The sequence below is a fragment of the Ramlibacter rhizophilus genome (genome assembly GCF_004681965.1).
GTDB lineage: Bacteria > Pseudomonadota > Gammaproteobacteria > Burkholderiales > Burkholderiaceae_C > Ramlibacter > Ramlibacter rhizophilus.
Genome location: NZ_SMLL01000008.1, coordinates 219,993 through 310,028, shown reverse-complemented (window position 1 = coordinate 310,028; position 90,036 = coordinate 219,993). Strand labels below are relative to the sequence as shown.

Sequence of the window (90,036 nt, the reverse complement as noted above, 5' to 3'; positions counted from 1 at the left end):
TGAAACGCCTCTGCGCCGATGATAGTGCGGATTCCCGTGTGAAAGTAGGTCATCGTCAGGCTATTAATCCAGCCCAAAAAGCCCAGCACGAAAGTGCTGGGCTTTTTGCTTTGCGGCGATTGAGACTTCTCAAACATAGGGGAGTGGCCGCAGCAAATTACGACGCACTCCCTTGCGCTCGACAGGTTCTTATTTCTTGGCTTCCTTGGACGCGGGCTCGGTAGCCTTTGCCTTCGTCATCGCCGTCGATTTGTACAGCTCGCCGTTGACCGTGACGCCCTGGCCAGACAGCTTCTCAGCCAGGTGTGGTCCGATGCCGCGCACGCGGTCGATCAGATCGCCCCAGTTCTTATACGGTCCCGCGTTTCGCTCGTCCAGGATCCGCTTCGATGTCGCCGGACCGACGCCGTTCAGGCCATCCAGCTCCGCGGGCGTCGCTTTGTTGACTTCGAGTGCGGACGCCACGGTGGCTGCGCAAAGCAGGGTCGCAAGCGCAATTGCATTCTTCAACATTCACATCCTCCTTGTGAGTTAGAGATTCGGCCTACAAAGGCCGGCTCGAACTCTATCCGAGGATGTGAGTACGAAGGTAGTGTTTCAGCTCATGCGTGGTTCTGTAACCACTTCATGTAACGCGACACTCCGGCTTGGACGTCCATGAACTCGTGATCACAGCCCGCTGCACGCAGGCGTGACAAGTCGGCCTCGGTGCGGCACTGATATTTGCCGCGCAGCGCGTCTGGAAACGGGATGTACTCGAGGCGCACACCACCCGCTTGCGCGGGCGTCTCGCCAGCTTGATCGGATCGGCCTTCAAGTGCGGCGATCACGCTGTGGGCGACGTCTTTGAAAGGCTGCGCTCGTCCGGTTCCGAGATTGAAAAGTCCGGAACGGTTCGGGTGATCGAAGAACCAGAGGTTGACCGCGACGACATCGTCTACATGAATGAAATCGCGGACTTGCTCTCCGGGTCCATAGCCACCGTATTCACCGAACAGGCGGACCTTGCCCTCCTGCTGGAACTGGTTGAACTGGTGAAAGGCAACACTGGCCATCCGCCCCTTGTGCTGTTCCCGCGGGCCGTAGACGTTGAAATAGCGAAAGCCGACCACCTGGTGCTGCGTGCGTTCGAACGTCGGGCCGAGCTCACGCCGAAGCCGCTGGTCGAACAAGAGCTTGCTCCAGCCGTAGACGTTCAGGGGCCGCTCGCATTCGGGCGACTCGCGGAACTCGCTGGAGCCGCCGTACGTGGCGGCCGACGAGGCGTACAACAGGCGTGCGCCGCGCTCCTGGCAGGCACGGAACAAGCCACACGAGGTCGTGTAGTTGTTGTCCATCATGTACTTGCCATCGGTCTCCATCGTGTCGCTGCAGGCGCCTTCGTGGAACACCGCTTCGACATGGCCGAAGAAGCCGTCGGCGAAGGCCTCGTAGAAGAGATCCGCATCGACGTAGTCGGCAATGCGCAGGTCGGCCAGGTTGCGGAACTTGTCCCCCTGGGTCAGATCGTCCACGGCGATGATGTCATCGATGCCGCGGTCGTTCAGACCTTTGATGATGTTGCTGCCGATGAACCCGGCGGCGCCGGTGACGACGACTCTCATGCGTTTCCTCCTGCTCAGAAGCGAATGCGAAGCTGGCGCGGGACTTAGTCCGGCGCGAACAGCTCCCTGTACGACACCGTGGCGGTTCCGAACTTGCCCACCACGATGCCTCCGGCACGGTTGGCCAGTGGCATGGCGTCGCGCAGCGGCATCCCGGCCGCGACCAGCGCGGCCAGTGTGGCAATCACGGTGTCGCCTGCACCCGTGACGTCGAACACTTCGAGCGCGCGCGCGTCCACATGGACCGATCCCCCTTCGTCGAAGAGCGTCATGCCGGCCTCCCCTTGCGTGACGAGCACGGCACCCAGGTGCAGTTGCTGGCGCAGCGACTGCGCCTTGCGTGCGAGCTCCTCGCCGTCACGCCAGCTGCCGACCACCTGCTGCATCTCGTTGCGGTTGGGTGTGATCACGCTCGCGCCGGCATAGCGGGAATAGTCCGAGCCCTTGGGATCGATGAGCACCGGCAGTGCGTGGGACCGCGCCTGGTCGATCATGGCGGGGATGTGGGCAAGTCCGCCTTTGCCGTAATCGGAGAACAGCACGGCGCCATGCTCGGGCGCCAGGGTGCCGAAGGCTTCGTTCTGCAAGGCAAGCGCTTCGTGGTCGGGTTCGTTCTCGAAGTCCAGGCGAAGCAGCTGCTGCTGCCGCCCGATGACGCGCAGCTTGACGGTGGTGAGCAGGCCGGGATCGCGCTTCAGGTGGCTCTGGATGCCGGTCTCGCGCAGCAGCGTCTCGAGCTGCCGGCCGGGCTCGTCGTCGCCGATGACGCCCAGGAAACTGGCCTGGGCGCCCAGGGTGACCACGTTGAAAGCGACGTTGGCGGCCGCACCGATGCGTACTTCCTCGCGCGTGACCTTGACGACCGGCACGGGGGCTTCCGGCGAGATTCGCTCGACCGCGCCGTGCCAGTAGCGGTCCAGCATGGCGTCACCGACGACGAGGACGCGCGCCTGGGCAAGTTGTTCTTGGGAAGGGTGGTTCATGACAAGGGCGCCGCGCAGCGCAGCTCATAACTCTTCGACGCGCCGGGCCGGGTAGCTGTCCCATGCCTGGCAGCCTGGACATTGCCAGAAGTGCTTGTTGGCCTCAAACCCGCAGGCTGCACACCGATAGCGCGACAGCGGCTTGACGGCCTGGTCCAAGGCCTTCTGGAGCAAGGGGTGGAGTTCCTCGTGCTCCAGGCGCTCCCCGGACATCCAGCGGCTGGCGACGACCAGCGACGGCTCGCGTTCCAGGTGCTGGACGTACAGGGTGCGCGCTTGTTCCAGATCCGGCTCCAGCATGACCAGTGCATCCAGGACGTCGAGGGCGGGGGAGGCCTGCTCGCATGCCAGCAGCAGTTCGCGTGCGCGTTGGGCCTGGCCACATGCCCGTGCCGATTCGGCCAAAGGGCGGGCGATGAGGCCCATGGCCTGCGGCGCGGTGTGAGCCAACTGGGCCAAGGTCTCGAATGCGGCGCGCTCGTCACCTGCGCGGCGCTGCAGGGCCGCCAGCTCCAGCCCGGGTCGTGGTGCTGTGGGGGCGACCTGCTGGGCCTGCCGGACCAGGCGTTCGGCCTCGTCGCGCGGCGCCTGCAGGGCCTGCTCGCAGAGGTAGTGGGCCAGCCGGGGGCCGTAGGCCGCTTCGCCGCGGGCATCGAGCTTGCGGGCGATGTCGCCGGCGCGGGCCCAATCGCGGGTGCGTTCATAGATGGCCAGCAGCGCAAGCAGGGCCTGCGGTTCATGGGGCGTGCCTTCGAGCTTGAGCAGGGCGTCCTCGGCGCGGTCCAGCAGCCCGGCCTTCAGGAAGTCCAGTGCCAGCGCATGCTGGGCGCGGTGGCGATCATTGCGGTCCAGGTCCCCACGCGACAGCAGGTGTTCGTGAACCCGCACCGCGCGGTCGTACTCGCCGCGCCTGCGAAACAGGTTGCCCAGGGCAAAGTGCAGTTCGGAGGTGTCCGGGTCGTTGCGAACGGCTTCGATGAAGGCGTCGATGGCTTGGTCCTGCTGCTCGTTGAGCAGGAAATTCAGGCCCCGGAAATAGGCCTTGGGCGCCTGGCGGTTCTCGATGCGCAGCTGCCGCAGGTCCAGGCGCGATGCAACCCAGCCGAGGACGAAAGCGATCGGCAGTCCCCAGAGCAACCAGCTGAAATCAAAGTCCATTCGGTTCGGTGGCGGGCGCCGCGACGGGCGTGCTGGCGGGTTCCCGAGCGGCGCGCCGGGCTTGCGCACGGTGCTTCCACCAGCGCGGGACCATGCCCAGCGCACCGACGGCCAGGCCCAGCGCGAATGCGGCCAGGACGATCAGCACCAGCGGGGCGCTCCAGTGCGCTCCGAAGAAGAAGTGCACCGTCACCACGTGCTGGTTGTTCAGCGCAAAGGCGAACAGAGTAAAAAAAATGGCTGCCTTCAGCAGCCATGCAAGGTATTTCATCCGGCTCCTCGGGTGGCCGGATTCTAGGCGCTGGCGCCGCCCTGGCCTTCCAGTTCGCGGGTGCGCATGTCGACGGCTTCGCGAAGTGCCTTGCCCGGCTTGAAGTGCGGCACGCGCTTTTCGGGAATCAGGACGCCCTCGCCACTGCGCGGGTTGCGTCCCGGCCGGGGCGCCCGGTGCCGCACCGAAAAACTTCCGAAGCCCCGGATCTCGATCCGGTGGCCGCGCACCAGGGCTTCCGAGAGCGCGTCCAGAATGGTCTTGACGGCGTACTCGGCGTCCCGATGATTGAGCTGGCCGAAGCGGCCAGCGAGTTCTTCGACGAGATCGCTGCGGGTCATGGGCGGTCCTGAAGTCGGCCCCGAAGGGCCGACACCATCACTTCTCCAGCTTGGCGCGCAGCAGGGCGCCCAGGCTGGTCGTGCCGGCGTTCTCGCGCGCGGACTGCTGGCTCAGGCTGGTCATGGCTTCCTGCTGGTCGGCCATGTCCTTGGCCTTGATGGACAGCTGGATGTTGCGGGTCTTGCGGTCGATGTTGACGACCACGGCAGACACCTCGTCGCCTTCCTTGAGCACATTGCGGGCGTCTTCCACGCGATCGCGCGAGATCTCGCTGGCACGCAGGTAGCCCAGGATGTCATTGCCCAGGTCGATCTCGGCGCCCTTCGGGTCGACGGTCTTGACCGTGCCGGAGACGATGGAGCCCTTGTCGTTCACCGTCACGAAGGTGGTGAACGGGTCCTGGTCGAGCTGCTTGATGCCCAGGGAGATGCGCTCGCGGTCCACGTCCACGGCCAGCACGATGGCTTCGACTTCCTGGCCCTTCTTGTAGTTGCGCACCGCTGCCTCGCCCGGCTCGTTCCAGGACAGGTCCGACAGGTGCACCAGGCCGTCGATGCCCGCGGCCAGGCCGACGAAGACGCCGAAGTCGGTGATCGACTTGATCGGGCCCTTGACGCGGTCGCCGCGCTTGGTGTTCTGCGCGAACTCCTGCCACGGGTTGGCCTTGCACTGCTTCATGCCCAGCGAGATGCGACGCTTGTCTTCGTCGATCTCCAGGACCATGACCTCGACCTCGTCGCCCAGCGACACGATCTTGGCCGGTGCGACGTTCTTGTTCGTCCAGTCCATCTCGGACACGTGCACCAGGCCTTCGATGCCGGGCTCCAGCTCGACGAAGGCGCCGTAGTCGGCGATGTTGGTGACCTTGCCGAACATGCGGGTGCCCTGCGGATAGCGGCGCGACACGCCCATCCAGGGGTCGTCGCCCATCTGCTTGAGGCCCAGCGAGACGCGGTTCTTTTCCGTGTCGAACTTGAGGATCTTCGCGGTGAGTTCCTGGCCGGCCTGCACCACCTCGCTGGGGTGGCGCACGCGGCGCCAGGCCATGTCGGTGATGTGCAGCAGGCCGTCGATGCCGCCGAGGTCCACGAAGGCGCCGTACTCGGTGATGTTCTTGACCACGCCGCGGACGATGGAGCCTTCCTTGAGGGTTTCCATCAGCTTGGCGCGCTCTTCGCCCATGGAGGCTTCCACCACGGCGCGGCGGCTCAGCACCACGTTGTTGCGCTTGCGGTCCAGCTTGATGACCTTGAACTCCATCGTCTTGTTCTCGAACGGAGTCAGGTCCTTGATGGGACGCGTGTCGATCAGCGAACCCGGCAGGAAGGCGCGGATGCCGTTGACCAGGACGGTGAGGCCGCCCTTGACCTTGCCGGTGGTGGTGCCGGTCACGAATTCGCCGGACTCCAGGGCCTTTTCCAGGGCCATCCAGGAGGCCAGGCGCTTGGCCTTGTCGCGCGACAGGATGGTGTCGCCGTAGCCGTTCTCGATGGCATCGATGGCCACCGACACGAAGTCACCCACCTGGACTTCGGTTTCGCCCTGGTCGTTCTTGAACTCGTCGATCGGCACGTACGCCTCGGATTTGAGGCCAGCGTTGACGACGACGAAGTTGTGCTCGATGCGCACCACCTCGGCGGTGATGACTTCACCAGCGCGCATCTCGGCGCGTTGCAGCGATTCTTCGAACAGGGCGGCAAAAGATTCGGACATAAGGTTCCTTGCACGTCGCGCAGGTTTCCACCAGCACCATTGCCGGCGTTTCTAGGACTGGGACGGCGGTCGTTGCGGCAATGGCCGCGGTTACGGTTGAAAAACCCACGACACCGGTGCGCTGCCGCGCGGATAGGAGCGTCGTGGGGCCAGCTGAAAAGCAGCCTTCAGGAGGACCCGAAGGGCTGCCGGTCTTCCCACCACTGGAGCACGAGCTGGACCGATTGGTCGATCGACTGTTCGGAGTTGTCCAGCAAGAGCGCGTCAGGCGCCGGGACCAAGGGGGCCACGGCCCGCTGCGAATCCCGCGCGTCGCGCGCCTCCAGGTCGGCGCGAAGACCGTCGATTGTAGTCGCGATGCCCTTGGCACTCAATTGGCGGTGCCGGCGCTCGGCCCGCTGCGCGGCGCTGGCGGTCAGATACACCTTCAGCGGCGCGTCCGGGAAGATCACCGTGCCCATGTCCCGGCCGTCGGCCACCAGGCCGGGTAGCGCCCTGAACGAATGCTGCAGCGACACCAGGGCCGCACGTACCGCGGGCAGCGCCGACACGCGCGACGCGTTCATCCCGGCCGCTTCGGTGCGGATCGCGTCGCTCACGTCCACGCCGTCCAGCCACACGCGCTCGCTGTCGAAGCGCACCGGCAGCCGCTCGGCCATCCGGGCGATGGCCGCTTCGTGGCCGGCATCCAGGCTCAGGCCGGACTGCACGGCGGCCAGTGCGGTGAGGCGGTAGAGGGCGCCGGAATCGAGGTAGTGCCAGCCGAGGCGCTGGGCGATGCGTGAGGCGAGGGTGCCCTTGCCGGAGGCGGTGGGCCCATCGACGCAGATCACCGGAACGTGCGCCGGCGCGGTGCGCGCCACGCTGAAGAAGGCTTCGAAATAGTGGGGGAAGGTCTTGGCGACGCACTGCGGATCCTCGATCCGCACCGGCAGCGCGGCCGGGTTGAAGGCCGCCAGCGAGAAACACATGGCCACGCGGTGATCGTCATAGGTGCGGATGCGCGCGGCCCGCCAATGCGTCGGCGGCGCGACCCGCAGGAAGTCGCCGCCTTCCTCGACATCGGCACCCAGCTTGCGTAGCTCGGCCGCCATGGCGGCGATCCGGTCCGTCTCCTTGACTCGCCAGCTCGCGATGTTGCGCAAGGTGCTGGGCCCCTGGGCGAAGAGCGCCATCACGGCCAGTGTCATGGCGGCGTCGGGAATGTGGTTGCAGTCGAGGTCGATGGGCCGAAGCGGCCACGCGCCGCGCCGCACCTCGATCCAGTTGGGGCCGCTGCGGATCTCGGCGCCCATCTGCTCGGCGGCTTCCAGGAAGCGGATGTCGCCCTGGATCGAGTCGCGCCCCAGCCCCCGGATGCGGACGGAGTCACCGTCCTGGGCCGCGATGGCCCCCAGGGCGACGAAGTAGCTGGCAGAGGACGCGTCGGCCTCCACGTGCACCGCGCCGGGGGAACTGAGGCGGCTGCCCGCCGGAATGATGAAGCGGCGCCACGCCTCGCGCCGCACCACGACGCCGAAACGCGCCAGCAGATTGAGCGTGATCTCGATGTAGGGCTTGGAAATCAATTCGCCCTGGACCTCGATCACCACGTCCTGCGCGGCCACCAGCGGCAAGGCCATCAGCAGTGCCGTGAGGAACTGGCTGGAGACGTCGCCGCGGACCTGGATGGGCCGCTCCAGCACGAGCCGCGGCGTGCCGATGCGAAGCGGCGGATAGCCCGGCTGGCCCAGATAGCCGACGTCGCAGCCGAGCGCCTGCAGCGCCTCCACCAAGTCGCCGATGGGGCGCTCGTGCATGCGGGCCACGCCGCGCAGTTCGAAGTCGCCGCCGAGAACGGCCAGCGCGGCCGTCAGCGGACGCATGGCCGTTCCGGCATTGCCGAGGAACAGGTGGGCCGGCGAGCGGGGAGGGCGGCCGCCCAGGCCCGTGAGGCGCAGCACGACGCCGTCGCGCTCGATGCCGCAGCCCAGCTGCTCCAGGGCGGCCAGCATCACCCGCGTATCGTCGGAGTCGAGCAGGTCGTGGATGTCGGTGGTGCCCTCGCACAGCGCTGCCAGGAGCAGCACGCGGTTGGAGATGCTCTTGGACCCAGGCAAGACCACCTCGCCGCCGGCGGACTGCAGCGGCGGAAGGTCCAGGAACTCGCTCGTGAACACGGTTCAGTCCTCCTGCACGTTGCCCATGCGCCAGCGCGCCCGCGCCTCGCTGGCTTGGCGGATCAGCGCCTCCACGGCCGGCGCGTCGGCGCTTTCGATGAGCGCCTCGAAGCGGGCCAGCGCCTCCCGGAACTGCCGGGACTGGTTCAGCACCTCGCTGCGATTGGCCACGACGATGTCGCGCCACACGGCCGGGTCGCTCGCGGCGATGCGCGTGAAGTCCCGGAATCCGGGCCCGGCCAGGGACAGGAACTGGTCCGCCTGCGCTTGCCCCAGCACGCTGTTCATCATGGCGAAGGCGAGCACGTGCGGCAGGTGGCTCACGGTGGCGTAGGCCGCGTCGTGCGCGTCGGGCGACATCTTGAGGACGCGGCTGCCCACGGCGGCCCACACCTGCTCGGCGCGCTGAAGCTGCGACACCAGCGTGCGCTCGATGGGCGTGATGATCACCTGCCGGTCACGGTACAGGTCAGGGTCGGCGTGCTCCACGCCGGCCTTTTCCTTGCCGGTGATCGGGTGGCAGGGCACGAAGGTGCCGACGTGCTCGCGCAGCGCGCGGCGCGCCGCCTCGACCACGTCGCGCTTGGTCGAGCCCACGTCCATCACCAGCATGTCCCGGCGCACCAGGTGGCGGATGGCCTTGAGGGTGCTTTCCGTGGCCGCCACCGGCACCGCCAGCAGCACGATGTCGGCGCCGGAGACGGCCAGCAGGGCGGAAGGCGCCTCGACGTCGATCACACCGAGCTGGCGGGCCCTCTCGGTCGTGGAAGGCGACTTGCTGTAGCCCACGATGCGCTTGACCAGCCCTGCGCGCCGCAGCGCCAGGGCGAAGGATCCGCCCATGAGGCCGCAGCCGATGAGCGCCAGTTGCTCGAACATGCGCCTACTCGCCCACCGGGTAGGTGCCCAGCAGCTTGTAGAAGGCGCAAAGCGAGCGCAGGTCGGCGAGCGCGGCGGCCACGTGCGGCTGCGAGGGATGTCCCTCGATGTCGATGTAGAAGTAGTACTCCCACTGGCCGGAGCGGGCGGGGCGCGATTCGAAGCGGGTCATGGACACGCCGTGGTGCTTGAGCGGAACCAGGAGGTCGTGCACCGCGCCGGGCCGGTTCGGCACCGAGATCACCAGGCTCACGCAGTCCTTGCCGGAGGCCTGGGGCGCCTCCAGGGTCTGCGGCAGGCAGACCACGGCGAAGCGCGTGCGGTTGAAGGCGTCGTCCTGGATCGCCTGCGCCGCCAGGTGCAGGCCGAACTCGCTGCCCGCGCGCTCGCTGGCGATGGCCGCCCAGGCCGGGTTGCCGGCAGCCAGGCGCGCACCTTCGGCATTGCTGGAGACGGCGCGGCGTTCCGCGTTCGGCAGGTGCTTGCCCAGCCAGCCCTGGCACTGGGCCAGCGCCTGCGGGTGCGCCAGCACGGCCTCGATGCCGTCCAGCGAGGGCGACTGGCGCAGCAGGTGGTGGCGCACCAGCAGGCTCAGCTCACCCACGATGTGCAGGGGGGACGTCAGCAGCAGGTCCAGGGAGCGGGTGACCACGCCCTCGGTGCTGTTCTCCACCGGCACCACGCCGTAGTCGGCGTTGCCGCTGCTGGCCGAGTGGAAGACCTCGTCGAAGCTCACGCAGGGAATGTGCTCGATGCTGGAGCCGAAGAACTGCACGGCCGCCTGCTCGCTGAACGTGCCCGCCGGGCCGAGATAAGCCACGCGCTGCGGCGCCTCCAGCGCGCGGCAGGCGGACATGATCTCGCGCCAGATCGTGGCCACGTTGCCTGCCTTGAGGGGCCCCCGGTTGGCTTCCTGCAGGTTATGGATCACCTCGGCTTCGCGCTCGGGGCGGAATACCGTCGAGCCTTCGGCGCGCTTGAGCTCGCCCACCTCGTTGGCCAGCGCCGCCCGCCGGTTCAGGAGCGCGAGCAACTCGCGGTCCGCCGCGTCGATCTCGGTCCTCAGTTGCGCCAGGTCTTTTGCCATGTAGAACGTCGGGAGGGGGCGCGGCCGGTACGGGCGGCCGCGCCCGATGGATGAATGAATGGTGGCGCCTCAGCCTTGGCTGTCGTCGGGTGTCTCGTCGGCGAGGTCGCCTTCGATCAGCGGCTGGGCGTCGTTCTCGACGATGCGCTGCAGCCCGCTGAGCTCGGAGCCGGCATCGAGTCCGATGAGGGTCACGCCCTGGGTCGCGCGGCCCAGCTCGCGGATCTCGCTCACCCGCGTGCGCACGAGAACGCCCTTGTCGGTGATGAGCATGATCTCGTCATCGGCATGCACCAGGGTCGCGGCCACCACCTTGCCGTTGCGCTCGCTGGTCTGGATGGCGATCATCCCCTTGGTGCCCCGGCCGTGCCGTGTGTACTCGGTGATGGGCGTGCGCTTGCCGTAGCCGTTCACGGTCGCCGTGAGCACGCTCTGCAACTCGTCTTCGGCCACCAGCATCGCGATCACGCTCTGGCCTTCCTCCAGCGTCATGCCGCGCACACCCCGGGCGTTGCGGCCCATGGGGCGCACGTCGTTCTCGTCGAAGCGAACGGCCTTGCCGCCGTCGGAGAACAGCATCACGTCGTGCTTGCCGTCGGTGAGCGAGGCGCCGATCAGGTAGTCGCCCTCGTCCAGGTCCACGGCGATGATGCCGGCCTTGCGCGGGTTGCTGAACTCGTCCAGCGCCGTCTTCTTCACCGTGCCCATGGAGGTCGCCATGAACACGTAGTGGTCGGCCGGGAAGCTGCGGAACTCGCCGGTGAGCGGCAGCACCACGTTGATCTTCTCGCCTTCGGCCAGCGGGAACATGTTGACGATGGGGCGGCCGCGCGAGCCGCGCGAGCCGGCCGGCACTTCCCACACCTTCAGCCAGTAGAGGCGCCCGCGGTTGGAGAAGCACAGGATCCAGTCGTGCGTGTTGGCGATGAAGAGCTGGTCCACCCAGTCGTCTTCCTTGGTGGAGGTGGCCTGCTTGCCGCGCCCGCCACGCTTCTGGGCGCGGTACTCGGACAGGGGCTGGCTCTTGATGTAGCCCGAATGCGAGAGCGTCACCACCATGTCGGTGGGTGTGATGAGGTCCTCGGTCGCGAGGTCCTGGGCGTTGTGCTCGATCTCGCTGCGGCGCGCGCCGATCTTGGTCTGGCCGAACTCCTGCTTCACCGCGCCGAGTTCCTCGCCGATGATGGTCGACACGCGCGCCGGCCTGGCCAGGATGTCCAGCAGGTCCTCGATCTCGGCCATCACGTCGCGGTACTCCGCAACGATCTTGTCCTGCTCCAGGCCCGTCAGGCGCTGCAGCCGCATCTGCAGGATTTCCTGCGCCTGCGTGTCCGACAGGCGGTACAGGCCGTCCTGCTGCATGCCGTAGTTGCGGTCCAGGCCCTCGGGCCGGTAGTCGTCGGCCTTCACCAGGCTGCCGTCCTCGCGGGCGCGGGTGAGCATCTCGCGTACCAGCTGGCTCTCCCAGCCGCGCGCCATCAGCTCCGACTTGGCCACCGGCGGCGTGGGTGACTCGCGGATGATGCGGATGAACTCGTCGATGTTCGCCAGCGCCACCGCCAGGCCTTCGAGCACATGGCCGCGCTCGCGGGCCTTGCGCAGGTTGAACACCGTGCGCCGCGTGACCACTTCCCGGCGGTGCTGCAGGAAGATGTCGATCAGGTCCTTCAGGTTGCACAGCTTGGGCTGGCCGTCCACCAGCGCCACCATGTTGATGCCGAAGGTGTCCTGCAGCTGCGTCTGCTTGTACAGGTTGTTCAGCACCACCTCGGGGACTTCGCCCCGCTTGAGCTCGATCACCAGGCGCATGCCGGACTTGTCCGATTCGTCCTGGATGTGGCTGATGCCCTCGAGCTTCTTCTCGTGCACCAGCTCGGCCATGCGCTCCTGCAGCGTCTTCTTGTTGACCTGATAGGGCAGCTCGTCCACCACGATGGCCTGGCGCTGGCCGCGGTCGATGTCCTCGAAGTGGCACTTGGCCCGCATCACCACCTTGCCGCGGCCGGTGCGATAGCCGTCCTTTACGCCGGTGATGCCGTAGATGATGCCGGCGGTGGGGAAGTCGGGCGCCGGCACGATCTCCATCAGCTCGTCGATGGAGGCCTCGGGGTTCTTCAGGAGGTGCAGGCAGGCGTCCACCACCTCGTTGAGGTTGTGGGGCGGAATGTTGGTGGCCATGCCGACCGCGATGCCGCCCGAGCCGTTGACCAGCAGGTTGGGCAGGCGAGAGGGCAGGACCAGCGGCTCTTTCTCGCTGCCGTCGTAGTTGGGGCCGAAATCGACGGTCTCCTTGTCGATGTCGGCCAGCATCTCGTGCGCGATCTTGGCCAGCCGGATCTCGGTGTAGCGCATGGCCGCGGCGTTGTCGCCGTCCACCGAGCCGAAGTTGCCCTGGCCGTCGACCAGCATGTGGCGCATGGAAAAGTCCTGCGCAAGCCGCACGATCGTGTCGTACACCGACTGATCGCCGTGGGGATGGTATTTACCGATCACGTCGCCCACGATGCGAGCCGATTTCTTGTATGGTCGGTTCCAATCGTTGTTGAGTTCGTGCATGGCGTACAAAACACGCCGATGCACGGGTTTCAGTCCGTCACGCGCATCCGGAAGCGCCCGGCCCACGATCACGCTCATGGCGTAATCGAGGTAGCTGCGCCGCATCTCCTCCTCGAGGCTGATGGGCAGGGTTTCTTTCGCGAAGGACGTCATGACGGGCGGATTCCGGCGGGCAATCGGGCGATTTTACGGGTACGCCGCCGCTTGTCGCAGAGCCGCAACAAGGCGCCGGGAAAGCGGTTTTGTCCTACGGTGGGCATCCCGGCCGCTGAATTGTTTGTGTAAGGGTGTGTGGCACAATTACTCGGACGTTTTTGGTGGTGGTCACCTGAATCGTAGTCATGGCGCAGCGCTGCTGCGTCTTTCCCCCTAAGAGGAGAACCATGAAGAAACTGAACAAAGTGGCGCTCTTGTTTGCTACCGCTGCGCTGGCCACGGCCGCGGGCGCGCAAACCCGTGTGACCGCTGCCAACGGTGGCAACCGCGTCGACAACTGGCTGAACGGCACCAACGAGCTGGTGTGGAAGAACGGCACCAACGAGCTGTGCTGGCGTGATGCCACCTGGACCCCCGCCACGGCCGCTCGCGGCTGCGACGGCGCCCTGGTGCCCCCGCCGCCCCCGCCGCCCGCTCCGGTGGCCGCCGCGCCGGCTCCGGCGCCGGCTCCCATCGTCGTCGTGCCCCCGCCGCCGCCCCCGCCCCCGCCGCCTCCCCCGCCGCCTCCCCCGGCTGCGTCCAAGGTGACCTACGCGGCCGACGCCTTCTTCGACTTCGACCGCGCCGTGCTCAAGCCGGAAGGCCGGGCCAAGCTGGACGACCTGGTCGACAAGGTCCGCGGCATGAACCTGGAAGTGATCATCGCTGTCGGCCACACCGACTCGATCGGCACCGACGCCTACAACCAGCGCCTGTCCGTGCGCCGCGCCGAAGCCGTGAAGGCCTACCTGGTCTCCAAGGGCATCGAGCGCAACCGCGTGTACACCGAAGGCAAGGGCGAGAAGCAGCCCGTGGCGGACAACCGCACGGCCGAAGGCCGCGCCAAGAACCGCCGCGTGGAAATCGAAGTGGTCGGCACCCGCCCGAACCGCTAAGACGCACCGCCTCCACGGCAAAGCCCCGCTCCGCGGGGCTTTTTTCTGGGCGCCCGCTCCGCGGGGCTTTTTTCTGGGCGCCCGCTCCGCGGGGCTTTTTTCTTGGCCTGCGCGCCAGCCGGGCCTGTGATTTGCGTACCCTTGCCGCCATGAATGCACCGCTGAACGCCGACCCGGCAGAGCTCGCGAAGTTTTCCGAGTTGGCCCACCGCTGGTGGGACCCTGAAAGCGAGTTCGCGCCGCTGCACGACATCAACCCGCTTCGCCTGGAGTGGATCAACGGCCAGTGCCCGCTGGCCGGCCGCCGCGTGCTGGACGTTGGCTGCGGGGGCGGGATCCTGGCCGACTCCATGGCCCGGCGCGGCGCCTCGGTGCTCGGGATCGACCTGGCCACCAAGGCCTTGCGCGTCGCGCAGCTGCACGCCCTGGAAGCGCAGACGCCCAACATCCAGTACCGCGAAGTCAGCGTGGAAGCCCTGGCCGAGGAATCGCCAGCCAGCTTCGACGCCGTCACCTGCATGGAGATGCTGGAGCACGTTCCCGACCCGGCTTCGGTCGTGCGGGCCTGCGCCACCCTGGTCAAGCCGGGCGGCTGGGTGTTCTTCTCCAGCATCAACCGCAACCCCAAGTCCTTCCTGTTCGCCATCGTGGGCGCCGAGTACATCCTCAACCTGCTGCCCCGCGGCACGCACGAGTGGAGCAAGTTCATCCGCCCGAGCGAGCTGGCGCGCGACTGCCGCCAAGCAGGTCTCGAGCTCGTCCAGACCCGCGGCATGGAATACAACCCGCTGACCCGGCGCTACTGGCTCTCCGGCGACACCAGCGTCAACTACATGCTTTCCACGCGCCTGCCCTGAATGTTCACCATCAAAGCCGTGCTGTTCGACCTGGACGGCACCCTCATCGACAGCGCGCCGGACCTCGGTGCGGCCGCCGACCAGATGCGCACCGACCGCGGGCTGGCATCGCTGCCGCTGTCCGACTACCGGCCCATGGCGGGCGCCGGGGCGCGCGGCATGCTGGGCATCGCCTTCGGCATGAGCCCGGACCACCCGGACTTCCCGGTCCTGCGCGAAGAGTTCTTCCGCAACTACGAATCTCGGATGACGCGGCTCACCCACGCCTTCGACGGCATCGCGTCTTTGCTGGATGAGTTGGACGCAAGAGGCTTGCGCTGGGGGGTGGTCACCAACAAGCAGATGCGTTTCACCGGCCCGCTCACCCGGGACATGCCGCTCTTCCGCAAGGCCGCAACCATCGTGGGCGGCGACAGCACGCCGCATTCCAAGCCGCACCCGGCCCCCCTGCTGGAAGCCGCACGGCAGCTCGGCCTGGCTCCCGGCGACTGCCTCTACGTGGGCGACGACGAGCGCGACATCGTGGCAGGCCGCGCGGCGGGCATGCCCACGGTGGCGGCCACCTACGGCTACCTCGGCGGCAAGGTCGATGTCACGGTCTGGGGCGCCGACGCCCGCATCGACGCACCGCTCGAACTTCTTTCCCTGCTTCGCACTTGATTTCGGCCCGGCCGGCTTAAACTACCCGGTCCTGGGGCTGCACCGGTTTCGACGTGGGTTCGGACACGCAGCAGGGCATGTCGAGGTTCAGTCACCTCGTTAATCCGCTGAAAACAAGTAACTGCCAACGACAGCAATTACGCTCTCGCCGCCTAATGTGCGGTGAACCTCGCAACAGCTCGCCGGTGGGCTGGGCAAAGGGCGCAAGCCCGGCGCTGCGAGGCTAATTACATCGGCTGGTCCTGATCCGGGTGCCTTGGGTCGGGACGAGACAATAGGGCACTGGCGGCCGGTATAGCGTGCGTCTGCGCGATACCGGTGGCGAGAAACCAAACCAGAACGCTACGCATGTAGAACTGCTCGTAGAAGGCTTGCGGACGCGGGTTCAATTCCCGCCAGCTCCACCACCCATCCAAAGGGCCCGGACGATCTCCGGGCCTTTTTCCCGTCTAACGGTCGCGATTGACCCAGGGAGATGCGCTCACCCGCCCAAGGTCACCACGGCGAATTTCTCGAGCGCCTCCAGGATTTCCAGTTCGTACGGCACGCCCTTCTTCACGTCGATCACGACGCCGGGCAGCAGCGCAACGGTCTGCCCCTCTGCGCGCAGGACGCCGCGCCCCGCATAGACCACGAAGGTCTCGGACCAGCCCATGCCTTCCGGTCGCGCGTAGGTGCCGGGTTCGGCCCTCCACTTGGCCAGCCGGAAGGCCTGCTGGCCGCGCTCAGTGGGAATCGGTGCGCTCGCCGTTCCGAGGCCCTGCGGTATCGGTCTCCATTCGACGGCCTGGCTGCTGGCTTGGAATTGATGGGTCATGGTCTTGCAACTCCTCGGGTGGGAAGACTGGTCAGGGCAAGAGCGGCCAGGCGTGCGTCCAGCCGCGAGGGAGCCTGGCCCATGCGCAAGGCCTCGTCCCGGCGGACGGTGGCATTCCGGATCACATGGGCGGCCAGATAGCGGATCGGCTCCGGCGGGAACCAGCCGCTGCGCGCGCGCATGAACAGCATCGCGAGTTCGGTCCATTCGTCCGTGCGCTGCAGGATCTGTGAGGCGAGCACCCGGCCGCCGAGCGCCGTGGCGCCCATGCCGTGGCCGCTGTAGCCGATCGCGTAGTGCACGCGCGCATCCTCCGCGAGCGCACCAAACCACGGCAGCAGGGTGGTCGAGCGGTCGATCGGGCCCGACCAGGCGCTGGCGACCGGCACCTCACGCAGCTCGGGGTAGAGATAACGCAGGTCCTGCTCGACCTGGGCGCACATGCGCGGGTCGGCGTCGAACTGCGCTCCGATGCGGTTGTCCCAGGCGATCGATCCGCCGCCCCGCCCCATGTACACCCGCCCGTCCGGCGTGGTGCCGCTGTAGTTCAGCAAGGTGCGCGAATTCACGCCGCCCGGCCGGCGCCGCAGCTCGGGCCGGTCCAGCAGACGCGGCACCGGCGCGGTGACCACCATGTCGCTGGACGTTACGGCGATGTAGGGCTTGAAGGGCTTCAGGTGCGCCATCCACGCATTGGCGGCCAGCAGCACCTGGTCGGCGCGCACGCAACCGTGCCTCGTCTCGACGCGCACGACGTGCGGCTCGCTGGCGATCAGGGTAACCGGCGAGGTCTCGTGGATGCGGATTCCCCATGCCGCGGCCACGCGTCGCAGTCCGCGCACTAGCAGCGCCGGCTGTACTCGCATCGCGCCGTCCTCGGCCACGCCGCTGTAGTAGGGAGCGGCGCCGAACAGCTCGCGCATCTCTTCCGGGGTGAGCAGGCGGTGGGGCGGCGTCACGCCAGCCGCTTCGGCTGCTTTGAACATCGGCATCCAGGCGCCCAGCTGGTTCGGATACGTGGTGCTCCAAACCGACGTCTCCTCGCGCAGTTGGCACTCGATACCGTGCATCCCAATGAACGAGCGGATGTCCTCCAGCACCTTCACGCTCGCATCGAGCACGCGAAGCGCGTCCTCGCGCCCCAGCAGGCGCAGCAGCGTGGGGAGCCGCCCCCACCAGTGGCCCACCGCACCGCTGTTGCGCCCACTGGCTCCCCAGCCGCACAGGCCGGCCTCGACGACGGTGATTTCGAGCGCGGGCGAGAGCTCGCGCAGGCGCAGCGCTGTCCACAGCCCGGTGAAGCCGCCACCGACGATGCACACGTCAGCCCGCGTGCTGCCCTGCAAGGGCGTGGGCGCGCCGGACGGCTCGGCGTCCAGGGCCTGGCGCAGCCAAAGGGACGCTTGCCCGAGCGAGCCCGGGTCCTTGCGCCACGGCTGCATGCGCAGTTGCACGCCCATGGGCCGGCCCCCACCTCAGGCAGCGTGCACGAAGCGCGGCCGATAGCCTTCGCCCTCGCGCTCGATGGCTGCCACGTGCGGCGCGGCGAAGTGCGTTGGAAACAGCAGGCTGCCATGGCTTGCACAGTGCTCCAGCACCTGGCGGCGGCTGGCGCGGGCTTGCACCGGGTCGGCGCAGAAGCGCGTGCTCCAGTCCGGCTCGCAGACCTGCACGGGGTGGTGGATGGTGTCGCCGCAGAACACCGCACCGCCGCTTTCGTCCAGCAGCTTGAGGATCACGTGTCCCGGCGTGTGCCCGGGCGTGGGTTCCACCCGCAGGATCCCGTCGATCGCGTGCTCGCCTTCGAGCAGCTGCGCCTGCCCGGACCGGATCACCGGCAGCACGCTGTCGTCGTACATGCCCGCGCGGCCCGGGTTGGCCCGGCGGCGGTCGCCCACGTCCGGATCCCAGGCCTCGTTCTCGATGCGCGAGAACAGGTAGCGCGCGTTGGGGAAGGTCGGCACCCAGCGACCGTTCTCCAGGCGCGTGTTCCAGCCCACGTGGTCGGCATGCAGGTGCGTGCACAGCACGATGTCGATGTCCTCGGGGCGCGCGCCCGCGGCCTCGAGCCGTTCAAGGAAGGGCAGGTCCAGCTGGTGGAAGCGGGGCAGCCAGGGCCGTTCCTTGTGGTTGCCCGCGCAGGTGTCCAGCAGGAGGGTGAGCGAGCCCGAGCGGATCAGCCACGAGTGGTTGCTCGTGATCAGCCGGTCGCTCTCAAGGTCGTAATGCGTCGGCACCAGCCAGGGCAGGTGCCGCGCGAAACGGCTGCGGTCCAGCTCGGGCAGGAACTGGCCGGCCGGCAGGTCGTTGGGGCCCACCTGTTCTTCCACGCGCGTGATGGTGGCGGCGCCTACGCGCCAGGTCTGGGAGGTGGAATGCATGTCAGGCGCTGTGTTCCTTGCGTACGGGACGCCGCCACGGGATCACGGCGCGTTCGATGCGGGCCAGGAGCAGTTGGGAAAGATAGCCCAGCAAGGCGATGAGGATCAATGCGACGTACATGTCGCGTACCTCGAAGATCTGCCAGGAGTGCCAGATCACGTAACCCAGGCCGTATTCCGTGCCGAAGTTCTCCGCGATCACCACGACGATGAGCGCCATGCCCAGGCCCAGCTGGAAACCGGTGAAGATGAAGGGCAGCGCCGCCGGCAGGGCGATGGTGCGGTAAGCCTGCCAACGCCGCGCCTTCAGGTCGGCCGCCACGTCGAGGTACACGCGGTCGATGTTCACCACGCCCGCCAGCGTGCTCATGAGAACCTGGAAGAAGACCGCCACGCCCACGATCACCCACTTCGAGCTTTCGCCCAGGCCGAACATCAGCATGACCAGGGGAAAGAGGGCGACCTTCGGGATGGGATAGATGGCCGCGATGGCCGGCTGCAGCAAAGAGCGCAGTACGGGTGACAGGCCCATCATGATCCCGAGCAGCACGCCCGGCACGGCGCCGAAGGCGAAGCCCACCAGCATCCGGCTCACGGTGTAGCCGGCATGGATCCACAGCTGTGGCGCGGCCGCCTGAACCGCCAGGTCGCGCAGCACGGTGGAGGGCATGGGAAAGAAGCGCGAATCCAGCAGCTGCACACGTACCAGGAGTTCCCAGAACAGCAGCAGCAGCACGGGCGAGGCCACGGCCAGGAACCAGCCCTGGCGGGTGAGCCGCCGCCAAGCCGGCTCGGACGCCTCGTCGTCGGGGACGATGCGCAGTTCGTCGGCGGTCGCGATCTTCATGCGCCCCTGACCTCCTCGCGCAGCATCAGCCAGATCTCCCGTGACAGCCGCGCGTAATCGGGGTCCCCCTTGAGATCGAACACTGCCCGCGGTCGGGGGAAGCTCACGCGCAGGTCGGCCTTGATGCGTCCCGGCCGCGCGCTCATCACGATCACGCGGTCGCTGAGCACCAGTGCTTCGTCGATGGAGTGCGTGATGAACAGCACCGTCTTGCGGGTCTCGCCCCAGATGCGGAGCAGCTCCTCCTGCAGCAGGATCTTGTTCTGCTCGTCCAGCGCCGCGAAGGGCTCGTCCATCAGGAGAACTTCGGGGTCGTTCGCGAAGGCCCGCGCGACGCTCGCGCGCTGCTTCATGCCGCCGGACAGCTGGTACGGATAGGCATGGGCGAAGCGATCCAGCCCGGTGAGCGCGAGGAATTTATCCACCACCGGATCGATCTGCGCGCGCGGCAGCTCGCGCAGCGCGAGGCCGTAGGCCACGTTGGCGCGCACGGTCATCCACGGGAAGATGGAGGCCTCCTGGAACACCAGCGTGGACAAGGGCTGCGCGGGGTTGCCGTGCCGCAACGCCACGCTGCCGCGCGTGGGCGTCTCCAGTCCGGCCACGATCCGCAGCAGCGTGGTCTTGCCGCAGCCGGAGGGGCCCACGATCGAGACGAATTCGCCCTCGGCGATGTCGAAGCTGCAGGCCTGCAGCGCCGTGACGCTGGCGCCCGCGGCCTGGAACTCCTTGTGCAGTTCGCGGATGGCGACCTTCGCTGGTGCTGGCGCAGGTGGCGCTTCGCTGCCCATGCGCGTGGGGGCATCCAGGGCGTCAGCGTGAAGCATCGAGCGTCTTCTTGGCCCGCTCCGCGTACGAGGCATCGACGATGTCGGACAGCTTGACTTCCTCTTTCATGCGGCCATTGGCCGTCCACCACTTCACGTCCTCGGCCATGCCGGCCGTGTTGAGCTTGCCGTCCGGGTGAATGCCCGGGAACGCCATCTTCTTGTACAGCTCCGGGTCCTTCACCGAGGTGTGGCGCGTGAGGATCTGCACCAGATCATCGCGGGGCACCTTGCCGGACAGCGCGTCGTTGTAGAAGCGGGCGCCCTTGAGGTAGGCCACCATGAACTTGTCCGCCGCCTCGGGCCGCTTGATGATCCCCGGGCCGTACATCAGGGCGCCGTACTGCTGGTTCGGGTACACCGTGTCGGCCCGCTTCCAGAGCTTGGCGATGCCCTTGGCTTCGGCCTGCGTGACCAAGGGTTCGATCAGCACGCCCACCTCGATTTTCTTGGTCCCGAGCGCCGCGACGATGTCGCCGAAGCTCATGTTGACCAGTTGCACGTCCGACTCCTTCAGGCCCTGGCTCGCGAGCAGCTTGCCGATGGTCACCTCGCTGCTGGCACCGCGCTTGTAGCCGGTCACGCCGATGGTGCGACCGCGCAGGTCGGCGGCAGTCTTGATCTTGTCGGCCAGGTCCGATCGCACCACGAACGCGAAGTAGCCATGCCCCGGGAGGGTGCTGCCCTTGTCCGCCACGATCTTGAAGTCCACGCCCTGGCGAACGGCGTTGTAGACGCCGGCGCCAGGTGAGCCGCCCGAGGCGTCGAGGTCGCCGGTGGACAGCAGGGTCGTGAGCACTGCACCCGAGTCGATCTTCACGATCTCCACGTCCAGGCCCTGTTCCTTGAAGTAGCCCTTGTCCATGGCGATGTAGAGCGGGGCGTCGGACACGGACGCATAGGCGCCCACCTTCACCTTCTCCTGGGCCCAGGCCGCGGTCCCGCCCACGAGGCCCGCAAGGGCCACTGCCGCGCCGCGAAGCAGCGCACGCTTGGAAATGGAAGTCATGGATTGATCTCCTGGTGTGCCACGGAATACTATCGACGCGGCAACCGATTTACAACGGAAAATCGATTTAGCTCCGGAGAAACCCCGATGGCCATCGCTCCCGTGCCCTTTCCGAACGCGTGGCTGTCCAGCCAGATGCACCGCGAGCGCAGCCGCTGGACTTTTCCGCTGGACACCGACGAGCTCGCGCAGGTCGAGCGGGCGCTGGGCCATGTGCGCAGTCGCGGGGCCAGCATCCCGTTCGGCCCGGAGGACTTTCCGCTCGGCTCGCTGGCCGACAGGCTCAAGGCGATCCGGGCGGAGGTGGAGGAGGGCACCGGTGTGGCGCTGATCCGCGGCCTGGAGGTGGACCGCTACGGCGTGCAGGGCGCGCGGCTCGTGTATTGGGGCCTGGGAGCGCATCTCGGCACCGCCCTGGCGCAGAATCCGCGCGGTGCCCTGCTCGTGGACGTCCGCGACGAAGGGGGCGATCCCTACCGTGACCCGACCCAGCGCGGCTACCACACCGCGCAGTACCTGCCCTTCCACAACGACCAGGGGGACGTGGTCGGCCTCCTGTGCCTGCGCACCGCGCGCGAAGGGGGCCTGAGCTGCGTGTGCAGCTCAGGCGCCATCCACAACGAGATTCTTGCGAGCCGCCCCGAACTGGTCGAGGTGCTCTACGGCGACTGGTACGCCGACGTGCGCGGCGAGGAGCCGCCCGGGCGCAAGCCCTACTACGTCGAGCCGCGCTACGCCCTGCACGAGGGGCGCTTCTATGCGCAACACGGGCCCACCTACATCAAGTCCGCGCAGCGCTTCCCCGAGGTGCCGCGCCTCTCGCGCGAGCAGCTGGAGGCCCTGGAGCTCGTCACGCGCCTGGCCGCGGAAGACCGCTTCCGGCTCGACATGGACTTCCAGCCCGGCGACGTGCAGTTCCTCAACAATCACCTGGTGCTGCATTCGCGCACGGCGTTCGTCGACCACGAAGAGCCCGAGCGCAAGCGCCACCTGCTGCGGCTGTGGCTGTCCACGCCGGCCTACGCCGACGTGCCGCCGTTCTTTCGGGCGCGGCAGGAGGACATGGCGTACTGGTTGCGCGAGCCGAGGCCCTGAAGAGCCGCACCCTTACCCGGGCAGGATGCAGCTACTTGCGCCCGACGCCCCACAGCAGCCCACGCGCGATCCACCCCGTGCGGGCGTCCTCGCCGCGCACGCGAATCCAGGACGCCGTGCGTTCGACCACCCGAAACACCTCTCCGTACTGCGCCTGCCGCAGCACGCGGTACTTCGTCCCCGGGCCCGAGCGGACATTCGCGCGCGGGGCCTTCACGATGGAGTGCGGGCGTGAACTGGTCAGGCGCCGGGACACCCAGCCGCGGTCGTTCTCGAAATCGACGACCTGCACCCAGCTGCCGCGACGCGCGAGCACCTTGAGCGGGTAGCCCGAGCCCAGCTCCCACAGGACTTCGGACCGAAGGTTCGGGGCGGCGCGCAGGTTCACGCCTTCCCCCTTGATACTGACGAACTGCTGGGCCGATGCCGGTGCAAGCAGCGCGAACATCATCGCGCCGGCCAGGAACAGTTCTCTCGTGACGTGGCGAGCCAGGAAGGACAAGGCTGGAGGTCTCCTCAGAAAAAAGCTGCGGCTCCCGATGAGCCGCAGCCGACAGTTTACGAAGACCTGTGCGAGACGGGGTGCGAAGCCCCGCGCCGCGATCAACTGAAATGCACTTCGCGGTGCTCGCCCATCTCGGGCGGCGTGCCCGTGAGCGCGGCCGAGGCCATCTTGACCAGCTGCGTTGTCTTGCTCTCCTTGACGTCCCAGAACTCGGCGTGGGTGATCTTGATCTCCACGAATTCCAGGTTGGGGTCGTCCAGGCCCTTGGGGAACCAGGCCTTGGTCATGGCATTGAAGAGGCGCTCCTGCTTGGCGCGATCGTGGCTGACCGTGGCGCGGCCGGCGATGGAGACGTAGTGGTCCTTGTGGGGGTCCGAGTAGGCGACGTTGACCTCGCCTTCAGCCTGCAGGCGCTGGCCCAGGCCCGTGGCCTTGGAGACGAAGAAGTACAGCATGCCCTCGTCCAGGGACTTGTTCTGCGTGGTCAGCGGGTGCGAGCGCAGGCTGCCGTCGGGGTAGCGGTGCGTGAGCATGCCGAAGCGCATGTCCTTGATCAGGGTCCACAGGTGCTTGAAGTCCAGGCGTTCGGAGACGGTGGAGGTGCTCATGGTCGGGTTTTCCTTCAACGTGGGGCGGTCGGTATCCGCGAATCTTTGAGCCTGGACCGCGCGGCGCGCGTCGGAGCGGCCCGTGCGCCGCTGTGGGCACCTGCCGACAGCCGGCCCGCTACCATGCCGCACCTGCTCACCGGTCGACCCGGCCCTCCTCCTACGAACTGCCGCACCCATGTTCAAGTCCTTTTTCCTGTCGCGCCGCTGGTGGTCCTGGTCGCTGCTGGGCTCCGCCATCATCCTGTACGCCACCTGGTACCGCGTGGGGCTGGACGTCCGCATCAACGAGTGGTTCGGCAGCTTCTACGACCTGGTGCAGCGCGCCCTCACGACGCCGCGCAGCGTCACCCTGGACGAGTTCGGCGGCGAGCTGATGGTGTTCCTGCGCATCGCCATGCTCTACGTCTCCATCGCCGTGGTGCTGGAGTTCTTCATCAAGCACTACATCTTCCGCTGGCGCCAGGCCATGAACGACTACTACATGTCGCACTGGGAGCGGCTGCGCACCATCGAGGGCGCGGCCCAGCGCGTGCAGGAGGACACCATGCGCTTCGCCCGCATCATGGAAGGGCTGGGCGTGGAGTTCATGCGCAGCATCATGACGCTGGGGGCTTTCCTGCCCATCCTCTGGGTGCTGTCCGAGAAGGTGACCGAGCTGCCGTGGGTGGGCGAGGTGCCGCATTCACTCGTGTGGGTGGCGATCATGTCCGCCATGTTCGGTACCGTGCTGCTGGCCGTGGTGGGTTTCAAGCTGCCGGGGCTGGAGTTCCAGAACCAGCGCGTCGAGGCGGCCTACCGCAAGGAGCTGGTCTATGGCGAGGACCATCATGAGCGCGCCAGCCCGCCGGTGGTTTCCCGGCTGTTCAGCGACGTGCGGCGCAACTACTTCCGTCTCTTCTTCCATTACCTCTACTTCGACGTGGCCAAGTGGTCCTACCTGCAGTTCTCGGTGCTGATCCCCCTCATCGCGCTCGCGCCCACGGTGGTCGCGGGCGTGATCACGCTGGGTGTCATGCAGCAGATCACGCGGGCGTTCGACCGGGTGGAAGGCTCCTTCCAGTTCCTGGTCCTCAGCTGGGGCACCATCGTCGAGCTGTTGTCGGTGTACAAGCGCCTGCGCGCCTTCGAGCAGCAGATCCGCGCGGAGCCGGAGCCGGTCCAGGCGCCCGCCTGAACGGGCTGGCTAGGGCCGGCCGCGCAGGAATTCCGCCGTCGCCTCGTCGGCCGGCAGGAAGGTCTCCAGCGCCAGTTCCTGCAGGGTGATGTCCACCGGGCTGCCGAAGACCGTGGTCGTGCTGATGAAGCTCAGCGTGCGGTCCTCCACGGCGAACTGAAGGGGCACGACCACCCCCGCGAGTGCACCCTCCAGCTCGCCGGTGGGGGAGGGCGGCTGCGGGTACGCGAGCAGTTCCTCTCGCAGCGACTGCAACACCGGGTCCGCCGTCGCCTGGATCTGCTGCTGCAGTCGCGCGAGGAGGTGCTCGCGCCACTGCCCCAGGTTCACGATGCGCGGCGCCACGCCCTCGGGGTGCAGGCTCAGGCGCGCTACGTTCACCGGCGGCGTGAGAAGCGCGGCCGAGGCGCCCTGCAGCAGCGGCGCCACGCCGCGGTTGGCGGCCACGATGTTCCAGTGCCGGTCCAGTGCCAGGGCCGGCCAGGGCTCATGGCTTTTCAGGATCAGCTCCACGGCCTGCCGCGCGGCGGCGAGCGCCGGATCGTCCAGCCTGCGTTCGCGGTACATGGGCGCATAGCCGGCCGCCACCAGCAAGGCGTTGCGCTCGCGCAGGGGGACCTGCAGGCGTTCGGCCAGGCGCAGCACCATGTCGCGGCTGGGCATGGCCCGACCTGTCTCCAGGCAGCTCAGGTGCCGGGTGGAGATTTCCGCCTCTTCGGACAGTTGAAGCTGGCTGAGGCGCCGCTGCTGGCGCCAGCGGCGCAGGTGCTCGCCCAGGGGGCGGGGTGTCTGGCGGGAGGCGTGGGCGGCGTCCATGGCCGGATTCTGGCGCGCGCAGGTGTGGCGCCGCCATGACCTGCGAGGTCATGGACCGGCCCTCTGCGCGCGCCGAGCATCCGAGCCTCGTGTTCAACCCGATTCCTGGAGGTTCTCATGTCCGTCTTCGCTTCTCCCCGCTTCCTGCGCCAGGTGCTGCTCGTCGATGCCGCCGCGTGCCTGGCCACGGGCGCCTTGCAGCTGGGCTTGACCAGCCGGCTCGCCGAGGCGCTCGCTCTGCCTGGCCCCCTGCTGGCCTCCACGGGCGCCTTCCTGCTCGGCTACGCGGCGCTCGCGGCCTGGGTAGCGAGCCGCCAGCCCGTGCCCACCGGCTGGGTGACGCTCTTCGTCGCGGGCAACGCGGCCTGGGGGGTGGCCTGCATCGGCCTCCTGGCCGCTGGCGTGCTGGCGCCGAACGCCTGGGGACAGGCCTGGGTGCTCGCGCAGGCACTGACCGTCATCGTGCTGGCCGAGCTGCAGTGGCTCGGTCTTCGCGCCCGCCGTGCGCGCCCGCTCGCCGCCTGAGCCCCGGCGAAAGAAGGCCGGGGCTTGCAGGTATGCTTTCGCCCTTTCTTCACAGCCCTTCGCGCTGCGCGCCCGAGAAAGCCCGCCCATGACCCGCGTCTTCAACTTCAGCCCCGGCCCGGCGACCCTGCCCGAAGCCGTGCTCCGCCAGGCCGCCGAGGAAATGCTCGACTGGCACGGCAGCGGCATGTCGGTCATGGAGATGAGCCACCGGGGCAAGGAGTTCATGTCCATCCATGCCGAGGCCGAAAGCCTGCTGTGCGAGCTGATGGGCATCCCGGCCGGCTACAAGGTACTGTTCCTGCAGGGCGGCGCCATCGGGCAGAACGCCATCGTGCCCATGAACCTCATCGGCCGCACCGGCCGGGCCGACTACGTGGTGACCGGCGACTGGTCGAAGAAGTCCGCCAAGGAGGCGGCGCATTTCGGCGAGGTGCGCATCGCCGCCTCCAGCGAGGAGGGCGGGCGCTACACCCGCGTGCCGGCGCAGGCCGAGTGGCAGCTCGACCCGAAGGCCGCCTATGTCCACTACTGCGCCAACGAAACCATCGGCGGCGTGGAATTCTTCTGGACGCCGCAGACGGGCGACGTGCCCCTGGTGGCGGACATGTCCTCCAACATCCTCTCGCGCCCGGTGGACGTGGCGCGCCATGGCCTCATCTACGCCGGCGCGCAGAAGAACATGGGTCCCTCGGGCCTGACGGTCGTCATCGTGCGCGAAGACCTGATCGGCCACGCGATGCCCATCACGCCTTCGGTCTTCGACTACAAGATCCAGGCCGCGGCCGACTCCATGTACAACACCCCGCCCACCTACGCGATCTACATCGCCGGGCTGGTCTTCAAGCACGTGAAGTCGCTGGGCGGGCTGGCGGCCATGGAAGCGCACAACCGCGCCAAGGCGGCGGTCCTGTACGACTTCCTGGACAAAAGCGGCTTCTACAGCAACCCCATCCAGCGCGAGGCGCGCTCGCTGATGAACGTGCCCTTCTGGCTCAAGGACGCGGCGCTCGACGCTGCCTTCCTGCAGGGCGCGCAGGCCCGCGGGCTGGTGGGGCTCAAGGGGCACCGCTCGGTCGGCGGCATGCGCGCTTCGCTCTACAACGCGATGTCGATCGAGGGCGTGCAGGCGCTGGTGGCCTACATGAGGGACTTCGAGGCCCAGCACGGGTAAGCGAGCCGTCACCTGCGCGACCGTCCCGCCGGACGCTGAACGGCGGCAAAATGGGCCGTTTCGAGAGAGGAAGCCCAGGAATGACCCACGCGTTCGCCCACACGGTTCGGCCCTTCAAGATCGGCGCCAGGCGCAGCGGCAAGCTGTTTTCTCTGCCGGCCCTCGCCGAAGAGATCCCCCAGCTGCAGCGCCTTCCGGTGTCGCTGCGCATCGTGCTCGAATCGGTGCTGCGCAACTGCGATGGGCTCAAGATCAGCCCCGAGCACGTGCGACAGCTCGCCCGCTGGCAGCCGAACGCCACGCGTACCGAGGAAATCCCCTTCGTCGTCGCCCGCGTGGTGCTCCAGGACTTCACCGGCGTCCCCCTGCTGGCCGACCTGGCCGCCATGCGCAGCGCCGCCGACCGCCTGGGCAAGCCGCCAGGGGCCATCGAGCCGCTGGTGCCGGTGGACCTGGTGGTGGACCACTCCATCATGGTGGACCACTACGGCACCCGCGACGCGCTCGACCTGAACATGAAGCTCGAGTTCCAGCGCAACCGCGAGCGCTACGAGTTCATGAAATGGGGCATGCAGGCCTTCAAGACCTTCGGCGTGGTGCCGCCGGGCTTCGGCATCATCCACCAGGTCAACCTCGAATACCTGGCCCGTGGCGTGCACCGCGGCGCCGACGACACCTACTACCCCGACACCCTGGTGGGCACCGACAGCCACACCACCATGATCAACGGCGTGGGCGTGGTCGGCTGGGGCGTGGGCGGCATCGAGGGCGAGGCGGCCATGCTGGGCCAGCCGGTCTACATGCTCACGCCCGACGTGGTGGGCTTCGAGCTCTCGGGCCGGCTGCGCGAGGGCTGCACCGCCACCGACCTGGTGCTCACCGTCACCGAGATCCTGCGCAAGCACAAGGTGGTAGGCAAGTTCGTCGAGTTCTTCGGCGAGGGCACGCGCACCCTGGGCGTTCCCGACCGCGCCACCATCGCCAACATGGCGCCCGAGTACGGCGCCACCATGGGCTTCTTCCCGGTGGACGAGAAGACCATCGAGTACTTCAAGGGCACCGGCCGCAGCAAGGAGGAGGTCGATGCGCTGGAGGCCTACTTCCGGGCGCAGAAGCTGTTCGGCATCCCCCTGGCTGGCGAGGTCGATTACTCGCAGGTCGTCAAGCTGGACCTGGGCGACGTGACGCCCAGCCTCTCCGGCCCCAAGCGGCCGCAGGACCGCATCGAGATCGGCAAGGTGTCCTCCACCTTCCGCGAGCTGTTCAGCAAGCCCTCCGGTCAGAACGGCTTCAACCAGCCGGCCGAAACGCTGCTCACGCGCCAGCTGGTGCAGGCCGGCGGTGAGGCGCCCGACCTCAAGGTGCCGGTCACGCCGGACACGCCACCGGCCGCCGAGCGCTTCGAGCTGGAGATGCAGGCCAACAAGCCCACGCGCCAGGCCGCGGTGGCCGAGGCCGACCCGGGCGCACAGCACGTGCGAGGCCTGACCATCGGCAACGGCGACGTACTGATCGCGGCCATCACGAGCTGCACCAACACCTCCAACCCCGGCGTGCTGCTGGCGGCGGGCCTGGTCGCCAAGAAGGCCGTGCAGGCGGGGCTGAAGGTCAAGCCGCATGTGAAGACCTCGCTCTCGCCGGGCTCGCGCATCGTCACCGAGTACCTGGTGAAGTCCGGCCTGCTGCCCTATCTGGAGCAGCTGGGCTTCACGGTGGCCGGCTACGGCTGCATGACCTGCATCGGCAACTCGGGTGACCTCGCGCCGGAGATCAACGAGGCCATCGCCAAGGGCGACCTGGTGTGCGCTTCCGTGCTGTCGGGCAACCGCAACTTCGAGGCGCGCATCCACCCGAACATCAAGGCCAACTTCCTGGCCAGCCCGCCTCTGGTGGTGGCCTATGCCCTGGCCGGCACGGTGCTGCGCGACCTGATGACCGAGCCGGTGGGGCAGGGCCACGGCGGCAAGGACGTCTGGCTGGGCGACATCTGGCCCAGCAGCGACGAGATCCATGCGCTCATGAAGTACGCCATGAACGGCAAGGCCTACCAGGACAACTACGGCAAGGTGAAGTCCCAGCCCGGCGCACTGTGGGAGCAGATCCAGGGCGTGGCCGGCGAGACCTACGCCTGGCCCACCAGCACCTACATCGCCCACCCGCCGTTCTTCGAAGGCTTCGGCCTGGACCGCGAAAGCACCGCCGCGCCGGAACGCGTGCAGGGCGCGCGCGTGATGGCGCTCTTCGGCGACTCCATCACCACCGACCACATCTCGCCGGCCGGCTCCATCAAGGAAAGCTCGCCCGCGGGCCAGTACCTGAAGTCGCACGGCGTCGCCAAGGCCGACTTCAACAGCTACGGCTCGCGCCGCGGCAACCACGAGGTCATGATGCGCGGCACCTTCGCCAACGTGCGCATCAAGAACCTCATGCTGCCGGCCGAGCCGGACGGCTCGCGCGTGGAAGGCGGCTGGACCCTGTACCGCGGCGCGGGCGCCGGCGCCGCGCCGGAGAAGATGTTCATCTACGACGCGGCCATGCGCTACGTCGCCGAGGGCCGGCCCACGGTGATCTTCGCCGGCGAGGAGTACGGCACCGGTTCCTCGCGCGACTGGGCCGCCAAGGGCACGCAGCTCCTGGGCATCCGGGCGGTCATCGCGCGCAGCTTCGAGCGCATCCACCGCAGCAACCTGGTCGGCATGGGCGTGCTGCCCTTGCAGTTCAAGGGCAGCGACAGCTGGCAGTCCCTGGGCCTGGACGGCTCCGAGCTGGTGGACGTGCTGCCCGACCCCAGCCTCGCCCCGCGCAGCGACGCGCGCGTGGTGATCACCCGCGCCGACGGCAGCCGGCAGGAGATCATGGCCACGCTGCGCATCGACACGCCCATCGAGGTCGAGTACTACCGCCACGGCGGCATCCTGCCCTTCGTGATGCGGCAGCTGCTCGCAGCGTGAGCCAGCTGCTGGTGGCCGGCGCCGGCATCGGCGGCCTGGCCGCTGCGCTGGCGGCCACACGCGCCGGCTGGTTGGCGCACGTGTTCGAACAATCGGCCCAGCTCGGCGAGGTGGGCGCGGGCATCCAGCTCGGCCCCAACGCCACGCGCCTGCTGCGCGCCTGGGACCTGCTGCCGGCCGCCCTCTTGCAGGGCTGCGCGCCCGAGCGCGTGGTCGCGCGCGACGCGCAGGGCGGCCACGAGCTGGGCGTGCTGCCGCTCGGACGCGAAGCCGAGGCGCGCTACGGCGCGCCCTATCTCACCATCCACCGCGCCGAGCTGCATGGCCTCCTGCAGCAGGCCGCGCAGGCCGCGGGGGTGCGCACGCACACCGGCCAGCGCGTGCGCGCCTTCATCGAGTCGGACACCGCGGTGGGCCTGGACCTCGATGCCGCAGCCTCGCCGGAAGGCGATGCGCTGGTCGCCGCCGACGGCCTCTGGAGCGGGCTGCGCCGCCAGCTGCTCGGCGACGCGCCGCCCACGCCTTCGGACCACGTCGCCTACCGCGGGCTGGTGCCCATGTCCGAGCTGCCACCGCGCTGGCGCGTGGCGGAGGTGACGGCCTGGCTGGGCCCCCGGCTGCACGCCGTGAGCTACCCCGTGCGGGGCGGCGACATGCTCAACATCGTCTTCTTCCTGGAGGAATCGCCCCGCGCGGGCGAGCGCTGGGGCTGGGACCATCCCGCCGCCGCCGCGCGCCTGAAGGCCGGCTTGCCGGCGGTGTGCGCGCCCCTGCGCGAGCTGGTCGAGCGCGTGCCGTCCTGGGGCCTGTGGGTGCTGCACGATCGCCCCCCGGTCGCGGGGCCGCAGGAGATGGCGCGCGGGCGCGTTGCGCTGCTGGGCGATGCGGCGCATCCCATGCGGCCCTACCTCGCGCAGGGCGCGGCCATGGCGCTGGAAGACGCATTCGCGCTGGGGCGCGCACTGGCCTGCGTGGAGGCGGATGTGGCGGACCTGCCCGCCGCGCTGCGCCGCTATGCGCTGGAGCGTTGGCAGCGCTGCGCACGCGTGCAACGGCGCTCGCTGCGCAACGCGACCCTCTTCCACGCCGGCGGTCCGCTGCGCCTGGGGCGCGACCTCGCGCTGCGCAGCCTCGGCCGGCGCGTGATGGACCTGCCCTGGCTGTACGGCGGCTCGGCGTGAGGGCGGGAGGGAATCGGCCGAAACGATTCCGCTTCAGCACCCTCCGAGGTCTTACAGGTCGGTGCGCAGCTTCCAGATCTCCGGGAACAGCACCACGTCCAGCATCTTGCGCAGGTAGCTCACGCCGCCCGTGCCGCCCGTGCCGCGCTTGAAGCCGATCACGCGCTCCACCGTGGTCACGTGCCGGAAGCGCCAGAGGCGGAAGGCGTCCTCCAGGTCGGTGAGCTCCTCGCCGAGCTGGTACAGGTCCCACCAGGCCTGCGGGTCGCGGTACACCACCAGCCAGGCCTGTTCGACCTGCGTGCTTTCCACGTAGGGCGCGGTCCAGTCCCGCTCGGTGTGGCTTGCCGGCACCGGCAGCCCGCGCCGCGCCAGCAGGCGCAGCGACTCGTCGTACAGCGAAGGCGCCTCGTAGGCCGCCTGCACCTGCGCCAGCAGCTGCGGCCGGTGCGCGTGCGGCTTGAGCATGGCCGCGTTCTTGTTCCCCAGCGCGAACTCGATGCAGCGGTACTGCGCGCTCTGGAAGCCGCTGGAGTTCGCGAGGTAGGGGCGGATCGCGCTGTACTCGGGCGGCGTCATGGTGGCCAGCACGTCCCAGGCGTGGACCAGCTGCTCCATGATGCGCGAGACGCGCGCCAGCATCTTGAAGGCGCTGCCCAGCTGGTCCTTGGCCACGCATTCGATCGCCGCGTGCAGCTCGTGCAGCATCAGCTTCATCCACAGCTCGCTGGTCTGGTGCTGGATGATGAACAGCATCTCGTTGTGGTCGGGCGAGAGCGGCTTCTGCGCCCCGAGGATGGCGTCCAGCTGCAGGTAGTCGCCATAGCTCATGGACTGGCTGTAGTCCAGCTGTGCGCCTTCGTCGCGCACGATGTCTTCGGGCTTGCGGGGGGGCTGGGTCATCAGGTCACCGCCTGTTTCCGGTTGAAATCGGGCCGGCGCCACTCGCCGGTCTCCAGCACCTGCACCAGCTGCTCCACCGCCTGCCATACGTCCTCGAAGCCGAGGTACAGGGGCGTGAAGCCGAAGCGCAGGATGTCCTCGCGCCCGCGCGCCGCATCGCCCGCGCGGAAGTCGCCCACCACGCCGCGCGCGATCAGCGCCTGCACGATGGCGTAGGCTCCTTCGGCCCGGGCGAGGCACACCTGCGAGCCGCGCCGCGCGTGCTCGCGGGGCGTCACCAGCGACAGGCCGTGGCCGGCGCAGCGCGACTCGACCAGCGCGATGAAGAGGTCGGTGAGCGCGAGCGACTTCTCGCGCAGCGCCGCCATGCCGCCCAGCGGCTCGGCGGCCAGCACCGTGTCCACGCCGCACTCCAGCGCCGTGAGGCTCAGCACCGGCGGCGTGCCGCACAGGTAGCGCGCGATACCGGCCGCGGGCTGGTAGCCCGGCGTGAACTCGAAGGGCGCGGCGTGGCTCCACCAGCCCGCCAGCGGCTGCCAGAAGCGGTCCACGTGGCGCGGGTGCACCCACACGAAGGCGGGCGCGCCGGGGCCGCCGTTGAGGTACTTGTAGCCGCAGCCCACCGCGAAGTCGGCACCGCCCGCGTGCAGGTCCACCGGCACCGCGCCGGCGCTGTGGGCCAGGTCCCAGACGGCGAGGGCACCGCAGGCATGGGCCTGGGCCGAGAGCTGCGCCATGTCGTGCAGCGCGCCGGTGCGGTAGTTCACCTGCGTGAGCATCAGGAGGGCCACGTCGGGCTGCAGCGCGTCTGCGAGCGCATCGGGCTCGTCCACCAGGCGCAGCGTGAAGCCGCGCTCGCGGCACAGGGCCTCGGCAATGTAGAGGTCGGTGGGGAAGTTGTCGCGCTCGCTCACGATCACGCGGCGCCCGGGCGCGTCCTGCGCCACCATGGACAGCGCCGCGCTCAGCACCTTGAACAGGTTCACCGAGGTGCTGTCGGTGGTCACCACCTCGCCCGGTGCGGCGCCGACCAGCCGCCCGATCTTGTCGCCCACGCGCGTGGGCAGCGCGTACCAGCCGGCCTCGTTCCAGCTGCCGATGAGGCCGCGGCCCCATTCTTCGCCGACGGCCTGGGCCATGCGCGCGGGTGCGGCGCGCGGGAGCACGCCCAGGGAATTGCCGTCGAGGTACACCAAGCCCTCGGGCAGCATGAAGTGCTCACGCAGCGCACGCAGGGGGTCCTGGGCGTCGCGCTCGCGGCAGTCGTTCAGGGTCGCCATCATGGCGCGCAGTGTTATGCGCCTCGAGGGGGCGTGGTGTCGGTTCGATCCAACAGCGCGCTAAAAATCCGTGTCGATCTCCGGCGGCAGTCCGTGTCGCCGGCGCGCCTGTGCGCAGGCCTCGCTGCCGGCCTCGAACTCCCGGCAGGGCGAGGGCCGCCACTCGTAGATGCCGCAGGCAGCGCGCTGCCCCACCGTCCCGGTGAGCGCGGCGCAGCGCGCGGGCAGGTGGTCGGTGCCGCGCATGCGGCACAGGTCCTCGGTCAGCGGCACCGCCAGGCCCGCGGGAACGCTTCCGCCGCGCTCGTCCAGCTCCCAGGTGGAGAAGTCCACGCGGAAGCTCGCGCAGCAGGCGCCGCAGCGCAGGCAGGGGTGAAGGGTCTCGGCGCTCACGGATCAGAAGCGGTAGGCGGCACTCACGCCGACAACCCACTGGCGCCCCGGCGCCGGCTCGAAGAAGCGCTGGTTGCCTTCGTTGACGATGACGGAGCCGGCGTAGCGCCGCTCGGTGAGGTTGTCGATGCGCACGAACTCGCGCCAGAGCCAGGGCCCGCGCCGCTGCTCCAGCGTGGCCCGCAGGGCCAGCGTGGAGTAGGCCGGCGCGCTGTCGGTGTTCAGGTCATTCACCGCGACCTCGCCCACGTGGCGCAGCTCCAGCGCCGTCTCCAGGCCCCAGGGACGATGCTGCCAGGCCAGCTCCCCGTAGAGGCTGGTGCGCGGAATGCCCGGCATGCGCTGCCCCGCGCCCACCAGCGCCGTGGGCACGAAGCAGGGGGCGCCCGTGCAGGTGAGGAAGGGCTGGCGGTAGGTGGCGTCCAGCCAGGTGGCGGCCAGCAGGCCGGACCAGGCCGTGTTCCATCGCGCCTTTCCGACCAGCTCCAGGCCGCGGCGCAGCGTCCCGGGGGCGTTCTGGAAACTGGCGCGGCCGCCGGCGTTGCTCAGCACCACGAGCTCCTCGCTGGTGCGCGCCTGGAACACCGCGGCCGCAAGGCTCCAGTCCTCGCCCGAAGCCGCCTTCAGGCCCAGCTCCCATTGACGGCTGATCGCCGGCTGCAAGTCCGCGTTCAGGCCCGCGCTGCCGCCCGCCCGGTAGGCCAGTTCGTTCAGCGTCGGCGTCTCGAAGCCGCGGCCATAGGCGATGTAGGCGTTGATGAGGTCGCTGGCGTGGAACACCAGCCCCAGCGCCGGCGTGGTGGCGCGGTAGCGGACCGCGCCACTGTCGTCCGGGTTGCCGGGCCGGATGAAGCGGTCCTCGGAGTCGAAGCGCACGCGTGTGTGGCGCAGGCCGGCCGAGGCGCTCCAGCGCTCGCCCAGCACCCACTGGCCCTGCAGGTAGGGGGCGACGCTCCAGGCGCGGTTGACTTCGTCGCGGCGCAGGTCACCGCGCACGCCCAGCTGCGCCCCATCGAAGTTCTCCCAGCCGCGCCGCAGGTCGCGGGTGGCTTCCAGCGCCAGGCCCGTGCTCAGCGTGTAGGGCCCGGCCGGGCCGCGGCCCCGGTGGACCCAACGCGCGTCCAGGCCCGCGTACCGCCGCAGCAGGTCGATGACGCCGCCCGGCTGCGAAGGCGCAGCCTGAACCGCCACCGGGATGGCGAGGAACTGCAGCGTGTCGCGCTCGCCGGCATAGGCCATCAGGCGCAGCTCGTCGTCTCGCGCCAGCGTGTGTTCCAGCACGGCGCCGGCCTGGGTCTGGCGCACCGACTTGCGCGTGTCGAAGAGGATTGCTGCGGGCTGCGCCTGGCGGGGCTCGGCCTCCCACTGGGCGCGCGTGAGGCCCAGCGGGTCCTGCGTGCCGGGCATCTGCAGGTGGTTGAACACCAGCGTCAGTCGGGTGCCGCCGCCCGCATCGTGCGTGAGCTTGCCGTTGAGGCTGCTGCGTTGTGCAGCGCTGTGCTCGCGCAATCCGTCAGTCTCGAAGCGCGTGGCGCTCAGGCGATAGCGCCAGTCCTGCGCCGCGCCGCCGATCTGGGTCGTGAGGCGGCGCGCCCCGTTGTCTCCGAAGGCGGTGGACACCTCGGCCACCGTGTCGGGGCCGCCGTCTTCCGTGAAGATGCTGATGACGCCGCCGGACGCATTCCCGTACAGCGCGGAAAACGGCCCGCGCAGCACCTCGATGCGTTCGGCCGAGGCGAGGTCGAAGTGCGAGACCTGCCCCTGGCCGTCCGGCCCCGCGGCCGGGATGCCATCGGCATAGAGGCGCAGGCCCCTCACGCCGAAGGTCGAGCGCGCACCGAAGCCGCGGATGGAGATCTGCAGGTCCTGCGCGAAGTTCTGCCGGTTCTGCACCACCAGACCCGGCACGCGGCCCAGCGATTCGGAGAGGTTGACCTGCCACTGCGCGTTGCGCAGCACCTCGCCCGGCACCACGTCCACCGAGGCGGGCGTGTCGAAGACCGATTGCTCGACGCCGGGTGTGGCCGTCACGGTGACGGTAGGCAGCGCGGGTGTGCTGTCCTGGGCCGCCGCTTCGAGTGCCCACAGCAGGCATACGAGCGGCAGCGAGGTCGATGCGCGCAGCAATTCGGGATCCTTCCTGCATGCCCGGAACTGGGCGGGTGAGGCAGTTTAGGGGGGGTGGCGCTACGTGTGGGTGTGAGCTCCGAGCCAATCCCTCCCCCTCTGGGGGAGGGTAGGGTGGGCCCCACGCACGCCGGCCACGCTACTTCCCGCGAGCCCCCATCCCAGCCTTCCCCCAGTGGGGGAAGGGGCCAGAGCCCGACTCCTTCAGCCCTGCACCCGCCCCAGCAGCAGGAATTCCATCAGGGCCTTCTGCACGTGCATGCGGTTCTCGGCCTCGTCCCAGACCACCGACTGCGGGCCGTCGATCACCTCGGCCTCGACCTCCTCGCCGCGATGCGCCGGCAGGCAGTGCATGAAGAGCGCGTCGGGGCGGGCCACGGCCATGAGGTCGGCGTCCACGCACCAGTCGGCGAAGGCCTTGCGGCGGGCCTCGTTCTCGGCCTCATAGCCCATGCTGGTCCACACGTCGGTGGTGACCAGGTCGGCGCCCCGGCAGGCGTCCTGGGGGTCCTTGAAGACCTTGTAGCTCGCCGGTCCGCGCACGCCGGCCACGGACTGGTCCACCTCGTAGCCGCTGGGCGTGCTCAGGTGCACGGTGAAGCCGAGCAGCTCGGCGGCCTGCAGCCAGGTGTTGGCCATGTTGTTGCCGTCGCCCACCCAGGCCACCACCTTGCCGGCGATGGAGCCGCGGTGCTCGATGAAGGTGAAGATGTCGGCCAGGATCTGGCAGGGATGGAATTCGTTGGTCAGGCCGTTGATGACCGGCACGCGCGAATGCGCCGCGAAGCGCTCGATCTTGTCCTGCCCGAAGGTGCGGATCATCACCAGGTCCACCATGCGGCTGATCACGCGCGCGGTGTCCTCGATCGGCTCGGCGCGGCCCAGCTGGGTGTCGCCGGTGGTCAGGTGCACCACGCTGCCGCCCATCTGGTACATGCCCGCCTCGAAGCTCACGCGGGTGCGCGTGGAGGCCTTTTCGAAGATCATGGCCAAGGTGCGGTCGGCCAGCGGGTGGTACTTCTCGTAGGCCTTGAACTTGGCCTTGATGAGGGCCGCGCGCTGGAAGATCCAGGCGTACTCGTCGGCCGTGAGGTCGCTGAACTGCAGGTAGTGCCGGATCGCCATGGCCGTCATTCCGCGAGGAAGGTCCGGATCAGCGGCACCAGGATGCCCACGATCTCGTCGGCTTCGGCCTTGTTCAGGATCAGTGGCGGCACCAGGCGCACGACGGAGTCGGCGGTCACGCTGATGAGAAGGCCGGCTTCCGCGGCGCGGCCCGTGAGCACGCCGCAGGGGCGGTCCAGCTCGATGCCCAGCATGAGGCCCTGGCCGCGGATCTCCTGCACGCCCGCAACGCCCGAGAGGCTGCGCTCCAGCGAGGTCCTGAGGTGCGCCCCCACCGTGGCGGCGTTCTCCAGCAGGCCGTCTTCTTCCATGATGCGGATGGTCTCCACGCCCGCGCGCATGGCCAGCGGGTTGCCGCCGAAAGTGGTGCCGTGGTTGCCCGGCTGGAAGATCTGCGCCGCCTTCGGGCCCGCCACCACCGCACCGATGGGAACGCCCGAGCCCAGGCCCTTGGCCAGCGGCATGACGTCCGGAACGATGCCGGCCCACTGGTGCGCGAACCACTTGCCGGTGCGGCCCATGCCGCACTGCACCTCGTCGATCATCAGCAGCCAGTCGCGCTCGGTGCACAGCTCGCGCACCTGCCGCAGGTACTCGGCGCGCATGGGGTTCACGCCGCCTTCGCCCTGGATGGTTTCCATGAAGACGGCGACCACGTCGTCCCGGCCTTCCGTGGCCTGGCGCAGCGCCGCCACGTCGTTCAGCGGCACGCGGATGAAGCCCTCCACCAGTGGCTCGAAGCCTTTTTGCACCTTGGCATTGCCGGTGGCCGAAAGCGTGGCGATGCTGCGGCCGTGGAAGGCCTTCTCGTACACCACGATCTGCGGCCGCGCGATGCCCTTGTCGTGACCGAACTTGCGCGCGAGCTTGATGGCGGCCTCGTTGGCCTCCAGGCCGCTGGAGCAGAAGAAGGCATTCGTGAGGCCGGACAGCTCCACCAACTTGGCAGCCAGGCGCTCCTGGTCGGGCACGTGGTAGTAGTTGCTGCTGTGGATGATCTTGGCGATTTGGTCCTGCAGGGCCGGCACCAGCTTCGGGTGCGCATGGCCCAGCGTGTTCACGGCGATGCCGGCCAGCGCGTCGAGGTACTGCTTGCCATTGACGTCCCACACGCGCACGCCCTCGCCGCGCGCCAGCGCGATGGGCACGCGGGCATAGGTGTTCATGACGTGCGGCGATGCAGCCTCGATCAGAGCCATTCGGTCCTCCAGAAATGAAAAGCGGCTCAACGCGGTGAGCCGTTGAGGCCCGATTTTAGGCACACGCATCGGGCCGGCTGGTTGATGATTGCGCATCGCAGCGATGCGCCGGCTGGGCGCCCCAAGTCTTATATAAGATAGAATACTTGTGCGCCGCAGCGCGGGCGATCCCTGCGCTGCGGCCGCCGCTTTCCACACCGCCACCCATGGTCTCCAGCACCCCCAGAGAAGTCTTCATCCAGGGCATCACCAGCCAGGGCCGCACCTTCCGGCCCAGCGACTGGGCCGAGCGCCTGGCGGGGGTCATGAGCTCCTTCCGCCCCGGCGGCGCCACCCCGGGCAGCCACCTGAGCTACTCGCCCTGGTGCGTGCCCACGGTGATCGGCGGGGTCAAGTGCGTGGTGGTCAACAGCCAGCTGCGCGAACACGAGCCCATGGCCTGGGACTTCGTCATGAACTTCGCGAAGGACAACGACCTGCAGGTAGGCGAGGCGTGTCTGATTCCGGAGGAGCGCAAGGGCTGAGGCGGTGCGGCTGATCGGCACGGGCGCTGCGCGGCGCCATGGACACGCCCACGAAAAAGCCGCCCGAAGGCGGCTTTTCGTTTTCTTTGCTTTGCTGGCAGCGCACCCGATTCAAACGGCAGGCCCTGGATGCCAGGGCCCGGGCGGGTGCCTGAGGTGCGTCAGGCGGCGGCTTGGGCGGGCTGGGCCTGGTTCAGGGCCTTGACCTTGGCGGACAGGCGGCTCTTGTCGCGGGCGGCCTTGTTCTTGTGGAAGATCTGCTTGTCGGCCACGGTGTCCAGCACGGACTGGGCCTTGGCGAAGAGTTCGGTGGCCTTGGCCTTGTCGCCGGCGGCGACGGCCTTCTCCACGTTCTTCACCGCGGTGCGGTAGCGGGAACGCAGCGAGGTGTTGGCGGCGTTGAGCTTGACGTCCTGGCGGGCGCGTTTACGGCCCGACGCGAGGCGCGGGTTCTTTTTCTTGGGTTTGGCGGAAGCCATGAATGTGATCCTTTGTGTCTGAGGATGTTGCCAGCAAAGCCCGCCATTCTAATCCAGGCCGCAACCCCCGCGAAAGCCCGGGCAGACCCGCGCTTAAACTCAGGCGGTGAGCCTGTTCAAAGCCGCCTCGACCGTTTCCCTGCTGACGCTGGCGTCCCGCATCACCGGCCTGGTGCGCGACCTCACCATGGCGGCCTTCTTCGGCGCGAGCGCGATGACCGACGCCTTCAACGTCGCCTTCCGCATCCCCAACCTGTTCCGGCGCCTCTTCGCCGAGGGCGCCTTCAGCCAGGCCTTCGTGCCCGCGCTGGCGCACGTGAAGGAGCGTGACGGCGAGGCCGCCACCCAGCGCCTGATCGACAACGTGGCCACGGTGCTGACCTGGGTGCTGATGGTGACGAGCGCCGTCGGCGTCGTGGCCGCCCCGGTGCTGGTCTTCGCCATGGCCAGCGGCTTCCTGCCGGACCCGCGCGTGATGGAGGCGGCCGTCTTCATGACCCGCGTCATGTTCCCCTACATCGCCTTCATGTCGCTGGTGGCGCTCTCGGCCGGCATCCTCAACACCTGGCGGCGCTTCGCCGTGCCGGCCGCCACCCCGGTGCTGCTGAACGTGGCGATGATCGCCGCGGCCTGGCTGGGCGCGCCCTGGCTCGCCGCGCGCGGCATCGAGCCGATCTACGCCATGGCGGTGGGCGTGATGGTGGGGGGCGTGCTGCAGCTGGGGGTGCAGTGGCCGGTCCTGCGCCGGCTGGGGCGCATGCCGCGCATCGGCCTGGGCTGGCGGCGCCTGCGCGAAGCCTGCGCCGACCCCGGCACCCGGCACGTGGCCGGCATGATGCTGCCGGCGCTGCTGGGGGTCGGGGTGGCGCAGATCTCGCTTCTGATCAACACGCAGATCGCCTCCTGGCTGCCCACCGGCAGCGTCACCTGGCTCAGTTATGCCGACCGGCTGATGGAATTCCCCACGGCCTTGCTCGGCGTGGCCCTGGGCGTGGTGCTCATGCCACAGCTCGCCGCGGCGCACGCGGCGGCGGACACGGCGCGCTATTCGGCCATGCTGGACTGGGGCCTGCGCCTGGTCGTCCTGCTGGCCGTGCCCAGCTCGGTCGCCCTGCTGGTCTTCGGCGTGCCGCTGGTGGCCACGCTGTTCCACTACGGCGCCTTCACGGCGCGCGACGTGCTCATGGTCTCCACCGCGCTCACCGGCTACGGCGCCGGGCTGCTGGGGCTGGTGGCCATCAAGGTGCTGGCGCCCGGCTATTACGCCAACCAGGACATGCGCACGCCGGTGCGCATCGCCGTGGTGGTGCTGGTGGCCACGCAGTGCATGAACGTCGTCTTCGTGCCCTGGTTCGGCCACGCGGGGCTGGCCCTGTCCATCGGCCTGGGGGCCATGCTCAACGCCGGCTGGCTGCTGGTGGGGCTGCGCCGCCGCGGCAGCTGGCAGCCCAGCGCGGGCTGGTGGCGCTTCCTGCTGCAGGTGATCGCGGCGACGGCGCTGCTCTCGGTCTTCCTCACCTGGGCGGCCACACGCTTCGACTGGGTGCAACTGCGCGAGGACGCCGGCTGGCGCGTGCTGATGCTGGGGCTGGTCCTGGCGGGCGCGGCGCTGGTGTACTTCGGCGCGCTCCTGGCCTCGGGCCTGAAGCTGCGACAGTTTGTAACGCGCTGAAAAGGCGCGCGCTTGCTCGCTTGACGGCGGGCCGAAGGGCGGATTACAACGGCTCGATGCAGCTGAACCTCACGGCCCCCACCCCGCTCGAGTACTTCAGCGCACTCGTGCACAGCGACGAGCACCTGCCGCTGCTGGAGGCCGCCGCCAGCATCGCGCAGGACGAATACCCCGAGTCCGATCCGCAGCAGGTGCTGCATGACGTGGACCAGCTCTTGGCGCGCCTGAAGCGCCGCGTGCCGGCCGACGCGCCGCCGCTGCACCGCCTGCGCACCCTGAACCAGTTCTTCTTCCGCGACCTGAGCTTCGGCGGCAACGTCAACGATTACTGCGACCCCGACAACAGCTACCTGCACGTGGTGCTGCGCACGCGGCGCGGCATCCAGATTTCGCTGGCGGTGCTGTGGCTGGAGCTGGCGCAGGGCCTGGGCCTGCATGCGCGCGGGGTGTGCTTCCCCGGCCACTTCATGGTCAAGGTCAACCTGCCCAAGGGGCAGGTGGTCATCGACCCCTTCACCGGCCAGTCGCTCTCGCGCGAGGAACTGTCGGAACGGCTGGAGCCCTACAAGCGCCGCAGCGGCCTGACCGGAGAATTCGAGGTGCCGCTGGGCCTGTACCTGCAGTCGGCCCAGCCGCGCGACATCATCGCGCGCATGCTGCGCAACCTGAAGGAGATCCACCGCGCGCAGGAAGACTGGCAGCGGCTCATCGCCGTGCAGCACCGCCTCATCATCCTGCTGCCCGAAGCCTGGGGCGAGTGGCGCGACCGCGGCCTCGCGCATGCGGAGCAGGGCCACACGGCCGCCGCGGTGAAGGACCTGGAGACCTACCTGGCCCATGCGCAGGACGCGCTGGACATCGACGCCGTGGCCGAGCGCCTGGCCGGCCTGCGCCGCGCGAAGTACTGAAGCGGCAGGCGCTCCTTCAGCGCACCTCGACCGCCGCCGCCCCGCCGTCGCGTGCGGCGATGGCGCCGATCTCGAACACCTGCTGGCCCTGCTCGCGCAGCGTCTGCGCCACCGCCTGCGCCTGGGCGGCGTCCACCACCACCACCATGCCGATGCCGTTGTTGAAGGTGCGGTTCATCTCGTGCGCGTCGATGGCGGCCGTGCGCTGCAGCCACTCGAAGAGTTCGCTGCGCGGCCAGCTGCCCGCCACCAGATGCGCCGCCATGCCCTCGGGCAGCACGCGCGGGATGTTCTCCAGCAGGCCGCCGCCCGTGATGTGCGCCAGGGCCTTGACCGGGTGGCGGGCCAGGGTGGCCAGAATGCTCTTCACGTAGAGCCGGGTGGGCGCCATGACCGCCTCGCGGAAGGGGCGGCCGTCCAGGGTGGCGGGGAGGTCTGCGCCGGCGCGCTCGATGCACTTGCGCACCAGCGAGAAGCCGTTGGAGTGCACGCCCGACGACGCCAGGCCCAGCACCACGTCGCCGGGCTTGACGTCCTGGCCCGAGAGGATGCGCGACTTCTCCACCACGCCCACGCAAAAGCCCGCCAGGTCATATTCGCCGGCCGGGTACATGCCGGGCATCTCGGCGGTCTCGCCGCCGATGAGGGCGCAGCCAGACTCCTCGCAGCCGCGGGCGATCCCGCCCACCACGGCGGCGGCGGTGTCCACGTCCAGCTTGCCGCAAGCGAAGTAGTCCAGGAAGAACAGCGGCTCGGCGCCCTGGACCAGCACGTCGTTCACGCTCATGGCGACCAGGTCGATGCCGACGGTGTCGTGCATGTTCCACTCGAAGGCGAGCTTGAGCTTGGTGCCCACGCCATCGGTGCCGCTGACCAGCACCGGTTCCTGGTAGCGCTTGGGCACCTCGAACAGGGCGCCGAAGCCGCCGATGCCCGCCATCACGCCTTCGCGCAGGGTCTTCTTCGCCAGCGGCTTGATGCGCTCGACCAGCGCGTCGCCGGCGTCGATATCGACGCCGGCATCCTTGTAGGAGAGGGGGGCTTGTGTCATGGAGGTGGGGCGGCCGGCGGGGACCTGTGGCCGGCCCGATAGAATTTGAGGGATTTTACTGACCCGCTCCCCCACTTGATGCAGGTGCTCCCCGCGCCGCCGTGCTCCGCTGCGAGACGTGCGCCGCTCCTTCCATGAAACAGATCGCGCTGGACATCGGACTGGCCCGCGCGCCCACGCTGGCGGGCTTCTGCCCGGGCGCCAACGAGGCGGCGCTCACGCACCTGCGCCTGTGGGCGCAAAGCCCCACGCGCTCGCCGGTGCCCACCTACCTCTGGGGCGAAGGCGCCAGCGGCAAGACGCACCTGCTCACCGCCGTCGGCGAGATCCTGCGGGGCCAGGGCGCGCGCTTCGGTTGGCTGCGTGCCGAGGACGCCGAGCCGCCGCCCTTCGACGAGCGCTGGGCCGTGGTGCTGATGGACGACGTGGAGCGTTTCAGCGCCGTGCAGCAGCACGCGGCCTTCAGCTGCTTCGTGCAGGCCCAGGCCCTGCAGCGCGGCGTGCTGGCGGCGGGCGCGCTGCCGCCCTCGGACCTGCCGCTGCGCGAAGACCTGCGCACCCGCCTGGGCTGGGGCCACGTGTTCCAGCTCCATGCGCTGACCGAGCCGGAGCGGCGCTCGGTGCTGCGCCGCGCGGCGGACGAGCGCGGCCTGTTCCTGGGCGACGAGGTCATGGACTACATGCTCAAGCGCTTCTCGCGCGACCTGGGCAGCCTGATGGAGCTGCTCGCGCACCTGGACACCTACGCCCTGCAGACGCAGCGCGCCATCACCATCCCGCTGATCCGCTCCATGCTGGAAAACGAATGACCCCGGTCAGACTCGCCCTGTTCGATCTCGACCACACGCTGCTGCCGATCGACTCCGACCATGCCTGGGGCGTCTTCACCCAGGACATCGGCTGGTGCGACCCGTCGCAGTTCAAGGCCCGCAACGACGACTTCTTCGCCCAGTACCAGGCCGGCACGCTGGACGTGCACGAGTACGTGCGCTTCGCGACCGAAGCCCTGTGCCGGCGCAGTCCCGAGGAGGCCGCGCAGGCCCACGCGCGCTTCATGCGCGAGGTGATCACGCCGGTCCTGCTGCCGGCCGCGCGTGCGCTGGTGGAGCAGCACCGCGCCGCCGGCGACCGGCTCCTCATCATCACCGCCACCAACGAGTTCGTCACCCGCCCCATCGCCGATGCCCTGGGCATCGAGGAGCTGATCGCGGTGCGCCTCGCGCGCGGGGCGGACGGCTGGATCACCGGCGAGATCGACGGCGTGCCCTCCATGCGCGAAGGCAAGGTCCACCGCTTCGAGGAGTGGCTGGCCGCCAACGGGCTGGACTGGAGCCGCGTGGACACCACCTTCTATTCCGATTCCATGAACGACCTGCCCCTGCTCGAGCGGGTGCGGCATCCCGTCGCCACGAACCCCGACGCGCGGCTGCGCCGCATCGCCCGGGAGCGCGGCTGGCGCATCCTCGATCTGTTCGAGCCCAACCCATGATCAAGAAATTCATCGACCGCCTGCTCGAAGCCGCCGGCAACGGGCGCAAGCCGAAGTTCGGCACGCGGCGCGAGATCGGCCGCGAGGAGCACGGCATCGACGTGTCCCTGGTGGACGAGCGCGCGCTCAACGTCGTGCACACGCTCAAGGAGGCCGGCCACGAGGCCTACATCGTCGGCGGCGCCGTGCGCGACCTGCTGCTGGGCCTGCGCCCCAAGGACTTCGACGTGGCCACCAGCGCCACGCCCGAGCAGGTCAAGGGCCTGTTCCGGCGTGCCTTCATCATCGGCCGGCGCTTTCGCATCGTGCACGTGGTGTACGGCCGCGGGCGCGAGCACGAGGTCATCGAGGTCTCCACCTTCCGGGCCTACATGGACAACGCGAGCGCCGAGGCGGTCGCCGGCAACGAGCGCACCAGCAAGAGCGAGCTCGCGGGCATGAAGCACGCCGTGGACGCCAGTGGCCGCGTGCTGCGCGACAACGTCTGGGGTCCGCAGGACGAGGACGCCACGCGGCGCGACTTCACCGTCAACGCCATGTACTACGACCCCGAGGCGCAGGTCGTGGTGGACTACCACGGGGGCCTTCCCGACGCGCGCAAGAAGCTGCTGCGCATGATCGGCGACCCGACCACCCGCTACCGCGAGGACCCGGTGCGCATCATCCGCGCCGTGCGCTTCGCGGCCAAGCTGGAGCCGCTGGGCTTCCGGCTGGAGCCCAAGACGGGCTCGCCGCTGCTGCCCTGCCTGCCGCTGCTGGCCGAGGTGCCGCAGAGCCGCCTCTTCGACGAGATGCTCAAGCTGCTGCAGACCGGCCATGCGCTGCGCACGGTGTCGCAGCTCAAGGCCCTGGGCCTGGCACAGGGCATCTACCCGCTCATGTCCCTCACCGTCGAGCGCGCCGGGCAGCCCTTCGTGCGCGCGGCGCTGGAGGACACCGACCGCCGCGTGGGCGAGGGCAAGCCGGTGGCGCCCAGCTTCCTTCTTGCCTGCGTGCTCTGGGCCGACGTGCGCGAGGGCTGGGCCCGCCGCCAGGCCCAGCGCGAGCACCCCATCCCGGCGCTGCAGGGCGCCATCGACGACGTGTTCGACGCGCGCATCGGCGACGTCTCGGGCCGGGGCAAGCTGGCCGCGGACATGCGCGAGATCTGGATGATGCAGCCGCGTTTCGAGAAGCGCACCGGCAGCACCCCCTTCTCGCTGGTGGAGCAGCCGCGCTTTCGGGCCGGCTTCGACTTCATGCGCCTGCGCGCCGACGTGGGCGAGATCGACGTGGTGCTGGCCGACTGGTGGCAGGAGTTCAGCATGGCCAGCGACGCCGAGCGCGAGGACATGCTCGCGCAGATCCGCCTGGAGCAGCAGAAGGGCGTGCGCCGCGTGCGCGCGCCGCGTCCGCCCGCGGAGCCCGCCAGCCTCGTCGCCCCGGTGCCGCCCGCCGACGACGCGCACGCGGACGAGGGCGGCGACGCACCCGCCCGCAAGCGGCGCCGGCGCCGCCGCAAGCCGGCCCAGGAAGGTGGGGGCGCGCAGCCCGGTCCCGCGGCCACTGGCACGGACGGTCCGGCGGGCTGACGATGCGCGCGCCCGTCCTGGCCTACGTGGGGCTGGGCGCCAACCTGGGTGACGCCCAGGCCGCGGTGCTGAGGGCCTGTGAGCGCCTGGCCGCATTGCCCGGCACGCAGCTCGTGGCGCGGTCCTCGCTCTGGCGCACGGCGCCGCAGGACGCGGCGGGGCCGGACTTCATCAATGCCGTGGCCTGCGTCTGCACGCGCCTGTCCGCGCCCGACCTGCTGCAGGCCTTGCAGGCGCTGGAACACGAGGCCGGCCGCGAGCGGCCCTACCCGAACGCGCCGCGCACGCTCGACCTGGACCTGCTCGCCTACGGCGATGCACGCATCGAGAGCCCCGCGCTCGTCGTGCCGCACCCGCGCATGCAGGCGCGCGCCTTCGTGCTGGCGCCGCTCGCGGAGATTGCACCCCAGCGCGTGGACGCCGCCCGGCTCGCCGCACTGGCGCAGCAGCGCATCGAGCGCGTGCCGGGCTCGATGGCCTGGTCAGCGGGCCAGGGCCTGTGAGGAAGCCCTAGAACCACTCCACGAAGCCCGACTGCTGCGCGTTCTGCGGGTTGGACCCCGCCGCGCGCACGTGGGCCAGGGCCTGCGCGGTCGTGAGCCCCAGCACCTTGAGCACGCATGCGGCCGCGCTGCCGGTGCGGCCCATGCCGGCGGCGCAGTGGAGCAGGACGGACTCGCCGGCCCGCAGCCGGCCCGCGAGCGCCTGCACGCCGGCGCGGAAGGCCTGCGGGTCCTCGGGCACGCCGAAGTTGCGCATGGACAGCTGCACCCAGCGAAAGGGCAGGTCGCCGCTGACCACGGCCGCATGGTAGGCCGGCGAGAGCGCCGCGAGCTCGTCGCGCGGCGCAAGGCAGGCCACGTGCTGCACGCCTGCCTGCTGCGCCTCGGCCGCGAACTGCGGCCAGGGCTCGAAGCGGCCCGGCATGGCCGACAGCCACAGGGAGCCGGGCACATCGTCGGGCAGCTGGACGCGGCGCAGGAGCATGGCGTGATTCTCCGCGTGCGCAGCGGCTTCAGGGCCGCGTGCTGCGCTGCTGCGCAACGTCCAGTTCACTCACCCCACCGGCCGCGTTGCCCCAGGCGCCGCGGATGTAGCTCAGGACCGCCGCCACCTCGGCGTCGTCCAGCTCCAGCGCGAAGGGCGGCATGCCGAAGGGGCGCGGGTTGCCCTGGGTGGACGGCGGAAAGCCGCCGTAGATGACGGCCTGCACGAGGTTGGCGGTCACCGGCAGGGTGACGGCGCGGTTGCCGGCCAGGGGCGGGTAGGCCCCCTCGACGCCCTGTCCCTGTTCGCCATGGCATTGCGCGCAGTGCTCGCGGTACAGCGCCGCGCCGCGCTGCGTGACCGCGGAGGACGCCGGCTTCGCCGCGGGGGCGGCGTGACGCTCGGGGGGAAGCCCGCGCAGGAAGGTGGCCATGGCCTCCAGGTCGGCGCGGCTCAGGTGCTGCGTGCTGTGCAGCACCACTTCGGCCATGGGGCCCATGGTGCTGGCACCGGTCGTCCGGCCGGTGCCCAGGAGTTCCACGATGCGCTGCGTCGGCCAGTCCGCCACGCCGGCTTCGGCCGGCGCGGCGAGCGAGGGGGCATACCAGCTTTGCATGGGGATCATGCCGCCCGACAGGTCCATGAGGTCGCTGGCGCCCAGCGCGTTGCGCGTGCTGTGGCAGGCCGAGCAGTGCCCCAGGCCGCGCACGAGGTAGGCGCCGCGGTTCCATTCGGCGCTGCGGGCCGGATCGTCCTGGTGCACGCCGGGCCGGAAGTAGAGCGCCCGCCAGGCGCGCAGCGCCGCCTGGGTGCTGACGGGCCATTGCAGCGTGTGCGGCGTGTTCTCGCGCTCGACGGCCGGCAGGCTCTGCAGGTAGGCGAAGAGCGCATCGGCGTCGGCGCGGGTGACCTGCGTGTAGTTGGGGTAGGGGAAGGCCGGGTACAGCAGGCGGCCTCCCGGGGAGCGGCCGTGGTGCAGCGCCTGCCAGAAGTCATCGCCCGTCCAGCCGCCCAGGCCGGTGCGGGCCGGGGTCAGGTTGCCGGCATAGACGGTGCCGAAGGGGGTGTCGATGCCGCGGCCGCCGGCGTAGGGCGCACCGCCGCGCGCGGTGTGGCAGGCCATGCAGTTGCCGGCGCGGGCGAGGTAGGCGCCGCGTTCCACCATCGATGGCGTCGCCGCGGCGGGCCTGCCCGGCGGCGGTGCCGACGTGTCTTCCCAGAACACCCGCCAGGCGGCGTAGCCCGCCAGCAGCAGGAGCAGCGCCACGAGCAGCAGGACCAGGAGCCGCTTCATGGCCCAGGCCTTCCCGCCGGCAGCGCCGCACTGCCGCAGGCTATGGGAGCCGGCTGCGCCAGGCGCGCCACCGGGCGGGTGTCCGGGGGCAGGGGCTGCGACGCGAGCCAGGCCGTGACCGCGGACAGGTCCTCGGGCGTGAGCCGACGTGCGATCTGCGCCATGCAGTCGGGCGCATGCGCCTGTCGCTGGCCGCCGCGCCAGGCGCCCAGTTGCGCGTTGAGGTAGTCGCGCGGCAGGCCCAGCAGGCCTGGGGTGTTGGGCAGCACGCCGGTGAGCGCAGCGCCGTGGCAGCCGGCGCAGGAGGGAATGTCGCGCGCCGCGTCGCCCTGCAGGGCCAGCGTGCGGCCGCGCTCCAGCAGCGCCGGATCCGCCCGCGCGGGCGTGGGCGTGGGGTAGGGCACGTCCAGGCTCGCGAAGTGCGTGGCGATCTGCAGCAGGTAGTCGTCCGAGAGCGTGTCCAGCAGGCGTGTCATGAGGCCATAGTGGCGGCGTCCGTCGCGGAAGTGCAGCAGCTGGTTGTAGAGGTAGCCGGCCGGCTTGCCGGCGATGCGCGGGTAGTAGCCGTCCGGGCCGGCGCGGCCTTCGGCGCCGTGGCAGGACGTGCAGGCCTGCGTGCGCTGCGCCATGCTGTCCTCGAAGGGCGCACCGGCAGCCGGTAGGGCCGCCGCACCGAAGAGAAGAAGAGCGGGAAGGAATTTCACGGGAGAGGGATCATGCCCGTCTTTGCACGGCGCCCGCCGCAGGCACCGGCCGCGCCACCCTCCTACAGGGATGTCGCCACGCGCTGGATAAGGTGAGTTTCCGACAACGTGGAGGATTCTTCCATGCCCAAGCCACCCGCCAGCGCACCCGACGTGATCCCGCCGCGCGAGGAGCCCGAGCCGCAGGTCGGCAGCGACTCCGAGGGATCCAACGCCGTGCAGCACCACCCCAACCCCAAGGCCGACCGTGAGCGCGAGCCCACGCTGGACGACGGCCGCAAGCTGCGCGGTCCGTACCCCACCGGCAACACGTGACGAAGCCGGCTGCCCGGCTTCCATAATCGCGCGACGCTCACTTGCGCCGCGCGCGACCCTTCATGGCTTCCAGCTTCTTCGCCCTGTTCGACGATATCGCCAGCCTGCTCGACGACGTCTCGGCCATGACCAAGGTCGCGGCGAAGAAGACGGCGGGGGTGCTGGGTGACGACCTCGCCCTGAACGCGCAGCAGGTGACCGGCGTGCGCACCGAACGCGAGTTGCCGGTGGTCTGGGCCGTGGCAGTGGGCTCGCTCGTCAACAAGGCCATCCTGGTGCCGGCGGCCCTGGCCATCAGCGCCTTCGCCGCCTGGGCCATCACGCCGCTGCTCATGGTCGGCGGCGCCTTCCTCTGCTACGAAGGCTTCGAGAAGCTGGCGCACCGATTCCTGCACAGCCGGCACGAGGACGAGGCGCATCACCGGCAGCTCGCCCAGGCGCTGGACGACCCTGCCGTGGACGTGATCGCCCTGGAGAAGGACAAGATCAAGGGCGCCGTGCGCACCGACTTCATCCTGTCGGCCGAGATCATCGTGATCTCGCTGGGAACGCTGGCTCAGGCCACCTTCGGCCAGCGCGTGGCGGTGCTGGTCGGCATCGCGCTGCTGATGACGGTGGGGGTGTATGGCCTGGTGGCCGCCATCGTGAAGCTCGATGACCTGGGCCTGTACCTCACCGGCCGCGCGAGTGCCGCGGCGCGGTCGCTCGGGCGCGGCATCCTGCGCGCTGCGCCCTGGCTGATGAAAGCCTTGTCGGTCGTCGGCACGGCGGCCATGTTCCTCGTGGGCGGCTCGATCCTGCTGCACGGGTTCGAACCCCTGGCGCATGCGGTGGAAGACTGGCTGCACTCCTTCGGCGGTGCCGTCGAGTTCCTGCTGGGCCTGGGCGTGGAAGCACTCGTGGGCATCGTCGCCGGGGCCCTGGTGCTCGCGGCCGTGAGCCTCGCGCGCCGCCTCGTGCCGCGGCGGGCGACGGCGTGAACGCCCCGCAGCATCTGCGCTGGAGCGAGCAGGGCCAGGAACACAGCGCCCTCTGGCGCTCGCAGTCCGGCTGGCCGGCCCCGGCGCGCGTGCAGGCCGCGGACGACCAGACCCCTGCGGACAGCGCCTACCGGCTGGCCTGCGAGGGCACGGCGCTCGTCTGGCGCGGCGACTTCCAGAATGCCCGCCAGCTGCTGCAGGCCCTGGCGCGGCGCATCGACCGGCCCGCGCGCGGCCGGCACCCCGCCGCGCCATCCTCGCCCGCCGAGGCCTTCCACCGCCAGCGCCAGGCGCAGGCACGCCGCTCGCGCCTGCTCGGCATGCTGCTGATCGAGCTGCAGGCTGATGGCGGCATCGCGCTGCGGCGCGCACCCGACTGGCGCGAGGCCTGCGCCCAGGCCTGGGGTCCGCCGGCCGGCGAGCCGGTGCTGGTCTCGCTGCGCGACCTGCTGGGCGCCGTGGGCGCCTACGAGTGGCGCCGCAAGGGCGTGGAGGTGCCGGCGCTGGGCACGGGCGAGGCGGCCCGCATCCATCCGCATTACGGCGTGTTCTCGCCCGTGCGGGGCGAGTACCTGGACCTGGTCGCGAAGGCCGCCCTGCCGCGCGACCGCAGCCTCGCCTGGGACGTGGGGACCGGCACCGGCGTGGTCGCCGCGTTGCTGGCGCGCCGGGGCATCGAGCGCGTGGTCGCGACCGACCTGAACCCGCGCGCCCTGGACTGCGCGCGCGACAACCTTCAGCGCCTGGGCCTGGCCGACCGCGTGGACGTCGTCCCGGCCGACCTGTTTCCCCCGCCCGCCGACGCCCGCGCACCGCTGGTCGTGTGCAACCCGCCCTGGCTGCCGGCCAAACCGGTCTCCGCGCTGGACGAGGCCGTGTACGACCCGGACAGCCGCATGCTGCGCGGCTTCCTCGCCGGCCTGTGCGAGCGGCTGACGCCGCAGGGGGAGGGTTGGCTGATCCTTTCCGACCTCGCCGAGCACCTGGGGCTGCGCAGCCGCGACGAGCTGCTGGCGTGGATCGACCAGGGCGGCCTGCGCGTGCAGGACCGGCTGGACGTCCGCCCGCGCCACCCCAAGGCGTCCGACGCGCAGGACGCGCTGGCCTTCGCGCGCGCCCGCGAAGTCACCTCGCTGTGGCGGCTGGTGCCGCGCCACAGCGTCTGAGGCACCGGTCCTACAGCGGCGCGCTCCCGGTCGCGGCATGGTGCCGCGCCATGGACTTCTCCCACCCGCTGTTCAACCTCGTGCAGTGGCCCGCCATGGTGGCCACGGTGCTGGCCGCCTGGCTGGTCGCTTCCAATCGGCCCGTGCGCCGCAACGTGGGCTTCTGGGTCTTCCTCGTGAGCAACGTGATGTGGGTGGCCTGGGGCCTGCACGCGAGCGCCTGGGCGCTCATCACCCTGCAGGTGGCGCTGGCGGCACTCAACATCCGCGGTGTGCGCAAGACCGAGGACGCCGCCGAGGCGGAACCTGCGGCCCGCTCGAGCTGAGCCGCAATTGGTGACAGGGCGTTTCCTACAGCGCATGGGGCCTTCGACGCACCCCGGTCGGGCAGGCGGCTTCCTAAGCTGATTCGTACGGCCTCCTCATGGCCTGACGTCCCGGCTCGGCGCGCTCCCCCGCGTCGCGCCGGCCTCGAAGGAAACGCCTTATGCCCCAATTGCCGAGCCGACCTGCCGCCAAGCCCTTCGCCGAATCGCTGCGCCACGCCCTGCTGGTCGGTACCGCCATCCTGGTGCTGGCCATTCCGCCGGGCCGGCAGAGCGCCGCGATGGCCTCGCCGTCACCGGACGCCGGGGCGACTGCGGCGGTCGAGGCTGCGGGCGCCGGGGAGAGCGCCGAACCGGCATTCACCGGCCGGCAGCCGGCTCAGGCGGCCGACCGGCGCATCGTGCGCCTGGCCCAGTTCGGCACCGAACCGGCATCGCCCGAGGCGAGGCATGTCGCCAACTGGGCGCTGCACTCGGGCGACAACGGCAAGCGCAACGTGGTGGTGGTGGACAAGCGCGACGCGCGCGTGTTCGTCTTCGACCGCGAAGGCCGGCTGCTGGGCACGGCTCCCGTCCTGCTCGGCTCGCAGGTGGGTGACCACACGGTGCCGGGCGTGGGCGACAAGCCCATAGCCGAGGTCAAGCCGGAGGAGCGCACCACGCCGGCCGGTCGCTTCATCGCCGAGCCAGGCCTGAACTCGCACGGCGAGGACGTGGTGTGGGTGGACTACGAAGCGGCGGTGTCCATGCATCGGGTCCGTCCCATCGTGAAGTCGGAGCGTCGGCTGCAGCGCCTCGCGTCGGCCACGCCCAGCGACAACCGCATCTCCTATGGCTGCATCAACCTGCCGCGCAGCTTCTACGAGGACGTCCTGAGTCCGGTCGTGCGCAAGCAGGGCGGCGCCGTGATCTACGTGCTGCCGGAAACCCAGGCACCGCAAGCGCTCTTCGGCTCCTATGACGTGCCGAATGCCGACGTGCTCGCGCTCTTCGCAAATTCGTCACGGTAAGCGCCTCGCATTGCACGGGGCGCGTGACGAAGCTCTGGAAAAGTAACCTCGAACACTAGCATCCCGCGTTCGGTCGAGCTCCACGAGGGGTGGAGCGACCACTGCCGCGCGTCCTTCACGGGCGCGCGCGACACAGGACGACGGAATGCTGAGACAAGCGAGCTGGCTGCTGGCGGCAGCCCTGTGGATCGGTGCGTGCCCGGTGCAGGCGCAGGACGACACCATGGCGGAACTGGGTCCGCAGGCGCGGTCCCTCGCGGAGTGGGTGCTGGCCAGCGGTGATGCGCAGGGCATGCCCTTCGCCATCGTCGACAAGCAGGCGGCCACCCTCTACCTCTTCGATGCGACGCAGGCGCTGATCACGTCCACGCCGGTCATCGTCGGCCAGACGGTGGGCGACCACACCACCCCGGGCGTGGGCCAGCGCACGCAGCTCGGGCGCGTCGGGCGGGACGAGCGCACCACGCCAGCGGGCCGCTTCGAAACCAAGCCGGGCCGCAACCTCCAGGGCGAGCACGTGGTCTGGCTGGACTACGACGCCGCCTTCGCGATCCACCGCGTTCGCGAGGGACCGCGCTACGAGGAGCGCCTGGCGCGCCTCGCCTCGGCCAGCCCGCGCGACAACCGCGACTCGCTCGGCTGCGTGGTGGTGCCGGTGGACTTCTACCTCAAGCACGTGCAGGAGGTCTTCGGGCGCCGGGCCGGGGTGGTGTACGTGCTGCCCGAATCCGCCTCGCAGCAGGTGAATGTGGGGCCCCGCACGGTGCGGACATCCTCGAGCTCTTCACGCATAAATCCATTGCCTCGGCGGTCCCCTGTCTGACACCAGGTCCTGAGAAGCTCTGACGCAGCCTTGCCTGGCCGAGCCTAGGCTGTGCGCAGTCGGCAAGCCTGCCGGCTCGATCAACAAAGGAGCCATCGACCATGACCACTTCCAAGCTTCTCAAGGGCCTGCTGGCGGGCGCCGCCGTCGCCGCCATGGGCACCGCCTTCGCCCAGGGCACGCCGCCCACCACCGGCGCGGCCAACCCCGCCATGGGCGCGGGCCAGCGCAACACGCAGAACGCCCCCATGGGCACGACGGGCACGCCCACGCCGGGCGCCACGTCCTCGGGCAGCATGGGCAGCGCCACGACCGCGCCCAGCGCCACGACCACGCCCGCCACCCCCGGCACGGCTGCCACGACGGGCACCACCGGCACCATGGGCGCGACCGGCGCTGCGGGCGCCGACACGACTCGTCCGGCCACCACCACCTTGGGTGACACGGAGCGCCGCAGCACCATGGGCGCGCAGGGCGGCATGAACCAGGGCGCCGTGGGCCAGGACCGCATGATGCGTCCCGACCGCAACTGATTCAAAAACTAGAATTATTCGCAGGGAGGAAAAAGAGCCGCGGATACCGCGGCTCTTTTCTTTGGCGAGCAAGGCTCGGGCGGCTCAGGCCGGCAGCCAGGGGTTCTCTGTCACGGCGCAGCCACTCACGCGCCAGCTGTGATCGGGCTGCTGCTCCACGATGAAGACCGCCAGCCACGACTGGTCGTTGCGGTCCTTGATCTCCACCAGCTGGAAGGCGCCGTCGGACTTGCGGTGCGGCGGATGGAAGTTGACCGCCGAGGGCTGGTACACCATGGGATAGGCCCCATGCATCATGGCCAGGAAACGGCCGGAGCTGCCGATGGCCGCCCGCACTTCCGGGGTGGTCGTCTCGAACATGCGCTCGGCGTCGTTCTCGGCCATGGCCTGGATCTGCGCCAGGATGACGTTGCGGACTTCGTCGGCTTCTCGGCTCGACAGCAGTGCGCCCTGGGCGGTGGCGTGGGTTCGTTGCGGGTGGGCTGGTGCGCTGGCGGTCTCCGTGGCGGCGGCCGACGAGGTCATCGCGGCCGCTGCCATCGCGACCGGAAGCAGGATGCGGGTGAGGACTTGGGTCATGCGGCTCTCCGGTTGTCCACGGCGGAAAAGGGGCCGGCTGGGCTCACTGGACAATGGTCGGTCGTTTCGCGGCGATGCGCGGAAGTCCGATCCCTGTCGTTAATTGGCATGAGACCCGGCCTGGCACGATTCCAGTGTGGGGAGGCCGCCTCGGACGGCTCGCAATCCGCCCGCCTGATGTCACGTAGGCGCGTTCCCGGTGGCAGCCGGGGAGCACGCCCTACCTATTCGTCGTCCCCGCCGAACGCCCCGCCTAGGAGAGAGCCGCCCGCGAAACCGCCGAGCAGCGAGCCCTCGCCCTTGGAGCCGCCGCGCTGCGGCGCGGCCGCGAACACGCGCGAGGCCAGCCGCGAGAAAGGCAGGCTCTGCAGCCACACGGTCCCCGGGCCGCGCAGGCGCGCGAAGAACAGGCCTTCGCCACCGAAGAGCGCCGTCTTGATCTTGCCCACGTACTGGATCTCGAACGAGACCGAAGGTGTGTAGGCCACCACGCAGCCGGTGTCCACCAGCAATGTCTCGCCGGCCGCGAGTTCGCGCCGCACCACGGTGCCGCCGGCATGCACGAAGGCCAGGCCTTCGCCGTCGAGCTTCTGCATGATGAAGCCTTCACCGCCGAAGAAGCCGGTGCCCAGGCGCTGCTGCAGTGCGATGCCCAGCGACACGCCGCGGGCAGCGCAGAGGAAGGCATCCTTCTGGCAGATCAACGTGCCGCCGAGCTGGCGCAGGTCCATGGGCAGGATCTTGCCGGGGTAGGGGGCGGCGAAGGCCACGCGCTGCCTGGCCTGCACGCTGTTGGTGTAGATGGTGGTGAAGAGCGACTCGCCCGTGACCAGCCGCTTGCCCGCGCCCAGCAGCTTGCCGAAGAGGCCACCCTGCTGGGCGCTGCCGTCGCCGAACACGGTGTCCATGGTGATGCCGGCGTCCATGAACATCATGCTGCCGGCCTCGCCGATGGCCGCTTCGCCCGGGTCGAGCTCGAGCTCGACGAACTGCATCTCCGCGCCGCGGATCTCGAAGTCGATCACATCCATGGCCATGGCCCAACCTCCTGCATTGCTGTCGAAGAGGCGGCGATCTTAGCCAGCCAGGGACGTGGGCGGCCGCGTCACGCCTTGTCAGACCAGCGGGCTGCCCGTCTTGCGAATGGTCTCCCGGTCATGATTTCCGCGCCGCTCCAGCTTGCCCAGGCGGTGGTCCAGAACCTTCAGCAGCTTCTGCGTCGCGCCCCGGATGGCCATGTCCTGGTTCTCCGCGCGGTGCTCGGCCACCATGGGGTCCTGGCCGGTCACGCGGGCTTCGAGAAGGCAGCGCTTGTCGGCCGGGCCGCTCTTGCCGCTGTTCTCGTCCTTGAGCTGCACCTCGATGCCGGTGATGTCCTGGCGAAACCGCGCCAGCGCCTCGTTCAGGTAGTCGTTGGCCCAGCGCTCCAGCGCTTCGGTGCTCTCGATGCCGTCGCCGGCGTTCACTTGTACTTGCATGGGTCTCCTTCTCTGCAGGGCTTGGGTGTCGCTCCAGTGTGCGCAACCGCTGCTCGCCGGCCCTGTAGGACAATCCCGCCGAACGAAGGATCAGATCATGAGTCAATTGCAGACACTGGAATTCGAGACCGGGCCGCAGCCCAAGGCCTGCGTCGTGGTCCTGCACGGGCTGGGCGCGGACGGCAACGACTTCGTTCCGGTGGCGCAGGCGCTGGACCTGCGTGCCGTGGGACCGGTGCGCTTCGTGTTCCCGCACGCGCCGGTCATGCCGGTGACCATCAACAACGGCTATCGCATGCGCGCCTGGTACGACATCCTGGGCGCGGACCTCGCGCGGCGCGAGGACGAGGCCGGGCTGCGCGCCTCGCTCGCATCCGTCGATGCGCTGCTGCAGCGCGAGCAGGCGCGGGGCATCCCCGCCCGTCGCATGGTGCTCGCCGGCTTCTCGCAGGGCTGCGCCATGGCCCTGCTCACGGGGCTGCGCCACGCATCGCGCCTGGCCGGCATCGCGGGGCTCTCGGGCTACCTGCCGCTGGCGGACAGCACGGCGGCGGAACGCAACCCGGCCAATGCGGACGTGCCGGTGTTCATGGCGCACGGCAGCCAGGACGAGATCGTCGCGGTCGAGCGCGGCCGCGCCAGCCGCGACCTGCTGGCCGGGCTCGGCCTGGGTGTGGAGTGGCACGAATACCCCATGGGCCATACGGTCTCCATGGAGGAGATCGCGGACCTCCAGCAGTGGCTGGTCCGGGTGCTGGGCGCAGGCTGAGCGGGCCGCGAGCACGAAAAACGCAATGGTGTTACCTTCCGGGCCGATACACGCCCCGGCACAGAGACAAGTTATGAGAATCCCCGCCCCGGCTCTGGCCCGCCTCGATCCGCAGCACCTCAAGGGCATCCGCCGAGGCGTCGAAAAAGAGAGCCTGCGGGCCAACGGCGATGGCTCCCTGGCGCTCACGCCGCATCCGCAGGCGCTCGGCAGCGCGCTCACCCACCCGAACATCACCACCGACTACAGCGAGTCGCAGCTGGAGCTGATCACGGGCGTGCACGCCTCGCCCGAGACCTGCCTGGAGGAGTTGCTGCGCATCCACCAGTTCACCTACCGCGCGCTCGGCGACGAGCTGATGTGGGTGTCCAGCATGCCCTGCCGGCTGCCGGCCGACGAGACCATTCCCATCGGGCGCTACGGCAACTCGAACGTGGGTCGCGCCAAGAGCGTCTACCGCACGGGTCTCGCGTACCGCTATGGCAGGCGCATGCAGACCATCTCGGGCATCCACTACAACTGGTCCATGCCGGGGCTGGACAGCGAGCGCTACTTCGCCCTCATCCGCAACTTCCGCCGGCATGCCTTCGTGCTGCTGTACCTCTTCGGCGCTTCGCCCGCCGTGTGTTCGTCCTTCGTGGCTGGGCGCGAGCACGAGCTGCAGAGCCTGCGCGAGGGCACGCTCTACATGCCGCACGGAACCTCCCTGCGCATGGGGCGCCTGGGCTACCAGAGCGAGGCGCAGGCCAGCCTGGCCGTGAGCTACAACGGCCTGGACGGCTACGCCGCCTCGCTGCAGGACGCATTGACGCGGCCGTATCCCGCCTATGAAGCGCTGGGCGTGGTCAACCCCGGCGGCGAGTACAACCAGCTCGCCACCACGCTGCTGCAGATCGAAAACGAGTTCTACGGCGTGATCCGGCCCAAGCGCGTGATCTTTCCCGGCGAGCGGCCCTTGCACGCGCTGCGCGAGCGCGGCGTCGAATACGTGGAGGTGCGGCTGCTCGACCTCGACCCCTTCGTGCCGGTGGGCATCAAGGCGCCCACCATGCGTTTCCTGGACGTGTTCCTGCTGCACTGCCTGCTCGCGGACAGCCCGCCCGACACGCCCGAGGAGATCGCGCAGATCGGGCGCAACCAGCACCGCACGGCCGCCCACGGCCGCCAGCCCGGGCTGCTGCTGGAGCGCGGCGACTCGCAGGTCACGCTCGCCCGCTGGGCCGCCGAGCTGCTGCGCGAGTTCGAGCCGGCGGCCGAGGCCCTGGACGCCGCCCACGGCAGCACCGACTGGCGCGACGCACTGCGCGCCGGGCAGGCCCTGGTCGATGCGCCGGAGCTGCTGCCCTCGGCCCGCGTGCTCGAGGCCATGGCGCGCGACTACGACAATTGCTTCCTGGACTTCGCGCTCGGCCTCTCGCAAGCCACGCGCGCCAAGCTGATGGCGCTGCCCTTCAGCGCCGCGCAGCAGGCGCGCTTCGCGGCGCTGTCCGAACAGTCGCTGCAGGACCAGCGCGACATCGAGGCCCGCGACAGCCTGCCCTTCGAGCACTACCGACAGCAGTACATCGCCCCCGAGCGCCTGGGCCTCTCGCGCGCGGCGGTCGCGCCCGCACTCGCCTCGGTGTGATGCGCGCGGCGATCGTCCTGGTTGCCGCGATCCTCAGCTTCGGCGCGGCGCAGTCGCGCGCCGCGGGGGCGGCGGCAGCCGCGAGCAGCGCCGAGGCTCCCGTGCCCCGAGCCGGCGCCGTGTTCGAGCCGCACCACAGGGCGGTGGTGGCGCGCTTCTACCAGGAGCAGTACCCGAACACCTGCCCGCCGGGGCTGTCGCGCAAGGGGCCCGTGTGCCTTCCGCCCGGGCGAGCGCGCACCTGGGCGGTCGGCAAGCTGCTGCCCGGTGACGTGACGCTTCAGCCGGTACCGCAGGCCCTGGTCGTGCAGCTGCCGCCGGTACCGGCCGGGTATCGCTACGTGCGCGTCGGCGCCGACCTCATGCTGCTCGCGCCCGGTGCGGGGCGCGTGGTGGACATCATCACGGCGCTGGGCGCGGCTCCCTGAGTCGCTTGGGTTGCTGGACTAGGCCTTCGTTGAAGTGGCGCTTGTTCGGTCGTGGCTTGCCGGGTCTCGCCCCGGCGGGCGACCTACTTTCTTTTGCTTCGCCAAAAGAAAGTAGGCAAAGAAAAGGCGACCCCGGTGGCCGTGTCCCTGTTCACCGCTGCGCGGTGAACAGGGCAACCTGCGGTGCTCGGCCGGCGGGGGAAGCGGGCCAAACTCGCCCTGCGGGCTCAGACAAGGCCCGCTTCTTTTTCCCCGCCGCCCTGCGCTCCTCGGCACGTCCACAGGGGGCTGTCTCGGGCCATCGCTGCGCTCGGCCCAATTTCTCTAATCCGAGGACACGGCCGCAGGCCGTGTCGGTCCCTCTCCCCCGCCCGTGTGGATGCGCCTGCGCCGGAGTGCTTCGGCCGGATAAAGGGCCGCGTGCTGTCTGAGCCCGCAGGGCGAGTTTCACGCGGACCCCGGCCGAAGCGCTTCGGCGCAGGTTGCCCCGCGGCGAAGCCGCGGGGTCGCAGCCACCCGGGTCGCCTTTTCTTGCCTCCTTCTTTTGGCGAAGCAAAAGAAGGAGGTCGGCCGCCGGGCCGAGACCCGGCAAGCCACGACAGCAAGCCCGCAGCGCAGCACGAGAAGCCGTCCGAGGCTCACACGTTCCGGGGGGACGCGCGCGGGCGCCCGCACGCGCTAGAGTTCGAGCCGACATCGATCGAATTTCCGAGGAGTGCTATGGCATTGGATTTCAGCGGCCGCGTGGCCATCGTGACGGGCGCCGGCGGCGGCCTGGGCCGCCAGCATGCGCTGGCGCTCGCGGCGCGTGGCGCCCGCGTGCTCGTGAACGACCTGGGCGGCGCGGTGGACGGCAGCGGCGGGTCCGCGACGGCGGCGCAGGCGGTGGTCGAGGAGATCCGCGCCCGGGGCGGCGAGGCGGTCGCCGACGGCGCGTCGGTCACCGACTTCGACGCGGTGCAGGGCATGGTGCAGCGCGCCCTGGACACCTGGGGCCGCATCGATGTGCTCGTGAACAACGCCGGCATCCTGCGGGACAAGACCTTCGCCAAGATGGAGCTGGAGGACTTCCGGCAGGTGCTGGACGTGCACCTCATGGGCGCGGTGCATGCCTGCAAGGCGGCCTGGCCGCACATGGTGGCGCAGCGCTACGGCCGCATCGTGCTCACCACCTCGTCCTCGGGCCTGTACGGCAACTTCGGCCAGAGCAACTACGGCGCCGCGAAGATGGCCCTCGTGGGCCTGATGCAGACGCTCGCGCTCGAAGGCGCGAAGCACGGCATCCACGTCAATTGCCTGGCGCCCACGGCGACCACGCGCATGACCGAGAAGCTGTTCCCGCCCGACATGCTGGAGGCCTTCGGCCCGGAGGCCGTGGTGCCCGCCATGCTGGTGCTGGCGAGCCAGGAGGCTCCCAGCCGCACCATCCTGTGCGCGGGCGCCGGCAGCTTCGAGTCCGCGCATGTGACGCTCACGCGCGGCGCCTACATCGGCCGCGGCCCGGATGCCGACGAGGCGCTCGCGCGGCGCCTCGACGAGGTGCTGGACCGTCAGGGCGAGACGGTGCCGGGCAGCGGAAACGGCCAGGGTGAGAACGAAATGATGAAGTTGCGCGCCGCGAGGGCTTGACCAATCTCAGGTGTCTTGCGCGGACTTGCACCGCTGCCTTCGACACGGTGCTAACCTGAAACCCGCTTGACATGGTGCCCGGCCCAGGCGCCGCTCTTCGGGAGTTCGAAGTGACCGAGTCGTCCAAGCCTTCATCGACCGATGGTCCTGCACCGGCGCGCAGCCCGAGCCGCTCCCGTGGTGGCGAGGGGGCGGACAGCGCGTTCGCGGAAATGCTTCGCTCGCGTCCGCTGGTGCACCGTCCTGGCGAAACCTTCCCGCCCGATGGCCGTCCGCCCACGCAGCCGCGGCCTAGAACGGACCCGGAAGTGACTTCAGGCCGAGCCACGCGGCCGCGATCACCGCATTGACCGGCACGCTCAAGGCGCCGGGCACGTAGAACAAGGCCGACAGCAGCGCCGAGCCGAGCGCGAGCTCCAGGGCCCACCCCAGCACGTAGAAGCCCAGCCCCCAGGCCAGCCAGCGGCGCATGTAGGTGGGCAGCCACTGCGCCTGCGCCTGGTTGTGGCGCCAGGCGGCGGCGCGCTCGAAGAGGTTGCCCCGGCTCACATCCTTGAACAGCCAGCCGAAGAAGAAGTAGCGATAGAGCAGGACACCGAGGCCGGGGCTGGAATCGATGGTCATGGGCATCTCCTCTCATGCGAGCGGGGCGAACCCGAGCTCCAGGCCGTCCGGCGTCACATCGATGGTGTCGGGCCGCAGGCCCCAGCCGCGCAGGCGCTGCACCTCGCGCGGGCTGAGGCGGTGCAGCACCACGTCGCCGATGAGCTGGCGCGAAACCGCGGTCAAAGCGGCCTCCAGCAGTTGCGCGCTGCGCCCCACCACCATGGGCAGCCGCAGCGAACGCAGCTCCAGCTGGTGCGCCCGCAGGCTGTGGTCGGACGGTTCCCAGCGCAGTCCGAACAGCAGGTCGAAGGAGCCGTGGAAGCTTTGCGGCAGCAAGGGCCCGCTGGACTCGAACTTCACCTGGGCGGCCACCTGCTCGCGCTCGGGGAGCATGCGCAGTCCGTCCACCCTGGCCGTGACCTCCACGATGCCGCCCATGGAGTGGCGCAGGGGCACGCGCTCGCGCAGGGACTCCTCGAGTTGCGCAGCGCTGATGCGATAGCGCGTGGGTGCGCCGGGGAAGCCGGCGCAGCCCGCCAGGGCCGCGGCCGCGAGCGGCCAGGCCAGACGGCCCAGCACCCGGCGTCGGGTCGGCTTCGGCAAATGCATGATGGATGCATTGTGGCCGGGCTGGCGCGCGCCGTGGGGGCGCGGTTCGAATCAGTGACAAGCGCGGAAGGTGTGAATGAATCGACTGCGCGTCCCGATCTGGCGCCTGCGCTTCTCGCCGTCCGCTTGTACGGCTGCGATGCTCCGCGCCACCTCAAGCCGCTCGCTACGATTCCTTCACGCCTTCGTGGCCCGGCCGTGCGCTCAGGTCCGCGCGAAGGTGTCCTTCAGGCCGGTCACGCGGTTGAAGACCGGCTGGCCGGGCGCGTGGTCCTTGCGGTCGGCCACGAAGTAGCCGTGGCGCTCGAACTGGAACTTCTCGTCGGGCCGGGCCTGCGCGAGCGAGGGCTCCACCCAGGCGCTGACGACCTTCAGGCTGTCCGGGTTGAGTTCTTCCAGGAAGTCGCGCTCGCCGGTGTCCGGCTGCGCCACGGCGAAGAGGCGGTCGTACAGACGCACCTGCGCTGCCACCGCATCGGCCGCGGCCACCCAGGTGATCACGCCCTTGGCCTTGACGCTGTCGCTGCCGGGTGTGCCGCTCTTGCTTTCCGGAAAGACGCGCACGCGCACCGCCTGCACGTGGCCCTGCGCGTCCTTGTCCGCGCCGACGCACTCGACCACGTAGCCGTACTTCAGGCGCACCTTGTTGCCGGGGTAGAGGCGGTTGTAGCCCTTGGGCGGGGTCTCCTCGAAGTCACCGCGCTCGATCCAGAGCTCGCGACCGAAGACGAAATGGCGCTGCCCGCGTTCGGGCTGGTGCGGGTGGACGGGTGCGGTGCAGGGCTCCAGGTGCCCGGCGCCCATGGCCTCGTCCCAGTTTTCCACGATGAGCTTGAGCGGATCGATGACCGCCATGGCGCGAGCCGCCTTGGGGTCCAGGTCGTCGCGCAGTGCGATCTCCAGCGTGCTGAAGTCGATCCAGCCGTTGGCCTTGGTCACGCCGATGCGCTCGGAGAACAGCTGCAGGCTCTCGGGCGTGTAGCCGCGCCGGCGCAGGCCGACGATGGTGGGCATGCGCGGGTCGTCCCAGCCGCTCACATGGCCTTCGTCCACCAGCTGCTTGAGCTTGCGCTTGCTGGTGAGCACGTAGGTGAGGTTCAGGCGCGCGAACTCGTACTGGCGCGGCTGCGGCGCGTTGATGAGCCCACCTTCGCGCAGGCGGTCCAGCAGCCAGTCATAGAACGGGCGCTGGTCCTCGAACTCCAGCGTGCACAGGCTGTGGGTGATGTTCTCCAGCGCATCCTCGATCGGGTGCGCGAAGGTGTACATGGGGTAGATGCACCAGCGGTCGCCCGTGTTGTGATGCTCCGCATGCTTGATCCGGTACAGGGCCGGGTCGCGCATGTTGATGTTGGGGCTGGCCATGTCGATGCGCGCCCGCAGCACGGCCGCGCCGTCGGGCAGCTGGCCCTCGCGCATTTCGCGAAAGCGCTGCAGGTTCTCGGCCGGCGTGCGGTTCCGGTAGGGACTGTCCACGCCGGGACGGCTGAAGTCGCCGCGGTTGGCGCGCATCTGCTCGGGCGTCTGTTCGTCAACGTAGGCCAGGCCCTGTTCGACCAGGTACTCGGCGGCGCGGTACATGAAGTCGAAGTAGTCGCTCGCGTGGTACAGGTGGCTGGTGCCATTGGCGTCCCAGCCGAAGCCCAGCCAGTGGACCGCGTCCAGGATGGCGTCGACGTACTCCTGCTCCTCCTTCTCGGGGTTGGTGTCGTCGAACCGCATGTGGCACACGCCCCCGTACTCGCGGGCCAGGCCGAAGTTCAGGCAGATGCTCTTGGCATGGCCCACGTGCAGGTAGCCGTTGGGCTCGGGCGGAAAGCGGGTGCGGATGCGTGCGGGATCGATCTCGCCGGCCTGATGGGTGGTGGCATCGGCCGGACGCCCGGCCCAGCGACGCTGCGCATAGCTGCCCTGGGCCAGGTCGCGCTCGATGATCTGGCGCAGGAAGTTGCTCGCTTTCGGGCTGTCTTTGTCGGCTGGCGCGGTCATAGCCGCCCGATTCTAGGTGGCGCTCAGGCAATGTTACTTCCGGCAACGGCTTTGACCGGGCGGCCGCCCACGACGGTCGCGCTGAAGCGTCCAATGGAAGGCGTCGGGTTCGTCCCCAGCATCGAAAGCATCCCATGCGTCCCACCAGCCTCCATCGTGGCCTTCGCCTCGCGGGCGCGGCCATCGCCCTGATCGTCGCCGGCGCCGCGCAGGCACGCGATCGGGTGTACTGGTCCGTGGACATGTCACCCGCGCCGGGTGTGTCGGTCGCCGTGGGGAACGTGCGACCGCATGTCGTGCATCCCGCGCCCATCTACGTCCAGCCTGCGCCGGTGTACGTGCAGCCGCCGGCCTATGTCCAGCCCTCGCCGGTGTATGTCCGGCCCGCGCCGGTCTATGTGCGGCCCGCTCCGGTGTTCGTGCAGCCACACCCTGTGTTCAGTCCGCCGCCGGTCATCTACGCGCCTCCGCCGGTCATCTATGCACCCCACGGCAGCCACTTGCGCCCACCCGTGTTCGGTGCGAACTACGGTCGTCCGATCCATCATTGGAAGCCCTCGCACCCGGGCAAGCACCCGCATGGCCACGGCCACCGCGGACGCGCAAGACACTGAGGGACGGCAGGAGGGGCGCCGGCGTTCCGGCGGGATTCAGCCGCGCGGCTTGGCCTGAGTCATCGGCGAGCCGCCGGCGAGCAGTTCCTTGAGCGCGAGCTGCTCGCGCAGGTGGGGGCGCAGGCTTTCCACGCCATAGCCGCTTCGGCCCCGTGCGCTGCCTCGGCCCTCCATGGCATCGCGTGCCGGCCTGGCGGCCTTGGGCCGCTCCTGGCGCTCGCGCATTGGGTCCTTGGGCTTGTCGCTGTTCACGTGCACGACCGTACTGAAGCCAGCCGGGCGGACGTGAGCGTGCTCCTTGCATTGGCGGGTAGGAGCAGTGCCCGTGGCCGGGTAGGCATACGCGCAGGAAAAAAAACGCCCCCAGGTTGAACCCTGGGGGCGAACATGCCAGTCGCGGGACGGAGGGCCGGACCAGCTCACCCCGGAGGAGGAGGGGACTCAGAGGAGTCGGGGTGATTTCCCTTGCCAGGCGCCGCAAGCTTTCACCGCGCCGCCTGATGCATTCGCAACACCGCTAGTAAACCGCGCGAGCCTCAGCCGTCTTGTAGGACGCCGCCTCGACGTGATGCCGGAGCGGTTCACTCCCTCCCTCCCCCTTTGGGGGTGGGCTGGGGTGGGGGCCCGCGCGCCGGCCACGCTGCTTCACGCGGGCCCCCATCCCAACCTTCCCCCAACGGGGGAAGGAGTGAACCCGCTCCAATGCCCCGCAGTGCAGCATGGCCCAGCGATAATCCGGCTCTTTGCCCGAGAGGAACCGCGCGTGGATGTGATGTTGTGGGTCAAGGCCGCCCTCATGGGCATCGTGGAGGGCCTGACTGAGTTCCTGCCGGTGTCCAGCACCGGGCACCTGATCCTCGCCGGCTCCCTGCTGGGTTTCACCGACGCCAAGGCCAAGGTCTTCGACATTGCCATCCAGACCGGCGCCATCTTCGCGGTGATCCTCGTGTACTGGCAGAAGATCCGCACCACCGTCGTGGGCCTGCCGTCGCAGCCGCTGGCCCGGCGCTTCTCGGCCAACGTGGTGATCGGCGTGCTGCCGGCCATCGTGCTGGGCCTGCTCCTGGGTGCCACCATCAAGGCCCATCTCTTCACGCCCGACGTGGTGGCCACCGCGCTCATCGTGGGCGGCCTGATCATCCTCTGGGCCGAGAAGCGCGCACCGGTGGCGGCCCGCATCGAGCACACCGACGACATGAGCACCTGGGATGCGCTCAAGGTGGGCCTGGCACAGTGCGTGGCGCTCATTCCCGGCATGAGCCGCAGCGGGGCCACCATCATCGGCGGCATGCTCATGGGCCTGTCACGCCGCGCGGCAACCGACTTCTCCTTCTACCTCGCCATTCCCACCCTGATCGGCGCCGGCGTCTACAGCCTCTGGAAGGAACGCGCGCTGCTGTCGGTGGAGGATGCGCCCATGTTCGTGATCGGCCTGGTGTTCTCCTTCGCCAGCGCCTGGATCTGCGTGCGCTGGCTGCTGCGCTACGTGGCCAGCCACAGCTTCGTGCCCTTCGCCTGGTACCGCATCGCCTTCGGCATCGTGGTGCTGGCCGCCTGGCCGAATGCCTAGCCCCTCGCTCTAGCTGATCGCCAGCAACGAGGCCTCGATGGCCGCCGCTGTCGCCAGCGGTTTTTCCATCGGGAACAGGTGGCTGCCATCGAGCATGGTCATGCGCCCGTGCGTCACCTGCTGCGTCATCGCCAGGCCCACCTGCCGCAGCTCGAGCGATTGCAGCCCGCCGATGAAGGCGGCCGGGCAGCGCAGCGGGTGGCGCCGCAGCAGGCGGTCGAGGTTGTCGGGCAGGGTGTTGTAGATGGCGGTTTCCACATCACGGTCGAAGCTCAGGACGCGCTGCCCGTCCTCGTCGTGCGTGCCGAAGGTGATGTAGTCCCGCAGCACCTGTTCGTCCCAGCGTGCGAAGGCCTTCTTGTGGCGGAAATGTTCGAGCGCTTCCTCGCGCGAGGGCCAGCGGTTGCGGCGCCTTCGGCTCACGGCGCCGGGCGAGATGGCGCCCACCAGTGGCGTGAGCTTGATGGCCCCGAAAGCCGTGGCACGCCAGCCGCCCAGGAGTGGCGAGTCCAGCATCAGCACGCCGCGCGCGACCTCCGGATGACGTGCCGCACACATCACGCTCAGGAACCCGCCCAGCGAATGCCCCACGAGGAAGGCCGGTTCGCCCGCCGCGACCGCGGCGGCCTCGGCGAATTCGTGCAGCTGCTCCACCAGCTCCCACCAGTTGTTGCGGACCGGATGGCGCGGGTCGTGGCCGAACTTCTCCAGCGCCTTGACGGTGAAGCCGCGTGCGCGCAGGTGGCCGAAAAGCTGGGTGTAGGTGCCGGCGGGAAAGCTGTTGGCGTGCGCGAAGACGACCAGGGCCATTCAGATCAGCCGCTCTTCCGGCCGTCCGATCTTGCGCAGCGGCTTGTGCTGGCAGCTCTCGGTGGCCAGGGGCAAGTCGGTCGCACCCTGCCAGACCGGATCGGGCACGCTGTCGAAGGCTTCGCGCAGCTTCTGCCCCCAGCTGCTGTGGACCATGCGGTAGTAGGGGTTGGACATGTCGATGCACACCAGCTTCTCGGAGGCGAAGCGGTCCACCTCGTACACGGCCAGGTCCAGCGGCGGACCCACGGAGAGGTTGGACTTCATGGTGGAATCCATGGACACCAGGGCGCACTTGGCGGCCTCGTCCAGGCTGGTCTCGGGGCGCACGAGCCGATCGAGCACGGGTTTGCCGTACTTGGATTCGCCGATCTGGAAAAAGGGCGTCTCGGCGGTGGCTTCGATGAAGTTGCCGGCGGAATAGACGCTGAACAGGCGCATGCCCTCGCCGCGGATCTGCCCACCGAAGATCATGGAGACGTTGAACTCCACGCCCGAATGGCGCAGCGCCTCGGCGTCGCGCTCGTACACATGGCGCACGGCCTGGCCGAGCACGCGGGTGGCGTCGAACATGCTGCGCGCGTTCCAGATGGACACGGGCTCGCCACCGCCCGGGTCCTTGAGCTGCTCGGTCTGCAGGATCTCGCGCACCGACTGTGCGATGGACAGGTTGCCCGCGGTGAGGAGCACCATGAAGCGGTCACCGGGCCGCTCGTAGACGATCATCTTGCGGAAGGTGCTGATGTGGTCCACGCCCGCGTTGGTGCGCGAGTCGGACAGGAACACCAGACCGGCGTTGAGCTTGATGCCGACGCAGTAGGTCATGGCTGCAATTGCTTCTTGAGTTGGTAGAGGGCGTCCAGGGCCTCGCGCGGGCTGAGTGCGTCCGGATCGAGCGCGGCGAGGGCCGCCTCGACCGCGCTGTGCACCGCGACGGGCGCCTCGGGCGGCGGCGCGAACAAGTCTACCTGCTCGCGCGACTGCGCCTGCTGCTCCTCCAGCGCCGCGAGCGCATGGCGCGCATGGTTCACCACCGCGGCCGGCATGCCCGCCAGGCGCGCCACCTGGATCCCGTAGCTGCGGCTGGCCGGGCCGGGCTGCAGCTCGTGCAGGAAGACCACGTCCCGGCCCGACTCGGTGGCGCTCACGTGCCAGTTCACGGCCGCGTGGTGCCGCGCGGGGAACTCCGTCAGCTCGAAGTAGTGCGTGGCAAAGAGCGTGTAGGCCTGGGTGCGGTCGTGCAGGAATGCGGCGATGCCCGAGGCCAGCGCCAGTCCGTCGAAGGTGGAGGTGCCGCGGCCGATCTCGTCCATCAGCACCAGGCTGTGCGGCGTGGCCGCATGCAGGATCTGCGCGGCCTCGGTCATCTCCAGCATGAAGGTGGACTGCGCATTGGCCAGGTCGTCGGCCGCGCCGATGCGGGTGTGGATGGCGTCCAGGGGCCCGAGCCGGCAGGCCTGCGCCGGAACGTAGGAGCCCATGGCGGCCAGCAGGCAGATCAGCGCCACCTGCCGCATGTAGGTGGACTTGCCGCCCATGTTGGGGCCGGTGATGACCTGCATGCGCTGGCGTGGCGACAGGCGCGTGTCGTTGGGAATGAAGGCGCCGCTGGAAGTCTCGGCCAGGCGCGCCTCCACGACCGGGTGGCGCCCCCGCACGATCTCGATGCCGGGCTCGCGCGTGAAGACCGGGCGTGACCACTCCAGGGTGAGCGAGCGTTCGGTCAGCGCGCACAGCGCGTCCAGCGATGCCAGCGCCCGCGCCAGGCGCGAGAGCGCCGGCACGTGGGGCTGCAGTGCATCCAGCAGTTGCTCGTACAGCCATTTTTCGCGCGCGAGCGCACGCTCCTGGGCCGACAGCGCCTTGTCCTCGAAGGCCTTGAGCTCGGGCGTGATGAAGCGCTCGGCGTTCTTGAGCGTCTGGCGGCGGCGGTAGTCGGCCGGCACCTTGTCCAGCTGGCCCTGCGTGACCTCGATGTAGAAGCCGTGCACCTTGTTGAACTGCACCCGCAGGTTGGCGATGCCGGTGCGCTCGCGCTCCTGCGCCTCCAGCTTGAGCAGGAAGCCGTCAGCGTTCTCCTGGATGGCACGCAGCTCGTCGAGTTCGGCGTCGTGGCCGGGCGCGATCACGCCGCCGTCGCGCACCAGGGCGGCCGGCTCCGGCAGCAGCGCCTGCGAGAGCAGCACGGCGCAGCCCTGGGGCGGTGTCAGGTCCTCGCCGATGGCGGCGAGCAGGCCCTGGTGCGCCTGCAGCAGCGGCGCCAGTGCACCCGCGCCCTCCAGCGATTGCGCCAGCCCCACGAGTTCGCGCGGACGCACCTGCCGCAGGGCGATGCGCGCCGTGATGCGCTCCACGTCGCTCAGCCCCTTGAGCCGATCGCGCAGCGCCTGCCAGGGTCCTTCGCGCAGGGCGGCGATGGCCTCGTGGCGTGCCACGGCCTCGGCGCGGTCCCGGCGCGGCTCCAGCAGCCAGCCCTTGAGGGCGCGGCTGCCCATGCCGCTCATGCAGCTGTCCAGCAGCTTGAAGAGCGTGGGCCCGTCGTCGCCGCGCAGGGTCTGCACCAGCTCCAGGTTGCGCCGGGTGGTGGCCGGCAGGTCGATGAGTTCGCCTTCGCGCTGCACGCGCAGCGCCTGCACATGGGTCAGGGCGCGCCCCTGGGTGTGCTCGGCATAGGCCAGCAGGGCGGCCGCCGCCGCATGCGCCTGCGACAGCGCGTCGGCGTCCCAGGCGCCCAGGCTGACCGCGGCCAGCTGCTCCAGCAGCTTGCGGTGGCCCAGGCCGGCGTCGAACTGGAAGGCCGGCCGCAGGGTGAGGGACAGCGGCAGGCCCATGCGCAGGTCCTTCAGGCGTGCTTCGAAGGCGGGCGTGACCTCGGCGCTGTACACCAGCTCGCTCGGGCCGATGCGCGCCACCCAGGCCTCCAGCTCGTCGCCGGTGCACTCGGCCAGCTGCATGGCGCCCTGCGTGACCGCCATCCAGGCCAGGCCGAGGCGGTTGCGCGGGCCCTGGTGCACGGCCAGCAGCAGGGCCTCGGATTTGTCGTTCAGCAGCGCCGTGTCGGTCAGCGTGCCGGGCGTGACCACGCGCACCACCTTGCGCTCCACGGGGCCCTTGCCCGCGCCGACCTCGCCCACCTGCTCGCAGATGGCGACCGACTCGCCCAGGCGGATCAGGCGGGCCAGGTAGGTCTCCACCGAATGGAAGGGCACGCCGGCCATGGTCACCGGCTGCCCGGCCGACTGGCCGCGGCGCGTGAGCGTGATGTCCAGCAGCCGGGCGGCCTTCTCGGCGTCTTCGTAGAACAGCTCGTAGAAATCGCCCATGCGGTAGAAGACCAGCGTGCCGGGATGCTGGTGCTTGATGCCCAGGTACTGGGCCATCATGGGCGTGTGGGCGCTGAGGTCGGGCGTGGGGCAGCCCGGGTCCGTGGTCAAAGGGGGGTCTCCTCGGGCGAACCGATGGGTGGCGAAGCGAAGCGCCCGATTATCCGGGACGGTGGGAAGGGGCGGAGGCCCCCTCCCCTTCTGGGGGAGGGTTGGGGTGGGGGCCCGTGCGCCGGCCACGCCACTTCTCTCGCGGCCCCCATCCCAGCCTTCCCCCAGAGGGGGAAGGTGCTTCCAAGAGGCCGCGAAGCCTCAGCGCCGGCCGAACACGATGCGCGTGGGCTCGCCCACCAGGTGGCGCTCCACGCCGTCCTCCAGGGCGCAGGCGTAGACCTCCAGCGCCCCGTCCACCGCTTCGATCGTCCGGTCGATGTCCGCATCGGTGTGCGCGTAGCTCACCACGAGGGACGGTGCGATGACGCCGCCAGCGACCAGCCCCTGCAGGATCGGTCAGAGCCGCGGTCGCCTGATCAGCAATGAGGCGACCGCGCAGGTCACGAAGTCAGTGCGCTGACCCACTACGGCACCGCCCGACGCGTGACCGTGAGCGTGTCGCTCGCGGTCACGTGATCGAACTCCCCTTCGGCCAGCGCCAGCAGCACGTTGCTGCCCACCTGCAGCGCGATGCCCTCGATCAGCCAGCTGCCGTGCCCACCCGGCGAACTGAGCTGGGCCGGGACCGAAACGCCGGTGCTGGTGTTGACCACGACCACTCGCACCGCGTGCGACGCGCGCCCCGCCAGGGCGAGCACGGGTGCGTCCGTCACGAAGACGGGCTCGGTCGTGGGGCTCTCGATGACGATGAAGGGGTCGCGCAGCAGCAGGTCGTCATCGGACCAGAAGAAGCTGAAGCTGCCGCCGCCGCACCCGGCCAGGGCCAGGGGCAGCACGAGGCGGCAAAGGAGAGGCTGAAGCCAGGTCGCACGCATGGGACTGGCCACATGCTGCCCCCAAGGCCGGGCTCCGGCAAGCTCGGCTATTCGGCGTCGCGCGGCGCTTCCTCTTCCTGGGCTGCGGGCGGAGCGTCGGCTTCGGCGGCCTGGCGCACCTGCGCCTTCTCGCCGGCGGTGGCGAAGCGGCTGTACTTCTGCAGGATGGGCACCAGCTGGCCGTAGATGCGGGGCGTGCCGGCCAGGCATTCGCGCTGCTCCAGGAAGTCGGGCTCGCCAGTGAAGTTGCCCACCAGGCCGCCGGCCTCGGTGACCAGCAGCGAGCCGGCCGCCACGTCCCAGGGCGAGAGGCCCGTTTCGAAGAAGGCGTCGGTGAAGCCGGCGGCCACGTAGGCCAGGTCCAGCGCCGCCGCGCCCGGGCGGCGCAGGCCCGCGGTGCGCTGCATGACGTCGCCCATCATCCGCAGGTAGTTGTTGAAGTTGTCGCCGGGGCGGAAGGGAAAGCCGGTGGAGATGAGGCACTGGCGCAGGTCGGTGCGCTTGCTCACGCGCATGCGCCGCTCGTTCATGTAGGCGCCGCGCCCACGCGTGGCGGTGAAGAGGTCATTGCGCGTGGGGTCGTAGATCACGGCCTGCTCGATGCGCCCGCGCACGGCGAGCGCGATGCTCACGCAATAGACGGGGAAGCCGTGGATGAAGTTGGTGGTGCCGTCCAGCGGGTCGATGATCCAGACGTTCTCGGCGTTCTGCCGGCCGTGCGTGCGGCCGGACTCCTCGGCCAAGATGCCGTGGTCCGGGTAGGCCGTGAGCAGGGTCTCGATGATGGCGTTCTCTGACGCGTGGTCCACCTCGGTCACGAAGTCGTTCACCTGCTTGCGCGAGATTCGCACGGACTCCACGTCGAGGGCGGCGCGGTTGATGATGGCGCCGGCGGCGCGTGCGGCCTTGATGGCCACGTTCAGCATGGGGTGCAGGTTGGACGACATGAATTGTGCGGGGAGGAGCGGGCCGCGGGCAGGCTGCCCGGAGCGGGGGAGCGGTCCGGCGATGCGGACGCACGACAATAGCGCGATTGTACTTTTGCCGCCGTGAAGACCCGTTTCATCCTCGTCGAGACCAGCCACGCGGGCAACGTGGGCGCCGCCGCCCGTGCCATGAAGGTGATGGGCTTTTCCGACCTGGTGCTGGTGGCGCCGCGCTGGGCCGACGTGCTCACCCGTGAAGAAACCCTGCAACGCGCCAGCGGCGCGACCGACGTGCTGGCCCGCGCACGCGTGGTGCCCACGCTCGATGCCGCGCTGGACGGCCTGTCGCACCTGTGCGCGACCGCCATGACCCCGCGCGACTTCGGCCCGCCCACGGCCGCGCCACGCGAGCATCTCGCCGCACTGGTGCGGCAGGCGCCCGCGCCGGTGGGCGTCGGCTTCGTTTTCGGCCCGGAGCGCTTCGGGCTCAGCAACGCCGACGTGTACCGCTGCCACGTCGCGCTGAGCATCCCGACCGATCCGGATTTCGGTTCGCTCAACCTCGCCGCGGCCCTGCAGGTGATCGCCTACGAATGGCGGCAGGCGCTGGGCGGCTTCGCGCCGGCGGCGGACACGCGGCGGGCGGTGGCGCCGGCGGATGCGCAGGCGGTGGCGGGCATGCTCGCGCACTGGGAGCGCGCGCTGGTGGACATCGGCTTCCTCGACCCGGCCGCGCCCAAGAAGCTGATGCCGCGGCTGAACCAGCTGTTCAACCGCGCCGGCCTGACCGAGGAGGAGATCCACATCCTGCGCGGCGTGGCCAAGGCCATGTCGCAAGCAGCGGCAAGGCCCAAGCCTTAGACTCGCGCGCATGTTCGACCGCCTGCGTTCCGACATCCGCTGCATCCTCGAGCGCGATCCCGCCGCGCGCAGCCGCTGGGAAGTCCTCACCTGCTATCCGGGCCTGCATGCCCTGCTTCTGCACCGCCTGGCCCACGCGCTGTGGCGCCGCGGCCTGCGCTGGCTCGGGCGCTTCATCTCGCAGTTCTCGCGCTGGCTCACGGGCATCGAGATCCACCCCGGCGCCACCATCGGCAACGGGGTGTTCATCGACCACGGCATGGGCGTGGTGATCGGCGAGACCGCCGAGATCGGCGACGGCTGCACGATCTATCAGGGTGTGACATTGGGTGGCACCTCGCTCGCCAAGGGCGCCAAGCGCCACCCCACGCTGGGTCGCAACGTGGTGGTGGGGGCCGGGGCCAAGGTGCTGGGCGGCTTCGAGGTGGGCGACAACGCCGCCGTCGGCTCCAACGCGGTGGTCACCAAGCCGGTGCCGGCCGGTGCCACGGCGGTGGGCATTCCCGCGCGCATCATCCAGGCCGAGGACTCCGCCCGGCGCGAGGCGGTGGCGAGCAAGCTGGGCTTCTCGGCCTACGGCGTCACCCAGAGCGACGACCCGCTGTCGCAGGCGCTCAAGGGCCTGATCGACAACGCGGCGTCGCAGGACCACCAGATCGCGCTGCTCTGGCAGGCCATCGAGCTCTTGTCGCAGGCGCGCAGCCGCGGCGACTGCGTTCCCGAGGACGCGGCGCGCACGGAATGCTTCGAGGCCGAGAAGCTTTCGCAGCTGGTGGGCAAGTAAGCGCACCCTCCGCCTCTGGGGGAGGGCAGGGGTGGGTGCCACGCGAGCCGACCCTGCTGCTTCCCGCGGCGCCCCCCTTCTAGCCGTCCCCCCGAGGGGAAAGGTGCCTCAGCGCACCCGCACCGCGTTCTTCGGGCGCCAAGCCTTGCACACCGCGTCGTCCGTTTCCAGGTAGGGCCCGCCGATCAGGTCGATGCAATAGGGTACGGCGGCGAAGATGCCGTTGACCACGGTGCGGCCCTGCTCGTCGCGCAGGCCTTCCAGCGTCTCCTGGATCGACTTCGGCTGCCCGGGCAGGTTGATGATGAGCGAGCGTCCGCGGATCACCGCCACCTGCCGCGACAGGATGGCCGTGGGCACGAAGTGCAGCCCGATCTGGCGCATCTGCTCGCCGAAGCCGGGCATTTCCTTGTCGGCGATGGCCAGCGTGGCTTCGGGCGTGACGTCCCGGGGCGCGGGTCCGGTGCCGCCGGTGGTGACCACCAGCGCGCAGCCGGCGTCCACCAGTTCCACCAGCGTGGCGCTGATGAGGTCTTTCTCGTCGGGAATGAGGCGCGGCTCGAAGCTGATGGGGTTGCGCAGCGCGCGACCCAGCCAGTCTTTCAAAGCCGGCAGGCCCTTGTCCTCGTAGCCGCCGCTGGAGGCGCGGTCGCTGATGGACACGATGCCGATGCGCACCGGATCGAAGTCGTGGCTCATTCGGGGTTCTCCTCGGTGGATGCGCCAGCGGCGGACGTGAGCTGCTCACGCACGAGCTGGAAGATGTCGCGGAAAGCGCGGCCCTGCCGGGGTGCGAGGCCTTCGGACACTACGCGTGCGTCGGGGGCCGGGCGGTCCTTGCGGGCCTGGCGCACCAGCGCGCGCAGCTGCTGCGCGTCGGTGGAGGGGTGCAGGCTCAGCCACTCGCCCAGGGCCTCGTCGCGCTCGATCAAAGCATCGCGCCAGCGCTCGGCCTCGTGCAGGGCCTGGGTATCGCGTGCCGAGCCCTGGCGCTGTGTTTCCAAGGCGTCGCGCACGGCCTGCAGGACGTCTTCGTCCAGGCCGCGCATGAGCTTGCCGACGTACTGCATCTGCCGCCGCCGGCCTTCGAAGTTGCTGATGCGCCGGGCCTCGGCCAGCGCATCGACGAGCTTTTCGGGCAGGGGCAGGGGATCGAAGAGGTCGGCGCGCAGGCCCAGCAGCGACTCGCCCAGTTTCTGCAACTGCTCGCTTTCGCGCTTGAGGTCGGTTTTGCTGGTTTCGGCGCCCTTGAGCTCGGCCTTGAGTTGCTGGTCGAGTTCGCTGCCTTCGGCGACGAACTGACCGCGCACGAAGTAGCCTCGTTTGGGTTTGCGTGACATGGGTGAAGCAAGAGGGGGCGGGCGCCAGGACGCCTGGGCCGCGCAAGGTCGGCAAGTATCATAGCCCCGCATATGACTACACCCGACTCCCGAGCCGAACGCGGCTTTTCGTACAGCCGCGCGCACTTCGAGGACCTGGTCGACCAGGCCCTGGCGCACGCGAAGAAGATCGGCGCGACCGATGCCGGTGCCGAGGCCTCCGAAGGCTGCGGGCTCTCGGTCTCGGTGCGCAAGGGCGAACTCGAGAACGTCGAGCGCAATCGCGACAAGTCCCTGGGCGTGACTGTCTATATCGGCCAGCGGCGCGGCAACGCCAGCACCTCGGACTTCTCGCGGGCGGCCATCGAACAGACCGTGCAGGCGGCCTATGACATCGCCCGCTTCACCGCCGAAGACCCGGTGGCCGGCCTGCCGGACGCTCAGGACATCGCGCAGGCGGCGGACCAGCCGGACCTGGACCTGTTCCACCCCTGGGACATCGACAGTGCGCGGGCCGCGGAGCTGGCGCTTGCCTGCGAGGAAGCGGCCTTCAAGACGCATCGCCTCATCACCAACAGCGAAGGCGCCGGCGTGTCCGCGCAGCAAAGCCACTTCTTCAGCGCCCACACGCGCGGTTTCCGCGGCGGCTATGCCAGCTCGCGCCACTCCATCTCGGTCGCGCCCATCGCCGGGCGCGGCGACAAGATGCAGCGCGATGCCTGGTACAGCTCCATGCGTTCGGCCGAGGAGCTGTCCGCCCCCGGCGCCGTGGGCCGTTACGCCGCCGAGCGGGCGCTCTCGCGCCTGAACGCGCGCAAGATCAGCACGCGCGAATGCCCGGTGCTGTTCGAATCGCCGCTCGCGGCCGGCCTGCTCGGTGCCTTCGTGCAGGCCACCAGCGGTGGGGCGCTGTATCGGCGCAGCACCTTCCTGGTGGACTCGCTGGGCAAGAAGATACTTCCCGCGCACGTGGACATCGACGAAGACCCGCACGTGTCGCGCGGCAAGGGCAGCTCGCCCTTCGACGACGAGGGCGTGCGCACCTCGGCCCGCAAGGTGGTGGACGCGGGCCGCGTGGAGGGCTACTTCCTCAGCAGCTATTCGGCCCGCAAGCTGGGCATGAAGACCACGGGCAATGCGGGCGGCTCGCACAACCTCACGCTGCGTTCGCGCCAGACGCGGCCCGAGGACGACCTGCCCGAAATGCTGCGCAAGCTGGGCACGGGCCTGTTCGTGATCGAGCTCATGGGGCAGGGCGTGAACTACGTGACCGGCGACTATTCGCGCGGCGCGAGCGGCTTCTGGGTCGAAAACGGCGAGATCGCCTACCCGGTGCAGGAAATCACCATCGCCGGCAACCTGAAGGACATGTTCGCCGGCCTCGCGGCCGTGGGTTCGGACACCTACACCTACGGTGCCAAGTCCGTGGGCTCGGTGCTCATCGGCAAGATGAAGGTTGCCGGCAGCTGAAGACGCTGTCCATCCACAACCTCTGAGCGCCGGCGCGGCCCGCGAAGCGACTCAGCCCGCGAGGGCCGACTTGACCGCCGCAGACACCTGCCCCATGTCGGCCTTGCCGGCCAGGCGGGCCTTCGCGGCGCCCATCACCTTGCCCATGTCGCCCGCGCCGCTCGCGCCCAGTTCGGCGACGATCGCGCGCACCTCGGACTGGATCTCCTCGGCAGACAGGCGCGCGGGCAGGTAGTCCTGCAGCACCTTCAGTTCGGCAGCCTCCTGGTCGGCCAGGTCCTGCCGGCCGGCTTTCTCGAAGGCCTCGATGCTGTCCTTGCGCTGCTTGATGAGCTTGTCGACGATGGCCACGACGGCCGCATCATCGAGTTCGATGCGCTCGTCCACTTCCTTTTGCTTGATGGCCGCCGTGAGCAGCCGGATGGTGCCCAGGCGCTGCGTGTCCTTGGCGCGCATGGCGCTCTTCATGTCGTCGGTGATGCGTTGCTTGAGGGACATCGGCGGACTTCCTCCAGAAAAAGGGCAAGGGGTGGGGCGGAAACGATGAAGGCCCACGCGGGCGTCCCCGGGTGGGCCTTCATGGGGCGCTCAGAAGCTGTGAATGGATCTACTGCGCGATTCCTTCACACCTTCCCAGTGCGCGGTCAATACAGCTTCTTGGGCAGCTGCATGCTGCGGACACGCTTGTAGTGACGCTTGACGGCGGCAGCCTTCTTGCGCTTGCGCTCAGCCGTGGGCTTTTCGTAGAACTCGCGGGCGCGCAGCTCGGTGAGCAGGCCCAGCTTCTCGATGGTGCGCTTGAAGCGGCGCAGGGCCACGTCGAACGGCTCGTTTTCCTTGACTCGAATGGTCGTCATGCGTGTGTTTGGATCCAAATGGGTGCCGCAAGAAGATCGGGCTTGCGACGGGGTTCCCCGGCTGTGGTGGTTTGATCAGGCCGCCGGGGGTTTGCCAGCAAAGCCCGAAATTATAGCGCCCGCGAGACAGGATGTAACCCTGTCGCATTCCCTCACAACTTCGGACCCCCACCTGGCGCGAAAAGGAGAAGAATGCATTCGCATGTAGTACGAGAGCATTCCTATGTCCACCGACCTCATTCCTTCGCATTGCCGCCTCGGCCTGGCAGTGCAAGCTCTTGCCCTTTCCCCGCAGGCACTGCAGGAACCCCAGGCGATGGAGGCTGCGCTGAGCCGGGCGCTTCAGGCCTGCCTGCCGGCGCTTGGAGACCTCGCCTGGGTCGACCTTCCCAGCGGGTCGCACTGGCGCCGCATCCTGGTGAGTGGGGAGCCGCTGGGCTCGGCGGCCTGGCCCGCCGATTCGCACCGCACCGACCGCGACCCGTCGCTCTGGGCGAGCGAGGCGCAGCGCATCGTCCGCCTGGACGGCAACGCGCTGGCGCACGTGCAGGCGCTCGCCTGCGGTGGCTCGACCCACCTGCAGCGGCTCGCGGCGCTCGGCGTGCACTCGCTGCTCAGCATCCCCCTGTGCGTGGGCGAGGAATCCGGTGGTGCGCTCAGCATCGCCTTGACCACTCCGGGCGCACGCATCGACGAGGCCCGCTGGGCCCTGGCCCGGCAGTTGGCGCAGCTCCTGGCTGCGCCGCTCGGCCAGCAGCGGCTCGCCGCCTTGCAGGCCAGCGCACGGGATGCGGCGCAGGCCCGGGACGAGTTCCTCGCGGTGCTGGGCCACGAGCTGCGCAACCCGCTGGCGCCCATCTCCACCGCGCTGGAACTCATGGCCCGGCGCGAGCCCGAGCGCCTGTTGCAGGAGCGGCGCGTGATCGGCCGGCAGGTGGCGCACCTGTCGCGACTGGTGGATGACCTGCTCGACGTCTCGCGGCTCGCCCGCGGCAAGATCCAGCTCCGCCCCGAGTGCATCGACCTGCGCAGCATCGTCGCGCGCGCCCTGGAGCAGACGGCCGCGGCCTTCGAAGGTCGCGAGCCGGTGCAGCTGGTCCAGCCGGAGTGCCCGGTCTGGGTGAGTGCCGACGCGCCGCGCCTGACCCAGGTGGTCTCGCAGCTGCTCTTGAACGCAGCCAAGTTCACCCCACCCGGGGGCAGCGTCAATCTGCAGTTGCAGCGAGCCGGGGACCACGCCTGCCTGGAGGTCGTGGACACCGGCTGCGGTATCGCGGCGTCGCTGCTGCCGCGCGTTTTCGATCTCTTCGTCCAGGGCGGCCAGGCCCTCGACCGCCGGCAGGGCGGCCTCGGCCTGGGCCTGTCACTGGTGCGCAGCCTGGTCGAGCTGCACGGCGGCACGGTCAGCGCGCACAGCCCCGGCCCCAGCCAGGGCTGCCGCGTCCACGTGCAGCTTCCCACCTGTCCGGCGCCCACGCTGGCCATCGCCCCGCAGGCCGCCCCGGCCGCGAGCGGGCAGGGCCTGCGCATCCTGGTGGTCGATGACAACGTGGATGCGGGCGGCACGCTGGCCGAGCTGCTCGGACTGCTGGGGCACCGCGTGGAACTCGCGGCCGACGCCTCCGAAGCGCTGGCCCTGCTGCCGGCATTCCGCCCGGAACTCGCCATCCTGGACCTGGGCCTGCCGCAGATCGACGGCTTCGAGCTCGCCCGGCGCATCCGCCTGCAGGCGCAATGGCGCCAGCTGCCGCTGATCGCTCTGACCGGTTACGGCACGCAGGCCGACCGCATCCGGGCGCTGCAGGCCGGCTTCGACGAGCACGTGGCCAAGCCGGTGCTGATCGAGCCGCTGTGCCAGATCATCGATCGCCTGGTGGCAGCCAGCGCGCCGCGCACGCTGCGCGAGCCCCCGGCGATGTTCCTGGCCGCGTGAACGAGCTGCCGGCCGGCGCCGGCACGGACACTAGCCCCGGCTCGCTGCCAGCGCCTGCGCGCAGGCGAAGGCGCTGGCCCAGGCCCACTGGAAGTTGTAGCCCCCCAGCCAGCCCGTCACATCCACCACCTCGCCGATGAAGTACAGGCCGGGCTGCTTCGACTCCAGGGTCTGCGAGCTGAGCTCGCGCGTGTCCACGCCGCCGGCCATGACCTCGGCCTTGCGCCAGCCTTCGGTGCCGGTGGGAACCAGCGACCAGTCGGACAGCCGCTGCGCCAGCTGGGCCAGTGCCTTGTCGGGCACTTCGTTCACGGGTCGCTGCCACGCAGCCTCCTGCTGCACCCAGGCATCGGCGAGCCGCGCCGGCAGGTGGGCGGCCAGCTCATTGGCCAGCAGCCGGCGTGAGCGGGCCTTGGCCTGGCGCAGCACCTCGTCCAGCGCCAGGCCGGGGGCCAGGTCCAGCTGCACGGGCGAGTCCGGCTGCCAGTAGCTGGAGATCTGCAGCACCGCCGGCCCGGACAGGCCCCGGTGCGTGAACAGCAGGTCCTCGTCGAACACGGCACGTTGCTTCTTCTCGCCGGTGGCGATGCGCACCGGCAGCGACAGGCCGGCCAGCGAGGCGTAGGGCGACCACGCCTGTGCGTCGAAGGTCAGAGGCACCAGCGCTGCCCGTGGCGCCACGATCCGCAGGCCGAACTGCCTCGCGATGCGCAGGCCGAAGTCGCTGGCGCCGATCTGCGGGATGGACAGGCCGCCGGTGGCGATCACCAGCCGGCCTGCCTGCACCACACCGCGGTCGGTGTCCAGCGCGTAGCCGCCTTCTGCGCCCTGGCGCACTGCCTCCACCTTGCAGGGCTGCCAGCGCGTGACGCCGCCCGCTTCGCACTCGGCCAGCAGCATGCGGATGAAGTCGTCGGAGGATCGGTCGCCGAACAGCTGGCCCTTGTGCTTCTCATGGTGGGGAATGCCGTGGCGCCGCACCAGCTCGATGAAATCGTTGGGCGTGTAGCGCGACAGGGCCGAGCGGCAGAAGTGCGGGTTCTCGCCCAGGAAGTGCTTGTGCGGCGCGCGGGGATCGAGGTCGCGGTTGGTGAAGTTGCAGCGGCCGCCGCCGGAGATGCGGACCTTCTCAGCCACCTTGGGGGCATGGTCCACCAGCAGCACGCGCAGGCCGAGCTGGCCGGCCACGCCGGCGCAAAAGAGGCCGGCCGCGCCGGCGCCGATGACCGCGACATCGAAGGATTGCATGGGGGCGAGAGTGTAGGGCCCTACATTACGCAGGCATTCACCGACCCACGGAGCCCACCATGAAGCTCGACGACCCCCAATGGCTGGAGGAGCAGTACGACAACCGCGCCCGTGTGCCGGACCACGGCGACTACTTCGCGCGCTGGGCGAGCGAATCCGACGCGGTGCGGGCCTCCTTGCCCTGCACGCTGGACATCCCCTACGGCAAGGCGCCGCGCGAACGCCTGGATGTCTTTCCCGCAGCGCAGGTGCCCGGTCGCGCGGCCAAGGCCGGCGCACCCGTCATGGTCTTCATCCACGGCGGCTACTGGCGTTCCCTGGACAAGGAGATGCATGCCTTCGTCGCCCGCCCCTTCGTGGAGGCCGGCGCCTGCGTCGTGCTGCCCGAATACACCTTGTGCCCCGAGGTCACCGTGCCGCAGATCGTGCTGCAGCAGGTGCAGGCGCTTGCCTGGTGCGCGCGGAACATCGCGGACCACGGCGGCGACCCGGCGCGCATCACGGTGGTCGGGCACTCGGCCGGCGCGCATCTCGCGGCCATGCTGCTGGCGTGCCGCTGGGACGCGGTGGATGCACGCCTGCCGCCCGGGCTGCTCACGCAGGCGCTGGCCATCTCCGGCCTGTACGAGCTGGAGCCGCTGCGGCACACGCCCTCCATCCAGGCCTCGCTGCACCTGACGCCCTCCGATGTGGACAAGGCGAGCCCGGCGCGCCTGCCGCCGCCGGCCGAAGGCAGCCTGTCCACCGTGGTGGGCGGGCGCGAGAGCATGGAATTCCTGCGGCACAACGAGCTGATCCGCCAGGCCTGGGGGTCGGCCCACGTGCCCGTGTGCGAGGCCTTGCCGGGCCTGAACCACTTCAGCGTGCTGGACGCGCTCGTCGCGCCCGGGCACGAGCTGCATCGGCTCGCGCGCCAGTTGCTGGCGCCGTGAAGCGGGCCTACATCAGCAGGTGTTCGCCCGCGTTGTCCCCGCCCAGGATGACGTAGTTGACCTTGCGGATGTCCATCAGGCGGCGGCCGCCCGAATAGCTGATCGAGCTCTGGATGTCCTCCTGCATCTCGCGCAGGGTGTCGGCCAGCTTGCCCTTGACGGGCTCCAGGATGCGCTTGCCTTCGACGTGCTTGTACTCGCCCTTGTTGAAGTCCGAGGCGCTGCCGTAGTACTCCTTGAAGATGCGGCCGTCCACCTCGACGCTGGTGCCGGGGGACTCCTCGTGGCCGGCCAGCATGGAGCCGATCATCACCATGGTGGCGCCGAAGCGGATGCTCTTGGCGATGTCGCCGTGCTCGCGGATGCCGCCGTCCGCGATGATGGGCTTGGTCGCCACGCGGGCGCACCACTTGAGCGCCGAGAGCTGCCAACCGCCGGTGCCGAAGCCGGTCTTCATGCGCGTGATGCAGACCTTGCCCGGGCCGATGCCCACCTTGGTCGCGTCGGCGCCCCAGTTCTCCAGGTCGATCACCGCTTCGGGCGTGCCCACGTTGCCCGCGATCACGAAGCTCGTCGGCAGCTTCTGCTTGATGTGGGCGATCATGCGCTGCACCGTGTCCGCATGGCCGTGGGCGATGTCGATGGTGATGTAGTCGGGCACCAGGTCCTCGGCGGCCAGCTTGTCCACCGTGGCGTAGTCGGCGGCCTTCACGCCCAGGGAGACGGAGGCGAACACGTCCTGCTCACGCATGCGGCGCACGAAGGCGACGTTGTCCAGGTCGAAGCGGTGCATCACGTAGAAGTAGCCGGCACGGGCCATCCAGGTGCAGATCGACTCGTCCACCACGGTCTTCATGTTGGCCGGCACCACCGGAATGCGGAAGCTGCGCCCGCCCAGCTCCACGCTGGCGTCGCACTCGGAGCGGCTTTCCACGCGGCACTTGCGCGGCAGCAGCAGGACGTTGTCGTAGTCGAAGATTTCCATACCAGGGCTCCAGGAGACTGTTGTCTGAACAGGGAGAGCGCTTGGATGTTGGCCCGGTGACCGGCGCGCGCGGAAGGAATGCGCGGCACAAAAGAAACCGGGCCTCGATGCTTGGGCCCGGTGGCTGATTCTAACGCTGGCCTCCAGCCGGCCGGCATCGAGATTCTGATATGGCCCTGATACGGCCACGTGCATCTTCCACCCAGCCCACCACGCGCAGCCGCGCGGGTTCGCTGCCTTCGGGAATGCGCAGGGGCCGCAGCTCGTAGAGGCGCTGCTGCTGCGCCGCCGTGGGGGCACGCCGCCCCTCCCAGGGCGGCTGGAAAGCCGCGCGTACCAGGTTGCGTTCCACGGGCGAGCCTTCGGTGCCGGCCGGCAGGGTCTCCACCAGCAGCAGCCAGGCCTTCCAGGGCGCGCGGCCGGCGGGCCGCAGTTCGATGCTGGCGCCGATGTAGTCGTTGACCGGCAGGCCGTGCGCCACGCGCAGGGTGCGCGCGGAGGCCACGAGCGGCTGGCGCAGGCTCGCTTCGCGCGCCGGCAGGGCGCGCCCCAGCTGAACCAGGCGGTCCCGCCCCTCGGGCAGCGCCGCCGCCGACAGCGGGGCGTCGTCACCCGCCGTGCTCGGCAGGACCCAGTCGATCGCGAGTTCGCGCACGCTGGCGCGCACCGCGGCCGGGTCGCGCCAGCAGGCCTCGCAGTCGGCATTGATGAAGCGCTCCAGCAGCGCACGCGGCCGCGGCTGACCATCGCTGGCGCAGTAGGCCTCCTGCGCCTGCAGCGGCTGTGCCAGGCCAGTGCCCATCAGCAGGAAGGCGAGCAGAAGGGGCGTGCGGGGCATGGGTGCGGTCCAGTGTAGCGAGGGCGCCGCTGGACGTTCGTACCGGCGCGGCGTGACAAAGGTCCCGAGACGCGCGCGGCCCGCCTGCCCAGAATGGCGAGGCGAAAGTGGAAGGCGATCGATCATGAAAGTTGTCCTGTTCTGCGGCGGCCAGGGGCTGCGCATGCGCGATGCCGAGAACGTGCCCAAGCCCATGGTCCACATCGGCGCGCGACCGCTGCTGTGGCACGTGATGAAGTACTACGCGCACTACGGCCACAAGGATTTCATTCTCTGCCTCGGGCATCGCGCCGACGTCATCAAGAACTACTTCCTCAGCTACAACGAGTGCCTTTCCAACGATTTCGTCCTCTCCGGGGGGGCGCGGAACGTCGAGCTGCTGGCCAGCGACATCCAGGACTGGCGCATCACCTTCGTGGACGCGGGCATCAACGCCAACATCGGCCAGCGCCTGCGGGCGGTCGAGAAGCACCTGCAGGGCGAAAGCGTGTTCCTCGCCAACTACAGCGACGGCCTGAGCGATCTGCCGCTGGACGAACAGCTGGCGCATTTCCACCAGCACGGAAAGATCGCGAGCTTCCTGTGCGTGCGGCCCAACCTCAGCTACCACGTCGTCACGCTCGACCGCGCGACCAGCCTGGTCTCGGACATCCAGCCCATCGACAACGGCGACATCCGCGTCAACGGCGGCTTCTTCATCCTGCGCCGCGAGATCTTCGAGTACATGCGCGAGCGCGAGGAGCTGGTGGAAGAACCTTTCCATCGACTGCTGCGCGAGCAGCAGCTGCTGGGCTACGAATACAACGGCTTCTGGGCCTGCATGGATACCTTCAAGGACAAGCAGCACCTGGAGCGCCTGTATGAAAGCGGTACCGCGCCCTGGGAGGTGTGGCGCAGGCATGCGCATTGAACGTCCGGGCGCAAGCCAGGTCCAGGGCCGAAAGGACCGCCGGTGCTGCCCCTGATGCTTCCCCGCGACCGTGCCGCGCCGCTCACGGTGCTGTGCCTGGGCGCGCACGCCGACGACATCGAGATCGGCTGCGGCGGCACGCTGCTGCAGCTGCTGGCGGCTCGCGGCAACGTGCGGGTGGCCTGGGTGGTGTTCAGCACGCCCGGCGAGCGCGCCGCCGAGGCGCAGGACAGCGCCGCCCGCTTCCTGCGCAACGCGGCGCGGCAGGACGTGGTGCTGCTGAAGTTCCGCGACGGCTACTTTCCCTGGGAGGGCGCCGGGATCAAGGAGCGCATGGAGGCGCTCAGGCGCGAGCTCCCCGAGCCCGACCTCGTCTTCACCCACCACCGCGCCGACCGCCACCAGGACCACCGCACCATCAGTGACCTGACCTGGAACACCTGGCGCGATAACCTCGTGCTGGAGTACGAGATCCCGAAGTACGACGCCGACCTGGGCGCCCCCAACTGCTACGTGCCGCTCTCGCGCGCGGCCGGCGCGCTCAAGGTCGCGACGATCCTGGAGGTGTTCGCGAGCCAGCGCCAGAAGCCCTGGATGGAGGCGGAGGCGTTCGAGGCGCTCATGCGGCTTCGCGGCCTGGAGTGCGCGGCGCCCGAGCGCTGGGCCGAGGCCTTCCACGGCCGCAAGTTCGTGATGGGGCTCTGACCTCAGGCCGGCGGCGCCGTGGCGGTGATCAGTTCGCCGCGCACCAGCAGTCGCGCGGCTTCGGCCACGGTGTCGAAGGGCAGGCCGGCGCGCTGGGCGATGTCCAGCAGGCTGTGCGTGCCGTCGCTCTGGTTCATCACCCACAGCATCGCCATCTGCAGCGTGCGGATCTGCGTGCCGCCCAGGCCCGCGTACAGGCCGCGCCGGCCCAGCTGCGGTTCGCAGAACGGGTTCAGGCTGCGATAGCAGCGGTTGTCCTCCAGAACGCGCACCACGCTTCGCAGCAGGGCGAGGGACTGCGCCAGCGACTCGGGCCGCACGAAATCCAGGTCGTCGGCCGAGGTGTGGTACTCGGGGAAGCAGCCATGCTGGCTGCGCATGAGGCAGCCCACCGGCAGGTCGAAACCCGGCGAGTTGTACTGGCGCTCGTCGTAGCCGTAGGGCGAGAAGTCCACCAGCTCACTGGGCGCGCCGCAGTGCGCCAGCACATGTTCCAGCGCCCGGTCGATCTCGGCCTCGCCGCGACGGCTTCGCTTGTAGGTGAAGCCGGCCGAGTCGCCCAGGCAGGTGAGCACCAGCCCGTGACGGATGCGGTGCGTCCGGGCCTGGTTGCGGTGCAGCCAGGCGATGGAGCCGATGGTCCCCGGCACGAAGAGGAAGCGATAGGAATAGCGGCGCGGTGCTGCCGCCAGTTCACGCGCGAGGAAGGTCGCCACCGCGATGCCCGAGAGGTTGTCGTCGCACAGCGACGGGTGGCACACGTGGCAGGACAGCAGCACCTCGTCCTCCAGCTCCCCGGGCAGCAGGCACTCGCCCCAGTTCAGGTGCCCGTCCTGCAGGGTGGAGTCGATGCAGACCTCGTACTCGCCTTCGGGCAACTGCTCCAGTTGCCGGTGCGGCAGGCACAAGCCCCAGTCCTCCTGGTAGTAGGACGTGCGGTAGGGAATGAGCTCGGGCTGGTCCGGCAGGGTGTGCAGGTGCGGCCGCAGCTGCGTGAGCGTCATGCGCGCGCGCACCGGAACGCTGTAGCTCACCACGTGCAGGGTGTGGCGCTGGAAGTCGATCACCCGCTCGCCAGCCGCGTTCTTCACCCAGGCGTCCCGGATGTTCCACTCGCGCGGCACCGTCCAGTCGAACACCGCGGTACCGCTGGGCACCTGGTGCACTTCCAGCGGGATCAGCTCGCGCAGCTGCGCCAGCGTCTGCCGGACGCCCTCGCCGGTGATGCTGCGGCAGATCGGGTAGAGCGAGCGCACCAGCTCGTACATCGCCGGCCCGGGCTGCGGGTCGGCCTGCATCAGAACACCTCCACCTGCGGAATGAACACCACGAAGCGGCCACCCCAGTCGCGCACGCAGGAGAGCTGCCGCGAGATCTCCTCCCGCAGGTTCCAGGGCAGGATGACCACATAGTCGGGCCGCGTCTGCGCGAGCTTCTCCGGCGGATGGATGGGGATGTGCGTGCCGGGCAGGAACTTGCCGTGCTTGTAGGGGTTGCGGTCCACCGTGTAGTCGATGAAGTCCGTGCGGATGCCGCAGTAGTTCAGCAGGGTGTTGCCTTTGCCCGGCGCGCCATAGCCCGCAATGGACTTGCCGGCCCGCTTCGCCTCGATGAGAAAGGCGAGGATCTCGCGCTTGGTCGCCTTCACCTTCTCGCCGAAGCTGAAGTACGTGTCCAGCCGCGAGAACCCCGCTTCCTCCTCCCTCAAGGCCAGCTCCCGCACCCGCTCGCTCACCGCCGGCTGCGCCGCGGCGGCATGCCGCGCGAACACCCGCAGCGAGCCGCCGTGCGTGGGCAGTTCCTCCACGTCGAACACCGTCAGGCCGAAGCGCGCCAGCACCCGCGTGGCCGACAGCAGGGACAGGTAGGAGAAATGCTCGTGGTAGATGGTGTCGAACTGGTTGCCTTCCATGAGCCGCATGAGGTGCGGGAACTCGAAGGTCACCACGCCGTCCGGCTTGAGCAGCGCCTGGATGCCCTCCACGAAGCTGCAGATGTCGGGCACGTGGGCCAGCACGTTGTTGGCCACGATGAGGTCCGCGTGCGTGCCGCGGCTGGCCAGGTCGGCGGCCAGTTCGCGGCCGAAGAAGCGGGTGAGCGTGGGTACCCCCTTGCGCACGGCCTCGCGGGCCACGTTGGCGGCCGGCTCGATGCCCAGCACCGGAACGCCCTGGGCCAGGAAGTACTGCAGCAGGTAGCCGTCGTTGCTCGCCAGCTCCACCACGAGGCTTTCGGGCCCGAGCCGCCGGCGCTTCGTCATCGCCTGCGCATAGTCGCGGGCATGCGCGAGCCAGCTGTCCGAGTACGACGAGAAGTACGCGTACTCCGTGAAGATCTCGGCCGGGCTGACGTACTCCTGCAACTGGACCAGCAGGCAGGTCTCGCAGACGTACACGTGCAGCGGGTAGAACGGCTCCATGGTGTTGCGCTGCTCGGCGGTGCGGTACGACTCGCACAGCGGCGACATGCCCAGGTCCGCGAAGGTGTGCTCGAGATGCGAGCCGCAGAAGCGGCAGGTGGCATTGGCGCGGGCGGCAGGTGTGGACATCCATTCCCCTTCGAAGCAGGACTGCAGCCCATTGTGGGGAGCCGGTGTGCCCCGCGGGTGGGACGGTTCGACCGTTTTTGTCACGTTCCTACAATGCGGCATGTCCCCCCAGTTCCCGACCCGCGCGCCCGCCGATCCTGCCTCTTCGCCCCTGCTGGGCCAGCTCAACGACGAACAGCGCGCCGCGGTGAGCCTGCCGCCCGAGCACGCGCTCATCCTGGCCGGTGCGGGCTCGGGGAAGACCCGCGTGCTGACCACCCGCATCGCCTGGCTGCTGTCCACCGGCCAGGTCTCGCCGGGCGGCGTGATGGCCGTCACCTTCACCAACAAGGCCGCCAAGGAAATGATGACGCGCCTGTCGGCCATGCTGCCGGTGAACGTGCGCGGCATGTGGATCGGCACCTTCCACGGCCTGTGCAACCGGTTCCTTCGCGCGCACTACAAGCTGGCCGAGCTGCCGCAGGCTTTCCAGATCCTGGACACGCAGGACCAGCTTTCGGCCATCAAGCGCCTCATGAAGCAGCACAACGTGGACGAGGAGCGCTTCCCCGCCAAGGAGCTGCAGTGGTTCATCGGCGGCTGCAAGGAAGAAGGCATGCGCCCGCGTGACGTGCCCGCCCGCAGCGAGGACGACCGCCGCAAGGTCGAGATCTACCAGCTCTACGAGGACCAGTGCCAGCGCGAAGGCGTGGTCGATTTCGGCGAACTCATGCTGCGCAGCTACGAGCTGATGCGCGACAACGACCCGGTGCGCGAGCACTACCGGCGCCGCTTCCGGCACATCCTGATCGACGAATTCCAGGACACCAACCGCCTGCAGTACCTGTGGATCAAGACCTTCGCGGGCGACGGCAACGCGGTCTTCGCCGTGGGCGATGACGACCAGAGCATCTACGCCTTCCGCGGCGCGCGCGTGGGCAACATGGCCGACTTCGTGCGCGAGTTTGGCGTGTCCCACCAGATCAAGCTGGAGCAGAACTACCGCAGCTACAGCAACATCCTCGATTCGGCCAACGCGCTCATCGCCCACAACAAGGGGCGCCTGGGCAAGAACCTGCGCACCACCCAGGGGCCGGGCGAGCCGGTGCGCGTGTACGAGGCGCCCACCGACCTGGCGGAGGCGCAATGGGCCGTGGAGGAGATCCGCCACCTCGTCGGCTCGGGCCTGCCGCGCCACGAGATCGCCATCCTCTACCGCAGCAACGCGCAAAGCCGCGTGATCGAAACCGGTTTGTTCAACGCGGGCCTGCCCTACCGCGTCTATGGCGGCCTGCGCTTTTTCGAGCGCGCCGAAATCAAGCACGCGCTGGCCTACCTGCGCCTCCTGGAGAACCCGCGCGACGACACCTCGTTCCTGCGCGTGGTGAACTTCCCGCCGCGCGGCATCGGCGCGCGCAGCATCGAGCAGCTGCAGGACGCGGCGCGCGCGGCCGGCTGCTCGCTGCACGACGCCGTGAGCGCCACCACGGGCAAGGCGGGCGCCAACCTGGGTGGCTTCGTCGCGAAGATCGACGTGCTGCGCGAGCAGACCCAGGGCCTGACCCTGCGCGAGATCATCGAGCAGGTGCTCGCCCACTCGGGCCTGCTGGAGCACTACCGGGCCGAGCGCGACGGCGCCGACCGCATCGAGAACCTGGAGGAACTGGTCAACGCGGCCGAGAGCTTCGTCACCCAGGAGGGCTTCGGGCGCGACGCGGTCGCCCTGCCGGTGGACGAGCTGGGGCAGTCACCCGCCAGCCAGGGCATCGATCCTGACCAGCCCCTGCTGGACGAGCCGATCGCCAGCCTGGCGCCCGATGCCGAAACCGGCGAGACGCTCTCGCCCCTGGCGGCCTTCCTCACCCATGCCGCCCTGGAGGCCGGCGACAACCAGGCCCAGGCGGGCCAGGACGCGGTGCAGCTCATGACCGTGCACGCCGCCAAGGGCCTGGAATTCGACGCCGTCTTCGTCACCGGCCTGGAAGAGGGCCTGTTCCCCAGTGAGCGCTCCATGTCGGACCTGGACGGCCTGGAGGAAGAGCGCCGCCTGATGTACGTGGCCATCACCCGCGCCCGCCAGCGCCTGTACCTGAGCCATTCGCAGACCCGCTTGCTGCACGGCCAGACGCGCTACAACGTCCGCAGCCGCTTCTTCGACGAGCTGCCCGAACACGCGCTCAAGTGGCTCACGCCGCGCGGCGGCGCCGGGCAGGCACGCTCGGCGTTCGGCTGGGGCAGCGGCTACCCCAGCACGCGCCTGGGCGGCAGCCGCGAGGCAGTCCCCACCGTCTTCGCCAACCCGCCCGTGCCGCCGCAGAAGGCCCCGCCGGCCCACGGCCTGCGCCCGGGCATGAAGGTCTTCCACACCAAGTTCGGCGAGGGCAAGGTGCAGTTGCTGGAAGGGCAGGGCGACGAGGCGCGGGCGCAGATCAATTTCCCGCGCCACGGCGTCAAGTGGCTGGCGCTCAGCGTGGCGAAGCTGACGCCGGTGGAGTAGGGGCGCTTTCCCTCCCCCGCTGGGGGAGGGTAGGGTGGGGGCAGGCGCGCCGGCCACGCCACTTCACTCGCGGCCCCCATCCCAGCCTTCCC

Annotated in this window: 90 protein-coding genes and 1 other RNA gene; 38 read left to right on the top strand and 53 right to left on the bottom strand. The window is 69.5% G+C overall.

What is annotated here, in order from left to right; translation table 11 throughout:
• Window positions 1-189: 189 nt before the first annotated feature.
• From EZ242_RS20205 to gyrA, 11 genes are all read right to left on the bottom strand, one after another.
• A complete protein-coding gene (locus tag EZ242_RS20205) occupies window positions 190-513 on the bottom strand; it encodes a ComEA family DNA-binding protein (RefSeq protein WP_135286995.1) in 324 nt (107 codons plus the stop codon).
• Between the two features lie 89 nt (window positions 514-602).
• The gene (gene rfaD, locus EZ242_RS20200; RefSeq protein ID WP_135286994.1) at window positions 603-1,604 is read right to left on the bottom strand and encodes an ADP-glyceromanno-heptose 6-epimerase; all 1,002 of its coding nucleotides are present in this window, start codon (window positions 1,602-1,604) and stop codon (window positions 603-605) included.
• 44 nt (window positions 1,605-1,648) lie between these two features.
• Entirely contained in the window at window positions 1,649-2,587 is a 939-nt protein-coding gene (gene rfaE1, locus EZ242_RS20195) for a D-glycero-beta-D-manno-heptose-7-phosphate kinase (RefSeq protein WP_135286993.1), read from the bottom strand.
• A 24-nt stretch (window positions 2,588-2,611) separates the two neighbouring features.
• A complete protein-coding gene (lapB, locus tag EZ242_RS20190) occupies window positions 2,612-3,745 on the bottom strand; it encodes a lipopolysaccharide assembly protein LapB (RefSeq protein ID WP_135286992.1) in 1,134 nt (377 codons plus the stop codon).
• Window positions 3,735-4,016, bottom strand: a complete 282-nt coding sequence (locus EZ242_RS20185) for a LapA family protein (RefSeq protein ID WP_135286991.1) — start codon at window positions 4,014-4,016, stop codon at window positions 3,735-3,737. The genes lapB and EZ242_RS20185 overlap by 11 nt, the downstream gene beginning before the upstream one ends.
• A 23-nt stretch (window positions 4,017-4,039) precedes the next feature.
• Window positions 4,040-4,357, bottom strand: a complete 318-nt coding sequence (locus EZ242_RS20180) for an integration host factor subunit beta (protein WP_135286990.1) — start codon at window positions 4,355-4,357, stop codon at window positions 4,040-4,042.
• A gap of 37 nt (window positions 4,358-4,394) precedes the next feature.
• Entirely contained in the window at window positions 4,395-6,071 is a 1,677-nt protein-coding gene (rpsA, locus tag EZ242_RS20175; RefSeq protein ID WP_135286989.1) for a 30S ribosomal protein S1, read from the bottom strand.
• A gap of 167 nt (window positions 6,072-6,238) precedes the next feature.
• Window positions 6,239-8,230: a bifunctional 3-phosphoshikimate 1-carboxyvinyltransferase/cytidylate kinase gene (locus EZ242_RS20170; RefSeq protein ID WP_135286988.1), complete on the bottom strand. Its 1,992-nt coding sequence runs from the start codon at window positions 8,228-8,230 to the stop codon at window positions 6,239-6,241.
• 3 nt (window positions 8,231-8,233) lie between these two features.
• Window positions 8,234-9,109, bottom strand: coding sequence for a prephenate dehydrogenase (locus EZ242_RS20165; RefSeq protein ID WP_135286987.1), 876 nt, complete (start codon window positions 9,107-9,109; stop codon window positions 8,234-8,236).
• 4 nt (window positions 9,110-9,113) lie between these two features.
• Window positions 9,114-10,196 (bottom strand): prephenate dehydratase, encoded by a 1,083-nt coding sequence (gene pheA / locus EZ242_RS20160; protein ID WP_135286986.1) that lies wholly within the window; start codon window positions 10,194-10,196, stop codon window positions 9,114-9,116.
• Window positions 10,197-10,265: 69 nt separating this feature from the next.
• Entirely contained in the window at window positions 10,266-12,905 is a 2,640-nt protein-coding gene (gene gyrA / locus EZ242_RS20155; RefSeq protein ID WP_135286985.1) for a DNA gyrase subunit A, read from the bottom strand.
• A gap of 230 nt (window positions 12,906-13,135) precedes the next feature.
• Between gyrA and ompA the strand changes: the two genes are divergently transcribed.
• The 4 genes from ompA to ssrA all read left to right on the top strand — a co-directional run bounded on the left by ompA (window position 13,136) and on the right by ssrA (window position 15,767).
• Window positions 13,136-13,843: an outer membrane protein OmpA gene (gene ompA, locus EZ242_RS20150; protein WP_135286984.1), complete on the top strand. Its 708-nt coding sequence runs from the start codon at window positions 13,136-13,138 to the stop codon at window positions 13,841-13,843.
• 149 nt (window positions 13,844-13,992) lie between these two features.
• Window positions 13,993-14,700, top strand: a complete 708-nt coding sequence (gene ubiG, locus EZ242_RS20145; protein WP_135286983.1) for a bifunctional 2-polyprenyl-6-hydroxyphenol methylase/3-demethylubiquinol 3-O-methyltransferase UbiG — start codon at window positions 13,993-13,995, stop codon at window positions 14,698-14,700.
• A complete protein-coding gene (gene gph / locus EZ242_RS20140; RefSeq protein WP_135286982.1) occupies window positions 14,701-15,360 on the top strand; it encodes a phosphoglycolate phosphatase in 660 nt (219 codons plus the stop codon).
• A gap of 33 nt (window positions 15,361-15,393) precedes the next feature.
• Window positions 15,394-15,767, top strand: a transfer-messenger RNA (tmRNA) gene (ssrA, locus tag EZ242_RS20135).
• Between the two features lie 74 nt (window positions 15,768-15,841).
• Here the strand turns inward: ssrA and EZ242_RS20130 are convergent.
• From EZ242_RS20130 to EZ242_RS20105, 6 genes are read right to left on the bottom strand one after another with little or no spacing between them, the layout of a single operon-like run.
• Complete coding sequence (locus EZ242_RS20130; protein ID WP_135286981.1) at window positions 15,842-16,177, bottom strand: hypothetical protein; 336 nt, start codon at window positions 16,175-16,177, stop codon at window positions 15,842-15,844.
• Window positions 16,174-17,637, bottom strand: coding sequence for an NAD(P)/FAD-dependent oxidoreductase (locus EZ242_RS20125; RefSeq protein ID WP_135286980.1), 1,464 nt, complete (start codon window positions 17,635-17,637; stop codon window positions 16,174-16,176). Before EZ242_RS20125 ends, EZ242_RS20130 begins: the two co-directional genes overlap by 4 nt.
• A gap of 15 nt (window positions 17,638-17,652) precedes the next feature.
• Window positions 17,653-18,558 carry an MBL fold metallo-hydrolase gene (locus tag EZ242_RS20120; protein ID WP_135286979.1) on the bottom strand — a complete coding sequence of 302 codons (906 nt, stop codon included), beginning with the start codon at window positions 18,556-18,558 and terminating at the stop codon, window positions 17,653-17,655.
• A 1-nt stretch (window position 18,559) separates the two neighbouring features.
• Complete coding sequence (locus tag EZ242_RS20115) at window positions 18,560-19,405, bottom strand: ABC transporter permease (protein WP_135286978.1); 846 nt, start codon at window positions 19,403-19,405, stop codon at window positions 18,560-18,562.
• Window positions 19,402-20,232: an ABC transporter ATP-binding protein gene (locus tag EZ242_RS20110; protein ID WP_135286977.1), complete on the bottom strand. Its 831-nt coding sequence runs from the start codon at window positions 20,230-20,232 to the stop codon at window positions 19,402-19,404. The genes EZ242_RS20115 and EZ242_RS20110 overlap by 4 nt, the downstream gene beginning before the upstream one ends.
• Entirely contained in the window at window positions 20,219-21,241 is a 1,023-nt protein-coding gene (locus EZ242_RS20105; RefSeq protein WP_167784894.1) for an ABC transporter substrate-binding protein, read from the bottom strand. The genes EZ242_RS20110 and EZ242_RS20105 overlap by 14 nt, the downstream gene beginning before the upstream one ends.
• An 87-nt stretch (window positions 21,242-21,328) precedes the next feature.
• Between EZ242_RS20105 and EZ242_RS20100 the strand changes: the two genes are divergently transcribed.
• A complete protein-coding gene (locus tag EZ242_RS20100; protein WP_135286975.1) occupies window positions 21,329-22,336 on the top strand; it encodes a TauD/TfdA family dioxygenase in 1,008 nt (335 codons plus the stop codon).
• A gap of 31 nt (window positions 22,337-22,367) precedes the next feature.
• Here EZ242_RS20100 and EZ242_RS20095 read toward each other — a convergent pair whose 3' ends face one another.
• Both EZ242_RS20095 and EZ242_RS20090 read right to left on the bottom strand, forming a co-directional pair.
• Window positions 22,368-22,838 carry an SH3 domain-containing protein gene (locus tag EZ242_RS20095; protein WP_240787177.1) on the bottom strand — a complete coding sequence of 157 codons (471 nt, stop codon included), beginning with the start codon at window positions 22,836-22,838 and terminating at the stop codon, window positions 22,368-22,370.
• Window positions 22,839-22,939: 101 nt separating this feature from the next.
• Window positions 22,940-23,449, bottom strand: coding sequence for a pyridoxamine 5'-phosphate oxidase family protein (locus EZ242_RS20090; protein WP_135286974.1), 510 nt, complete (start codon window positions 23,447-23,449; stop codon window positions 22,940-22,942).
• A gap of 178 nt (window positions 23,450-23,627) precedes the next feature.
• On the opposite strand from EZ242_RS20090, the gene sbmA reads away from it, so the two are divergent.
• Window positions 23,628-24,626, top strand: coding sequence for a peptide antibiotic transporter SbmA (sbmA, locus tag EZ242_RS20085; protein WP_135286973.1), 999 nt, complete (start codon window positions 23,628-23,630; stop codon window positions 24,624-24,626).
• Between the two features lie 9 nt (window positions 24,627-24,635).
• Here sbmA and EZ242_RS20080 read toward each other — a convergent pair whose 3' ends face one another.
• Complete coding sequence (locus EZ242_RS20080; RefSeq protein ID WP_135286972.1) at window positions 24,636-25,442, bottom strand: helix-turn-helix transcriptional regulator; 807 nt, start codon at window positions 25,440-25,442, stop codon at window positions 24,636-24,638.
• Window positions 25,443-25,559: 117 nt separating this feature from the next.
• Here EZ242_RS20080 and EZ242_RS20075 point away from each other — a divergent pair, with 117 nt between their 5' ends.
• The 4 genes from EZ242_RS20075 (at window position 25,560) to EZ242_RS20060 (ending at window position 31,273) form a co-directional block, all read left to right on the top strand.
• A complete protein-coding gene (locus EZ242_RS20075) occupies window positions 25,560-25,967 on the top strand; it encodes a hypothetical protein (RefSeq protein ID WP_135286971.1) in 408 nt (135 codons plus the stop codon).
• Between the two features lie 88 nt (window positions 25,968-26,055).
• A complete protein-coding gene (gene serC, locus EZ242_RS20070) occupies window positions 26,056-27,141 on the top strand; it encodes a 3-phosphoserine/phosphohydroxythreonine transaminase (RefSeq protein WP_135286970.1) in 1,086 nt (361 codons plus the stop codon).
• Between the two features lie 80 nt (window positions 27,142-27,221).
• The gene (gene acnA / locus EZ242_RS20065) at window positions 27,222-30,092 is read left to right on the top strand and encodes an aconitate hydratase (protein WP_135286969.1); all 2,871 of its coding nucleotides are present in this window, start codon (window positions 27,222-27,224) and stop codon (window positions 30,090-30,092) included.
• Window positions 30,089-31,273 (top strand): FAD-dependent monooxygenase, encoded by a 1,185-nt coding sequence (locus EZ242_RS20060; RefSeq protein ID WP_167784892.1) that lies wholly within the window; start codon window positions 30,089-30,091, stop codon window positions 31,271-31,273. The genes acnA and EZ242_RS20060 overlap by 4 nt, the downstream gene beginning before the upstream one ends.
• A gap of 51 nt (window positions 31,274-31,324) precedes the next feature.
• Here EZ242_RS20060 and kynA read toward each other — a convergent pair whose 3' ends face one another.
• From kynA to EZ242_RS20030, 6 genes are all read right to left on the bottom strand, one after another.
• Window positions 31,325-32,176 carry a tryptophan 2,3-dioxygenase gene (kynA, locus tag EZ242_RS20055; RefSeq protein WP_135286968.1) on the bottom strand — a complete coding sequence of 284 codons (852 nt, stop codon included), beginning with the start codon at window positions 32,174-32,176 and terminating at the stop codon, window positions 31,325-31,327.
• Complete coding sequence (kynU, locus tag EZ242_RS20050; RefSeq protein WP_135287018.1) at window positions 32,176-33,456, bottom strand: kynureninase; 1,281 nt, start codon at window positions 33,454-33,456, stop codon at window positions 32,176-32,178. The genes kynA and kynU overlap by 1 nt, the downstream gene beginning before the upstream one ends.
• 60 nt (window positions 33,457-33,516) lie before the next feature.
• The gene (locus EZ242_RS20045; protein WP_135286967.1) at window positions 33,517-33,849 is read right to left on the bottom strand and encodes a YkgJ family cysteine cluster protein; all 333 of its coding nucleotides are present in this window, start codon (window positions 33,847-33,849) and stop codon (window positions 33,517-33,519) included.
• Between the two features lie 3 nt (window positions 33,850-33,852).
• Window positions 33,853-35,976, bottom strand: a complete 2,124-nt coding sequence (locus tag EZ242_RS20040) for a TonB-dependent receptor family protein (protein WP_135286966.1) — start codon at window positions 35,974-35,976, stop codon at window positions 33,853-33,855.
• A gap of 204 nt (window positions 35,977-36,180) precedes the next feature.
• Window positions 36,181-37,110: an ornithine carbamoyltransferase gene (gene argF / locus EZ242_RS20035; RefSeq protein WP_135286965.1), complete on the bottom strand. Its 930-nt coding sequence runs from the start codon at window positions 37,108-37,110 to the stop codon at window positions 36,181-36,183.
• Complete coding sequence (locus tag EZ242_RS20030) at window positions 37,107-38,300, bottom strand: aspartate aminotransferase family protein (RefSeq protein ID WP_135286964.1); 1,194 nt, start codon at window positions 38,298-38,300, stop codon at window positions 37,107-37,109. Before EZ242_RS20030 ends, argF begins: the two co-directional genes overlap by 4 nt.
• A gap of 206 nt (window positions 38,301-38,506) precedes the next feature.
• Between EZ242_RS20030 and EZ242_RS20025 the strand changes: the two genes are divergently transcribed.
• Window positions 38,507-38,824 (top strand): DUF3579 domain-containing protein, encoded by a 318-nt coding sequence (locus EZ242_RS20025; protein ID WP_135286963.1) that lies wholly within the window; start codon window positions 38,507-38,509, stop codon window positions 38,822-38,824.
• 161 nt (window positions 38,825-38,985) lie between these two features.
• Here EZ242_RS20025 and rpsT read toward each other — a convergent pair whose 3' ends face one another.
• On the bottom strand, window positions 38,986-39,303 hold the full coding sequence (rpsT, locus tag EZ242_RS20020; RefSeq protein ID WP_135286962.1) for a 30S ribosomal protein S20: 318 nt from the start codon (window positions 39,301-39,303) through the stop codon (window positions 38,986-38,988).
• A gap of 106 nt (window positions 39,304-39,409) precedes the next feature.
• On the opposite strand from rpsT, the gene murJ reads away from it, so the two are divergent.
• Window positions 39,410-40,975 carry a murein biosynthesis integral membrane protein MurJ gene (murJ, locus tag EZ242_RS20015; protein ID WP_135286961.1) on the top strand — a complete coding sequence of 522 codons (1,566 nt, stop codon included), beginning with the start codon at window positions 39,410-39,412 and terminating at the stop codon, window positions 40,973-40,975.
• Window positions 40,976-41,031: 56 nt separating this feature from the next.
• Window positions 41,032-41,883 carry a SirB1 family protein gene (locus EZ242_RS20010; protein ID WP_135286960.1) on the top strand — a complete coding sequence of 284 codons (852 nt, stop codon included), beginning with the start codon at window positions 41,032-41,034 and terminating at the stop codon, window positions 41,881-41,883.
• 16 nt (window positions 41,884-41,899) lie between these two features.
• On the opposite strand, the gene purM is transcribed toward EZ242_RS20010, so the two are convergent.
• Window positions 41,900-42,934, bottom strand: coding sequence for a phosphoribosylformylglycinamidine cyclo-ligase (purM, locus tag EZ242_RS20005; protein ID WP_135286959.1), 1,035 nt, complete (start codon window positions 42,932-42,934; stop codon window positions 41,900-41,902).
• 134 nt (window positions 42,935-43,068) lie between these two features.
• Between purM and hda the strand changes: the two genes are divergently transcribed.
• From hda to folK, 4 genes are read left to right on the top strand one after another with little or no spacing between them, the layout of a single operon-like run.
• Complete coding sequence (gene hda, locus EZ242_RS20000; RefSeq protein WP_135286958.1) at window positions 43,069-43,743, top strand: DnaA regulatory inactivator Hda; 675 nt, start codon at window positions 43,069-43,071, stop codon at window positions 43,741-43,743.
• Window positions 43,740-44,423, top strand: a complete 684-nt coding sequence (locus tag EZ242_RS19995) for a histidinol-phosphatase (RefSeq protein ID WP_135286957.1) — start codon at window positions 43,740-43,742, stop codon at window positions 44,421-44,423. The genes hda and EZ242_RS19995 overlap by 4 nt, the downstream gene beginning before the upstream one ends.
• The gene (pcnB, locus tag EZ242_RS19990) at window positions 44,420-45,994 is read left to right on the top strand and encodes a polynucleotide adenylyltransferase PcnB (RefSeq protein WP_135286956.1); all 1,575 of its coding nucleotides are present in this window, start codon (window positions 44,420-44,422) and stop codon (window positions 45,992-45,994) included. The genes EZ242_RS19995 and pcnB overlap by 4 nt, the downstream gene beginning before the upstream one ends.
• Before the next feature lie 2 nt (window positions 45,995-45,996).
• Window positions 45,997-46,497, top strand: coding sequence for a 2-amino-4-hydroxy-6-hydroxymethyldihydropteridine diphosphokinase (gene folK, locus EZ242_RS19985; protein ID WP_135286955.1), 501 nt, complete (start codon window positions 45,997-45,999; stop codon window positions 46,495-46,497).
• Window positions 46,498-46,504: 7 nt separating this feature from the next.
• Here folK and EZ242_RS19980 read toward each other — a convergent pair whose 3' ends face one another.
• Genes EZ242_RS19980 through EZ242_RS19970 form a run of 3 tightly spaced genes read right to left on the bottom strand, consistent with a single transcriptional unit; the run spans window position 46,505 to window position 48,979 of the window.
• Complete coding sequence (locus EZ242_RS19980) at window positions 46,505-46,981, bottom strand: protein-tyrosine phosphatase family protein (RefSeq protein WP_135286954.1); 477 nt, start codon at window positions 46,979-46,981, stop codon at window positions 46,505-46,507.
• Window positions 46,982-47,009: 28 nt separating this feature from the next.
• Window positions 47,010-48,275, bottom strand: coding sequence for a cytochrome c (locus EZ242_RS19975; protein WP_135286953.1), 1,266 nt, complete (start codon window positions 48,273-48,275; stop codon window positions 47,010-47,012).
• Window positions 48,272-48,979, bottom strand: a complete 708-nt coding sequence (locus EZ242_RS19970) for a c-type cytochrome (protein WP_240787176.1) — start codon at window positions 48,977-48,979, stop codon at window positions 48,272-48,274. Before EZ242_RS19970 ends, EZ242_RS19975 begins: the two co-directional genes overlap by 4 nt.
• 123 nt (window positions 48,980-49,102) lie before the next feature.
• Here EZ242_RS19970 and EZ242_RS19965 point away from each other — a divergent pair, with 123 nt between their 5' ends.
• The 7 genes from EZ242_RS19965 (at window position 49,103) to EZ242_RS22265 (ending at window position 54,132) form a co-directional block, all read left to right on the top strand.
• On the top strand, window positions 49,103-49,294 hold the full coding sequence (locus EZ242_RS19965) for a hypothetical protein (RefSeq protein ID WP_135286952.1): 192 nt from the start codon (window positions 49,103-49,105) through the stop codon (window positions 49,292-49,294).
• Between the two features lie 62 nt (window positions 49,295-49,356).
• The gene (locus EZ242_RS19960; RefSeq protein WP_135286951.1) at window positions 49,357-50,274 is read left to right on the top strand and encodes a DUF808 domain-containing protein; all 918 of its coding nucleotides are present in this window, start codon (window positions 49,357-49,359) and stop codon (window positions 50,272-50,274) included.
• Window positions 50,271-51,440, top strand: coding sequence for a N5-glutamine methyltransferase family protein (locus EZ242_RS19955; protein WP_240787175.1), 1,170 nt, complete (start codon window positions 50,271-50,273; stop codon window positions 51,438-51,440). The genes EZ242_RS19960 and EZ242_RS19955 overlap by 4 nt, the downstream gene beginning before the upstream one ends.
• 50 nt (window positions 51,441-51,490) lie before the next feature.
• On the top strand, window positions 51,491-51,766 hold the full coding sequence (locus tag EZ242_RS19950) for a hypothetical protein (protein WP_135286950.1): 276 nt from the start codon (window positions 51,491-51,493) through the stop codon (window positions 51,764-51,766).
• A gap of 161 nt (window positions 51,767-51,927) precedes the next feature.
• On the top strand, window positions 51,928-52,776 hold the full coding sequence (locus EZ242_RS19945; protein WP_240787174.1) for a hypothetical protein: 849 nt from the start codon (window positions 51,928-51,930) through the stop codon (window positions 52,774-52,776).
• Between the two features lie 145 nt (window positions 52,777-52,921).
• Complete coding sequence (locus EZ242_RS19940; RefSeq protein ID WP_205960696.1) at window positions 52,922-53,599, top strand: L,D-transpeptidase; 678 nt, start codon at window positions 52,922-52,924, stop codon at window positions 53,597-53,599.
• 101 nt (window positions 53,600-53,700) lie between these two features.
• Window positions 53,701-54,132, top strand: coding sequence for a hypothetical protein (locus EZ242_RS22265; RefSeq protein ID WP_205960695.1), 432 nt, complete (start codon window positions 53,701-53,703; stop codon window positions 54,130-54,132).
• 84 nt (window positions 54,133-54,216) lie between these two features.
• On the opposite strand, the gene EZ242_RS19930 is transcribed toward EZ242_RS22265, so the two are convergent.
• The 3 genes from EZ242_RS19930 to EZ242_RS19920 form a co-directional block, all read right to left on the bottom strand.
• The gene (locus tag EZ242_RS19930) at window positions 54,217-54,711 is read right to left on the bottom strand and encodes a DUF4864 domain-containing protein (RefSeq protein WP_135286949.1); all 495 of its coding nucleotides are present in this window, start codon (window positions 54,709-54,711) and stop codon (window positions 54,217-54,219) included.
• A gap of 224 nt (window positions 54,712-54,935) precedes the next feature.
• Window positions 54,936-55,748 (bottom strand): TIGR00266 family protein, encoded by an 813-nt coding sequence (locus EZ242_RS19925; protein ID WP_135286948.1) that lies wholly within the window; start codon window positions 55,746-55,748, stop codon window positions 54,936-54,938.
• A 78-nt stretch (window positions 55,749-55,826) separates the two neighbouring features.
• Complete coding sequence (locus EZ242_RS19920) at window positions 55,827-56,189, bottom strand: HPF/RaiA family ribosome-associated protein (protein ID WP_135286947.1); 363 nt, start codon at window positions 56,187-56,189, stop codon at window positions 55,827-55,829.
• 97 nt (window positions 56,190-56,286) lie between these two features.
• Here EZ242_RS19920 and EZ242_RS19915 point away from each other — a divergent pair, with 97 nt between their 5' ends.
• From EZ242_RS19915 to EZ242_RS19900, 4 genes are all read left to right on the top strand, one after another.
• Window positions 56,287-56,958 (top strand): alpha/beta hydrolase, encoded by a 672-nt coding sequence (locus EZ242_RS19915; RefSeq protein ID WP_135286946.1) that lies wholly within the window; start codon window positions 56,287-56,289, stop codon window positions 56,956-56,958.
• A 73-nt stretch (window positions 56,959-57,031) separates the two neighbouring features.
• Entirely contained in the window at window positions 57,032-58,585 is a 1,554-nt protein-coding gene (gshA, locus tag EZ242_RS19910) for a glutamate--cysteine ligase (protein ID WP_135286945.1), read from the top strand.
• Window positions 58,585-59,013 carry a DUF1236 domain-containing protein gene (locus tag EZ242_RS19905; protein ID WP_135286944.1) on the top strand — a complete coding sequence of 143 codons (429 nt, stop codon included), beginning with the start codon at window positions 58,585-58,587 and terminating at the stop codon, window positions 59,011-59,013. The genes gshA and EZ242_RS19905 overlap by 1 nt, the downstream gene beginning before the upstream one ends.
• A 720-nt stretch (window positions 59,014-59,733) precedes the next feature.
• Entirely contained in the window at window positions 59,734-60,642 is a 909-nt protein-coding gene (locus EZ242_RS19900; protein WP_135286943.1) for an SDR family NAD(P)-dependent oxidoreductase, read from the top strand.
• A 291-nt stretch (window positions 60,643-60,933) separates the two neighbouring features.
• Here the strand turns inward: EZ242_RS19900 and EZ242_RS19895 are convergent, their stop codons facing one another.
• The 3 genes from EZ242_RS19895 to EZ242_RS19885 all read right to left on the bottom strand — a co-directional run bounded on the left by EZ242_RS19895 (window position 60,934) and on the right by EZ242_RS19885 (window position 63,846).
• Complete coding sequence (locus EZ242_RS19895; protein WP_135286942.1) at window positions 60,934-61,266, bottom strand: hypothetical protein; 333 nt, start codon at window positions 61,264-61,266, stop codon at window positions 60,934-60,936.
• A gap of 12 nt (window positions 61,267-61,278) precedes the next feature.
• Window positions 61,279-61,857 (bottom strand): DUF1439 domain-containing protein, encoded by a 579-nt coding sequence (locus EZ242_RS19890; protein WP_135286941.1) that lies wholly within the window; start codon window positions 61,855-61,857, stop codon window positions 61,279-61,281.
• Window positions 61,858-62,061: 204 nt separating this feature from the next.
• A complete protein-coding gene (locus EZ242_RS19885) occupies window positions 62,062-63,846 on the bottom strand; it encodes a glutamine--tRNA ligase/YqeY domain fusion protein (RefSeq protein ID WP_135286940.1) in 1,785 nt (594 codons plus the stop codon).
• A gap of 134 nt (window positions 63,847-63,980) precedes the next feature.
• On the opposite strand from EZ242_RS19885, the gene EZ242_RS19880 reads away from it, so the two are divergent.
• The gene (locus tag EZ242_RS19880) at window positions 63,981-64,460 is read left to right on the top strand and encodes a hypothetical protein (RefSeq protein WP_135286939.1); all 480 of its coding nucleotides are present in this window, start codon (window positions 63,981-63,983) and stop codon (window positions 64,458-64,460) included.
• Window positions 64,461-64,496: 36 nt separating this feature from the next.
• On the opposite strand, the gene EZ242_RS19875 is transcribed toward EZ242_RS19880, so the two are convergent.
• Complete coding sequence (locus tag EZ242_RS19875) at window positions 64,497-64,712, bottom strand: hypothetical protein (RefSeq protein WP_135286938.1); 216 nt, start codon at window positions 64,710-64,712, stop codon at window positions 64,497-64,499.
• 511 nt (window positions 64,713-65,223) lie between these two features.
• Here EZ242_RS19875 and EZ242_RS19870 point away from each other — a divergent pair.
• Window positions 65,224-66,030: an undecaprenyl-diphosphate phosphatase gene (locus tag EZ242_RS19870; RefSeq protein WP_135286937.1), complete on the top strand. Its 807-nt coding sequence runs from the start codon at window positions 65,224-65,226 to the stop codon at window positions 66,028-66,030.
• Between the two features lie 9 nt (window positions 66,031-66,039).
• On the opposite strand, the gene EZ242_RS19865 is transcribed toward EZ242_RS19870, so the two are convergent.
• The 6 genes from EZ242_RS19865 to EZ242_RS19845 all read right to left on the bottom strand — a co-directional run bounded on the left by EZ242_RS19865 (window position 66,040) and on the right by EZ242_RS19845 (window position 72,099).
• On the bottom strand, window positions 66,040-66,840 hold the full coding sequence (locus EZ242_RS19865) for an alpha/beta fold hydrolase (RefSeq protein ID WP_135286936.1): 801 nt from the start codon (window positions 66,838-66,840) through the stop codon (window positions 66,040-66,042).
• The gene (locus tag EZ242_RS19860) at window positions 66,841-67,665 is read right to left on the bottom strand and encodes a proteasome-type protease (protein WP_135286935.1); all 825 of its coding nucleotides are present in this window, start codon (window positions 67,663-67,665) and stop codon (window positions 66,841-66,843) included.
• The gene (gene mutS / locus EZ242_RS19855; RefSeq protein WP_135287014.1) at window positions 67,662-70,223 is read right to left on the bottom strand and encodes a DNA mismatch repair protein MutS; all 2,562 of its coding nucleotides are present in this window, start codon (window positions 70,221-70,223) and stop codon (window positions 67,662-67,664) included. The genes EZ242_RS19860 and mutS overlap by 4 nt, the downstream gene beginning before the upstream one ends.
• 252 nt (window positions 70,224-70,475) lie before the next feature.
• Window positions 70,476-70,622 (bottom strand): hypothetical protein, encoded by a 147-nt coding sequence (locus EZ242_RS22135; protein WP_167784890.1) that lies wholly within the window; start codon window positions 70,620-70,622, stop codon window positions 70,476-70,478.
• A gap of 119 nt (window positions 70,623-70,741) precedes the next feature.
• Complete coding sequence (locus EZ242_RS19850) at window positions 70,742-71,113, bottom strand: hypothetical protein (RefSeq protein WP_167784888.1); 372 nt, start codon at window positions 71,111-71,113, stop codon at window positions 70,742-70,744.
• 86 nt (window positions 71,114-71,199) lie between these two features.
• Complete coding sequence (locus EZ242_RS19845) at window positions 71,200-72,099, bottom strand: inositol monophosphatase family protein (protein ID WP_135286933.1); 900 nt, start codon at window positions 72,097-72,099, stop codon at window positions 71,200-71,202.
• 102 nt (window positions 72,100-72,201) lie between these two features.
• Between EZ242_RS19845 and EZ242_RS19840 the strand changes: the two genes are divergently transcribed.
• The gene (locus EZ242_RS19840) at window positions 72,202-72,939 is read left to right on the top strand and encodes an RNA methyltransferase (RefSeq protein WP_135286932.1); all 738 of its coding nucleotides are present in this window, start codon (window positions 72,202-72,204) and stop codon (window positions 72,937-72,939) included.
• Between the two features lie 10 nt (window positions 72,940-72,949).
• On the top strand, window positions 72,950-73,723 hold the full coding sequence (cysE, locus tag EZ242_RS19835) for a serine O-acetyltransferase (protein ID WP_135286931.1): 774 nt from the start codon (window positions 72,950-72,952) through the stop codon (window positions 73,721-73,723).
• 108 nt (window positions 73,724-73,831) lie between these two features.
• Here cysE and mog read toward each other — a convergent pair whose 3' ends face one another.
• Both mog and yjgA read right to left on the bottom strand, forming a co-directional pair.
• Window positions 73,832-74,422 (bottom strand): molybdopterin adenylyltransferase, encoded by a 591-nt coding sequence (gene mog, locus EZ242_RS19830; protein ID WP_135286930.1) that lies wholly within the window; start codon window positions 74,420-74,422, stop codon window positions 73,832-73,834.
• Complete coding sequence (gene yjgA, locus EZ242_RS19825) at window positions 74,419-75,063, bottom strand: ribosome biogenesis factor YjgA (protein WP_135286929.1); 645 nt, start codon at window positions 75,061-75,063, stop codon at window positions 74,419-74,421. The genes mog and yjgA overlap by 4 nt, the downstream gene beginning before the upstream one ends.
• A gap of 72 nt (window positions 75,064-75,135) precedes the next feature.
• On the opposite strand from yjgA, the gene pmbA reads away from it, so the two are divergent.
• The gene (pmbA, locus tag EZ242_RS19820; RefSeq protein WP_135286928.1) at window positions 75,136-76,512 is read left to right on the top strand and encodes a metalloprotease PmbA; all 1,377 of its coding nucleotides are present in this window, start codon (window positions 75,136-75,138) and stop codon (window positions 76,510-76,512) included.
• A 51-nt stretch (window positions 76,513-76,563) separates the two neighbouring features.
• Here the strand turns inward: pmbA and EZ242_RS19815 are convergent, their stop codons facing one another.
• Window positions 76,564-77,010, bottom strand: a complete 447-nt coding sequence (locus EZ242_RS19815; protein ID WP_135286927.1) for a GatB/YqeY domain-containing protein — start codon at window positions 77,008-77,010, stop codon at window positions 76,564-76,566.
• A 146-nt stretch (window positions 77,011-77,156) separates the two neighbouring features.
• A complete protein-coding gene (rpsU, locus tag EZ242_RS19810) occupies window positions 77,157-77,369 on the bottom strand; it encodes a 30S ribosomal protein S21 (RefSeq protein ID WP_012346814.1) in 213 nt (70 codons plus the stop codon).
• Between the two features lie 223 nt (window positions 77,370-77,592).
• Between rpsU and EZ242_RS19805 the strand changes: the two genes are divergently transcribed.
• The gene (locus EZ242_RS19805) at window positions 77,593-79,302 is read left to right on the top strand and encodes a hybrid sensor histidine kinase/response regulator (RefSeq protein ID WP_135286926.1); all 1,710 of its coding nucleotides are present in this window, start codon (window positions 77,593-77,595) and stop codon (window positions 79,300-79,302) included.
• 30 nt (window positions 79,303-79,332) lie between these two features.
• Here the strand turns inward: EZ242_RS19805 and EZ242_RS19800 are convergent, their stop codons facing one another.
• Window positions 79,333-80,550, bottom strand: coding sequence for a BaiN/RdsA family NAD(P)/FAD-dependent oxidoreductase (locus EZ242_RS19800; protein WP_135286925.1), 1,218 nt, complete (start codon window positions 80,548-80,550; stop codon window positions 79,333-79,335).
• 59 nt (window positions 80,551-80,609) lie between these two features.
• On the opposite strand from EZ242_RS19800, the gene EZ242_RS19795 reads away from it, so the two are divergent.
• Window positions 80,610-81,482, top strand: a complete 873-nt coding sequence (locus EZ242_RS19795; RefSeq protein WP_135286924.1) for an alpha/beta hydrolase — start codon at window positions 80,610-80,612, stop codon at window positions 81,480-81,482.
• A 7-nt stretch (window positions 81,483-81,489) separates the two neighbouring features.
• On the opposite strand, the gene EZ242_RS19790 is transcribed toward EZ242_RS19795, so the two are convergent.
• Window positions 81,490-82,467, bottom strand: coding sequence for a GMP reductase (locus EZ242_RS19790; protein WP_135286923.1), 978 nt, complete (start codon window positions 82,465-82,467; stop codon window positions 81,490-81,492).
• Between the two features lie 130 nt (window positions 82,468-82,597).
• Window positions 82,598-83,305: a hypothetical protein gene (locus tag EZ242_RS22130; RefSeq protein ID WP_240787173.1), complete on the bottom strand. Its 708-nt coding sequence runs from the start codon at window positions 83,303-83,305 to the stop codon at window positions 82,598-82,600.
• Window positions 83,306-83,429: 124 nt separating this feature from the next.
• Between EZ242_RS22130 and EZ242_RS19780 the strand changes: the two genes are divergently transcribed.
• Together EZ242_RS19780 and EZ242_RS19775 are read left to right on the top strand one after the other, a co-directional pair.
• Window positions 83,430-84,215: a glycosyltransferase family protein gene (locus tag EZ242_RS19780; protein ID WP_135286922.1), complete on the top strand. Its 786-nt coding sequence runs from the start codon at window positions 83,430-83,432 to the stop codon at window positions 84,213-84,215.
• Between the two features lie 54 nt (window positions 84,216-84,269).
• A complete protein-coding gene (locus EZ242_RS19775; RefSeq protein ID WP_135287013.1) occupies window positions 84,270-84,920 on the top strand; it encodes a PIG-L deacetylase family protein in 651 nt (216 codons plus the stop codon).
• Window positions 84,921-84,922: 2 nt separating this feature from the next.
• Here EZ242_RS19775 and EZ242_RS19770 read toward each other — a convergent pair whose 3' ends face one another.
• Window positions 84,923-86,218 (bottom strand): DUF4910 domain-containing protein, encoded by a 1,296-nt coding sequence (locus tag EZ242_RS19770; protein WP_205960694.1) that lies wholly within the window; start codon window positions 86,216-86,218, stop codon window positions 84,923-84,925.
• Window positions 86,218-87,468, bottom strand: coding sequence for a class I SAM-dependent methyltransferase (locus EZ242_RS19765; RefSeq protein WP_135286921.1), 1,251 nt, complete (start codon window positions 87,466-87,468; stop codon window positions 86,218-86,220). The genes EZ242_RS19770 and EZ242_RS19765 overlap by 1 nt, the downstream gene beginning before the upstream one ends.
• A gap of 100 nt (window positions 87,469-87,568) precedes the next feature.
• Here EZ242_RS19765 and EZ242_RS19760 point away from each other — a divergent pair, with 100 nt between their 5' ends.
• Entirely contained in the window at window positions 87,569-89,944 is a 2,376-nt protein-coding gene (locus tag EZ242_RS19760) for a UvrD-helicase domain-containing protein (RefSeq protein ID WP_135286920.1), read from the top strand.
• The last annotated feature ends 92 nt before the right edge of the window (window positions 89,945-90,036 follow it).

Excerpts from the sequence above, each read along its gene's own strand:
- cysE (WP_135286931.1), top strand. The coding sequence starts at position 72,950 with ATGTTCGACCGCCTGCGTTCCGACATCCGCTGCATCCTCGAGCGCGAT.
- acnA (WP_135286969.1), top strand. The coding sequence starts at position 27,222 with ATGACCCACGCGTTCGCCCACACGGTTCGGCCCTTCAAGATCGGCGCC.
- EZ242_RS19980 (WP_135286954.1), bottom strand. The coding sequence starts at position 46,981 with ATGCTCCTGCGCCGCGTCCAGCTGCCCGACGATGTGCCCGGCTCCCTG.
- EZ242_RS20075 (WP_135286971.1), top strand. The coding sequence starts at position 25,560 with ATGTCCGTCTTCGCTTCTCCCCGCTTCCTGCGCCAGGTGCTGCTCGTC.
- pmbA (WP_135286928.1), top strand. The coding sequence starts at position 75,136 with ATGACTACACCCGACTCCCGAGCCGAACGCGGCTTTTCGTACAGCCGC.
- EZ242_RS19860 (WP_135286935.1), bottom strand. The coding sequence starts at position 67,665 with ATGACCTACTGCGTCGGCATCAAGCTCAACGCCGGTCTGGTGTTCCTG.
- EZ242_RS19885 (WP_135286940.1), bottom strand. The coding sequence starts at position 63,846 with ATGACCGCGCCAGCCGACAAAGACAGCCCGAAAGCGAGCAACTTCCTG.
- gph (WP_135286982.1), top strand. The coding sequence starts at position 14,701 with ATGTTCACCATCAAAGCCGTGCTGTTCGACCTGGACGGCACCCTCATC.
- pcnB (WP_135286956.1), top strand. The coding sequence starts at position 44,420 with ATGATCAAGAAATTCATCGACCGCCTGCTCGAAGCCGCCGGCAACGGG.
- EZ242_RS19760 (WP_135286920.1), top strand. The coding sequence starts at position 87,569 with ATGTCCCCCCAGTTCCCGACCCGCGCGCCCGCCGATCCTGCCTCTTCG.
- ubiG (WP_135286983.1), top strand. The coding sequence starts at position 13,993 with ATGAATGCACCGCTGAACGCCGACCCGGCAGAGCTCGCGAAGTTTTCC.
- EZ242_RS20125 (WP_135286980.1), bottom strand. The coding sequence starts at position 17,637 with ATGGGCGTGCAACTGCGCATGCAGCCGTGGCGCAAGGACCCGGGCTCG.
- EZ242_RS19965 (WP_135286952.1), top strand. The coding sequence starts at position 49,103 with ATGCCCAAGCCACCCGCCAGCGCACCCGACGTGATCCCGCCGCGCGAG.
- rpsU (WP_012346814.1), bottom strand. The coding sequence starts at position 77,369 with ATGACGACCATTCGAGTCAAGGAAAACGAGCCGTTCGACGTGGCCCTG.
- EZ242_RS20100 (WP_135286975.1), top strand. The coding sequence starts at position 21,329 with ATGGCCATCGCTCCCGTGCCCTTTCCGAACGCGTGGCTGTCCAGCCAG.
- argF (WP_135286965.1), bottom strand. The coding sequence starts at position 37,110 with ATGACGGCCATGGCGATCCGGCACTACCTGCAGTTCAGCGACCTCACG.
- EZ242_RS20010 (WP_135286960.1), top strand. The coding sequence starts at position 41,032 with ATGCAGCTGAACCTCACGGCCCCCACCCCGCTCGAGTACTTCAGCGCA.
- EZ242_RS20185 (WP_135286991.1), bottom strand. The coding sequence starts at position 4,016 with ATGAAATACCTTGCATGGCTGCTGAAGGCAGCCATTTTTTTTACTCTG.
- EZ242_RS20165 (WP_135286987.1), bottom strand. The coding sequence starts at position 9,109 with ATGTTCGAGCAACTGGCGCTCATCGGCTGCGGCCTCATGGGCGGATCC.
- EZ242_RS19940 (WP_205960696.1), top strand. The coding sequence starts at position 52,922 with ATGCTGAGACAAGCGAGCTGGCTGCTGGCGGCAGCCCTGTGGATCGGT.
- rpsA (WP_135286989.1), bottom strand. The coding sequence starts at position 6,071 with ATGTCCGAATCTTTTGCCGCCCTGTTCGAAGAATCGCTGCAACGCGCC.
- EZ242_RS22265 (WP_205960695.1), top strand. The coding sequence starts at position 53,701 with ATGACCACTTCCAAGCTTCTCAAGGGCCTGCTGGCGGGCGCCGCCGTC.
- EZ242_RS19790 (WP_135286923.1), bottom strand. The coding sequence starts at position 82,467 with ATGGAAATCTTCGACTACGACAACGTCCTGCTGCTGCCGCGCAAGTGC.
- EZ242_RS20115 (WP_135286978.1), bottom strand. The coding sequence starts at position 19,405 with ATGAAGATCGCGACCGCCGACGAACTGCGCATCGTCCCCGACGACGAG.
- EZ242_RS19770 (WP_205960694.1), bottom strand. The coding sequence starts at position 86,218 with ATGCAGGCCGACCCGCAGCCCGGGCCGGCGATGTACGAGCTGGTGCGC.
- EZ242_RS20030 (WP_135286964.1), bottom strand. The coding sequence starts at position 38,300 with ATGGCTCTGATCGAGGCTGCATCGCCGCACGTCATGAACACCTATGCC.
- EZ242_RS20205 (WP_135286995.1), bottom strand. The coding sequence starts at position 513 with ATGTTGAAGAATGCAATTGCGCTTGCGACCCTGCTTTGCGCAGCCACC.
- EZ242_RS22130 (WP_240787173.1), bottom strand. The coding sequence starts at position 83,305 with ATGCCCCGCACGCCCCTTCTGCTCGCCTTCCTGCTGATGGGCACTGGC.
- EZ242_RS19815 (WP_135286927.1), bottom strand. The coding sequence starts at position 77,010 with ATGTCCCTCAAGCAACGCATCACCGACGACATGAAGAGCGCCATGCGC.
- EZ242_RS19780 (WP_135286922.1), top strand. The coding sequence starts at position 83,430 with ATGAAAGTTGTCCTGTTCTGCGGCGGCCAGGGGCTGCGCATGCGCGAT.
- pheA (WP_135286986.1), bottom strand. The coding sequence starts at position 10,196 with ATGGCAAAAGACCTGGCGCAACTGAGGACCGAGATCGACGCGGCGGAC.
- EZ242_RS20110 (WP_135286977.1), bottom strand. The coding sequence starts at position 20,232 with ATGCTTCACGCTGACGCCCTGGATGCCCCCACGCGCATGGGCAGCGAA.
- EZ242_RS20180 (WP_135286990.1), bottom strand. The coding sequence starts at position 4,357 with ATGACCCGCAGCGATCTCGTCGAAGAACTCGCTGGCCGCTTCGGCCAG.
- EZ242_RS19900 (WP_135286943.1), top strand. The coding sequence starts at position 59,734 with ATGGCATTGGATTTCAGCGGCCGCGTGGCCATCGTGACGGGCGCCGGC.
- EZ242_RS19880 (WP_135286939.1), top strand. The coding sequence starts at position 63,981 with ATGCGTCCCACCAGCCTCCATCGTGGCCTTCGCCTCGCGGGCGCGGCC.
- EZ242_RS20090 (WP_135286974.1), bottom strand. The coding sequence starts at position 23,449 with ATGAGCACCTCCACCGTCTCCGAACGCCTGGACTTCAAGCACCTGTGG.
- EZ242_RS20130 (WP_135286981.1), bottom strand. The coding sequence starts at position 16,177 with ATGACCCATCAATTCCAAGCCAGCAGCCAGGCCGTCGAATGGAGACCG.
- ompA (WP_135286984.1), top strand. The coding sequence starts at position 13,136 with ATGAAGAAACTGAACAAAGTGGCGCTCTTGTTTGCTACCGCTGCGCTG.
- EZ242_RS19920 (WP_135286947.1), bottom strand. The coding sequence starts at position 56,189 with ATGCAAGTACAAGTGAACGCCGGCGACGGCATCGAGAGCACCGAAGCG.
- EZ242_RS19945 (WP_240787174.1), top strand. The coding sequence starts at position 51,928 with ATGCCCCAATTGCCGAGCCGACCTGCCGCCAAGCCCTTCGCCGAATCG.
- kynU (WP_135287018.1), bottom strand. The coding sequence starts at position 33,456 with ATGGCGACCCTGAACGACTGCCGCGAGCGCGACGCCCAGGACCCCCTG.
- gshA (WP_135286945.1), top strand. The coding sequence starts at position 57,032 with ATGAGAATCCCCGCCCCGGCTCTGGCCCGCCTCGATCCGCAGCACCTC.
- rfaE1 (WP_135286993.1), bottom strand. The coding sequence starts at position 2,587 with ATGAACCACCCTTCCCAAGAACAACTTGCCCAGGCGCGCGTCCTCGTC.
- folK (WP_135286955.1), top strand. The coding sequence starts at position 45,997 with ATGCGCGCGCCCGTCCTGGCCTACGTGGGGCTGGGCGCCAACCTGGGT.
- kynA (WP_135286968.1), bottom strand. The coding sequence starts at position 32,176 with ATGACCCAGCCCCCCCGCAAGCCCGAAGACATCGTGCGCGACGAAGGC.
- EZ242_RS19915 (WP_135286946.1), top strand. The coding sequence starts at position 56,287 with ATGAGTCAATTGCAGACACTGGAATTCGAGACCGGGCCGCAGCCCAAG.
- EZ242_RS19950 (WP_135286950.1), top strand. The coding sequence starts at position 51,491 with ATGGACTTCTCCCACCCGCTGTTCAACCTCGTGCAGTGGCCCGCCATG.
- EZ242_RS19975 (WP_135286953.1), bottom strand. The coding sequence starts at position 48,275 with ATGAAGCGGCTCCTGGTCCTGCTGCTCGTGGCGCTGCTCCTGCTGCTG.
- EZ242_RS19765 (WP_135286921.1), bottom strand. The coding sequence starts at position 87,468 with ATGTCCACACCTGCCGCCCGCGCCAATGCCACCTGCCGCTTCTGCGGC.
- EZ242_RS19930 (WP_135286949.1), bottom strand. The coding sequence starts at position 54,711 with ATGACCCAAGTCCTCACCCGCATCCTGCTTCCGGTCGCGATGGCAGCG.
- EZ242_RS19800 (WP_135286925.1), bottom strand. The coding sequence starts at position 80,550 with ATGCAATCCTTCGATGTCGCGGTCATCGGCGCCGGCGCGGCCGGCCTC.
- EZ242_RS19995 (WP_135286957.1), top strand. The coding sequence starts at position 43,740 with ATGACCCCGGTCAGACTCGCCCTGTTCGATCTCGACCACACGCTGCTG.
- EZ242_RS19845 (WP_135286933.1), bottom strand. The coding sequence starts at position 72,099 with ATGTCGTCCAACCTGCACCCCATGCTGAACGTGGCCATCAAGGCCGCA.
- EZ242_RS19795 (WP_135286924.1), top strand. The coding sequence starts at position 80,610 with ATGAAGCTCGACGACCCCCAATGGCTGGAGGAGCAGTACGACAACCGC.
- rfaD (WP_135286994.1), bottom strand. The coding sequence starts at position 1,604 with ATGAGAGTCGTCGTCACCGGCGCCGCCGGGTTCATCGGCAGCAACATC.
- EZ242_RS19865 (WP_135286936.1), bottom strand. The coding sequence starts at position 66,840 with ATGGCCCTGGTCGTCTTCGCGCACGCCAACAGCTTTCCCGCCGGCACC.
- rpsT (WP_135286962.1), bottom strand. The coding sequence starts at position 39,303 with ATGGCTTCCGCCAAACCCAAGAAAAAGAACCCGCGCCTCGCGTCGGGC.
- EZ242_RS19895 (WP_135286942.1), bottom strand. The coding sequence starts at position 61,266 with ATGACCATCGATTCCAGCCCCGGCCTCGGTGTCCTGCTCTATCGCTAC.
- mutS (WP_135287014.1), bottom strand. The coding sequence starts at position 70,223 with ATGATGGCCCAGTACCTGGGCATCAAGCACCAGCATCCCGGCACGCTG.
- gyrA (WP_135286985.1), bottom strand. The coding sequence starts at position 12,905 with ATGACGTCCTTCGCGAAAGAAACCCTGCCCATCAGCCTCGAGGAGGAG.
- hda (WP_135286958.1), top strand. The coding sequence starts at position 43,069 with ATGAAACAGATCGCGCTGGACATCGGACTGGCCCGCGCGCCCACGCTG.
- serC (WP_135286970.1), top strand. The coding sequence starts at position 26,056 with ATGACCCGCGTCTTCAACTTCAGCCCCGGCCCGGCGACCCTGCCCGAA.
- EZ242_RS20080 (WP_135286972.1), bottom strand. The coding sequence starts at position 25,442 with ATGGACGCCGCCCACGCCTCCCGCCAGACACCCCGCCCCCTGGGCGAG.
- sbmA (WP_135286973.1), top strand. The coding sequence starts at position 23,628 with ATGTTCAAGTCCTTTTTCCTGTCGCGCCGCTGGTGGTCCTGGTCGCTG.
- mog (WP_135286930.1), bottom strand. The coding sequence starts at position 74,422 with ATGAGCCACGACTTCGATCCGGTGCGCATCGGCATCGTGTCCATCAGC.
- EZ242_RS19775 (WP_135287013.1), top strand. The coding sequence starts at position 84,270 with ATGCTTCCCCGCGACCGTGCCGCGCCGCTCACGGTGCTGTGCCTGGGC.
- EZ242_RS19890 (WP_135286941.1), bottom strand. The coding sequence starts at position 61,857 with ATGCATTTGCCGAAGCCGACCCGACGCCGGGTGCTGGGCCGTCTGGCC.
- EZ242_RS19925 (WP_135286948.1), bottom strand. The coding sequence starts at position 55,748 with ATGGCCATGGATGTGATCGACTTCGAGATCCGCGGCGCGGAGATGCAG.
- EZ242_RS19960 (WP_135286951.1), top strand. The coding sequence starts at position 49,357 with ATGGCTTCCAGCTTCTTCGCCCTGTTCGACGATATCGCCAGCCTGCTC.
- EZ242_RS20120 (WP_135286979.1), bottom strand. The coding sequence starts at position 18,558 with ATGCATTCCACCTCCCAGACCTGGCGCGTAGGCGCCGCCACCATCACG.
- EZ242_RS20105 (WP_167784894.1), bottom strand. The coding sequence starts at position 21,241 with ATGACTTCCATTTCCAAGCGTGCGCTGCTTCGCGGCGCGGCAGTGGCC.
- lapB (WP_135286992.1), bottom strand. The coding sequence starts at position 3,745 with ATGGACTTTGATTTCAGCTGGTTGCTCTGGGGACTGCCGATCGCTTTC.
- yjgA (WP_135286929.1), bottom strand. The coding sequence starts at position 75,063 with ATGTCACGCAAACCCAAACGAGGCTACTTCGTGCGCGGTCAGTTCGTC.
- purM (WP_135286959.1), bottom strand. The coding sequence starts at position 42,934 with ATGACACAAGCCCCCCTCTCCTACAAGGATGCCGGCGTCGATATCGAC.
- EZ242_RS19805 (WP_135286926.1), top strand. The coding sequence starts at position 77,593 with ATGTCCACCGACCTCATTCCTTCGCATTGCCGCCTCGGCCTGGCAGTG.
- EZ242_RS19905 (WP_135286944.1), top strand. The coding sequence starts at position 58,585 with ATGCGCGCGGCGATCGTCCTGGTTGCCGCGATCCTCAGCTTCGGCGCG.
- EZ242_RS20025 (WP_135286963.1), top strand. The coding sequence starts at position 38,507 with ATGGTCTCCAGCACCCCCAGAGAAGTCTTCATCCAGGGCATCACCAGC.